At 54.8% G+C, this 115343-nt stretch carries 107 protein-coding genes and 2 tRNA genes (1 of these 109 running past the window's edge); 54 read left to right on the top strand and 55 right to left on the bottom strand.

Annotation, left to right across the window (positions count from 1 at the left end):
• From argF to ridA, 4 genes are all read left to right on the top strand, one after another.
• Positions 1-791, top strand: partial view of an ornithine carbamoyltransferase gene (argF, locus tag PGH32_RS17405; RefSeq protein ID WP_337894672.1) — the 3' portion only. The gene continues 217 nt to the left of window position 1, outside the view; 791 of the gene's 1008 nt are visible here — the last part of the coding sequence; its start codon lies beyond the left edge, outside the window; it ends in the stop codon at positions 789-791.
• A gap of 269 nt (positions 792-1060) precedes the next feature.
• The gene (pyrB, locus tag PGH32_RS17400; protein WP_314424661.1) at positions 1061-2020 is read left to right on the top strand and encodes an aspartate carbamoyltransferase; all 960 of its coding nucleotides are present in this window, start codon (positions 1061-1063) and stop codon (positions 2018-2020) included.
• A complete protein-coding gene (pyrI, locus tag PGH32_RS17395; RefSeq protein WP_314424385.1) occupies positions 2007-2471 on the top strand; it encodes an aspartate carbamoyltransferase regulatory subunit in 465 nt (154 codons plus the stop codon). Before pyrB ends, pyrI begins: the two co-directional genes overlap by 14 nt.
• Before the next feature lie 89 nt (positions 2472-2560).
• On the top strand, positions 2561-2947 hold the full coding sequence (ridA, locus tag PGH32_RS17390; protein ID WP_314424388.1) for a 2-iminobutanoate/2-iminopropanoate deaminase: 387 nt from the start codon (positions 2561-2563) through the stop codon (positions 2945-2947).
• Positions 2948-2994: 47 nt separating this feature from the next.
• On the opposite strand, the gene PGH32_RS17385 is transcribed toward ridA, so the two are convergent.
• The gene (locus tag PGH32_RS17385; protein ID WP_337894671.1) at positions 2995-5553 is read right to left on the bottom strand and encodes a DEAD/DEAH box helicase; all 2559 of its coding nucleotides are present in this window, start codon (positions 5551-5553) and stop codon (positions 2995-2997) included.
• A gap of 363 nt (positions 5554-5916) precedes the next feature.
• Here PGH32_RS17385 and nrdD point away from each other — a divergent pair, with 363 nt between their 5' ends.
• The 3 genes from nrdD (at position 5917) to PGH32_RS17370 (ending at position 8903) form a co-directional block, all read left to right on the top strand.
• Entirely contained in the window at positions 5917-8055 is a 2139-nt protein-coding gene (gene nrdD, locus PGH32_RS17380) for an anaerobic ribonucleoside-triphosphate reductase (protein ID WP_337894670.1), read from the top strand.
• Positions 8052-8516 (top strand): anaerobic ribonucleoside-triphosphate reductase-activating protein, encoded by a 465-nt coding sequence (nrdG, locus tag PGH32_RS17375; protein ID WP_337894669.1) that lies wholly within the window; start codon positions 8052-8054, stop codon positions 8514-8516. The genes nrdD and nrdG overlap by 4 nt, the downstream gene beginning before the upstream one ends.
• Before the next feature lie 84 nt (positions 8517-8600).
• Positions 8601-8903, top strand: a complete 303-nt coding sequence (locus PGH32_RS17370; RefSeq protein ID WP_314424397.1) for a GIY-YIG nuclease family protein — start codon at positions 8601-8603, stop codon at positions 8901-8903.
• Here PGH32_RS17370 and PGH32_RS17365 read toward each other — a convergent pair.
• Together PGH32_RS17365 and ubiT are read right to left on the bottom strand one after the other, a co-directional pair.
• On the bottom strand, positions 8890-9393 hold the full coding sequence (locus tag PGH32_RS17365; protein WP_314424399.1) for a GNAT family N-acetyltransferase: 504 nt from the start codon (positions 9391-9393) through the stop codon (positions 8890-8892). The two genes, PGH32_RS17370 and PGH32_RS17365, sit on opposite strands and share 14 nt — an antisense overlap.
• Positions 9387-9911, bottom strand: coding sequence for a ubiquinone anaerobic biosynthesis accessory factor UbiT (gene ubiT, locus PGH32_RS17360; protein ID WP_443112807.1), 525 nt, complete (start codon positions 9909-9911; stop codon positions 9387-9389). Before ubiT ends, PGH32_RS17365 begins: the two co-directional genes overlap by 7 nt.
• Before the next feature lie 207 nt (positions 9912-10118).
• Here ubiT and ubiU point away from each other — a divergent pair, with 207 nt between their 5' ends.
• Positions 10119-11114, top strand: coding sequence for a ubiquinone anaerobic biosynthesis protein UbiU (ubiU, locus tag PGH32_RS17355; protein ID WP_314424402.1), 996 nt, complete (start codon positions 10119-10121; stop codon positions 11112-11114).
• A 10-nt stretch (positions 11115-11124) separates the two neighbouring features.
• Complete coding sequence (locus PGH32_RS17350) at positions 11125-12003, top strand: U32 family peptidase (RefSeq protein ID WP_337894668.1); 879 nt, start codon at positions 11125-11127, stop codon at positions 12001-12003.
• 9 nt (positions 12004-12012) lie between these two features.
• Here the strand turns inward: PGH32_RS17350 and PGH32_RS17345 are convergent, their stop codons facing one another.
• From PGH32_RS17345 to PGH32_RS17335, 3 genes are read right to left on the bottom strand one after another with little or no spacing between them, the layout of a single operon-like run.
• Positions 12013-13134, bottom strand: coding sequence for an ABC transporter permease (locus PGH32_RS17345; protein ID WP_337894667.1), 1122 nt, complete (start codon positions 13132-13134; stop codon positions 12013-12015).
• Complete coding sequence (locus tag PGH32_RS17340) at positions 13131-14285, bottom strand: ABC transporter permease (RefSeq protein WP_337894666.1); 1155 nt, start codon at positions 14283-14285, stop codon at positions 13131-13133. The genes PGH32_RS17345 and PGH32_RS17340 overlap by 4 nt, the downstream gene beginning before the upstream one ends.
• Positions 14267-15238 (bottom strand): HlyD family secretion protein, encoded by a 972-nt coding sequence (locus tag PGH32_RS17335; RefSeq protein ID WP_314424414.1) that lies wholly within the window; start codon positions 15236-15238, stop codon positions 14267-14269. The genes PGH32_RS17340 and PGH32_RS17335 overlap by 19 nt, the downstream gene beginning before the upstream one ends.
• 282 nt (positions 15239-15520) lie before the next feature.
• Between PGH32_RS17335 and PGH32_RS17330 the strand changes: the two genes are divergently transcribed.
• Entirely contained in the window at positions 15521-16528 is a 1008-nt protein-coding gene (locus PGH32_RS17330; protein ID WP_337894665.1) for a luciferase-like monooxygenase, read from the top strand.
• Between the two features lie 71 nt (positions 16529-16599).
• Here the strand turns inward: PGH32_RS17330 and PGH32_RS17325 are convergent, their stop codons facing one another.
• The 17 genes from PGH32_RS17325 to rlmE all read right to left on the bottom strand — a co-directional run bounded on the left by PGH32_RS17325 (position 16600) and on the right by rlmE (position 34803).
• Complete coding sequence (locus PGH32_RS17325; protein ID WP_337894664.1) at positions 16600-18513, bottom strand: DEAD/DEAH family ATP-dependent RNA helicase; 1914 nt, start codon at positions 18511-18513, stop codon at positions 16600-16602.
• On the bottom strand, positions 18506-18580 hold the full coding sequence (gene yrbN, locus PGH32_RS24725) for a protein YrbN (RefSeq protein WP_370348261.1): 75 nt from the start codon (positions 18578-18580) through the stop codon (positions 18506-18508). The genes PGH32_RS17325 and yrbN overlap by 8 nt, the downstream gene beginning before the upstream one ends.
• A 109-nt stretch (positions 18581-18689) precedes the next feature.
• On the bottom strand, positions 18690-19574 hold the full coding sequence (gene nlpI / locus PGH32_RS17320; protein WP_314424421.1) for a lipoprotein NlpI: 885 nt from the start codon (positions 19572-19574) through the stop codon (positions 18690-18692).
• Positions 19575-19695: 121 nt separating this feature from the next.
• Positions 19696-21825, bottom strand: coding sequence for a polyribonucleotide nucleotidyltransferase (gene pnp / locus PGH32_RS17315; RefSeq protein ID WP_123336147.1), 2130 nt, complete (start codon positions 21823-21825; stop codon positions 19696-19698).
• Between the two features lie 301 nt (positions 21826-22126).
• Entirely contained in the window at positions 22127-22396 is a 270-nt protein-coding gene (gene rpsO, locus PGH32_RS17310; RefSeq protein WP_105592954.1) for a 30S ribosomal protein S15, read from the bottom strand.
• A 165-nt stretch (positions 22397-22561) separates the two neighbouring features.
• Positions 22562-23506 carry a tRNA pseudouridine(55) synthase TruB gene (truB, locus tag PGH32_RS17305; RefSeq protein WP_314424428.1) on the bottom strand — a complete coding sequence of 315 codons (945 nt, stop codon included), beginning with the start codon at positions 23504-23506 and terminating at the stop codon, positions 22562-22564.
• The gene (gene rbfA, locus PGH32_RS17300; protein WP_200546561.1) at positions 23506-23919 is read right to left on the bottom strand and encodes a 30S ribosome-binding factor RbfA; all 414 of its coding nucleotides are present in this window, start codon (positions 23917-23919) and stop codon (positions 23506-23508) included. The genes truB and rbfA overlap by 1 nt, the downstream gene beginning before the upstream one ends.
• A 123-nt stretch (positions 23920-24042) precedes the next feature.
• Entirely contained in the window at positions 24043-26736 is a 2694-nt protein-coding gene (gene infB, locus PGH32_RS17295) for a translation initiation factor IF-2 (RefSeq protein WP_314424433.1), read from the bottom strand.
• A gap of 24 nt (positions 26737-26760) precedes the next feature.
• Positions 26761-28266, bottom strand: a complete 1506-nt coding sequence (gene nusA, locus PGH32_RS17290; protein WP_314424436.1) for a transcription termination factor NusA — start codon at positions 28264-28266, stop codon at positions 26761-26763.
• 24 nt (positions 28267-28290) lie between these two features.
• Positions 28291-28743, bottom strand: coding sequence for a ribosome maturation factor RimP (gene rimP, locus PGH32_RS17285; RefSeq protein ID WP_146114134.1), 453 nt, complete (start codon positions 28741-28743; stop codon positions 28291-28293).
• Positions 28744-28956: 213 nt separating this feature from the next.
• Positions 28957-29033, bottom strand: a tRNA-Met gene (locus PGH32_RS17280).
• A 48-nt stretch (positions 29034-29081) separates the two neighbouring features.
• Positions 29082-29168, bottom strand: a tRNA-Leu gene (locus PGH32_RS17275).
• Between the two features lie 51 nt (positions 29169-29219).
• The gene (secG, locus tag PGH32_RS17270) at positions 29220-29552 is read right to left on the bottom strand and encodes a preprotein translocase subunit SecG (protein WP_105592949.1); all 333 of its coding nucleotides are present in this window, start codon (positions 29550-29552) and stop codon (positions 29220-29222) included.
• 311 nt (positions 29553-29863) lie between these two features.
• Complete coding sequence (gene glmM, locus PGH32_RS17265; RefSeq protein WP_337894663.1) at positions 29864-31198, bottom strand: phosphoglucosamine mutase; 1335 nt, start codon at positions 31196-31198, stop codon at positions 29864-29866.
• A gap of 3 nt (positions 31199-31201) precedes the next feature.
• Positions 31202-32038, bottom strand: coding sequence for a dihydropteroate synthase (gene folP / locus PGH32_RS17260; RefSeq protein ID WP_337894662.1), 837 nt, complete (start codon positions 32036-32038; stop codon positions 31202-31204).
• Between the two features lie 135 nt (positions 32039-32173).
• Positions 32174-34057, bottom strand: coding sequence for an ATP-dependent zinc metalloprotease FtsH (gene ftsH, locus PGH32_RS17255; RefSeq protein WP_314424444.1), 1884 nt, complete (start codon positions 34055-34057; stop codon positions 32174-32176).
• Between the two features lie 116 nt (positions 34058-34173).
• Positions 34174-34803 (bottom strand): 23S rRNA (uridine(2552)-2'-O)-methyltransferase RlmE, encoded by a 630-nt coding sequence (gene rlmE / locus PGH32_RS17250; RefSeq protein WP_314424447.1) that lies wholly within the window; start codon positions 34801-34803, stop codon positions 34174-34176.
• 127 nt (positions 34804-34930) lie between these two features.
• Between rlmE and yhbY the strand changes: the two genes are divergently transcribed.
• Positions 34931-35224: a ribosome assembly RNA-binding protein YhbY gene (gene yhbY / locus PGH32_RS17245; protein WP_123336132.1), complete on the top strand. Its 294-nt coding sequence runs from the start codon at positions 34931-34933 to the stop codon at positions 35222-35224.
• A gap of 143 nt (positions 35225-35367) precedes the next feature.
• Here the strand turns inward: yhbY and greA are convergent, their stop codons facing one another.
• Complete coding sequence (gene greA, locus PGH32_RS17240; protein ID WP_123336130.1) at positions 35368-35850, bottom strand: transcription elongation factor GreA; 483 nt, start codon at positions 35848-35850, stop codon at positions 35368-35370.
• A gap of 249 nt (positions 35851-36099) precedes the next feature.
• Here greA and dacB point away from each other — a divergent pair, with 249 nt between their 5' ends.
• From dacB to PGH32_RS17220, 4 genes are all read left to right on the top strand, one after another.
• On the top strand, positions 36100-37533 hold the full coding sequence (gene dacB, locus PGH32_RS17235; protein WP_314424454.1) for a serine-type D-Ala-D-Ala carboxypeptidase: 1434 nt from the start codon (positions 36100-36102) through the stop codon (positions 37531-37533).
• A gap of 3 nt (positions 37534-37536) precedes the next feature.
• The gene (gene pmrA, locus PGH32_RS17230) at positions 37537-38199 is read left to right on the top strand and encodes a two-component system response regulator PmrA (RefSeq protein ID WP_314424457.1); all 663 of its coding nucleotides are present in this window, start codon (positions 37537-37539) and stop codon (positions 38197-38199) included.
• Positions 38196-39254, top strand: coding sequence for a two-component system sensor histidine kinase PmrB (pmrB, locus tag PGH32_RS17225; RefSeq protein ID WP_337894661.1), 1059 nt, complete (start codon positions 38196-38198; stop codon positions 39252-39254). Before pmrA ends, pmrB begins: the two co-directional genes overlap by 4 nt.
• A 140-nt stretch (positions 39255-39394) precedes the next feature.
• Positions 39395-40567 carry an isochorismate synthase gene (locus PGH32_RS17220; protein WP_337894660.1) on the top strand — a complete coding sequence of 391 codons (1173 nt, stop codon included), beginning with the start codon at positions 39395-39397 and terminating at the stop codon, positions 40565-40567.
• A gap of 142 nt (positions 40568-40709) precedes the next feature.
• Here the strand turns inward: PGH32_RS17220 and cgtA are convergent, their stop codons facing one another.
• The 3 genes from cgtA to rplU all read right to left on the bottom strand — a co-directional run bounded on the left by cgtA (position 40710) and on the right by rplU (position 42920).
• Positions 40710-41888: an Obg family GTPase CgtA gene (gene cgtA / locus PGH32_RS17215; RefSeq protein ID WP_314424466.1), complete on the bottom strand. Its 1179-nt coding sequence runs from the start codon at positions 41886-41888 to the stop codon at positions 40710-40712.
• A 447-nt stretch (positions 41889-42335) separates the two neighbouring features.
• Entirely contained in the window at positions 42336-42593 is a 258-nt protein-coding gene (rpmA, locus tag PGH32_RS17210; protein WP_017349604.1) for a 50S ribosomal protein L27, read from the bottom strand.
• A gap of 15 nt (positions 42594-42608) precedes the next feature.
• Positions 42609-42920 carry a 50S ribosomal protein L21 gene (gene rplU / locus PGH32_RS17205; RefSeq protein WP_123336110.1) on the bottom strand — a complete coding sequence of 104 codons (312 nt, stop codon included), beginning with the start codon at positions 42918-42920 and terminating at the stop codon, positions 42609-42611.
• A gap of 262 nt (positions 42921-43182) precedes the next feature.
• Here rplU and ispB point away from each other — a divergent pair, with 262 nt between their 5' ends.
• The gene (gene ispB / locus PGH32_RS17200; protein WP_314424473.1) at positions 43183-44157 is read left to right on the top strand and encodes an octaprenyl diphosphate synthase; all 975 of its coding nucleotides are present in this window, start codon (positions 43183-43185) and stop codon (positions 44155-44157) included.
• A 307-nt stretch (positions 44158-44464) separates the two neighbouring features.
• Positions 44465-44725: a helix-turn-helix domain-containing protein gene (locus PGH32_RS17195; RefSeq protein WP_314424476.1), complete on the top strand. Its 261-nt coding sequence runs from the start codon at positions 44465-44467 to the stop codon at positions 44723-44725.
• Positions 44726-44776: 51 nt separating this feature from the next.
• Here PGH32_RS17195 and murA read toward each other — a convergent pair whose 3' ends face one another.
• From murA to mlaF, 7 genes are all read right to left on the bottom strand, one after another.
• Complete coding sequence (gene murA / locus PGH32_RS17190) at positions 44777-46039, bottom strand: UDP-N-acetylglucosamine 1-carboxyvinyltransferase (protein ID WP_314424479.1); 1263 nt, start codon at positions 46037-46039, stop codon at positions 44777-44779.
• Positions 46040-46118: 79 nt separating this feature from the next.
• Complete coding sequence (gene ibaG / locus PGH32_RS17185; RefSeq protein ID WP_105593107.1) at positions 46119-46373, bottom strand: BolA family iron metabolism protein IbaG; 255 nt, start codon at positions 46371-46373, stop codon at positions 46119-46121.
• Between the two features lie 228 nt (positions 46374-46601).
• Positions 46602-46901, bottom strand: coding sequence for a lipid asymmetry maintenance protein MlaB (gene mlaB / locus PGH32_RS17180; RefSeq protein ID WP_314424484.1), 300 nt, complete (start codon positions 46899-46901; stop codon positions 46602-46604).
• Positions 46902-46906: 5 nt separating this feature from the next.
• Positions 46907-47542 carry a phospholipid-binding protein MlaC gene (gene mlaC, locus PGH32_RS17175; protein ID WP_314424487.1) on the bottom strand — a complete coding sequence of 212 codons (636 nt, stop codon included), beginning with the start codon at positions 47540-47542 and terminating at the stop codon, positions 46907-46909.
• The gene (gene mlaD / locus PGH32_RS17170) at positions 47542-48096 is read right to left on the bottom strand and encodes an outer membrane lipid asymmetry maintenance protein MlaD (protein ID WP_314424489.1); all 555 of its coding nucleotides are present in this window, start codon (positions 48094-48096) and stop codon (positions 47542-47544) included. Before mlaD ends, mlaC begins: the two co-directional genes overlap by 1 nt.
• Before the next feature lie 4 nt (positions 48097-48100).
• On the bottom strand, positions 48101-48883 hold the full coding sequence (gene mlaE / locus PGH32_RS17165; protein ID WP_314424491.1) for a lipid asymmetry maintenance ABC transporter permease subunit MlaE: 783 nt from the start codon (positions 48881-48883) through the stop codon (positions 48101-48103).
• A 7-nt stretch (positions 48884-48890) separates the two neighbouring features.
• Entirely contained in the window at positions 48891-49703 is an 813-nt protein-coding gene (gene mlaF / locus PGH32_RS17160) for a phospholipid ABC transporter ATP-binding protein MlaF (RefSeq protein ID WP_314424494.1), read from the bottom strand.
• Between the two features lie 227 nt (positions 49704-49930).
• On the opposite strand from mlaF, the gene PGH32_RS17155 reads away from it, so the two are divergent.
• From PGH32_RS17155 to npr, 11 genes are all read left to right on the top strand, one after another.
• Positions 49931-50911 carry a calcium/sodium antiporter gene (locus PGH32_RS17155; protein ID WP_314424497.1) on the top strand — a complete coding sequence of 327 codons (981 nt, stop codon included), beginning with the start codon at positions 49931-49933 and terminating at the stop codon, positions 50909-50911.
• A 15-nt stretch (positions 50912-50926) separates the two neighbouring features.
• Positions 50927-51913, top strand: a complete 987-nt coding sequence (gene kdsD, locus PGH32_RS17150) for an arabinose-5-phosphate isomerase KdsD (protein WP_314424500.1) — start codon at positions 50927-50929, stop codon at positions 51911-51913.
• Positions 51914-51930: 17 nt separating this feature from the next.
• Complete coding sequence (kdsC, locus tag PGH32_RS17145) at positions 51931-52497, top strand: 3-deoxy-manno-octulosonate-8-phosphatase KdsC (protein ID WP_314424503.1); 567 nt, start codon at positions 51931-51933, stop codon at positions 52495-52497.
• Positions 52494-53069 carry an LPS export ABC transporter periplasmic protein LptC gene (gene lptC / locus PGH32_RS17140; protein WP_314424505.1) on the top strand — a complete coding sequence of 192 codons (576 nt, stop codon included), beginning with the start codon at positions 52494-52496 and terminating at the stop codon, positions 53067-53069. Before kdsC ends, lptC begins: the two co-directional genes overlap by 4 nt.
• Positions 53041-53589, top strand: coding sequence for a lipopolysaccharide ABC transporter substrate-binding protein LptA (gene lptA / locus PGH32_RS17135; protein WP_337894659.1), 549 nt, complete (start codon positions 53041-53043; stop codon positions 53587-53589). Before lptC ends, lptA begins: the two co-directional genes overlap by 29 nt.
• Positions 53590-53594: 5 nt before the next feature.
• Positions 53595-54320, top strand: coding sequence for an LPS export ABC transporter ATP-binding protein (gene lptB, locus PGH32_RS17130; protein WP_123336083.1), 726 nt, complete (start codon positions 53595-53597; stop codon positions 54318-54320).
• 46 nt (positions 54321-54366) lie between these two features.
• On the top strand, positions 54367-55800 hold the full coding sequence (rpoN, locus tag PGH32_RS17125) for an RNA polymerase factor sigma-54 (protein ID WP_337894658.1): 1434 nt from the start codon (positions 54367-54369) through the stop codon (positions 55798-55800).
• A 22-nt stretch (positions 55801-55822) separates the two neighbouring features.
• Entirely contained in the window at positions 55823-56110 is a 288-nt protein-coding gene (hpf, locus tag PGH32_RS17120) for a ribosome hibernation promoting factor (RefSeq protein ID WP_314424515.1), read from the top strand.
• A gap of 172 nt (positions 56111-56282) precedes the next feature.
• A complete protein-coding gene (gene ptsN, locus PGH32_RS17115; protein WP_105592917.1) occupies positions 56283-56759 on the top strand; it encodes a PTS IIA-like nitrogen regulatory protein PtsN in 477 nt (158 codons plus the stop codon).
• Between the two features lie 61 nt (positions 56760-56820).
• Positions 56821-57675: an RNase adapter RapZ gene (rapZ, locus tag PGH32_RS17110; RefSeq protein ID WP_105592916.1), complete on the top strand. Its 855-nt coding sequence runs from the start codon at positions 56821-56823 to the stop codon at positions 57673-57675.
• Positions 57672-57944 (top strand): PTS phosphocarrier protein NPr, encoded by a 273-nt coding sequence (npr, locus tag PGH32_RS17105; RefSeq protein WP_123336077.1) that lies wholly within the window; start codon positions 57672-57674, stop codon positions 57942-57944. Before rapZ ends, npr begins: the two co-directional genes overlap by 4 nt.
• 25 nt (positions 57945-57969) lie before the next feature.
• Here npr and mtgA read toward each other — a convergent pair whose 3' ends face one another.
• Together mtgA and arcB are read right to left on the bottom strand one after the other, a co-directional pair.
• Positions 57970-58695 carry a monofunctional biosynthetic peptidoglycan transglycosylase gene (mtgA, locus tag PGH32_RS17100; RefSeq protein ID WP_337894657.1) on the bottom strand — a complete coding sequence of 242 codons (726 nt, stop codon included), beginning with the start codon at positions 58693-58695 and terminating at the stop codon, positions 57970-57972.
• 773 nt (positions 58696-59468) lie between these two features.
• Positions 59469-61811 (bottom strand): aerobic respiration two-component sensor histidine kinase ArcB, encoded by a 2343-nt coding sequence (arcB, locus tag PGH32_RS17095; protein WP_337894656.1) that lies wholly within the window; start codon positions 61809-61811, stop codon positions 59469-59471.
• Positions 61812-62946: 1135 nt separating this feature from the next.
• Between arcB and PGH32_RS17090 the strand changes: the two genes are divergently transcribed.
• Entirely contained in the window at positions 62947-68472 is a 5526-nt protein-coding gene (locus tag PGH32_RS17090; protein ID WP_337894655.1) for a glutamate synthase-related protein, read from the top strand.
• A 106-nt stretch (positions 68473-68578) separates the two neighbouring features.
• The gene (locus PGH32_RS17085) at positions 68579-70336 is read left to right on the top strand and encodes a sulfite reductase subunit alpha (protein ID WP_314424533.1); all 1758 of its coding nucleotides are present in this window, start codon (positions 68579-68581) and stop codon (positions 70334-70336) included.
• 98 nt (positions 70337-70434) lie between these two features.
• Here PGH32_RS17085 and sspB read toward each other — a convergent pair whose 3' ends face one another.
• The 5 genes from sspB to zapE all read right to left on the bottom strand — a co-directional run bounded on the left by sspB (position 70435) and on the right by zapE (position 74094).
• A complete protein-coding gene (gene sspB, locus PGH32_RS17080; protein WP_314424535.1) occupies positions 70435-70929 on the bottom strand; it encodes a ClpXP protease specificity-enhancing factor in 495 nt (164 codons plus the stop codon).
• 5 nt (positions 70930-70934) lie between these two features.
• Positions 70935-71576 (bottom strand): stringent starvation protein SspA, encoded by a 642-nt coding sequence (gene sspA / locus PGH32_RS17075; RefSeq protein WP_123336064.1) that lies wholly within the window; start codon positions 71574-71576, stop codon positions 70935-70937.
• A gap of 311 nt (positions 71577-71887) precedes the next feature.
• A complete protein-coding gene (gene rpsI, locus PGH32_RS17070; RefSeq protein WP_056231096.1) occupies positions 71888-72280 on the bottom strand; it encodes a 30S ribosomal protein S9 in 393 nt (130 codons plus the stop codon).
• A 15-nt stretch (positions 72281-72295) separates the two neighbouring features.
• Positions 72296-72724 carry a 50S ribosomal protein L13 gene (gene rplM, locus PGH32_RS17065; RefSeq protein WP_105592908.1) on the bottom strand — a complete coding sequence of 143 codons (429 nt, stop codon included), beginning with the start codon at positions 72722-72724 and terminating at the stop codon, positions 72296-72298.
• A 242-nt stretch (positions 72725-72966) separates the two neighbouring features.
• Complete coding sequence (gene zapE, locus PGH32_RS17060) at positions 72967-74094, bottom strand: cell division protein ZapE (RefSeq protein ID WP_337894654.1); 1128 nt, start codon at positions 74092-74094, stop codon at positions 72967-72969.
• 177 nt (positions 74095-74271) lie between these two features.
• On the opposite strand from zapE, the gene zapG reads away from it, so the two are divergent.
• The 3 genes from zapG to degS all read left to right on the top strand — a co-directional run bounded on the left by zapG (position 74272) and on the right by degS (position 77303).
• Positions 74272-74673 carry a Z-ring associated protein ZapG gene (zapG, locus tag PGH32_RS17055; protein WP_105592906.1) on the top strand — a complete coding sequence of 134 codons (402 nt, stop codon included), beginning with the start codon at positions 74272-74274 and terminating at the stop codon, positions 74671-74673.
• Between the two features lie 119 nt (positions 74674-74792).
• Positions 74793-76166, top strand: a complete 1374-nt coding sequence (gene degQ, locus PGH32_RS17050; protein ID WP_337894653.1) for a serine endoprotease DegQ — start codon at positions 74793-74795, stop codon at positions 76164-76166.
• A gap of 81 nt (positions 76167-76247) precedes the next feature.
• Positions 76248-77303 carry an outer membrane-stress sensor serine endopeptidase DegS gene (degS, locus tag PGH32_RS17045; RefSeq protein WP_314424548.1) on the top strand — a complete coding sequence of 352 codons (1056 nt, stop codon included), beginning with the start codon at positions 76248-76250 and terminating at the stop codon, positions 77301-77303.
• Positions 77304-77355: 52 nt separating this feature from the next.
• On the opposite strand, the gene mdh is transcribed toward degS, so the two are convergent.
• Positions 77356-78291 carry a malate dehydrogenase gene (gene mdh, locus PGH32_RS17040; RefSeq protein WP_314424549.1) on the bottom strand — a complete coding sequence of 312 codons (936 nt, stop codon included), beginning with the start codon at positions 78289-78291 and terminating at the stop codon, positions 77356-77358.
• Positions 78292-78741: 450 nt separating this feature from the next.
• Between mdh and argR the strand changes: the two genes are divergently transcribed.
• From argR to PGH32_RS17020, 4 genes are all read left to right on the top strand, one after another.
• Complete coding sequence (gene argR, locus PGH32_RS17035) at positions 78742-79212, top strand: transcriptional regulator ArgR (RefSeq protein ID WP_314424551.1); 471 nt, start codon at positions 78742-78744, stop codon at positions 79210-79212.
• 450 nt (positions 79213-79662) lie between these two features.
• Positions 79663-79926, top strand: a complete 264-nt coding sequence (yhcN, locus tag PGH32_RS17030; protein WP_314424554.1) for a peroxide/acid stress response protein YhcN — start codon at positions 79663-79665, stop codon at positions 79924-79926.
• A gap of 113 nt (positions 79927-80039) precedes the next feature.
• Positions 80040-80309, top strand: coding sequence for a peroxide/acid stress response protein YhcN (yhcN, locus tag PGH32_RS17025; RefSeq protein WP_314424556.1), 270 nt, complete (start codon positions 80040-80042; stop codon positions 80307-80309).
• 96 nt (positions 80310-80405) lie between these two features.
• Positions 80406-80486, top strand: a complete 81-nt coding sequence (locus PGH32_RS17020) for a YdgH/BhsA/McbA-like domain containing protein (protein ID WP_337894868.1) — start codon at positions 80406-80408, stop codon at positions 80484-80486.
• 81 nt (positions 80487-80567) lie between these two features.
• Here the strand turns inward: PGH32_RS17020 and PGH32_RS17015 are convergent, their stop codons facing one another.
• The 5 genes from PGH32_RS17015 to aaeX form a co-directional block, all read right to left on the bottom strand.
• The gene (locus tag PGH32_RS17015; protein WP_314424558.1) at positions 80568-80837 is read right to left on the bottom strand and encodes a barstar family protein; all 270 of its coding nucleotides are present in this window, start codon (positions 80835-80837) and stop codon (positions 80568-80570) included.
• 50 nt (positions 80838-80887) lie between these two features.
• Positions 80888-82342, bottom strand: a complete 1455-nt coding sequence (locus PGH32_RS17010) for an NAD-dependent succinate-semialdehyde dehydrogenase (RefSeq protein WP_337894652.1) — start codon at positions 82340-82342, stop codon at positions 80888-80890.
• 132 nt (positions 82343-82474) lie between these two features.
• Positions 82475-84433, bottom strand: a complete 1959-nt coding sequence (gene aaeB / locus PGH32_RS17005) for a p-hydroxybenzoic acid efflux pump subunit AaeB (protein ID WP_443112806.1) — start codon at positions 84431-84433, stop codon at positions 82475-82477.
• Between the two features lie 13 nt (positions 84434-84446).
• On the bottom strand, positions 84447-85379 hold the full coding sequence (gene aaeA / locus PGH32_RS17000; RefSeq protein ID WP_337894651.1) for a p-hydroxybenzoic acid efflux pump subunit AaeA: 933 nt from the start codon (positions 85377-85379) through the stop codon (positions 84447-84449).
• Between the two features lie 7 nt (positions 85380-85386).
• A complete protein-coding gene (aaeX, locus tag PGH32_RS16995; protein ID WP_314424566.1) occupies positions 85387-85590 on the bottom strand; it encodes a p-hydroxybenzoic acid efflux pump operon protein AaeX in 204 nt (67 codons plus the stop codon).
• Between the two features lie 266 nt (positions 85591-85856).
• On the opposite strand from aaeX, the gene aaeR reads away from it, so the two are divergent.
• Complete coding sequence (gene aaeR, locus PGH32_RS16990; RefSeq protein ID WP_314424569.1) at positions 85857-86774, top strand: HTH-type transcriptional activator AaeR; 918 nt, start codon at positions 85857-85859, stop codon at positions 86772-86774.
• A gap of 81 nt (positions 86775-86855) precedes the next feature.
• Here aaeR and tldD read toward each other — a convergent pair whose 3' ends face one another.
• The 8 genes from tldD to csrD all read right to left on the bottom strand — a co-directional run bounded on the left by tldD (position 86856) and on the right by csrD (position 99218).
• Positions 86856-88301, bottom strand: coding sequence for a metalloprotease TldD (gene tldD / locus PGH32_RS16985; RefSeq protein ID WP_337894650.1), 1446 nt, complete (start codon positions 88299-88301; stop codon positions 86856-86858).
• Positions 88302-88403: 102 nt separating this feature from the next.
• Complete coding sequence (yhdP, locus tag PGH32_RS16980; protein ID WP_337894649.1) at positions 88404-92198, bottom strand: AsmA2 domain-containing protein YhdP; 3795 nt, start codon at positions 92196-92198, stop codon at positions 88404-88406.
• A gap of 41 nt (positions 92199-92239) precedes the next feature.
• Positions 92240-93709 carry a ribonuclease G gene (rng, locus tag PGH32_RS16975; protein ID WP_314424578.1) on the bottom strand — a complete coding sequence of 490 codons (1470 nt, stop codon included), beginning with the start codon at positions 93707-93709 and terminating at the stop codon, positions 92240-92242.
• Positions 93699-94292 carry a Maf family protein gene (locus PGH32_RS16970; RefSeq protein ID WP_314424583.1) on the bottom strand — a complete coding sequence of 198 codons (594 nt, stop codon included), beginning with the start codon at positions 94290-94292 and terminating at the stop codon, positions 93699-93701. Before PGH32_RS16970 ends, rng begins: the two co-directional genes overlap by 11 nt.
• 9 nt (positions 94293-94301) lie before the next feature.
• Positions 94302-94790: a rod shape-determining protein MreD gene (gene mreD / locus PGH32_RS16965; RefSeq protein ID WP_105592888.1), complete on the bottom strand. Its 489-nt coding sequence runs from the start codon at positions 94788-94790 to the stop codon at positions 94302-94304.
• A complete protein-coding gene (gene mreC, locus PGH32_RS16960; protein ID WP_314424586.1) occupies positions 94787-95839 on the bottom strand; it encodes a rod shape-determining protein MreC in 1053 nt (350 codons plus the stop codon). The genes mreD and mreC overlap by 4 nt, the downstream gene beginning before the upstream one ends.
• A gap of 71 nt (positions 95840-95910) precedes the next feature.
• Entirely contained in the window at positions 95911-96954 is a 1044-nt protein-coding gene (mreB, locus tag PGH32_RS16955) for a rod shape-determining protein MreB (RefSeq protein WP_105592886.1), read from the bottom strand.
• A gap of 314 nt (positions 96955-97268) precedes the next feature.
• On the bottom strand, positions 97269-99218 hold the full coding sequence (csrD, locus tag PGH32_RS16950; RefSeq protein WP_314424592.1) for an RNase E specificity factor CsrD: 1950 nt from the start codon (positions 99216-99218) through the stop codon (positions 97269-97271).
• A gap of 225 nt (positions 99219-99443) precedes the next feature.
• On the opposite strand from csrD, the gene acuI reads away from it, so the two are divergent.
• The 16 genes from acuI to PGH32_RS16870 all read left to right on the top strand — a co-directional run bounded on the left by acuI (position 99444) and on the right by PGH32_RS16870 (position 114877).
• A complete protein-coding gene (acuI, locus tag PGH32_RS16945) occupies positions 99444-100421 on the top strand; it encodes an acrylyl-CoA reductase (NADPH) (RefSeq protein WP_337894648.1) in 978 nt (325 codons plus the stop codon).
• A 126-nt stretch (positions 100422-100547) separates the two neighbouring features.
• On the top strand, positions 100548-101552 hold the full coding sequence (gene msrP, locus PGH32_RS16940; protein ID WP_314424600.1) for a protein-methionine-sulfoxide reductase catalytic subunit MsrP: 1005 nt from the start codon (positions 100548-100550) through the stop codon (positions 101550-101552).
• Positions 101553-101555: 3 nt separating this feature from the next.
• Positions 101556-102158, top strand: coding sequence for a protein-methionine-sulfoxide reductase heme-binding subunit MsrQ (gene msrQ, locus PGH32_RS16935; protein WP_314424667.1), 603 nt, complete (start codon positions 101556-101558; stop codon positions 102156-102158).
• A gap of 246 nt (positions 102159-102404) precedes the next feature.
• Positions 102405-102857, top strand: coding sequence for a type II 3-dehydroquinate dehydratase (gene aroQ / locus PGH32_RS16930; RefSeq protein WP_105592881.1), 453 nt, complete (start codon positions 102405-102407; stop codon positions 102855-102857).
• A gap of 21 nt (positions 102858-102878) precedes the next feature.
• A complete protein-coding gene (gene accB / locus PGH32_RS16925) occupies positions 102879-103352 on the top strand; it encodes an acetyl-CoA carboxylase biotin carboxyl carrier protein (RefSeq protein ID WP_314424604.1) in 474 nt (157 codons plus the stop codon).
• Positions 103353-103363: 11 nt separating this feature from the next.
• Positions 103364-104713, top strand: a complete 1350-nt coding sequence (gene accC / locus PGH32_RS16920; RefSeq protein ID WP_314424607.1) for an acetyl-CoA carboxylase biotin carboxylase subunit — start codon at positions 103364-103366, stop codon at positions 104711-104713.
• A 140-nt stretch (positions 104714-104853) separates the two neighbouring features.
• A complete protein-coding gene (locus PGH32_RS16915; RefSeq protein WP_105592878.1) occupies positions 104854-105096 on the top strand; it encodes a YhdT family protein in 243 nt (80 codons plus the stop codon).
• Complete coding sequence (gene panF, locus PGH32_RS16910; RefSeq protein WP_314424610.1) at positions 105086-106516, top strand: sodium/pantothenate symporter; 1431 nt, start codon at positions 105086-105088, stop codon at positions 106514-106516. Before PGH32_RS16915 ends, panF begins: the two co-directional genes overlap by 11 nt.
• A gap of 34 nt (positions 106517-106550) precedes the next feature.
• Positions 106551-107432 (top strand): 50S ribosomal protein L11 methyltransferase, encoded by an 882-nt coding sequence (gene prmA / locus PGH32_RS16905; protein WP_337894647.1) that lies wholly within the window; start codon positions 106551-106553, stop codon positions 107430-107432.
• 305 nt (positions 107433-107737) lie between these two features.
• Entirely contained in the window at positions 107738-108703 is a 966-nt protein-coding gene (gene dusB / locus PGH32_RS16900; protein ID WP_105592875.1) for a tRNA dihydrouridine synthase DusB, read from the top strand.
• Positions 108704-108728: 25 nt separating this feature from the next.
• Positions 108729-109025 (top strand): DNA-binding transcriptional regulator Fis, encoded by a 297-nt coding sequence (gene fis / locus PGH32_RS16895; RefSeq protein ID WP_000462905.1) that lies wholly within the window; start codon positions 108729-108731, stop codon positions 109023-109025.
• 437 nt (positions 109026-109462) lie between these two features.
• Positions 109463-110383, top strand: coding sequence for a kdo(2)-lipid IV(A) palmitoleoyltransferase (gene lpxP, locus PGH32_RS16890; RefSeq protein WP_314424638.1), 921 nt, complete (start codon positions 109463-109465; stop codon positions 110381-110383).
• Positions 110384-110718: 335 nt separating this feature from the next.
• A complete protein-coding gene (locus tag PGH32_RS16885; RefSeq protein WP_314424641.1) occupies positions 110719-111744 on the top strand; it encodes an amino acid ABC transporter substrate-binding protein in 1026 nt (341 codons plus the stop codon).
• Between the two features lie 67 nt (positions 111745-111811).
• Positions 111812-112990, top strand: a complete 1179-nt coding sequence (locus PGH32_RS16880; RefSeq protein WP_337894646.1) for an amino acid ABC transporter permease — start codon at positions 111812-111814, stop codon at positions 112988-112990.
• A 14-nt stretch (positions 112991-113004) separates the two neighbouring features.
• Positions 113005-114105: an amino acid ABC transporter permease gene (locus PGH32_RS16875; protein WP_314424646.1), complete on the top strand. Its 1101-nt coding sequence runs from the start codon at positions 113005-113007 to the stop codon at positions 114103-114105.
• Between the two features lie 10 nt (positions 114106-114115).
• Positions 114116-114877 (top strand): amino acid ABC transporter ATP-binding protein, encoded by a 762-nt coding sequence (locus PGH32_RS16870; protein ID WP_105592870.1) that lies wholly within the window; start codon positions 114116-114118, stop codon positions 114875-114877.
• The last annotated feature ends 466 nt before the right edge of the window (positions 114878-115343 follow it).

Genomic DNA, 115343 nt, shown 5'->3' with positions numbered 1-115343 from the left:
ACGTCACCTATCTTGGCCCGAGCGGTAGCCAGATCGGCCATAAAGAGTCGATGAAGGACACGGCCCGCGTGCTGGGGCGGATGTATGATGGTATTCAGTATCGCGGCCACGGCCAGGCGCTGGTGGAGTCGCTGGCTGAGCATGCCGGCGTGCCGGTCTGGAACGGGCTGACCAATGAATTCCATCCCACCCAGCTGCTGGCCGATCTGCTGACCATGCAGGAACATCTGCCGGAGAAAGCCTTCAGCCAGATGACCTTCGCCTACGTCGGCGACGCGCGCAACAATATGGGTAATACCATGCTGGAAGCGGCCGCGCTGGTTGGCCTGGATCTGCGTCTGGTGGCACCGAAAGGCTGCTGGCCGGATGAAAAGCTGGTTGAAGAGTGTCGTGCGGCGGCGCAAAAGACCGGTGGGAAAATCACTCTCACCGAAGATATCGCGGCGGGCGTAAAAGGCGCTGACTTTATCTATACCGACGTCTGGGTTTCCATGGGCGAGCCAAAAGAGGTCTGGGCGGAGCGCATTGCCCTGCTGCGCGGCTATCAGGTGAATACGGAGATGCTGGCGCTGACCGGTAATCCGCAGGTGAAATTCCTGCACTGTCTGCCTGCTTTCCACGACGATCAAACCACGCTGGGCCAGCAGATGGCCGAGCAGTACGATCTGCACGGCGGCATGGAAGTGACGGATGAAGTGTTTGAATCCGCACACAGCGTGGTGTTCGATCAGGCGGAAAACCGTCTTCACACCATCAAAGCGGTGATGGTAGCGACGCTGGCGAAACTGTAGCAACGCGGCGGGAGGCAAACGATTACCCGGCGCGCGTTTTTCTCTTGCCGTGCCGTTTCGAATGCGTATAATGCCCCCCGTTTGCCGGGAGGAACCATGCCACAGAACGCTATCAACACCACCGTTCACCAACGTCTGTATACAGGCGGGCAGTGCCGTTTTTCCTTCCGTTGCACTACCGATCATCAGAAAAAAGCCCCTCATTGAGGGGCTTTTTTTTGTCCTTTTTTCAGTACCGGCGCGCGTAGAGGAGAGTGAACATGGCGACCATTGCCAATCCGCTATATCACAAACATATTATTTCGATTAACGATCTCAACCGTGAAGAGCTGGAACTGGTGCTGCGCACCGCCGCCAGCCTGAAGGCGAATCCTCAGCCGGAACTGCTGAAACACAAAGTGATTGCCAGCTGCTTCTTTGAAGCCTCTACCCGTACCCGCCTGTCGTTTGAAACGGCGATCCACCGCCTCGGGGCATCCGTGGTCGGCTTTGCGGACGGCAGCAACACTTCGCTGGGTAAAAAAGGCGAAACGCTGGCGGATACCATCTCGGTGATTGGCACCTATGTGGACGCCATTGTGATGCGCCATCCGCAGGAGGGAGCCGCACGCCTGGCGACTGAGTTCTCCGGGGGCGTTCCAATCCTGAACGCCGGCGACGGTGCGAACCAGCATCCGACGCAGACCCTGCTGGACCTGTTCACCCTGCAGGAAACGCAGGGGCGACTGAACAACCTGCACGTGGCGATGGTCGGCGATTTGAAATATGGCCGCACCGTTCACTCGCTGACTCAGGCGCTGGCCAAGTTCGAAGGCAACCGTTTTTACTTTATCGCGCCCGATGCGCTGGCAATGCCGGCCTACATCACCGATATGCTGGATGAGAAAGGGATTGTCTGGACCCGCCACGATAATATTGAAGAAGTGGTGCCGCAGGTGGACATTCTGTATATGACCCGCGTGCAGAAAGAGCGCCTGGATCCGTCGGAATATGCAAACGTGAAGGCCCAGTTTATTCTGCGCGCCAGTGACCTGGCCCACGCCCGCGGCAATATGAAAGTGCTGCACCCGCTGCCACGCATCGATGAGATCGATACCGACGTCGACAGCACGCCTTATGCCTGGTACTTCCAGCAGGCGGGCAACGGTATCTACGCACGGCAGGCGCTGCTGGCGCTGGTACTCAACAGCGAACTGGCTAATCAGGAGAAACACGATGACGCACGATAATAAATTACAGGTTGAAGCGATTAAATGCGGCACGGTGATTGACCATATCCCGGCGCAGGTGGGCTTCAAGCTGCTATCCCTGTTCCGCCTGACCGAAACCGATCAGCGTATCACCATTGGCCTGAACCTGCCTTCCGGCGAGATGGGGCGCAAAGATATCATCAAAATTGAGAACACCTTTCTCACCGACGATCAGATCAACCAGCTGGCGCTCTACGCCCCGCACGCCACGGTGAACCGGATTGATGATTATAACGTGGTGGCGAAAAGCTCCCCGACGCTGCCGGAGCGCATCGAGCGCGTACTGACCTGCCCGAACAGCAACTGCATCAGCCGCAACGAGCCGGTTTATTCCAGCTTCGCGGTGAAAGCACGCCACGCCAATCTCTACCTTAAGTGCAAATACTGTGAGAAAGAGTTTGCGCACCATGTGGTTATGGCGAACGACTGATTCCTGTTTGCAGGCTTGAGCCGATATGGTAAAGATCGCTGGGGCGCGCTGTGTCGCCCCGCAAACCTCAGACACATTCAGGAGAAACTATGTCTCGCGAAATCAGTACTGAAAACGCCCCGGCAGCGATTGGTCCCTATGTTCAGGGCGTCGATCTCGGCAGCATGATTATCACTTCAGGCCAGATCCCGGTAGATCCGAAAACCGGTAACGTGCCCGATGATATTACCGCGCAGGCGCGTCAGTCGCTGGAAAACGTACGGGCCATCGTGGAAGCGGCCGGTCTGAAAGTCGGTGATATTGTTAAAACCACCGTTTTTGTGAAAGATCTGAACGACTTCACTACGGTGAACGCCGCATACGAAGCCTTCTTTACCGAGCATAACGCCAGCTTCCCGGCGCGTTCCTGCGTGGAAGTGGCCCGTCTGCCGAAAGATGTGAAGATTGAGATCGAAGCGATCGCGATTCGTCGCTAAGGGTGTGGGCGGATCGTCGATCCGCCCCGCCTGTTCTTTCCGGGAATTCAGGTCAACAGCAGGGTCAGATCGTCCTGACTGAAACTGGCCGGCTCGCTCAGCTCATCCGCCAGGATATCTCCCGCCAGTTCCGCTTTATGCTGCTGTAACGCCACCACCTTTTCTTCAATCGTATCCGCCGCAATCAGCTTATAGACGAAGACCGGTTTATCCTGGCCGAGGCGATAGGCACGATCGGTAGCCTGATTTTCCGCCGCCGGGTTCCACCAGGGATCGTAGTGGATCACCGTATCCGCCGCCGTCAGGTTAAGCCCGACGCCGCCCGCTTTCAGGCTGATCAGAAACACGGGAACTTCACCCTGCTGGAAGCGCCGCACCGGCTCATTGCGATCCCGGGTGCTGCCGGTCAGCGTGACAAAATCAATGCGCGCGCGCTGCAGCTCTTCCGCGATCAGGCTAAGCATTGAGGTGAACTGCGAGAAGATGAGAATGCGGCGATCTTCCGCCAGCAGATCGTTGAGCATTTCGCGCAGCAGCTTCAGTTTGGCGGAGTGCTTCACTTTTTCCGCCCGCGCGTCCTCCACCAGCCGCGGATCGCAGCAGATCTGCCGCAGCTTCAGCAGCGCATCCAGCACCAGCAGGTGGCTGCGCCCCGCGCCCTGCTGCTGTACCGCCAGCTGGACGCGATCCTGCATCGCCGCACGAACCTGGTCATACAGTTCCCGCTGTGCGCCTTCCAGCGGCACGCTGCGCACGATGGTGTTTTTCGGCGGCAATTCTTTCGCCACTTCCTGCTTGCGGCGGCGCAGCATAAACGGCCGCACGCGCTTCGCCAGCAGATCGCGACGCACTTTATCTCCGTTGCGCTCAACCGGGATCCGCCACGTCTGCGTGAAATCGCGCTCGCTGCCGAGGAACCCCGGCAGCAGGAAGTCAAACTGCGACCACAACTCGCCGAGGTGATTTTCCAGCGGCGTGCCGGTCAGGCACAGGCGATGGCGGGTCTTCAACCCGCGGATCACCGAAGCCGCACGCGAGGCGCTGTTTTTCACGTACTGCGCCTCATCAAGGATCAGCATATGGTAGGCGTGGGCCACCAGCTGCGGCTGATCGCGCCACAGCAGGGAATAGGTGGTGATCACCACGTCGTACTGCGCCACCTGCTCAAAGAAGTCCCTGCGCTGCGGCCCGGTCAGCGCCAGCACGCGCAGGTCGGGCGCAAAGCGTGCCGCCTCGCAGCACCAGTTATGCACCAGCGTGGTCGGGACGACGATCAGCGCCGGCCTGTCAAGCCGATCCGCTTCTTTTTCCAGCAGCAGATGCGCCAGGGTCTGAATGGTTTTACCCAGCCCCATATCATCCGCCAGCACGCCCGCCAGATGATGCTCCCGCAGGAACTGCATCCAGCTGACGCCCTGCAGCTGATAATCGCGCAGCGTGGCTTTCAGCCCCCGCGGCGGCGCGACCGGCTGCACGCCGTGGTTACCGCTCAGCTTCTGAGACAGCTGGTGAACCGCGCTGTCGCTGTCAAAGGTCCAGCGGCTGTGGGGATCGCTTTGCCCCAGACGGCCCACGTCCCACGCGGCCAGCCTGAGCGGTTGGGGATCCTGGCGGTCAAACAGATCGATCAGGTTGCCGACCAGCGGTTTCAGCTGCGCGGCGCGGAACAGTAAACGCCGGTCGCGTTCATCGCGCAGTTCAATTTTTTCGTCATCGGGGATGAGATTCAGGCTGCCGCCCATCCAGCGCCCGTCACGGGCAAACAGCCCGGCCAGCAGCGGCTCAAGCCGCACGCGCTGGCGACCCATTTTCAACGCCAGCTCCAGATCGAACCAGCCATCCTCTGCCTGCACCGCTCGCCCTTCAATAGCGTCTACTTCGGTCACGTTCCAGGTAAAGTCGCTGTCCATGCGGATTTTCCAGCCGCGCCTGCGCAGGGCCGGCAGGCCGCTTTTGATAAAATCTCGCCATTCGGCGGGTGTTTCCGGGGCAAAGATCTCGGGGGGCAGCGGCGCAGGCGTATAGATATGCCCCGCCGGAATGGTTTGCAGCCCGGCATTCTGGATCTGCGTCAGCCAGTTTTGTTCTTCTTCAATGTGGCGGTCAACGTGATAGCGCTGACCTTTGCGATCGCTGAAGCTTTGCGCGCGGCTCCCCGCATCAACCCGCACGCCCGCATAATCAAAGCTGACCGAGGCAAAGTCGAGCCGTTTCTGCCGGTGGCCGTAATGGCCGTAGCCGCTGATGAACTTCGCCCGGGATTCCAGCTGCAGGGTGGGCACCGGATCGGCGTGGATGGTATTCAGCACCGCGTCATTCACGGCCTGGCGCGGGCGCAGATTCGCCAGCATCACCGCGGCAACGTGGCGGCAGTTATTTTTTACCGCACAGCTGCATTCGCCGCTGGCCTGCAGCCTGCCCTGAGGACGGCTGAAATGCACCATCACGCTGTAGGGCTCTGCCGCACGCCCGGCAACTTCACCGGTCAAAAGCCGGTTCTGCCACTGGATATTCTGCACGCTGGCGACCAGATCGCGCGCACGGGCAACGGTTCGTACCCCCAGCCAGCGGACGACCTGATTTTCGTTGTAGGTGACGGACGACATCGTGCAGTTATTCCTGGTTGAATCGGGCAAAGAGACTTTTGCCCCACGGCAACCGGCAATAATATTAATTCCTGGGGTAGGAATGCAACTGCGACAGCACACCTGCACGGTAAAAGCAGACTGTTGCGGTCTTCCTGTACAGGTATTTATCCGCTGCGGGGTATTTTTGCCTGTTTATCGCTCCCTGGTTTCCGGCAGCCTGGAAATATTTTTAGCAATCCATCCAGATGGCTGACCAGACTCCCGCACAGCGTAATCTTTGTTTCAGGTCAACAAAATATCGGTTAAATACGATCAAAGCACTATATATAGCGTTTATCATACCACCAAGAACCTATATATAGATTTCACGGGAGAGTAGCGGTGGTAACTGAGGTCATCAAACGGGACGGCTGCGTGGTAGCTTTTGATCCCGCACGCATTGAGGCAGCGATTCACGCGGCCGCTCAGGCAGCGCGGGTTGAGGATAGCGATTACTGCGCCACCGTTGCCAGCCTGATCGGTGCGGCACTGGCCGATCGTCAGCGGGTTGATATTGCCGAAGTCCAGAAAGCGGTGGAAGATCGTCTGATGGCCGGCGCCTATCCGCAGCTGGCGCGCTGCTATATTGAGTATCGCCACGATCGCGATGTTGCCCGGGAGCTGCGCGGCCGGCTGAACCACGAAATACGCGGGCTGGTTGAGCAAAGCAACGCCGCGCTGCTGAATGAAAATGCCAACAAAGACAGCAAGGTGATCCCGACCCAGCGCGATCTGCTGGCGGGGATCGTGGCTAAGCATTATGCCCGCCAGCATCTGCTGCCGCGCGATGTGGTCACCGCCCACGAGCGCGGCGAGATCCACTATCACGATCTTGATTACTCCCCGTTTTTCCCGATGTTTAACTGCATGCTGATCGATCTGCGCGGCATGCTGACTCACGGCTTTAAGATGGGCAATGCCGAGATCGAACCGCCGAAATCGATCTCCACTGCCACCGCCGTAACCGCACAGATTATTGCTCAGGTTGCCAGCCATATTTACGGCGGCACCACCATCAACCGCATTGATGAGGTGCTGGCTCCCTACGTTGAGGCCAGCCTGGAGAAGCATCGTCAGGTGGCGCTCGGCTGGCAGATTGCGGATGGCGAGGCCTATGCACGCAGCCGCACGGAAAAGGAGTGTTATGACGCTTTCCAGTCACTGGAATATGAGGTCAACACGCTGCATACCGCCAACGGCCAGACGCCGTTTGTCACCTTTGGCTTTGGCCTCGGGGAGAGCTGGTCGGCGCGGCTAATCCAGCAGTCGATCCTGCGCAACCGCATTGCCGGGCTGGGGAAAAATCACAAAACCGCCGTATTTCCTAAACTGGTATTCGCCATCAAAGCGGGGCTAAACCGCCTGCCCGGCGAGGCCAACTATGATATCAAGCAGCTGGCGCTGGAATGCGCCAGCAAGCGCATGTATCCCGATATTCTCAATTACGATCGGGTGGTTGAGGTCACCGGTTCCTTTAAAACGCCGATGGGCTGCCGCAGCTTCCTCGGCGTTTATGAAGAGAACGGTGAGCAGATCCATGACGGCCGCAACAATATCGGCGTGATCAGCCTGAATCTGCCGCGCATTGCCCTGGAGGCCAGCGGCGACGAAAAACGCTTCTGGGCGCTGCTGGACAGTCGGCTGCTGCTGGCTAAAAAAGCGTTGATGACGCGCATCGCCCGGCTGGAGAACGTCAAGGCGCGTGTCGCCCCTATTCTGTATATGGAAGGTGCCTGCGGCGTGCGGTTGCAGGCGGATGAACCGGTTGCCGGTATTTTTAAAAACGGCCGGGCGTCGATTTCCCTGGGCTATATCGGCATTCATGAAACGCTGAATGCCCTGAGCGGCGGTGCCGTTCACCCTTACGATGATGCCCGCCTGCGTGAAACCGGGCTGGCCATTGTCAGCCGTCTGCGCCAGGCGGTGGAGCACTGGAAGGCCGAAACCGGCTACGGTTTCAGTCTGTACAGCACGCCAAGTGAAAACCTCTGCGATCGCTTCTGCCGCCTCGATGCCGCCGAGTTCGGGGTGATTAAGGGCGTGACGGATAAAGGCTATTACACCAACAGCTTCCATCTGGACGTTGAGAAGAAGGTCAATCCCTACGATAAGATCGACTTTGAAGCCGCCTATCCGCCTTTAGCTAACGGCGGCTTTATCTGCTACGGCGAGTATCCGAATATCCAGCATAACCTGAAAGCGCTGGAGGACGTCTGGGACTACAGCTACCACCATGTGCCCTATTACGGCACCAATACGCCGATTGATGAGTGCTATGAGTGCGGGTTTACCGGGGAGTTCGACTGTACCAGCAAAGGCTTTACCTGCCCGAAATGCGGCAACCACGACAGCAGCCGGGTCTCGGTTACGCGGCGGGTGTGCGGCTATCTCGGCAGCCCGGATGCCCGCCCGTTTAACGCCGGTAAGCAGGAGGAGGTGAAGCGACGCGTTAAGCATCTTGCCTCCGGGCAGCTGGGGTGAATATTCATCAGTATTACCCGGTCGATATCGTTAACGGGCCGGGCACGCGCTGCACGCTGTTTGTTTCCGGCTGCGAGCATCAGTGCCCCGGCTGCTATAACCAGAGCACCTGGCGGGTGAACTCCGGCGTGCCTTTTAGCATTGAGATGGAGGAGCGGCTGATCGCCGATCTCAACGACGAGCGGATCCCACGCCAGGGGCTGTCGCTTTCCGGTGGCGATCCGCTGCATCCGGCCAACCTTGCCGATGTCCGGCGGCTGCTGCGGCGCGTGCGTCGCGACTGTTCAGGAAAAGATATCTGGATGTGGACCGGCTATTGCCTGGCGGAACTGAGTGACCGTCAGCATGAGGTGGTGGCGCTGGTAAACGTGCTGATCGACGGCAAGTATGTCCGGGAACTGCGCGATCCGGCGCTGCTGTGGCGCGGCAGCAGCAATCAGGTGATCCACCGTTTACGCTGAAAATCGGTGGTTAGAAGAAAGCTGACACCCTGCTCGCGCATTTTTACGCTACAGTAGCGGTGACTGACGTTTCCGGGAATACTCATGAGCACAACCGTCGCCAGCTGGCGATTATACATTCTGCGCACCGCAAAGGGCATGCTGTACACCGGCATCACCAACGATGTGGATCGGCGTTTTAACCAGCATCAGAGCGGTAAAGGCGCGAAGGCGCTGCGTGGAAAAGGGCCGCTGGAGCTGTTATTTCATTGTGAAGTGGGCGATCGCTCGCAGGCATCAAAGCTTGAATATCAGGTCAAACAGCTCAGGAAGCAGGAAAAAATCAGACTGGTTGCCAACCAGCCTGAATCACTGTCGACCTGGCTTGAGCGGCTCAGAAACGGTTAAAGGGTTCTGCGTAACCAATTTCACCGGTCGCGTTGTCAAAAGCATCGTCCGCGAGCTTGTAGACCTGGAATGCCGTTTCCGTATCGGGCCAGCGGCAGTGCAGCTGGTGCTGAGCCGCGCTGACGAAACCAAATTTTGCATAAAAGTCGACGTCGCCCAGTACCACCACGGCCGCGTAGCCGAACTCGTTTAAGGTATCCAGCCCTTCATAAACCAGCTGTTTACCCAGTCCCTGCCCGCGTACGCTCTCATCAACCGCCAGCGGAGCAAGCCCCACCCACTGCCGATCCTCTTCGTTCAGCGTGACCGGGCTGAATGCCGCATAGCCCAGCACCTGGCCTTCATCATCGGTGGCAACCACACCCAGCGTCAGCAGCCCGTCTTCCCGCAGCTGCTGCACCAGTTCCGCTTCAGCCGATGTTGGAAAGCTGCGGCGGAGCAGGCCGTCAATACTGGCCGCATCAACACCAATTTCGGTACGAATTAACATGACACACCTGCGCGATCCGGCGGGGAAGTCGCGTCCTCTTTCAGTCCGGCTTCAACAAAATCGGCCAGTTGCATAAGCCCGAGGCGCATTGGCTTCGGCATGGATTCAATATCGATGGCGTCCATCACGTTCTTCACTTCCAGCCCGAGTTCAGTATCGCCTTCGATATGCAGTCGGCGCTGGAAAAACAGCGTGTCGGGATCCTGCCGGCGTGCGGCGATCAGCAGCAAATCATTGGCATTGCCACGAAACCAGACATCGCAGTCGCTGCGCTCGGCAACCTGCAGCTGTCCGTTTTCTACCGTAACTGACCAGCTTAGTTCAAGATCGCTGACTTCAATACCCAGCCAGCGATTTTCCAGGAAATCCAGCTCGCCTTCGGCCAGCGCCTGCTGAAACTGCCAGCGTAGCAGCCCCTGCAGCAGCGGCTTTTTCAGCGCAAACGGGGTTAATCGCAGCGGGAAACGCAGCAGCTGCGGCCCTTTACGAACGCAGTGGGTACGTAGCGGGTTCAACACCATTATTACTCCTTACGAAAAATTTCACCTATTTTGCCACAACGGCAGAGCGCTTCAGGCGGCTGGATCAATAAAATGGGCGAACTATACGGTTTTTAGCAGGGAATCCGTCCCCCATCAATACGCCATTCGATGCCTTAAATCAAAATTTGTCGCCGCTTTCCTCTCTAAAATCATCGATTCTTCTGTTTAATGGAATTGATCCTTATGGAACTTCTGTGCCCGGCCGGAAACCTTCCGGCACTGAAGGCCGCCATTGAAAACGGCGCTGACGCGGTCTACATCGGCCTGAAAGATGAAACCAACGCCCGTCATTTCGCCGGCCTGAACTTCACCGATAAACGTCTGCAGGAGGCCTCGCATTTCGTCCACCAGCACAAGCGCAAGCTGCATGTGGCAATTAACACCTTTGCTCATCCGAATGGCTACGCCCGCTGGCAGCGAGCGGTAGATATGGCCGCCGGTGCCGGCGTTGATGCGCTGATCCTCGCGGATATTGCCATGCTGGCCTATGCCGCCGAGCGCTATCCACACATTGAGCGCCATCTGTCCGTACAGGCCTCCGCCACCAATGCTGCAGCCGTACGTTTCTACCAGCGTAACTTTGATGTGGCCCGGGTGGTACTGCCGCGCGTGCTATCTATCCATCAGGTGCGCCAGCTCGCACGGGATACCAACGTGCCGCTGGAGGTTTTCGCTTTCGGCAGCCTGTGCATTATGGCCGAGGGTCGCTGTTATCTTTCGTCTTACCTGACCGGTGAATCACCCAATACCGTTGGAGCCTGCTCCCCTGCCCGCTTTGTCCGCTGGCAGCAGACCGCTGACGGCCTGGAATCCCGGCTGAATGAGGTGCTGATCGATCGCTACGATAGCGGAGAAAATGCCGGATATCCCACCCTGTGCAAAGGCCGCTATCGACTGGACAAACAGCGCTATCACGCGCTGGAAGAGCCCACCAGCCTGAATACGCTGGCGCTGCTGCCGGAGCTGATGGCGACCAACATCGCCTCGGTAAAAATTGAAGGCCGCCAGCGCAGCCCGGCCTATGTCGCTCAGGTGACCCGCATCTGGCGAGAGGCTATCGATCGCTGCAAGGCTTCCCCGGAAAACTTTGTCGCCCAGCCGCAGTGGATGGCCGCACTGTCCGAGCTGAGTGAAGGTACGCAGACCACACTGGGTGCCTGGCACCGACAGTGGCAATAGGAGAAAGAGGATGAATTATTCACTGGGGCCGGTGCTGTGGTACTGGCCGCATGAGGCGCTGCAGGACTTTTATCGCGCGGCGGCCAGCAGCGATGCTCAGATTATCTATCTCGGCGAGTCGGTATGCAGCAAACGCCGGGCGACAAAGTTTAACGACTGGCTGGCGATGGCCCGGGATCTGGCAGCGGCCGGAAAACAGGTGGTGCTGAGTACGCTGGCGCTGCTGCAGTCTCCCTCCGAGCTGACCGAGCTAAAACGCTATGTCGATAACGGCGAATTCCTTATTGAGGCCAGCGATTTCGGGGCGGTCACCCTGGCCAGTGAGGCCGGGCTACCGTTTGTGGCCGGGCCTGCGCTGAATGTCTATAACGCGGTTACGCTGGAGCTGCTGCTGAAAATGGGGATGACCCGCTGGTGTATGCCGGTCGAACTCTCACGGGACTGGCTGGTCAACCTGCTCGCGCAGTGCGACGAGCTGGGGATCCGCAATAAGTTTGAGGTGGAGGTGCTGAGCTACGGCTATCTGCCGCTCGCCTATTCTGCCCGCTGCTTCACCGCCCGCTCGGAAAACCGCAGCAAGGATGACTGCCAGACCTGCTGCATCAACTATCCGCAGGGGCGCAGCCTGCAGACGCAGGAAGACCAGCAGGTGTTTGTCCTTAACGGCATTCAGACGATGAGCGGCTACTGCTACAACCTGGGTAACGAACTGACTTCAATGCAGGGACTGGTCGACATTGTGCGCCTTTCCCCGACCGGCATTGATACGCTGAACGTGGTCGGTCAGTTCCGGGCCAATGAAGCGGGCCTCAGCCCACTGACCCTGGCCTCACGCGGTGACTGTAACGGCTACTGGCAGCGTGTGGCAGGCCTGGAGCTGGTCAGGTAGCCATTCCCGTCAACCGGTTGAACGTAGCCGCCAGCCGTTCTCGCGCAGTTTCGCCACCAGGAATCCCGTGGTGGCATAAACTGCGCCCATCACCAGCAGTATGATCACATCCTCACGAACTTCTGAGAACGGCAGTCCCATCTGATTGACTCCGGCGATCATTTTGGTGCCCCAGGTTGAAGGAAACATCATTGATATCACTCTTACCCAGTCCGGCATCGACTGCACCGGCCAGATGGTGCCGGACAGATAGTAGACGGGGGTGGTGACAAACGACAGCGACAGATAGATACGTTCCACTTCACGAATGCATTCTGTCAGTAATTTTGCCAGCCCCAGCACCGCCAGCTGAAAAGGCAGCGTCAACAGCAGCAGCTCCGCCAGCGGTGCCGTCTGTCGATAGCCCAATACCCATGGCCACAGGCCAAAAAGCACCACGGAAAGGAATAGCCAGATGGGTATCAGCGCCGACAGTGCGCCCAGCGTCACCGCCAGCGGGGGTTTTCCCTGGCTTCGCAGCGTGATATTGACCCGAACGCCGGCTATCAGAAGCGAATGCTGTAATAACATTACCAGCAGGCCGGGGAAGACAATGGCAGCAAAACTGATCCCCGGATTAAAGACGTCAACCGTCTGACCAATTATCGGGCTGAGTATCACCTGCGCCTGGGGTGCGCTGAACCCCTGCTGCTGCATTAGCAGTAAATTGTAAAAGCTCATCACCTGCTGGTAGGCGGCCATAACATCCAGCTCAATCTGGCCATTAGCCAGTCGATTGGTGGCGTCACCGTAAACGGGGATGGTGACCTGCTTGCCAGCAAGCATCTTCTGCTCAAGATCCTCCGGCATCAGTACCACAGCAAACAGTTTTCGCAAACCCAGATCGTGCAGGGCATCCGGCAGGTTTTCATACCGCTGGATGTTAACTTTAGGCGTTGCATTCAGCTGCCGGGCAATCAGACGGCTGGCCGGGCTGTGATCCATATCGATCAGCCCTATGGGCAGATCCCAGACGCTGCGATTCATATACACCGTGCTCATGATGCAGAGTGACAGAAGCAGCATCAGCCACATGGGTTTCTGTAGCATACGCAACAGGGTCGATCGGAAGGCTTTCCACCACAGTTTCACTGTGCCGCCTCCGGTTTAACCAGGCGCAGATAGAGTCGTTTACGGACAAGCAGCGCCGCAGCGACGGGATAAACGAATAACAGGCAGCAGACGCTGAGAACCGGCCTGCCGGGCACATCGCGCAGAAAGATATCGAACATGGCATACAGCGCATGCGTCAGGGGTTCGATATTGGCGATCAGCTGCGCCGGCCACGGCATCGACAGCTCAGGCATGGCAATCCCGGAGAACGTTAACGCCAGGCTGACAAAAATACCCATCAGGCTGTAGGCGGTGATCGCGCTGCCGGTAAAGGTGAACAACAGGACGCCAAGACTCTGCGCGGCCATAATATAGAAAAACGCCACGCACAGCATGAACATGGGATTACCGACGACCCTGGCACCGAAGATCCCCACCAGCAGCGCCATTTCCGTCATCAGCAGCGCGGTATAACACAAGGTGTAGGGGAATAGTTTACCCAGTACCGCCATACCAAAATCCCGCTGATAGATGAGTGGCCTGGCGCGTGCCAGCAGCCAGATGGTGAGGGTAACGGTAAACAACTGGGCAAGATGGATGCAGGCGGCGAACTGCTGGTAGTAGATATAGCTGCCGCTGGCGTTGAACAGGCTGTCGTAATCCAGACTGACGTTGGGCAGCGGTGGCATGCCCTTCCCGCTGGCTGCCAGCAGCCACGGGCGATACTGATTGTTCAGTTCACCAATCAACCCACTGAAATCCTGAGTGGAATAAAAGCCGGCACCATAAAACAGCGCGTTGTAGTAGAGCGAGACGCGCGGCTGCCTTCCTGCCAGCAGGTCGGCCTCAAAAAACGGGGGGATGGTTAATACCGCATAGTCTTCGGCCCGCCGCAGCCGCTCCAGCGCATCCGGGATACCTGCATCGGTCACGCTGACACGGGCATGCGACCCCGCATCCAGATTACGGACAAGCTGGTGAGACAGTTTACTGTGGTCCTGATCGACGGCAACCACCGGGAGGTCGAGTAATGTGCCCGCCGAAAAGTCACTGGCGATTAAGGCGAAGAGCAGCAGCGGAAAGCACCATCCCAGCCAGTGGACAACGGGCTTACGCCACGCCACTAAAATTTCATGCCGAAAGGCGTGACGGAACGCCCAGAACCCGCGTTTTATTCCTGCCATTGCCATAATGCGCTCATTCCCTGACGCAGGTCTTTCACCGGCGTTATCGGATACAGACGGACTTCAAAGGTTTTCAAATCGAAGTCCCCAGTTGCCCGCGTGGCGCGCTTGGTCGCGTAGTCACCCAGCGGGGCAATGTAGCGAACTTCAGCGTCAATCATCTGATTGTTCAGCGCCGGAACGCGCAGAGTGACTTTGTCCCCTTTGCGCACGTGGGCAAGAATATCCTCACGCAGATCGAAGACAAACCAGGCGGTGGGTAATTTAATCAGCGTCAACAGCGGGCTGCCGGCGTTGAGCAGTTCGCCACGCTCGGCGGGGATGGGGCCAACTTCCCCTGCCACAGGTGCCCTGACCAGCAGTTCATCGGTCTGCGCTTTGATTTCCAGCAGGTCCTGCTCGGCCTGACGCAGCTGGGCGGCATAGGCGGCACGCTGTTCCACACGGTCGCCATTGATGCCCTGATCTAAATTAGCCTGCGCGGCCTGGAGCTGTTGCAGTGCGCTGTCGCGGCTTCTGCGGGCATCATCTAACGCCTGCGCGGAAATATACCCCTGGCTGGCCACGCTGAGGTCGCGCTGCCAGGTTGCCAGCGCGTTTCGATAATCGGCGCGGGATTGATCCCGCTGCGCGCGCAGGCTGCGAAGGGTTTCTTCACGGGTACCATTCAATGAGAGATTGAGCGTTTGCTGCGCCCGATCGCGCGCCGCCTCTGCGGCTTTGAGCTGCGCAATAAGCTCCGGCGCTTCCAGCTGAATCAATGGCTGACCGGCAGAAACATCATCACCACGCCGCACCATCTTATCGATCACTCTTCCCCGGGCTTTGGAGGAAACAATGACTTCGGTAGCGTCAACCTCACCCTGTAACAGCAAATGATGACTGTGTGCACGCAGTAAAACGGTAATCGCCACCGCTACGGCCATCAGCAGAATGGTAAAAAACGCCGTTTTTTTCATTCAGTCGCCTCCGACGCAGGCCAGACGCGGAGGAACAACAGCACAGCCATCGCATTATCCTTTGCATAGAGAGGTCCATATTGCATGAATATAGGATGTCGGCCGTTGGTTTTCTTGTCCTTAAACCACTTTCCCGGCCACGTCGATCGGAGCCGGGTACCGGATGATGGCATACCGACGGGTATTTTTTTACAAAGTGCTGTAATCGGACAATCGTATAGCATACATATGTCGTAGCCTTATCAATGTGCCATTCAGAATTTGATAATTAAGTGAGCATCTATGTCTGAGAAAAAAACGGTACCGCTTTCGGTACTCGATCTTGCCCCCATTCCACTGGGTGCTTCGCCACGCGAGGCGTTTCACAATTCGCTTTCTCTGGCCAGACAATCGGAGAAGCTGGGCTATCACCGCTACTGGCTGGCTGAGCACCACAATATGACGGGTATTGCCAGTGCGGCGACGTCGGTGCTGATTGGCTATCTGGCGGCGAACACCGAAACGCTGCGGCTTGGCTCCGGCGGCGTGATGTTACCTAACCACTCTCCACTGGTGATTGCCGAGCAGTTCGGTACGCTGGAGTCGCTCTATCCTGGCCGTATTGACCTGGGCCTTGGCCGTGCGCCGGGCTCCGATCAGCGAACCATGATGGCATTACGCCGCCATATGGGCGGTCACGTGGATAATTTCCCGGCCGATGTGGCGGAAATGATCGGCTGGTTCGACGCGGCCGAAAACGATGCGCCGGCGGTACAGCCGGTGCCGGGGCTGGGATTGAATATTCCAGTCTGGCTGCTGGGGTCCAGCCTTTACAGTGCACAGCTGGCGGCGCAGCTGGGGCTGCCGTTTGCGTTTGCCTCGCACTTTGCCCCGGACATGCTGATGCAGGCGCTTCATCTGTACCGTGAAAACTTCAAACCGTCGGCACGTCTGTCGCAGCCTTATGCCATGGTGTGTATCAATATCGTTGCCGCGGATAGCGAGCGTGATGCACGATTCCTGTTTACCTCAATGCAGCAGCAGTTCATCAACCTGCGCCGGGGAAAACCGGGTCCGTTGCCGCCACCGGTAGAGAATATCGATAGTCTGTGGTCACCGTCCGAACAGTACGGCGTGCAGCAGGCGCTGAGCATGTCGATCGTGGGAGATAAAGAGAAGGTACGTCAGGGGCTGGCAAACCTGATGCGTGAGACTCAGGCGGATGAAATTATGGTTAACGGCCAGATTTTCGATCCTGAAGCTCGCCTTTATTCTTTTGAGCTGGCCATGCAGGTACGAAACTCGCTGTAGTTGTCTTTTTTCGCGAGTGACAGACATAAAAAAACCAGCCCGAGGGCTGGTTTTTTATTTGGCGTCAGTGATTATGCATCACGACGACGGGCTGGCGCGCTGCCGCCTTCTTCGCGACGTGGGCCACGGTTGCCACCGTCACGGCTGAAGCCGCCTGGACGACGCTCACCGCTACGCTCGTTGCTGAAGCGACGACCGCCTTCACCACCACGACCGCCTTCACGACGCTCGCCGCTGCCGAAGCCACCACGGGCCGGGCCGCCAGGACGACGCTCACCGCCGCGATCGCTGCGTGGCTGTGCATCACCAATCAGCTGCATATTCATTGGTTTGTTCAGAATACGCGTACGGGTAAAGTGCTGAAGCACTTCGCCCGGCATGCCTTTTGGCAGCTCGATAGTCGAGTGGGTACCGAACAGCTTGATGTTACCGATGTAACGGCTGCTGATATCGCCCTCGTTAGCAATCGCGCCAACGATATGACGAACTTCAACACCATCATCACGGCCAACTTCAATACGGTACACTTCCATATCGCCAACTTCACGACGTTCACGACGTGGACGGTCGCCATCGCGCTCACCGCGTGCTTCACGTGGGCCACGCTCAGGACGGTCGCCGCGACGATCGTCACGCTCACGGAATTCACGACGTGGACGCTGTGGAGCATCAGCAGGAACGATCAGAGGACGTTCGCCCTGTGCCATTTTCAGCAGTGCTGCGGCCAGAGTTTCGATGTCCAGCTCTTCTTCCGGCTGCATTTTAGCCAGCAGGGCACGGTACTGTTCCAGATCGCTGCTTTCCAGCTGCTGCTGTACTTTTGCTGCGAACTTAGCCAGACGGCGTTCACCCAGCAGTTCTGCGTTAGGCAGATCCACTTCAGGAATGGTCAGCTTCATGGTGCGTTCAATGTTACGCAGCAGGCGACGCTCGCGGTTCTCAACGAACAGCAGTGCGCGGCCAGCACGACCCGCACGACCGGTACGGCCGATACGGTGAACGTAAGACTCGGCATCCATAGGGATATCGTAGTTTACAACCAGGCTGATACGCTCAACGTCCAGGCCACGGGCCGCAACGTCGGTGGCGATCAGAATATCCAGACGGCCATCTTTCAGACGTTCCAGAGTCTGCTCACGCAGTGCCTGGTTCATGTCACCGTTCAGTGCGGCGCTGTTGTAACCGCTGCGCTCCAGCGCTTCGGCCACTTCCAGCGTCGCGTTTTTGGTACGCACGAAGATGATCGCTGCGTCGAAATCTTCCGCTTCCAGGAAGCGAGTCAGCGCATCGGTTTTACGGCCGTAAGCAGTCCAGTAGCTCTGGCTGATGTCAGGACGCGTAGTCAGGCTTGACTGAATGCGCACTTCCTGTGGATCTTTCATGAAGCGCTTGGTAATACGGCGAATCGCTTCCGGCATGGTTGCTGAGAACAGCGCGGTCTGATGACCGTCTGGGATCTGCGCCATGATGGTTTCAACGTCTTCGATGAAGCCCATACGCAGCATTTCGTCAGCTTCGTCCAGTACCAGACCGCGCAGGTTAGACAGGTCCAGCGTGCCACGCTTCAGGTGGTCCAGCAGACGGCCTGGGGTACCAACAACAACCTGTGGTCCCTGACGCAGAGCGCGCAGCTGCACGTCATAACGCTGGCCGCCGTACAGGGCCACAACGTTAATGCCACGCATGTGTTTAGAGAATTCGGTTACGGCTTCAGCTACCTGGACCGCCAGTTCGCGGGTCGGAGCCAGCACCAGAATCTGTGGTGCTTTAACAGTTGCATCAATGTTGTTTAGCAGCGGCAGGGAGAATGCCGCAGTTTTACCACTCCCGGTCTGCGCCATACCCAGAACGTCACGGCCCGCCAGCAGGTGAGGAATACACTCAGCCTGGATTGGGGAAGGCTTCACGTAGCCCATACCGTTCAGTGATTCAAGGATGTCAGCGTTCAGGCCAAGGTCGGAAAAAGTGGTTTGAATATCAGTCATGTAGTACACGTGCCTCGTAGATTTCGGCGGCCAGTCTACATAACTCGTCGTGAAAATTTTCAGTCATTTTCATCAAAAAGTGTGAACCGGCTCAAATTAGTGGTTTCGACGAACAAAAATGCCCTCATCCGCGAAGATGATGACTTTTCAAAGTTCAGGCAATAAAAGTTCGTCAGCTATTGCTGGTCAGATTCTGATAAATCGTCTTGTGTCTGGCCGAGTAGCGCCAGCTCCAACAATGCATATCGGTGCTCAACGAAGTTATGAACGTTGTTAGCGACCGTCAGCTTGAACAACGCTTCTGCGTTGTCCTTCTCCCCCAGACTTAGGTAGTACTTACCTAAATAGAAGTTGGTTTCACTGAGATGTTCAGCGAGCGAAGTGTTATCCGTTGCGTCTGCCTGGAGGCGTTCGGTCAGCGTTTTTTCGCTGATGTCGCCCAGGTAGAACTCGACAATATTCCATCCCCATTGGTCCTTTACCGCTTTGTCGTAACGCTGCTTCAGCGATACTTTGGCCTGTTCTGTGTCGATCTCACGTTCGGTGAGATACAGCCACAGGCTGCGGAAGGGATCGTTAGGATCGTCTTGATAAAACGCCTGCAGATCATCTTGCGCTAATTTAAATCTTCCGCCGTAGTAAAGGGCGATACCGCGATTTAAGTGCGCATAATTGTAAGTTGGATCAAGCTCAAGTACAGAATCGAACGCTTCATAGGCAGCATCAAAGTTGCCTGCCTGCGTTAAATATATGCCTAAGTAATTGAATACTTCGGGCATATCCGGTCTGATAGATAGCGCCTGTGAAAAGTCATTCCGCGCCAGTGCTCTCAAACCTAAACTATCATACAACACTCCGCGCTCATATAACAGCTGTGCGCGTTCATCATCGGTCAATGACCGACTGGCAAGAATTTGTTCCATGCGAGCAAGAATGACTTCCTGTTGCAGCGTAGGCTGCAGCGGAACTGCCAAAATTTCGTTCTCACGCCAATTGGTGTTGCTGCATCCTGCCAGCGTTAAAGCTGTCGCAACAAAACACCAGCGCAAAAATGGCTTCATTTCCCACTCCCACAAACAAACATTGGGATGAACGTCCTGTCATCCGCCTGCCGCACACAGGGATCCAACCCTGCGATGAAACAGCTCTCCGCCATACGACGGAGAGCTCAATAGTGGTGCTTTATTCTGCTTCTGGTGCCGCAGGAGCTGCTGCTTCAGGCTGTGCCTGCTCGCTGGCTTCTTTGATGCTCAGACGCACGCGACCCTGACGGTCAACTTCCAGTACCTTAACCGGTACTTCCTGACCCATCTGCAGGTAGTCGGTCACTTTCTCAACGCGCTTGTCAGCGATCTGAGAAATGTGTACCAGACCTTCTTTACCACCGCCGATAGCGACGAAGGCACCGAAGTCAACGATACGCGTTACTTTACCGTTGTAGATACGACCAACTTCGATCTCTGCGGTGATTTCTTCAATACGACGAATCGCGAATTTCGCTTTTTCACCGTCGGTTGCCGCAATCTTCACGGTACCGTCATCTTCGATTTCGATGGTCGTGCCGGTCTCTTCGGTCAGCGCACGGATAACCGAACCACCTTTACCGATCACGTCTTTGATCTTATCAACGCTGATCTTAATGGTGTGGATACGCGGAGCGAACTGAGAGATATCGCCGCGCGGGGTGCTGATAGCCTGTTCCATAACGCTCAGGATGTGCAGACGTGCACCCTTAGCCTGGTTCAGTGCTTCATGCATGATTTCGCGGGTGATACCTTCGATTTTAATGTCCATCTGCAGCGCGGTGATACCTTCACGGCTACCGGCAACTTTGAAGTCCATATCGCCCAGGTGGTCTTCGTCACCCAGAATATCTGACAGAACCACGAAATTGTTTTCGTCTTTCACCAGGCCCATTGCGATACCCGCAACGGCGGCTTTGATTGGCACGCCCGCATCCATCAGCGCCAGAGAAGCACCACAAACGGAAGCCATTGAGGAAGAGCCGTTTGATTCGGTGATTTCAGACACAACGCGCACGGTGTACGGGAACGCATCGCCTTTAGGCATTACGGCCAGCACGCCACGTTTCGCCAGACGACCGTGACCAATTTCACGACGCTTCGGTGAACCTACCATGCCGGTTTCACCAACAGAGTACGGAGGGAAGTTGTAGTGGAACAGGAAGCTGTCGGTACGTTCGCCCATCAGCTCGTCCAGGTTCTGCGCATCACGTGCCGTGCCCAGGGTTGCTGTGACCAGCGCCTGAGTTTCACCACGGGTGAACAGTGCAGAACCGTGGGTACGTGGCAGAACGCCGGTACGCACGTCCAGACCACGGATCATGTCTTTTTCACGGCCGTCGATACGTGGCTCACCGCGCAGAATGCGGCTACGAACAACGTCTTTTTCCAGCGCGTGCAGGATATCGCTGATTTCGCCAGCGTCCAGGCTCTCATCTTCAGCCAGCAGCGCAGCGGTTGCTTCCGATTTGATCACGTCTACCTGAGCATAACGCTCCTGTTTTTCAGTGATACGGTAAGCATCGCTCAGGCGAGATTCTGCCAGGGCTGCAATACGTGCATGTAACGCTTCGTTTACAGGCTCTGGCTGCCAGTCCCAACGTGGTTTACCGGCAACGGCAACCAGTTCGTTGATAGTGTCGATAACGATCTGCTGCTGCTCGTGGCCAAACACCACTGCACCCAGCATCTGGTCTTCGCTCAGCAGCTCAGCTTCTGATTCAACCATCAGTACAGCAGCTTTAGTACCCGCAACAACCAGGTCCAGCTTACTCTCTTTCAGCTCATCGCTGGTTGGGTTCAGCACGTACTGGTCGTTCAGATAACCGACGCGCGCAGCACCGATAGGACCGTTGAACGGCAGGCCAGACAGGGCCAGGGCTGCAGAAGCACCGATAAGCGCTACGATATCCGGGTTAACCTGAGGGTTAACGGAAACCACGGTAGCGATAACCTGCACTTCGTTCACGAAGCCTTCCGGGAACAGTGGGCGCAGCGGGCGGTCAATCAGACGCGAAGTCAGCGTTTCGCCTTCGCTTGGACGGCCTTCACGACGGAAGAAGCTGCCCGGGATACGGCCAGCAGCGTAGGTACGCTCCTGGTAGTTTACGGTCAGCGGGAAGAAGTCCTGACCTGGTTTTGCATTTTTGCGGCCAACAACAGTCACGAACACCGCGGTGTCGTCCATGCTTACCATTACGGCAGCCGTTGCCTGGCGAGCCATCATACCGGTCTCAATGGTGACGGTATGCTGACCATACTGGAATTTTTTTACGATCGGGTTCAGCAAAATTAGTTCCTTAAACATCTGGGCAGGGGTTTGCCCGCCGTGGATTACTAATCTTCACCTTGCATCCTCGCGACTAATGACAACCCTGATCCCACATGGGATAAAGCCTCTCATTAGCCGCGCGAACCTCTGCAACTGAAGATCACACTCAGCAACAATACAATAGTTTGCCCGGAATTGCTGCCGATTGCTTGAAAAAAGGGGCCATAAAGGCCCCTTTCCAGCGAAACTCATTCCAGGCTGTACGTTTGCCGATTTGTTATCAGATCGCTCTGAAAACTCGGCATAACAGCCTTAAGACTTAGCGACGCAGACCCAGACGCTCGATCAGGCTGGTGTAACGAGAAACGTCTTTACGCTTCAGGTAGTCCAGCAGTTTACGACGCTGAGAAACCATACGCAGCAGGCCGCGACGGCTGTGGTGGTCTTTCTTGTGCTCAGAGAAGTGACCCTGCAGATGGTTAATCTGCGCAGTCAGCAGGGCAACCTGCACTTCAGTAGAACCGCTGTCGTTAGTACCACGACCGAAATCAGCAACGATCTGCGCTTTAGTTTCAACACTTAGAGACATGAGACAACTCCAAATTATAAGGTAAATGTACAGGCGCCGATCTCTAATTCAGCAACCCAGTGTAAAGCCGCGCCATTCTACTCCGCGCAATGCGCAAGCGCAAATTTACCCGTTATCTTTCCGTCAGCAGGAACCAGGCCTGTCGACCGAACGATACGGAGTAAATTAGTCGAAATATTCCACAACCAGACGGCGTGGAGCCACTCGACCATCATCGGCTATTTCGGCCATGCCGATAAATTTGTGTTCGTCGCCTTCGGTCACACGCACCAGGCCCGCACTCGGTGCACCTGCCGCCCGAACCGGCATACCCTGTTTAAACCAGGCGGCCACTTCACTCAGCAGATTCACCACCGGGTATTCCGCCGCCGGGCTGTCCATCGGCATCAGCAACACATCAAGCAGAGCCGCAGGGGGCTGTTCGCTACGATGCGCTTCTTCCGCCAATGCATTCAGCTGTTCAAGCGTCACCATTTTAGCGATTGGATAGGTAGCCACCTGCAAACGGCGCAGATAGGTTACATGCGCACCGCAGCCGAGTTTCTCACCGAGGTCATCAATGATGGTACGAATGTAGGTGCCTTTGGAAACGTGAATTTCCAGCTCCAGCTCGTTGCCTTCGTGGCGTATGAACAGCAGTTCATACACGTTGATGCTGCGCGACTCACGAGGAACTTCAATTCCCTCGCGGGCGTATTCATACAGCTTACGGCCCTGATACTTCAGCGCAGAATACATCGACGGGATTTGCTGCGTTTCACCACGGAAACTGTCAAGCGCGGCCATCAACGCGTCCTCAGTAAAGTCCACCGGGCGCTCACTGACGACCACACCATCCGCATCTGAGGTATCAGTGCGCTGCCCCAGCCGCGCGATCACACGATAACGCTTGTCTGAATCCAGCAGATACTGAGAAAACTTGGTGGCTTCCCCAAGGCAGATCGGCAGCATGCCCGTCGCCAGAGGATCCAGCGCGCCGGTATGCCCCGCACGATTGGCATTGTAGAGGCGCTTCACTTTTTGCAGGGCATCGTTTGAGGATAAGCCCTGCGGCTTATCCAGTAACAGCACCCCGTGGATATCGCGACCGCGACGGCGAGGACGGCTCATTAATCTTCTTTACCTTCTTCCTGCTCATCTTCAGTCGGACCGCGGCGCTCAACGTCTTTTTTCACCACGTTGGTCACCAGGTTAGACATGCGCATCCCTTCAACAAGGGAGTTGTCATAGAAGAAGGTCAGCTCTGGCACAATACGCAGACGCATGGCTTTACCCAGCAGCGTACGGATGTAGCCGGAGGCATCACCCAGCGCACGCAGGCCGGCTTTAATTGCCGCTTCGTCTTTATCGTTGAGGAACGTCACGAACACTTTTGCGTAGGCCAGATCGCGGGAAACATCCACGCCGGAAACGGTAACCATCATGCCCAGACGCGGATCTTTAATCTCACGTTGCAGAATGATAGCGATCTCTTTTTGCAGCTCCTGAGAAACGCGCTGCGGGCGACCAAATTCTTTCGCCATAATTTATCTCTCCAAATAATTTGGGAGGCCAGAAGCCTCCCAAATAATATCCTGCAATCTTCACATCGCCGCTGCGTTAACTGCTCTGCTGCAACGCGAAATCTACCGGATATCTGCCAGACATTAGTCGATGGTGCGCTGAATTTCGATAATTTCGAATACTTCGATCATATCGCCAACGCGCACATCGTTGTAGTTCTTCACGCCGATACCACATTCCATGCCGTTACGAACTTCGTTAACGTCATCTTTGAAGCGGCGCAGGGATTCCAGCTCGCCTTCATAGATAACCACGTTGTCACGCAGTACACGGATTGGGTTGTGACGTTTGATGTTACCTTCGGTGACCATACAGCCCGCGATAGCACCAAATTTCGGCGATTTGAACACGTCACGTACCGCTGCAAGACCGATGATCTGCTGCTTGTACTCTGGTGCCAGCATGCCGCTCATTGCCGCTTTCACTTCGTCGATCAGATTATAGATCACGGAGTAGTAACGCAGGTCCAGGTTTTCTGAATCAATCACGCGGCGAGCAGAAGCATCGGCACGGACGTTGAAGCCAACCAGGATAGCGTTAGAGGCTGCAGCCAGAGTGGCGTCGGTTTCGGTGATACCACCCACGCCGGAACCAATGATTTTCACTTTCACTTCATCAGTAGAAAGCTTCATCAGAGAGTCAGCGATAGCTTCCACAGAACCCTGTACGTCAGCTTTCATCACGATGTTCAGTTCAGATACTTCGCCTTCGGTCATGTTCGCAAACATGTTTTCCAGCTTGGATTTCTGCTGACGTGCCAGCTTAACTTCACGGAATTTGCCCTGACGATACAGCGCAACTTCACGCGCTTTCTTCTCGTCACGAACAACGGTCGCTTCATCACCCGCAGCAGGAACACCGGACAGGCCGAGGATCTCAACAGGGATAGATGGGCCAGCGGTCAGAACTTCACGACCCAGCTCATCACGCATCGCACGCACACGGCCGTACTCGAAACCGCACAGTACGATATCGCCTTTGTTCAGCGTACCTTCACGTACCAGCACGGTAGCAACCGGACCACGACCTTTATCCAGGAAGGATTCGATAACCACACCGCTCGCCATACCCTGACGAACCGCGCTCAGCTCAAGCACTTCGGCCTGCAGCAGGATGGCGTTCAGCAGGTCGTCGATGCCGGTACCGGCTTTCGCAGAGACGTTAACGAACATGTTTTCGCCGCCCCACTCTTCCGGGATGATCCCGTACTGAGTCAGCTCATTTTTAACACGGTCTGGATCGGCTTCTGGCTTATCGCACTTGTTCACCGCAACAACAACCGGCACTTTCGCCGCTTTGGCGTGCTGGATTGCTTCGATGGTCTGTGGCATCACGCCATCGTCTGCAGCAACAACCAGGATAACGATGTCCGTTGCCTGAGCACCGCGAGCACGCATTGAGGTAAACGCTGCGTGGCCAGGGGTATCCAGGAAGGTCACCATACCGTTGTCAGTTTCAACGTGGTATGCACCAATGTGCTGAGTAATGCCGCCCGCTTCGCCAGAGGCGACTTTCGTGGAGCGAATGTAGTCCAGCAGAGAGGTTTTACCATGGTCAACGTGACCCATGATGGTGACAACCGGCGCACGGGATTCGTGCACGGCATCGGTGTCACGATCGCTCATTACCGCTTCTTCCAGCTCGTTTTCGCGGCGCAGCGTCACTTTGTGACCCATTTCTTCCGCAACCAGCTGGGCAGTTTCCTGGTCGATAACCTGGTTGATGGTCGCCATGGCACCCATCTTCATCATCGCTTTGATGACCTGGGAGCCTTTCACGGCCATTTTGTTCGCCAGTTCCGCTACGGTGATGGTTTCACCAATCACCACGTCGCGGTTAACGGCCTGAGCTGGCTTGTTAAAGCCCTGCTGCAGCGCGCTTGGCTTACGCTTGCCGCCTTTACCACCGCGAACCTGCGCACGCGCTTCTTCACGGTCAGTTTTTGCTTCAGCGTGTTTGTTGCCCTTTTTACGAACCGGGGCCTTGGCTGGACGAGCGGCGGCACGAGTGCGGCGGTCACCTTCAACCTGCGCATCGTTTTCATCTTCCGCAGCACGTGCGTGAGTTGAAGTTGTGACGTGGTAGTCAGAGGTGTCTTCTTCCTCTTTCACTGCCGTCCACTCTTCGCCTTTTTCTTCCGCCATTTTGCGCGCTTCTTCAGCTACACGTTTCGCATCTTCTTCGATTTTGCGACGCGCTTCTTCTTCGGCTTTACGCTTCAGTTCAGCTGATTCAGCTTCACGGCGGGCTTTTTCGGACTGGGACGCCCGGGTCATATCATCGGTATGTTGATTGCTCACTTTATCTCTTTCCGCTGCTTCACGTTTGGCTTTATCAGCTGCCTCACGCTTGGCCTGCTCCTCGGCTTCACGCTTCGCTTTCTCTTGAGCTTCGCGCTGGGCTTTTTCTTCAGCCTCGCGACGAGCCAGTTCTTCCGCTTCACGCTCTGCCTGCGCTTCTGCTTCAGCCTGTTCAGCTTCAGCCGGATCGCCTTTTACATAGGTGCGTTTTTTGCGGACTTCAATTTGCACCGATTTACTTTTACCCCCGGTGCCTGGGATATTCAAGGTGCTGCGTGTTTTACGCTGCAGAGTTAGCTTACCAGATCCACCGCCATGTTCGCGATTCAGATGGGTAAGTAAAGTTTCTTTTTCCTGCTGGGTAACAGAATCTGTTTCAGACTTTTGGATCCCTGCATCAGCAAACTGCTGTACCAGGCGTTCTACCGGTGTCTGAATCTCTGCGGCCAGCGCTTTTACGGTTACATCTGTCGTCATGCTGTTCCTTCCTGCTACAGTTTATTACGCGTCGTCGCCGAACCAGCAAATATTACGTGCAGCCATAATCAGCTCACCGGCCCGCTCATCGCTCAGGCCCTCAATATCTGACAGGTCGTCAACACCCTGCTCGGCAAGATCTTCCAGCGTGCGAACGCCTTTCGCTGCCAGCTTAAAGGCCAGCTCACGCTCCAGGCCTTCAAGGCCCAGCAAATCTTCCGCAGGTTGGGCATCGCCCAGGCTCTCTTCTTTCGCCAGGGCCAGGGTTGTCAACGCGTTTTTAGCTCGGTCGCGCAACGCTTCTACTGTCTCTTCATCCAGGCCGTCGATCTCTAACAGCTCGTTGATCGGCACATAAGCCAGCTCTTCCAGAGAAGAGAAGCCTTCTTCTACCAGTACGGTAGCGAAGTCTTCATCGATATCGAGGTGTTTAGTAAAGACGTCAATGGCAGCGTGTGCTTCGGCCTGATGCTTAGCTTGCAGGTCGTCGACCGTCATCACGTTCAGCTCCCAGCCACTCAGCTGTGAAGCCAGACGCACGTTCTGGCCATTACGGCCAATTGCCTGAGCCAGGTTTCCGGCTTCTACGGCAATATCCATGGTGTGATTATCTTCATCAACCACGATAGAGGCGACATCCGCTGGAGCCATTGCGTTGATCACGAACTGCGCTGGATTATCATCCCACAGTACGATATCAATGCGCTCGCCACCCAGCTCGCTGGATACCGCCTGAACACGCGCACCACGCATACCAACGCAGGCACCGACCGGGTCGATGCGCTTGTCGTTGGTTTTCACGGCGATTTTGGCACGAGAGCCTGGATCGCGCGCGGCGGCTTTAATTTCAAGCACTTCTTCAGCAATTTCCGGCACTTCGATGCGGAACAGTTCGATCAGCATTTCCGGCTTGGAACGGCTGACGAACAGCTGCGCGCCGCGGGCTTCTGGACGCACGGCGTATAATACGCCACGGATGCGGTCACCCGGGCGGAAGTTTTCGCGCGGCAGCATATCTTCACGAATAATAACGGCTTCTGCGTTGGTGTTAGAACCATCCGTCGGCCGAACTTCCAGAGAGATGTTGTCACGGTTAACTTTTTTAACCACACCGGTAATAATTTCGCCTTCCTGCTCGCGGAACTGGTCAACGACCATTGCACGTTCTGCTTCACGAACTTTCTGAACGATAACCTGCTTGGCAGTCTGGGTCGTAATACGGTCGAAGGTTACGGATTCGATCTGGTCTTCAACGAAATCACCCAGGTCCAGCGATTCATCTTCGTAACGTGCGGCTTCCAGCGTGATTTCACGGGTCGGCAGCGTAACTTCATTAACGATCAGCCAACGACGGAAGGTATCGAAATCGCCGCTTTTGCGATCGATAGTGACGCGAACGTCAATTTCCTGCTCGTATTTTTTCTTGGTGGCTGTAGCCAGCGCGCTCTCCAGCGCTTCGAAAATCTTCTCGCGCGGGAGGGATTTCTCATTAGAGACCGCTTCTACAACAGCTAAGATTTCTTTGTTCATCCTGGTATGCCTCAATCCGGACTTTTAAAAGTGGGGAACCAGGTTCGCCTTCTGGATGTTGCTCAGTGCGAACACTTCGTCGTTACCCTCAACGGCAACGGTAATCATCTCACCTTCGACAGATTTAATGATGCCCTGCCATTTGCGGCGGTTCTGTACCGCCATACGCAGCACCAGGCTAACTTCTTCACCAGTAAAACGTACGTAATGATCTGCGGTAAACATTGGACGGTCAAGACCAGGTGAAGAGACTTCAAGGTTGTAAGGCACGGTAATCGGATCTTCAACGTCCATTACCGCGCTAACCTGGTGGCTCACATCAGCGCAATCATCAACATTGATGCCATCTTCACTATCAATATAGATGCGCAGGGTGGATGTGCGACCGCGTACAAACTCAATACCTACCAGTTCGTAGCCAAGCGCTTCTACCGGTGCTGAAATTAGCTCTGTTAATTTTTGCTCTAATGTGGACAATCCCACCCCCAAGACATAAAAAAAGGGCATATAGCCCAGTGTTACTGTTTCCTGATAACAAAAAACCCCGAAAATTCGGGGCTTTATGCGACTGGACCCTGTATACCGCAATAGCTGCGGCTCGGCACAATCCAAAAGAATTTTTTTCAAAATTCGCTGTAAACGCGCCGTTCATTGCATACAGTATATTTGAAAAAGAACTCTAAGGGAAAGTGGTTGCGGGGGCCGGATTTGAACCGACGACCTTCGGGTTATGAGCCCGACGAGCTACCAGGCTGCTCCACCCCGCGTCCGAATACTACGCAAAACTTGCATAAATTGCAAGCAAAACTGAGATTTGGTACCGAGGACGGGACTTGAACCCGTAAGCCCATGCGGGCACTACCACCTCAAGGTAGCGTGTCTACCAATTCCACCACCACGGCACTAAAGTTGCGATTTTTTTATTTCTATCGCGTCGAAATGTAGCTCAGGTCTTACTGCGGGATATCACTACCCGGCGCTGCCGGTTTAGCTGGCGCAGTCTGCTGAGACTGTGCTGGCTGAGTCAGATTTTCCCACTCGCTTCCTTTCTGGGTTTTGTTGCTATTAAGGTTACCCAGGATCAAGCTGATAATGAAGAACAGGGTTGCCAGCACTGCAGTCATACGGGTCATGAAGTTGCCTGAACCGTTAGAACCAAACAGTGTACCAGAAGCGCCTGCACCAAATGATGCTCCCATATCAGCGCCTTTACCTTGCTGCAGCATGATCAGACCCACAAGGCCGATTGCCACAATAAGGAAAACTACTAAAAGAGCTTCGTACATAATCAACCTTCTTCCTTGCACGTTAAACGCACATTAAAAGCTTCAAACCAGTTAAATCGATAGTGAATCACTACCCATCAGAAGCGGGTGTGAATACTAACCAAAGGCGCTCTCCCACGCAAGGGCAATCTTACAACAAGATACTGATTGCGGAAAAAAGCGGCAAAAGACCGATTAATGGAGAAAAAATGCGCTATCCATCAAGGGTTTTTACGAAAAGGGACCGTAAATGACGGGCAAAAAACCGGCGTGAGGCACAGGTAAACAGACGATGAAAGAGGGCCAGGTCACTGCCCGGCCCTCTCACCGGATTAGACGGCTTTCACCGCATCGGCAATACGATGAGCCAGCGCGGTAACCTGCGCTTCGTCTTCCCCTTCCACCATCACGCGGATCAACGGCTCGGTGCCGGATTTACGCAGCAGCACACGGCCCCGCCCTTTCAGTTCAGCTTCCACTGCGCTGGTCACCGCTTTAACCTGCGCATCTTCCAGCGGATCGTTTTCCCCACTAAAGCGCACGTTGACCAGAATTTGCGGCAGCAGCTTCATGCCGCTGCACAGGTCGTGCAGCGTCATATGGTTACGGACCATGGCAGTTAGTACTTGCAAACCTGCTACCACGCCGTCGCCGGTTGTTGTCTTATCAAGCAGGATCACATGACCGGAATTTTCAGCGCCCAGACGCCAGCCTTTTTCTTTGAGTTTTTCCAGGACGTACCGGTCACCCACCTTGGCGCGTGCAAACGGAATACCCAGCTGTTTAAGCGCCAGCTCCAGGCCCATATTGCTCATCAGCGTACCGACGACGCCACCGCGCAGCTGCCCCTGGCGCAGCCCCTCGCGGGCAATGATATAAAGGATCTGATCGCCATCCACCTTCTGGCCCAGATGGTCAACCATCATGATGCGGTCGCCGTCCCCGTCGTAAGCCAGGCCCAGGTCGGCTTTCTCTGCCAGCACGCGCTCCTGCAGCAGCCGCAGGTCGGTCGCGCCGCATTCTTTATTGATATTCATGCCGTTGGGCTGAACGCCAATAGAGATAACGTCCGCACCCAGCTCACGCAGCACATTCGGTGCAATGTGATAGGTGGCTCCATTGGCGCAATCCACCACGATTTTCAAGCCATTGAGGCTTAACTCACTTGGGAAGGTCCCTTTACAAAATTCGATGTAGCGCCCGGCCGCATCAACAATTCGGCTGGCACGCCCCAGCTCAATGGACTCAACGCAGGTAATGGGTTTTTCCATCTCGGCTTCGATCGCTTCTTCCACTTCATCCGGCAGCTTGGTGCCTTCGGTGGAGAAGAACTTAATGCCGTTATCGTCAAACGGATTATGGGAAGCTGAAATCACAATACCGGCTTCGGCACGGAATGTGCGGGTCAGGTAGGCCACCGCAGGTGTCGGCATTGGCCCGGTAAAGGCGGCAGACAGCCCGGCCGCAGCCAGTCCGGCTTCCAGCGCAGATTCCAGCATATAGCCAGAAATACGCGTGTCTTTGCCGATGATAATTTTCTTCGAGCCGTGGCGTGCCAGCACCTTTCCTGCTGCCCAGCCCAGCTTGAGAACAAAGTCTGGCGTGATTGGATATTCACCCACTTTGCCGCGAATGCCATCGGTACCAAAATACTTGCGGTTGCTCATACGTTATTCTTCCTTCGCTGACTGAGTCGCTTCGACGACGCGCATCGCCTCTACGGTTTCTTTTACATCATGTACGCGCAAAATATGAGCGCCCTGCATCGCCGCAATGACCGCGCAGGCAATGCTGCCGGTTAAACGCTGCCCGGGCCCCACGTTCAGCAGCTGGCCAATCATACTTTTACGCGACATACCGACTAACAGCGGCAGGCCAAAGTGATGATAATCGGCCAGGTGCGCCAGAAGTTGATAATTATGGGAAAGATTCTTACCGAAACCAAAACCCGGGTCGAGCAGTAGCTGCGATTTATTGATCCCTGCCGCTTCACATCGGGCGATATGCTGGACGAAAAAGTCATCAACATCGCGCAGAATGTTCTGATAGTTGGGAGACTGCTGCATGGTTTTTGGCTCTCCCTGCATGTGCATCAGGCACACCGGCAGACCGGTTTCAGCAGCGGCTTCAAGGGCTCCCGGCTCCTGCAGAGAGCGAATATCATTGAGGATATGCGCACCCGCTCGGGCAGATTCGCGGATGACCTCAGGTTTAGAGGTGTCCACCGATATCCAGACTTCAAAGCGCTGTGCAATCGCCTCTACTACGGGAATCACGCGGTCCAGCTCTTCGGCTACGCTGACGTCCTTCGCTCCGGGCCGGGTTGACTCACCGCCGACGTCAATAATCGTGGCGCCCGCGTTAATCATCTCATTCGCGTGAGTCAGAGCCTGAATCAGTTCGTTGTGCTTACCGCCGTCAGAAAATGAATCGGGAGTGACGTTCAGGATCCCCATCACATGCGGATGTGAGAGGTCGAGTACGGTATCTCTGGCGTACAGCTTCATGACGAGCGATCTCCGGTAAAATAGGTATAAAAAAACCCCGACCAAAGCCGGGGTTCAGCATTATAGCAGCATATTGACTGCGAACCTGGCAGAACCCACAGGGATTTCGCCAGGTCACTATCACACGATTTTATCTCAGCCGGTCACGTCGTCGTTTGGACGCGCAGTTTGAGTCGTGGCACTTTTATCAATATTCACTGGCTCTTCCCAGCCTGCTGGCGGACGAACTTCGCGACGCGCCATCAGATCGCTGATCTGTGGGGCATCGATGGTTTCATACTTCATCAGCGCGTCTTTCATCGCGTGAAGGATGTCCATATTTTCGTCCAGAATACGGCGGGCACGTGCATAGTTGGTATCAATCAGCTTTTTAACTTCCTGATCGATAATACGCGCCGTTTCATCCGACATATGCTTAGCTTTCGCAACGGAGCGGCCGAGGAACACTTCACCATCCTCTTCCGCGTACAGCAGTGGCCCCAGTTTTTCGGAGAAGCCCCACTGAGTCACCATGTTGCGCGCAACGCTGGTCGCCATTTTGATATCGGACGACGCGCCGGTAGAAACATAATCCGAACCGTAGATAATCTCTTCCGCCAGACGTCCGCCGTAAGCGACAGAAATACGGCTTTCCAGTTTCTGTCGGTTGGCGCTGATTTCATCCCCTACCGGCAGGAAGAAGGCAACGCCTAACGCTCTGCCACGAGGAATGATGGTAACTTTATGCACCGGATCGTAGCCCGGAACCAGCGTACCGACGATAGCATGGCCTGCTTCGTGGTAAGCGGTTGATTCTTTTTGCGCTTCGGTCATCACCATGGAGCGACGTTCTGCCCCCATCATGATTTTGTCTTTGGCTTTTTCAAACTCAACCATCGACACCACGCGCTTATTGCCTCGGGCAGCAAACAGCGCCGCTTCGTTGACCAGGTTTGCAAGGTCAGCACCGGAGAAGCCAGGGGTGCCACGGGCAATGATTGCTGCATCAATATCCGGTGCCAGCGGTACACGGCGCATATGCACTTTCATGATTTGCTCGCGACCGCGAACATCTGGCAGACCGACCACAACCTGACGGTCGAAACGGCCCGGACGCAGCAGCGCAGGATCCAGTACGTCAGGACGGTTCGTTGCGGCAATAACGATAATACCTTCGTTACCTTCGAAACCATCCATCTCAACCAGCATCTGGTTCAGCGTCTGTTCACGCTCATCGTGACCACCGCCCAGTCCCGCACCACGCTGACGACCCACCGCATCAATTTCATCGATAAAGATGATGCACGGCGCCGCTTTTTTAGCCTGTTCAAACATATCACGCACGCGGGATGCACCTACACCCACGAACATTTCAACAAAGTCTGAACCTGAAATGGTGAAGAACGGCACTTTCGCTTCGCCCGCAATAGCTTTAGCCAGCAGGGTTTTACCGGTACCCGGAGGACCGACCATCAGGATGCCTTTAGGAATCTTGCCGCCCAGCTTCTGGAATCGGCTGGGTTCACGCAGGTATTCAACCAGCTCGCCCACTTCCTCTTTCGCTTCGTCGCAGCCTGCAACGTCCGCAAAGGTGGTTTTAATCTGGTCTTCCGTCAGCATACGGGCTTTGCTCTTGCCGAAGGACATCGCGCCCTTACCGCCGCCGCCCTGCATCTGACGCATAAAGAAGATCCAGACACCAATCAGTAACAGCATTGGGAACCAGGAGATGAAGATCGACGCCAGCAGGCTAGGCTCTTCCGGTGGTTCACCCACTACTTTCACATTTTTAGTCAACAGGTTATCGAGTAACTTGGGATCGTTGACGGGAATGTAAGTGGTATAGCGATTACTATCTTTTTTGGTTACGTTAATTTCACGCCCGTTAATACGTGCCTCGCGGACCTGATCCTGGTTCACTTCTGACAGGAAGGTTGAGTAATCAACCCTACGGCCATTCGACTCGCTGGGCCCAAAGCTCTGGAATACAGACATCAGCACAACCGCGATGACTAACCAGAGAATTAGGTTTTTCGCCATGTCACTCAAGGGATTAACCTCTTATTACAACTGTGTTAACAGACAGCGTAGGGTACTACATATCCTTCACATCTGGAATCGCTACAATACTACGGCGGCGGATCCGGCTGTGAGGGTTACAGTTTGCGCCCTGTCGCTACAATGTACACTTCACGCGAACGAGAACGTGAAGCGTCCGGCTTACGAATTTTTACTTTCGTAAACAGGGAGCGAATTTCCCGCAGGTATTCTTCAAAACCATCTCCCTGAAACACCTTCACTAAAAAGCTGCCACCGGGTGCCAGTACATCACGGCACATTTCCAGGGCAAGCTCACATAAATACATCGACCGGGGAATATCCACTGCGGGTGTACCCGTCATGTTGGGTGCCATATCCGACATCACAACCTGAACTTTAGTCTCACCAACACGTTCCAGCAGAGTTTTCAGTACTTCCTCATCGCGAAAATCGCCCTGAAGGAAGTCGACACCAACGATGGGATCCATAGGCAGGATATCACAGGCAATAACGCGACCTTTTGACCCAATCTGCGTTACCACGTACTGTGACCAACCGCCGGGAGCCGCACCAAGATCAACCACGGTCATCCCGGGTTTGAAGAGTTTGTCGCCCTGCTGTATTTCATCCAGTTTAAACCAGGCGCGCGAACGCAACCCTTTTTTCTGTGCCTGAAGCACATATTTATCGCTAAAGTGTTCCTGTAGCCAGCGGCTGGAACTGGCCGAACGCTTTTTACCAGTCATACAATTTCCAACTATGATTCATTGTTTGCGATAAATAACCGCGCAAATCAGCGATGCCGATTTGGTGATACACTCGAGATGGCGGTAGAATGACCCGTTTTCAATCCCAATGTAAGTAAAAAATACGATGAATCTGAGTACCAAACAAAAACAGCACCTGAAAGGTCTGGCCCATCCGCTGAAGCCCGTTGTCATGCTGGGCAACAACGGCCTGACCGAGGGAGTGCTGGCCGAGATCGAACATGCACTGGAGCACCATGAACTCATCAAGGTGAAAATCGCCACGGAAGACCGTGAGACGAAAGCCCTGGTGGTCGAAGCTATCGTGCGCGAAACCCGTGCAGTGAATGTACAGGTTATCGGCAAAACGCTGGTGCTGTACCGTCCAACGAAGGAACGCAAGATCTCCATTCCGCGCTGAGGGGGCGGCTGGTCAGCTGACCGGCCATTCCATACAAACTCAGGTCAGGAGAAAGTGCCACGCTCCTCATTCTGATAAAAGGCCGCAGTGCGGCCTTTTTCTTATCTTTACAAAACCCTCATGCGCAATGAGGATAGCAAGACTCAGAGGTACTGAACGTTTAACACTTCATATTCCACATCGCCGCCCGGGGTTTTGATGATAGCAACATCATCAACAACTTTACCCACCAGGCCGCGCGCCATCGGCGAATTGATAGAGATCAGATTCTGCTTAAAGTTAGCTTCATCATCACCCACAATACGGTAGGTTGACTCTTCATCCGTATCCACGTTCAACACGGTAACGGTGGCACCAAAAATCACCCGACCGTTAGCATTGCTGGCCATTTTTGTGACGTCAATCACCTGGGCATTAGAAAGCTTGGCTTCAATTTCCTGGATACGGCCCTCGCAGAATCCCTGCTCTTCGCGAGCAGCATGATATTCCGCATTCTCCTTCAGGTCGCCGTGCTCCCGTGCTTCAGCAATTGAGGCAATAATCCTGGGGCGTTTTACAGTTTTAAGCTCTTCCAGCTCTTCGCGCAGTTTATCAGCGCCTTTTAACGTCATCGGAATCTGGTTCATCTCAATACCTCTTAAAATCTGTCCTGTTCAAAGTGTCGTCGTCCTGACGGATGGTATGCAGAAAAGGCGTTCTGCGGCGCTTTCTACTGATTTAAAACAAAAGAAGCCTGACCCGGAGTAAACTCCAGGTCAGGATCTATTTTTCAATTTGATACGTATTTTACCCCAGAGTTCCCTGGGGGTCATCGTTTACTTTCCCCCGCAATGCACCGTAGTATGACAGCATCACCTGTCAGTTACCGCGAGATTATGCGATTTTCACGAATTGTTACCGGCCTTAGCTGCGCATTTATGCTGCAGACACAAGCAGCCCCCGTCGAAGACTACACACAGTACCTACCCGACGGTGCCAACCTGGCGCTCGTAGTGCAAAAAATTGGGGCGACGACGCCCTCTATTGATTATCACAGCCAGCAGATGGCGCTGCCGGCCAGTACAATGAAGGTGATTACCGCGCTGGCCGCCATGCTGCAGCTTGGCCCTGATTACCGCTTCAATACCCAGCTGGAGAGCAAGGGTAGCATCAGCGGCAATACGCTGCGCGGCGATCTGGTTGCCCGATTCGGCGGCGATCCTACCCTGACGCGCCAGGATCTGCGCAATATGGTTACCAACCTGAAAAAACAGGGCGTGGAGCATGTTGCCGGTAATCTGGTCATTGATACGTCGGTGTTTGCCAGCCACGATAAAGCGCCCGGCTGGCCGTGGAACGATATGACGCAGTGCTTCAGCGCGCCGCCGGGTGCAGCGATTGTCGATCGTAATTGCTTCTCGGTTTCGCTCTACAGCGCGCAAACGCCGGGGGAAAAAGCCTTTATTCGTGTGGCATCCTGGTACCCGGTCAATATGTTCAGTGAAGTCCGAACGCTGGCCAGAGGATCGGCAGATGCGCAGTACTGCGAGCTGGATGTCGTGCCTGGCGAACTGAATCGCTTCACGCTCACCGGCTGCCTGACCCAGCGCGCAGAACCCCTGCCCCTGGCCTTCGCCATCCAGGACGGTGCCAGTTATGCCGGTGCAATTCTGAAATCTGAACTGCAAAATGCCGGCATTGATTATACCGGCCATCTGGTGCGCCAGACTCTGGTCACGCAGCCCGGCACCGTGCTGGCGCAGACTCAGTCGGCGCCGCTTCGCGATCTGCTGAAAATCATGCTGAAAAAGTCAGACAACATGATTGCCGATACGGTATTCCGCACGATCGGACATGAGCGCTTCAACGTGCCCGGCACATGGCGGGCAGGTTCAGATGCGGTGCGCCAGATCCTGCGCCAGAAAGCCAATATCGATTTGGGTAACAGTATCCAGGTCGATGGTTCCGGGCTTTCCCGTCACGATCTGATTTCTCCTGCTACCATGATGCAGGTGCTGCAATATATCGCGCAAAACGACCAACAGCTCAATATCATCTCCATGCTGCCGCTGGCCGGCTACGATGGCACGCTGCGCTATCGCGGTGGTCTGCACGAAGCGGGTGTTGACGGTAAAGTTTCGGCTAAAACCGGGTCACTGCAGGGGGTTTATAACCTGGCTGGCTTTATGACCACCGCCAGTGGACAGCGCGTGGCGTTTGTTCAGTTCCTCTCCGGTTATGCTGTACCGCCGGAGGATCAGCGTCAGCGCCGCATTCCGCTGGTCCGTTTTGAAAGCCGTCTGTATAAGGACGTTTATCGGAATAATTAATCAGTGAAAATATTAATTGTTGAGGACGATGAGCTGCTGCAGAAAGGGCTGACGCTGGCCATGACCGGGGAAGGTTACGCCGTTGACTGTGCAAGTAATGCGGCTCAGGCAGCCGCATTTCTGCGCAGCGGTCAGTACAGCCTGATTGTGCTGGATCTTGGTTTACCCGATCGTGATGGGGCCGAGCTGCTGCGCCAGTGGCGTAAAGAACAGATCGATTTGCCGGTGCTGATCCTGACGGCACGCGACGCGCTGGAAGACCGGGTAGAAGGGCTGGATGCCGGTGCTGACGACTATCTGGTGAAACCTTTCGCTCTGGTGGAGCTGAAAGCCCGCGTTCGGGCGCTGATCCGCCGCTATCAGGGACACAGCGATAACCTGCTGGAGCGTGGCGATATGACGCTCAATCTTTCCTCCCAGCAGGTTGCCGTCGATAACCTCCCGGTTGAGGTCACGCCAAAGGAGTTTGCTCTTTTGACTCGTCTGCTGATGCGCCTTGGCCAGACGGTACACCGCGAAACGCTGCAGCAGGATCTTTACAGCTGGCAGGACGACACCAGTTCGAATACGTTAGAGGTCCATATCCATAATCTTCGCCGCAAACTGGGCAAAGATCGCATCAAGACCGTGCGTGGAGTGGGCTACAGGCTGGAAGAGCGCGCATGAACAGCATGCGGCGGCGTTTGCTGATTATGCTGGCACTCATTCTGCTGAGCTGTCAGCTGATGAGTGCATTCTGGTTATGGCATGAAAGCCGGGAACAGATCGGCTTCCTGGTTAATGAAACGCTGAGCAATCATGCCCGCAATGAGCATGTCGAAAACGAGATCCGTGAAGCGATAGCGTCCCTCCTGCTTCCCTCACTGGTGATGGTTTGCTTTACCCTGCTGCTCTCTTTCTGGGCCATCAGCTGGATAATTCGCCCCCTGCGTTCCCTGCAAAGCAGCCTGGCCTCACGCTCGGCGGATAATCTCACGCCTCTGCCGCTGCATTCGGACATGGATGAAATTGTGGCAGTGACCGGTGCGCTGAATCAGCTACTCGCGCGCCTGGACCATACGCTGCAGCAGGAGCGGCTGTTTACGGCAGATGCGGCCCATGAGTTACGCACGCCGCTGGCAGGCCTGCGGCTGCATCTGGAACTGCTGGAGCAGGAAGGTAACCCGCTGGGTGCGATGCTGGTTGAGCGAGTCGATCAGTTGATGCATGTCATCGAGCAGTTGCTGATGCTGTCACGTGCCGGTCAAATGCTGGTAAGTGGTCACTACCAAACCCTCAGCTGGCAGGACGTGGTTCAGCCACTGCGGCTGGAGATGGAAGAGATGCTGGCCCTGAATCAACAGCAGCTCATTGTTAAAGATACCAGCCACGGCAGCCACGTTCAGGGCGACGCCGTTCTGCTGCGTCTGCTGCTGAGAAATCTGCTGGAGAACGCCTCGCGCTACAGCCCACAGGGCAGCAATATCACGCTGATACTGGCGGCCACTGAAAACGGTAGCCAGGTCACTGTGCGTGATGAAGGCCCGGGTATTCATGCTGGTGACGTTCAGGAGGTGGTAAAAGCGTTCCGCCGAATGGATCAGCGATTTGGCGGCAGCGGCCTGGGGCTGAATATCGTCCAGCGCATCGTGCAAATCCATCATGGCCAGCTGAGCCTGACTAACCGTAGCGATCGCACCGGCCTTGATGCCCAGTGCCGGTTTCCCCGGCAGCTTAACTGAGTCAGCCCTTCTTCGGAATAATCCCTGAGCGCATCGTTCTCCCCCAATTACCCCGTCAGATCAACGAACAGCCTTCAAAAATAGGGTAAAACGCTAAATAACAATTCTTACTTAATTTATTTTATAAATAAGGCCACACAATGGAATTGTTAACTTCAACAAGCGCGCTGCATATAGCCTCTGAGACTGCAGCCAGTGGATTTTTCTTTCTGTCTCCATGGCGTAGCCTCACCGCGAAAGGTTGCTTCACCACTATCAGCACGCCAGCGCGTGAAGGCGAAATCATTACGGGTCGTTTTCAACACGAAATCAGACGGCACCTGTCAGAAGCAAAACGTCAGGGGATCGTTAACCCGGTCGTCGTCGGTGCCATCCCCTTTGATATCAGCCAGCCCTCCGCCCTGTTTATTCCTGAAACGAGCCACTTTTTTGACCGCAGGAGCTTCCAGCCGCGGCAGCCCCCAGGCCCGGAGCATAATGATATTCTGCGTCGCCGGGCCCTGCCCGAGCGGCCTGATTTTATGCGGATGGTGAGTCAGGCTGTTGCAGCAACGGCCTCTTCTTCACTGGATAAAGTGGTTCTTTCGCGCCTGATGGACATCGTGACGGAAAAACCTGTCGACGTTGATAGCCTGATGAAAAAACTCATTGAGCAGAATCCCGACAGCTACAATTTTCACGTGCCGCTGGCACAGGGAGGATCGCTACTGGGGGCCAGCCCGGAACTGCTGCTGCGCATGCATGGCCGCAGCTATTACACTCACCCTCTGGCGGGTTCGGCCCGGCGTGACAGCGACCGGGAAAAGGATCGCGCAGCCGGCGAGCAACTGATGAACTCCGTAAAAGATCGTTATGAGCATCAGGTAGTGGTCGATGCCCTGCGCGACGTGCTGCAATCGCGCAGCCGGCACCTGACCCTCCCTGCCGAACCGGCACTGCTGAGTACCGGTACACTGTGGCATCTCGGCACCCCGATCAAGGGTGAAGCCCGCCACGCAGCGGAAAACGCCCTTTCGCTGGCCTGCCTGCTGCATCCGACTCCGGCGCTGAGTGGCTATCCTCACGCCAGCGCTATGCGGCTGATTGCAGAACTGGAACCTTTTGACCGTGATTTATTCGGCGGCATCGTGGGCTGGTGCGATGAGCATGGCAACGGTGAGTGGGTAGTGACAATCCGCTGTGGAAAAGTTGCCGGAAACCGGGTTCGCCTGTTTGCCGGCGCGGGGATTGTTCCCGATTCCACGCCTGAATCCGAATGGCGTGAAACCGGCATTAAACTAAATACCATGCTGCGCGCATTCGGCCTCAATTAACACCACGCCCTGCTGCCCCTGCCTCAGGGTATCGCGAGTCAAGAACAGGCGTGGCCGGCTTTACGCTGTTTCGCCGCTGACCAGCGCGATTATCGACTGAAAAAAAACAGGGACGCCGTGGCGTCCCTGTTTTCATCGAAGATTAGCGCTGATAAATGATTTCAACGCCTTCGTCGTCTTCATCGTCCCAGTCGTCATCCCAGTCGTCGTCTTCTTCAACGACAGGCTGCGATTCTTCCAGCTGCTGGCGATGGTAGTCATCCCACATGAATTCCACTTTCTCTGGCTGCTTAGCTTCCAGTTCGGCTTGTTTCGGGTTGGCATTGATGAAGGACATAATATCCCAGCACAATGGCGTAACGCCCACGCGGTTCGCGGCAGAGATCAGGTAGTACTTATCGGTCCAGCCCAGCGCATCAGCAATCGCCTTCGCGCGCGCTTCAGCCTCTTCGTTATCCAGCAGGTCGACCTTATTGAAAACCAGCCAGCGCGGCTTCTGGAACAGTTTCTCACTGTATTTTTCCAGCTCGCCGAGGATCACGCGGGCATTTTCCACCGGATCGCTTTCATCGATCGGTGCAAGGTCAATGGTATGCAGCAGTACGCGGCAGCGCTCAAGGTGCTTCAGGAAGCGGATCCCCAGGCCAGCGCCGTCGGAAGCGCCTTCAATCAGCCCCGGAATATCGGCCACTACAAAGCTCTGTTCGTTATCCATGCGCACCACGCCCAGGCTTGGTACCAGGGTGGTGAAGGGATAATCGGCAACTTTTGGTTTTGCTGCTGAGACGGCGCGGATGAAGGTCGATTTACCGGCGTTAGGCAGGCCAAGCATGCCCACGTCAGCCAGCAGCATCAGTTCCAGCTGCAGATCGCGTTTTTCACCCGGCGTGCCCATTGTTTTCTGGCGCGGGCTACGGTTTACGGACGATTTAAAGCGGGTGTTACCCAGCCCGTGCCAGCCGCCCTTCGCGACCATCAGCTGCTGCTGATGATGGGTCATATCGCCGATGGTTTCACCGGTGCCCTGATCGATAACGCGCGTGCCGACAGGCACTTTGATAATGATATCTTTACCGCGTTTCCCCGTACAGTCGCGGCTCTGGCCGTTTTGACCACGCTCCGCACGGAAGGATTTTTCAAACCGATAGTCAATCAGGGTATTCAGGTTTTCGTCGGCCTGCATATAAACGTCGCCGCCGTCGCCGCCGTCACCGCCGTCCGGACCACCACGAGGAATATACTTCTCACGACGGAAGCTGACGCAGCCATTGCCGCCGTCGCCTGCTACTGCCAGGATCGTCGCTTCATCAACAAACTTCATTTTACTTCTCCGTCACTCATTCGCCCGTGGCCCGGTGCCACTGCACCGGAACGGGATTGCTCCGCCGTGGCCATAAGCGATGACCCATTGCGGAAAATATGGCACCTGACGCCACGTTAGTTGCTCCGGTGAAGCCAGAGGCTTCGGTGTCGGAATGGCAAAATTCGGGCCAGTCAGGCGATAATAATTCTGAAAACATCAGCGTTAAAAAGACGTCAGCGTCATCGTTACGCCGAACAATGTCACCCGCCCGAGGAGAGGGATCCTCATCACCGGCAGCAACACTACTGAACATAAAGTGTACAGCAAAAACAGGATCTGTTGCGAGGCCAGTCGACGCAGTGAAATTCCCAGCAGGCAGAATGTAAAAAGCCCCGCACTTAGAATGCGGGGCTTTTCATTTCGCAGCAAGAAGTGGCATGGAAGCCACTCTGCGGCTCGAAAACCTTACTCAGCAACGATGCTGATGTATTTACGGTTGTTCGGGCCTTTAACTTCGAATTTGACCTTGCCGTCTGCAGTTGCAAACAGGGTGTGGTCACGACCGCAGCCAACGTTAGTACCTGCGTGGAATTTAGTACCACGCTGACGAACGATGATGCTACCAGCCAGAACTGATTCGCCGCCGAAACGTTTTACGCCCAGACGTTTTGCATTGGAGTCACGACCGTTACGGGTCGAGCCACCAGCTTTCTTGTGTGCCATTTGTCAGATCTCCTCTTAGGCGCTGATGCCAGTGATCTTCACATCAGTGAACCACTGACGGTGACCCTGCTGCTTACGGTAATGCTTACGACGACGGAACTTAACAATCTTGATCTTGTCGCCACGACCGTGAGCAACGATTTCCGCTTTGATCAGGCCACCTGAAACTAAAGGCGCGCCGATTTTAACGTCTTCGCCGTTGGCAATCATCAGAACCTGGTCGAACTCAATGGTTTCGCCGGTTGCGATGTCCAGCTTTTCCAGGCGAACGGTCTGACCTTCGCTTACTCGGTGTTGTTTACCACCACTTTGGAAAACCGCGTACATATAAAACTCCGCTCTCGCGCTTGCCTTTTTTTGATTATCAGGCTGCGCTATAAATATTCACAATAGGGCGCGAATTCTACGCAACTTCGCCGCCAATGACAAGTGCCAGTTACGCTGTATTGCAGAAAAAAAACGCAACGTGAATGGGACGCTTTCACCATCGTGTTTTTCAAGTACAATCTGTCATACATTTCATGCCACAGGCACGCGTAAAGGCGCTTATCATACCAGCAAACTGAGCGAGCGATAGCTGAACAGACTGATGAACTTAGAACAGATAAATGAACTTACCGCGCAGGATATGGCGGATGTCAATGCGACAATACTCGACCAGCTGAACTCGGACGTATCCCTTATCAATCAGCTGGGCCATTACATTATTAGCGGCGGTGGTAAACGCATCCGCCCGATGATCGCCGTTCTGGCTGCACGCGCTATCAATAATTACGATGGCAAGCAGCACATCGCCGTGGCGGCACTGATCGAATTTATTCACACCGCCACGCTGCTGCATGACGATGTGGTCGACGAGTCAGATATGCGCCGTGGCAAAGCCACGGCCAATGCTGCATTTGGCAATGCGGCCAGCGTGCTGGTTGGCGATTTTATTTATACTCGCGCCTTCCAGATGATGACCAGCCTCGGCTCGCTGCGGGTTCTGGCGCTGATGTCAGAAGCGGTTAACGTGATTGCCGAAGGGGAAGTTCTGCAGCTGATGAACTGCAACGACCCGGATATTACCGAAGAAAGTTATATGCGGGTTATCTACAGCAAAACGGCGCGTTTATTTGAAGCGGCCGCGCAATCTTCCGGGATCCTGGCCGGTGCCACCGCGGAGCAGGAGCAGGCTTTACAGGATTATGGCCGCTACATCGGCACGGCTTTCCAGCTGATCGACGATTTACTGGATTACAGTGCTGACGGTGCCACCCTGGGTAAAAACGTGGGTGACGATCTCAGCGAAGGCAAACCAACGCTGCCGCTGCTGCATGCCATGCGTAACGGAAACCCCGAGCAGGCCAGCATGATCCGTCAAGCCATTGAAGAAGGTAACGGGCGCCATTTACTGGAATCCGTTCTGGAAACGATGAATCAATGTGGTTCACTGGAATGGACGCGCCAGGCCGCTGAGCACGAAGCGGATAAAGCCATTACAGCCCTGCAGGTGCTGCCAGAATCGCCCTGGCGTAGCGCGCTTGAAGCCCTTGCGCACATGTCAGTACAACGCGAATATTAATTAAAAATGCGCGGAAATCCGCGCATTTCACCCTTCCTTCGAGCGCCGACTCGCCGCTGTGCATTCCAAAAACCGCTGACCGATGTAACGTTACATCATTTAGCTGCACTTTTGCGTAGAGCTACGCAAAACTGGCTCTTCGTATAAAAATTACTGGAAATTTATGGAAGCAACTTGCTATAAAGCATCTTATAAGTTCCGTTATGATCGTCAGGACTTTTAGGATGAAAACGGATGCACAGGCCAGCATCACTCCTGTGTAGTTTGTTTCCTGTTGTTTCCACAAGTGCACAAGGAGAAAGAGCACGTGGCCTATAATTCTCAAGACTGGCATCCTGCCGACATCATTGCAGCTCTGCGCAAAAGGGGCACTACCCTCGCAGAACAGTCTCGGCTGGCGGGGTTAAGCTCATCAACGCTGGCGAATACACTTTGCCGGCCGTGGCCTAAGGGAGAGTGGTTAATTGCCGATGCCCTGGAGATACATCCGGCGGAGATCTGGCCCAGCCGCTATTACGATGCCAGGACGAAACAGCTTATCGACCGTAAGAAACTGATCCGAAAATAAAAAAAGGGCCGGTGCTGATGACCGACCCTGGAGCAGAGATTACCGGTAAAATTACTCGTCGCCGCTGACGCGCTGAATATTCGCGCCCAGAGCCATTAACTTATCTTCGATATGCTCATAACCGCGATCGATATGATAGATACGGTCCACAATCGTCGTGCCTTCAGCAATACAGCCAGCCAGAACCAGGCTGGCTGATGCGCGTAGATCGGTCGCCATCACCTGAGCACCTGAAAGTTTTTCCACGCCGTGACAAATCAGGGTGTTACTTTCAATTTCACCGTGCGCGCCCATGCGTACCAGTTCCGGTACGTGCATAAAGCGGTTTTCAAAAATCGTTTCGGTGATCACCCCGGTTCCTTCAGCCACCAGATTCAGCAGGCTGAACTGCGCCTGCATATCCGTTGGGAAGCCTGGGTGCGGAGCGGTGCGCAGATTAACCGCTTTTGGACGCTTGCCGTGCATATCCAGGCTTATCCAGTCCTCGCCCACTTCAATGTCTGCACCGGCCTCACGCAGCTTAGCCAGTACCGCATCCAGCGTGTCGGGCTGAGCCGCACGACAGACCACTGCACCGCCGGAAATGGCAGCAGCGACCAGGAAAGTACCGGTTTCGATACGATCGGGAAGCACACGATAAACACCGCCGCCCAGGCGCTCTACGCCCTCGATGGTAATGCGATCGGAACCTGCGCCGGTAATTTTTGCACCCAGCGTATTCAGGAAGTTGGCGGTATCGACGATTTCCGGTTCGCGGGCGGCGTTTTCGATAATCGTGGTTCCGGTTGCCAGCGTGGCGGCGCTCATGATGGTGACCGTGGCACCCACGCTAACCTTATCCATGACGATATGCGCGCCCTTGAGACGCCCCTCGACCGACGCCTTAACATAGCCCTCTTCCAGCTTGATCTCCGCTCCCAGCTGTTCCAGGCCGGTAATATGCAGATCGACCGGGCGTGCGCCAATAGCACAGCCGCCGGGCAGTGAGACCTGTCCCTGACCAAAACGCGCCACCAGTGGACCCAGCGCCCAGATAGACGCGCGCATGGTTTTCACCAGATCGTAGGGTGCGCAGTAAACATCGACCTTACTGGCATCCAAATGTACCGAGCCATTACGCTCAGCCTTCACACCCAGCTGACCCAGCAGCTTCATGGTGGTATCAATGTCCTTGAGTTTCGGGACATTCTGAATCTCTACCGGTTCTTCAGCCAGCAAAGCAGCGAACAGGATTGGCAGGGCAGCATTTTTAGCCCCGGAAATTGTGACTTCACCACTCAGCCGGGTTGGACCCTGCACACGAAATTTATCCATTGCAACTGCTCTCTGTTGTCAGACCAAAAATCTGCGACTCAGCCCACCAGAACGCGATCGCGGGGTGGACCTCTGTCGCTTAGAAACCGTTTAACTTACGGTCACGCGCCCACTCTTCAGGAGTGTAAGTCTTGATTGATACGGCGTGAATACGGTTGTCCGCAATGTAGGCCATCAGGGGAGCATAGACCGTCTGCTGCTTCTTAACGCGGCTCAGTTCACCGAATAATTCACCCACGGCAATCACCTGAAAGTGGCTGCCGTCGCCGGTAACGTGGACTTCCTGCAGCGGTAACGCGCTCATAAGCACGGACTGAATTTCACTATTTTCCATGATGCTTTCAAATTCACCTGATAATAAACAGGCACACATATTAGTGGAATCTGCCTTACTCTTAAACAAGCAAAAAATGCCTGGGTCATCAGAAAAAGGCTAAAAAAGGATGATTAGCGCCATGCGCATCGCAAGGCAGAAGGGACAGGTAAGGGCAGAGGAATATAAAGATCAACGAACTCAAGATGTTCCGATATGATACGGCGACATTGGCCGCCGTATGTGGGATCAGCGCTTATCCGTAATTATTTCCTGAAGATTATAGAGGGTAATCAACGAAAGCAGCTTATCGGTTATCCCAGTGAAACGCGCCGTCTTACCCCTTTGCAGTACGATCTGCCGCAGATGCACCAGCAGCGCCAGTCCCGCAGAGTCTACGCGTTCCAGGCTGGACACATCAATGATATCGGCCTGCTGCATTAACGCATCCCGCTGCTGCCATAACGGCAGCAGGGTTTCTCGTTCAAGCTCACCGCTAAGGCGCAGCAGACCCGACTCGACTTTCCAGCTCAGCAAATCTGGCGTCATGTCGGTCACTGCTGTTTATCCAGAGTGATTGGCTGTTTCGCATAGGATTTCAACCGCTCGGTTAATCCGTCGATGCCTTTCTGACGCAGAATATCACTCCACTCATTTTGCTTGGTGGTAATCATGCTCACCCCTTCAGCAATCATGTCATAGGCCTGCCATTCACCCGTACGGCTGTTCTTACGCCACTGGAAATCCAGGCGCACCGGTGGGCGGCCATTCTTGTCGATGATGGTAACGCGAATGGCAATGATATCGGCATTGCCCAGCGGTTGCTCGGGGGCAATTTGGTAAGTCTGACCGTTGTAAAGCGCCAGAGCCTGGCCATAGGCCTGAGCCAGATACTCACCGAAAGCGTTGAAGTACGCTTCGCGCTGCGCCGGCGTCGCCTCTTTGTAATAGCGGCCCAGCACCAGAGCACCAGCATATTTCACCTGGACGTACGGCAGCAGTTCCTCTTTGACAACCTGGCGCAGATAGTTGGGATCCTGTTTGATCTTAGGCTGCTCGCTCTTCAAGCGGTCGAAGGTTTTCGCAGCCGCTTCGTTCATCACCGAATAGGGGTTGGTCTTATCCGCCGCCGCGTTAGCCGCAATCGGGGCAATAATCAGCATCGCAACCATCAGTAAACGTTTAAACATCACTTATCCTCTTCTGGAGTGTTCGCCGCAGCCGGTTGCTCAGGGGCACCATTATTGTCTGCCTTATCTGCGCTCTTATCGTCGCCATTTCCGCTTTTATACAGGAACTGACCTATCAAATCTTCCAGCACCATTGCCGACTTGGTGTCCTGCAGGGTACCGCCATCTTTCAGCGTCGCAGTCCCCATTTCCGGGTCATCGAAACCGATATTCATCGCCAGATACTGTTCACCCAGCAGACCGGATGTCCGCACCGCCAGCGAGCTGGTATCAGGGATATTGTTATACTTTTCCTCAATATCCATGGTGACCCGCGGTGAATAATTTTTAGGGTCAAGCTCAATATCCGTTACGCGGCCAATGACTACGCCGCCCACTTTGACCGGTGAACCTGACTTCAGGCCGCCGATATTGTCAAAGGTAGCATAGAGTTTCCACGTCGGTTCATTGCCGAGAGACTTAAGATCGGCAACGCGCAGACAGAGAAAGACGATCGCGCAAAGCGCAAACAGTAAGAAGGCACCTACCCAAATTTCGCTTTTTTTCGTTTGCATCGAATCAATTCCCAAACATCAGTGCCGTAAGCACAAAATCCAGACCGAGTACTGCCAGAGAGGCATGCACCACGGTACGCGTTGTTGCCCGACTAATCCCTTCGGACGTCGGAATGGCGTCATAGCCGTTAAACAGCGCAATCCAGGTCACGGTAATCGCAAACACGAGGCTCTTAATCACGCAGTTAATAATATCAGTACGCACGTCGACCGCATTCTGCATCGCTGACCAGAAGAAACCACTGTCGATCCCCTTCCAGCTGACACCGACCATCGCGCCGCCAAGGATCCCTACGGCGACAAAAATCAGCGTCAGCAGAGGCATGCTGATCGCCCCTGCCCAGAAGCGCGGTGAAACAATGCGCCGTAGCGGATCGACCGCCATCATTTCCATACTGGAAAGCTGTTCGGTAGCCTTCATCAAACCGATCTCAGCGGTTAACGCTGAACCCGCTCGCCCGGCAAACAACAGGGCAGTAACGACCGGCCCCAGCTCACGCAGCAGCGACAGCGCCACCAGCATTCCCAGGCTGGATTCCGCCCCATAAGTATTCAGCACCAGGTAGCCCTGCAGGCCCAGCACCATACCAATGAACAATCCGGAAACCACGATGATCAGCAGTGACAATACGCCAACGCTGTAAAGCTGTTTAACCAACAGCGGCGCATGCTTGCGAAAGCTGGGGACGCCGACCAGCGCATGGAACAGCATTAACCCCGCGCGGCCAAAAGCAGAACAGGTATTGATTCCCTGACGTCCTAATGACGCCAGCGCTCTTAGAAACATCAGTTTGTTAACTCCCTGAGCCGACTAAATCGTGAAGATAATCTCCTGCCGGAAAACGAAACGGCACCGGCCCATCTGCAATACCATCAATAAACTGGCGCACTCGGGCATCCTTATTCTCCTGCAGCTGAGGAGTGGTGCCCTGGGCGATGACTTTCCGATCGGCGATGATATACGCGTAATCGGCAATACTCAGCACTTCAGGCACATCGTGGGAAACCACAATGCAAGTGACACCCAGTGAATGATTTAGTTCGTCGATAAGCTTTACCAGAACGCCCATAGTAATCGGGTCCTGGCCTACAAAAGGTTCATCAAACATAATCAAATCAGGCTCAAGCGCAATAGCGCGCGCCAGAGCAGCGCGACGCGCCATCCCGCCGGATAGCTCGGAAGGTTTAAGATTAGCCGCACCGCGCAGCCCTACCGCTTCCAGCTTCATCATCACCGTACTGTGCAGCAGCGGCGCAGGCAGTTGAGTATGCTCACGCAGCGGCCAGGCAACATTGTCGAATACGTTCAGATCGGTAAACAACGCGCCGGACTGGAAGAGCATGCTCATTTTTTTACGGGCGGCATACAGGCGGGATCGCGAAAGTGAGGGAATATTCTCACCGTTGAACCAGATTTCGCCGCTGTCCGGCGGTATCTGTCCGCCAATCAAACGCAGCAGGGTTGTTTTACCAATGCCAGAGGGTCCCATAATAGCGGTAATTTTCCCTTTGGGCACCGTAAGCGAGATGTTATCGAAAATAGGCCTGTTGCCACGGGAGAAACAGACATCCCGGACATCTACCAAATTCGTTTCCGTCTGGCCCATAGTTACCTCGATCCTCAATTCAGGCGTTAAATATACTTCCGATGGTAACGCATTAACCGCCGGACTGGACACTTTTACAGAAACTTACCGCAATCACTTCGCTAAAGCTGGCATCCGTTTTACTTTTTGGCTTTAGACCGTCAAAATCACGGGCATTAAAAAAACGTAACCAGAAACGCATCGTCACATGCTGCAACCGACGATTATATCCGATAAAAGGACATTTCATGCTCGTAGCTATAGCACTATTGATTATCGGTTTAGCCTTACTGGTTTATGGGGCCGATCGTCTGGTGTTTAGCGCTGCCATTTTATGTCGATCTCTGGGGATCCCACCGCTGATCATTGGCATGACCGTCGTCGGCATCGGCACATCCCTCCCCGAGCTTATCGTGTCATTTTCAGCCGCCACGCACGGTCAGATGGATATCGCCGTCGGCACGGCCATCGGATCCAATATTACCAATATCCTGCTGATCCTCGGTGGCGCGGCGCTGCTGCATCCGCTGACCGTGCATTCGAACCTGATACGCCGCGAACTTCCGTTAATGCTGCTGGTCGCGCTTCTCTGCGGCATCATGCTCTTCGACAATCATTTAAGTCGTATTGACGGACTGGGTCTGATCGCCATCGCCGCCTGCTGGCTGCTTTGCACCATCAAAATCGCCCGCCGGGCAGAACGTGAGAATAATGACACCCTGACCCGCGAGCAGCTGGCAGAGCTCCCCCGTGATGACGTCGGCAACACCGTCGCGTTCCTCTGGCTGGCGGTGGCCCTGATCCTGCTGCCGGTCTCAACCCGCATGGTGATTGATAACGCCACGGTCATTGCCGACTATTTCGGCATCAGCGAACTGGTCATTGCCCTCACGATTATTTCAGTGGGCACCAGCCTGCCGGAGCTGGCCACGGTGATAGCCGGGGCGCTGAAAGGCGAAGATGATATTGCCATCGGCAACCTGATTGGGTCTAACATTTATAATATGGTGATAGTGCTGGGCATCCCGGCGCTGATTCATCCCGGCAGCTTTGATGCCAGCGCCTTTGCCCGCGATTACTGGGTAATGCTGGGCGTCAGCGCCCTGTTTACGCTGATCTGTTTGCAACGCAACCGACGGATTGGTCGGATAGCCGGCGCGTTGCTGCTGTGTGGATTTATCCTCTGGGTGGTCATGCTGTATGGTTTCCCCTCAGTGACTTTCTGGTAAAAGGACTGAAGAGTTATGGCGCATATCATTACCGATACTGATTTTGACTTTATACAAGCCGGAAAAGAGGTTTTGCAGACCGAACGCGAAGGACTGGAACAGCTGGATCAGTACATCAACGACGACTTCAGCCAGGCCTGTTCGCTGATTTCCCGCTGCCGCGGTAAAGTCGTCGTTATGGGCATGGGCAAATCCGGCCACATTGGTAAAAAAATTGCGGCGACTTTTGCCAGCACCGGGACGCCAGCCTTTTTCGTCCACCCGGGCGAAGCCAGTCACGGCGACCTGGGGATGGTGACCCCTGATGATGTGGTCATCGCCATCTCGAATTCAGGAGAATCCTCCGAAATTTTGGCCCTGATCCCGGTGCTGAAACGCCTGCACGTTTCCCTGATTTGTATGACCAGCCGCCCTGACAGTGCAATGGGGCGTGCTGCTGATATTCATCTGTGTGTTAAAGTGCCGCAGGAAGCCTGCCCGCTGGGTCTGGCGCCAACGACCAGCACCACGGCTACACTGGTAATGGGCGATGCGCTGGCAGTGGCTTTGCTCAAGGCGCGTGGATTCACGGCAGAAGACTTCGCGCTGTCGCATCCGGGCGGAGCGCTGGGGCGTAAGCTGCTGCTGCGGGTTGATGATATTATGCATACCGGTAACGAGATGCCGCATATCAGCCATGATGCGTCGCTGCGCGATGCGCTGCTGGAAATCACTCGTAAAAATATGGGGATGACGGTCATCTGCGATGACCTGATGAAAATTGAAGGCATCTTTACCGACGGTGACTTGCGCCGGGTGTTCGATATGGGCATTGATATACAGCATGCCAGCATCGCCAGCGTGATGACCCCGGGAGGCATCCGCGTCAGGCCCAATACGCTGGCGGTTGATGCCCTGAATCTGATGCAGAACAAGAACATTACTTCCGTGATGGTGGCCGACGGCGACCATTTGCTGGGCGTGGTACACATGCACGACATGCTGCGCGCCGGCGTTGTTTGATAAGGAATAGAGCGATAATGAGTAATCCAGCAGCCACCGTTGACACCTGTTATGGCCCCGTCAGCCAGCAGGTCATGGCAAAGGCGCAGCAGGTTAAACTGTTGATTTGCGATGTAGATGGGGTGATGTCCGACGGCGTGATCTATCAGGGCAATAACGGTGAAGAGCTCAAGGCCTTTAATGTCCGTGACGGCTACGGCATTCGCTGCCTGCTGACTTCCGGTGTGGACGTGGCGATTATCACCGGCCGCAAGGCGAAGCTGCTGGAGGATCGCTGTGCTACGCTGGGGATTACCCATCTTTATCAGGGACAATCTGATAAGACTCTGGCCTTCCGCGAACTTCTGGATAAACTAGCCCTGAACGCCAGCCAGGTCGCCTACATCGGTGATGACCTGATCGACTGGCCGGTTATGGCTCAGGTTGGCCTGAGCGTTGCCGTTGCCGATGCACACCCGGTTCTGCTCCCCAGGAGCGACTATGTGACACGTATCGCCGGTGGTCGCGGCGCCGTTCGGGAACTTTGCGACCTGATCTTAATTGCTCAGGGCACGTTTGATATGGCCATAGGGCAGTCGGTATGAGTAAAACAAGACGCTGGATTACACTGTTACTGACGCTGATTGCCATCGTTTTGATTGGCTGGAATCTGGCAGACTCTGACAACAGTGACAGTGCGGTCAGCAGCAATGACAGCGAACCCACCTATCTGAGCGATAATTCGCACACCGTGGTCTATAACCCTGAAGGGGGACTGAGCTACAGGCTGATTTCGGATAAGGTCACTTACTTCTCCGCGGACGCCATTAGCTGGTTCGACAACCCTAAGATGACGACTTACGATGAAAACAAGGTTGCAACCTGGTCCGTGCGCGCTGATAAAGCCAAACTGACCAACGATCGCATGCTGTTCCTGTACGGCAATGTAGAAGTAAACAGCCTGACGAAGGACTCGCAGCTGCAAACAATTAAAACCGATAATGCGCTGGTGAATCTGACCACTCAGGATGTCACCTCAAACGATCGGGTTACGCTTTATGGCCGCAGCTTTAACTCTACGGGAATGAAGATGCGCGGAAATTTACGGAAGAAAACTGCCGAGTTGATTGAAAAGGTCAAAACATCTTATGAAATTCAAAATGAACAACAGCCTTAAGTTACTGACGGCATCTCTGCTTCTGGCTGCCAGCTTACCTGCTCTGGCCCTGACCGGAGATTCCGATAAGCCGGTCAACGTCGACTCGGAAAACCAGGCGCTGGATATGCAGGGCAATGTGGCCACCTTCACGGGTAAAGTGATCGTGACCCAGGGCTCGATCAAGATCACCGCCGATAAAGTGGTGGTGACGCGTCCCGGTGGCGACAGCAATAAAACGATTGTGGATGCCTATGGCAGTCCTGCCACCTTCTATCAGATGCAGGACAATGGAAAGCCGGTTCAGGGCCACGCTCAGAAGATGCACTACGAACTGGCGAAGGATTTTGTTGAGCTCACCGGGAATGCCTATCTGGAGCAGCTTGACAGCAATGTTAAAGGCGATCGCATTACCTATCTGGTCAAAGAGCAGAAAATGCAGGCCTACGGCAGCACCGGCAAGCGCGTCACTACCGTGCTTGTTCCCTCACAGCTGCAGGATAAAAGCACACCGTCCAACGGTCAGAAAAAGAGTAACTAACTAACATGGCAACGTTAATTGCGGAAAACCTGGCGAAGGCCTACAAGGGCCGCCGCGTGGTTGAAGACGTCAGTCTGGAAGTGAAATCCGGTGAGATCGTCGGGCTGCTTGGCCCGAACGGAGCGGGTAAAACGACGACCTTCTATATGGTCGTCGGCATCGTCCCGCGTGACGCAGGCCGTATCGTGATTGATGATGAAGACATCAGTATCCTGCCTCTGCATGCACGCGCACGTCGTGGGATTGGCTATCTTCCTCAGGAAGCTTCCATTTTCCGCCGGCTGAGCGTTTACGATAACCTGATGGCGGTCCTGCAAATTCGTGACGATCTGACCAGCGAACAGCGGGAAGATCGCGCTAATGAGCTGATGGCCGAGTTCCACATCGAACATCTGCGTGACAGCCTCGGCCAGGCGCTTTCCGGCGGCGAACGCCGCAGGGTTGAAATCGCCCGTGCGCTGGCGGCAAATCCAAAATTTATCCTGCTGGATGAACCTTTTGCCGGGGTTGACCCCATTTCCGTTATTGATATTAAAAAGATTATCGAGCATCTTCGTGATAGCGGACTTGGCGTGTTGATAACCGACCACAACGTCCGAGAAACGCTGGCAGTGTGTGAGCGCGCTTACATCGTCAGCCAGGGACACCTTATTGCACACGGTACGCCTGAAGAGATTCTTGCCGACGAGCAGGTGAAACGCGTCTACCTGGGCGAAGAGTTCAGACTCTGATAAGGTGTCCACAAGGTTTGTTTTTTAGGGAATTACTATCCTGAATATGAAGCAAGGTTTACAACTCAGGCTGAGCCAACAGCTTGCCATGACGCCACAGCTGCAGCAGGCCATCAGACTGCTTCAGCTTTCTACGCTTGAACTACAGCAGGAAATTCAGCTGGCGCTGGAAAGCAACCCGTTGCTCGAGCAGAGCGATGTTCACGAGGAAATCGACTCCCGCGAATATCAGGAAACCGAAGCGCTGGATACACGGGAAGCGCTTGAACAAAAGGATATGCCTGAAGAACTGCCGCTGGATGCCACCTGGGATGAAATCTACACTGCAGGCACCCCTTCAGGCACCGGCACGGACTACCACGACGACGAACTGCCGGTCTATCAGGGTGAAACGACCCAGTCGCTGCAGGATTACCTGATGTGGCAGGTGGAACTCACCCCGTTTACCGACACCGATCGCGCTATCGCCACCTCGATTGTCGATGCCGTCGATGAAACCGGCTATCTGACCATCTCGCTGGACGAAATCCTCGACAGCATGGGGAATGATGAACTGAGCCTGGATGAAGTTGAAGCCGTGCTGAAGCGCGTGCAGCGATTCGACCCGGTCGGCGTGTGCGCCCGCGACCTGCGCGACTGCCTGCTGGTCCAGCTTTCTCAGTTCCCTGACGACCTGCCTTTACTGAAAGAAGCGCGGCTGATCGTCAGCGATCATCTTGATCTGCTCGCTAACCATGATTTCCGCAGCCTGATGCGCTTAACCCGGTTAAAAGAAGAGGTGCTGAAAGGCGCAGTACAGCTGATTCAGTCACTCGATCCGCGCCCGGGGCAGTCGATCAATACTCAGGAACCTGAATACGTTATCCCGGATGTGCTGGTACGCAAAATCGGCGCGCGATGGACCGTTGAGCTGAATGCTGACAGCGTGCCGCGTCTGAAGATTAACCAGCACTATGCTGCGCTCGGCGGTTCCACCCGCAACGACAGCGATTCCCAGTTTATTCGTAGTAATTTGCAGGAAGCAAAATGGCTGATCAAAAGCCTTGAGAGCCGCAACGACACGCTGCTAAAAGTGACCCGCTGTATCGTCGATCAGCAACAGGCATTTTTCGAACAGGGCGAGGAGTATATGCGGCCGATGGTACTGGCAGACATAGCCAGCGCGGTCGATATGCATGAATCAACTATATCGCGCGTAACAACGCAGAAGTATCTGCACAGCCCGCGCGGTATATTTGAACTGAAGTATTTCTTCTCCAGCCACGTGAGTACTGAAGGAGGGGGTGAAGCCTCTTCTACCGCTATCCGGGCGCTGGTGCGGAAATTAATTTCGGCGGAAAATCCCGCCAAGCCGCTGAGCGACAGCAAGCTGACCTCACTGCTCTCCGAGCAGGGAATTATGGTCGCGCGTCGTACTGTGGCAAAATATCGAGAGTCTTTATCCATCCCGCCATCAAACCAGCGTAAACAGCTGGTCTGAAAGAACTGAGAAGGAAGACATCATGCAACTCAATATCACTGGACTAAACGTTGAAATTACCGAAGCGCTGCGCGAATTTGTGACGGTGAAGTTCGGTAAATTAGAACACTATTTCGACCGGATTAATCAGGTCTATATTGTTCTGAAGGTGGAAAAAGTGACTCAAATTGCAGATGCTACGCTGCATGTGAACGGCGGGGAGTTGCATGCCACCGCAGAAGAAAAAGATATGTACGCGGCGATTGACGGCCTGGTAGATAAGCTGGCTCGCCAGTTAAATAAACACAAAGATAAGCTTAAACAACACTAAATTTCACCCAGCGCTGATTGTTTCTGCGGCATCCCACATCGGGTTAAGCTAAAGTCAGCGGCGGCTCGTATCTTTTCAGGGTGCGGGCCGCTAATCAATCAGGGGGTATAACGATGGCCACCATCACGGCTGAAGTTAACCGCCATGCGGATGTGAACACGTAAGTGAAACTATGATGAACAACGATCTGAAACTGGAACTGGGCTCTGTCCTGAACCTGTCCTGCACCCGTAATGGTGTACATTGCCAGAGTAAAAAACGGGCACTGGAAATTATCAGCGAACTGGCGGCCAAACAGCTTAACCTTCCGCATCAGACTATTTTTGAAGCGATCCTGACGCGTGAAAGAATGGGCAGTACCGGTATCGGAAATGGCATTGCCATTCCGCACGGTAAATTGCTCGAGGATACGCTGCGTGCCGTTGGCGTGTTTATCCACCTGGATCAGCCAATTGCCTTTGACGCGATTGATAACCAGCCAGTGGATTTGTTGTTCGCCCTGTTGGTACCGGCCGATCAGTGTAAAACGCATCTGCATACGCTATCGCTGGTGGCCAAACGCCTGGCCGATAAAACGGTTTGCCGGCGCCTGCGCGCGGCGCAGAGCGATGAAGAGCTGTACGAGATCATCACGGAAGATCACGATTAAGCCAGCCGTAGTCAATTCACCATGCAATAAGTGGTAACAGGTAAAATTGGGGGAAGAGTTAATGGTGCTGATGATCGTCAGCGGTCGTTCCGGTTCAGGTAAATCCGTGGCATTGCGCGCACTGGAGGATATGGGCTTCTACTGCGTGGACAATCTTCCCGTGGTGCTGCTTCCCGATCTTGCCAATTCGCTCTCTGAACGCAACATGTCTGCTGCGGTCAGTATTGACGTGCGTAATATGCCGGAGTCCCCTGAAGTTTTCGAAACGGCACTCAATAATCTTCCCGACTGCTTTTCACCGCAGCTTTTGTTCCTTGATGCCGATCGCAACACGCTGATCCGCCGCTACAGCGATACGCGTCGCCTTCATCCCCTTTCCAGCAAAAACCTGTCGCTGGAAAGCGCTATTGATGAAGAGAGCGATCTACTGGAGCCGTTGCGATCGCGGGCAGATTTGATTATCGACACCTCAGAAATGTCCGTTCATGAACTGGCGGAGATGTTGAGAACCCGACTGCTCGGCAAGCGTGAACGCGAGCTGACGATGGTGTTTGAATCGTTCGGCTTTAAGCACGGCATTCCCATTGATGCCGATTATGTCTTCGATGTCCGTTTTCTGCCGAACCCACACTGGGACCCGAAACTGCGTCCGATGACCGGTCTGGATCGCCCGGTGGCGGCGTTCCTCGATCGTCATACTGAAGTGCATAATTTTATCTATCAGACGCGAAGCTATCTGGAACTGTGGCTGCCGATGCTGGAAACCAACAACCGCAGCTACCTGACCGTTGCGATTGGCTGTACCGGTGGTAAACACCGATCGGTATACATTGCGGAACAGCTAGCCGATTACTTCCGCTCGCGTGGGAAAAACGTGCAGTCCCGTCACCGTACGCTGGAAAAACGCAAATCATGACCGTAAAGCAAACCGTTGAAATCAGAAACAAGCTGGGGATGCATGCCCGCCCGGCGATGAAACTTTTTGAACTGGTGCAAAGTTTTGACGCTGAAGTACTGCTGAGAAACGAAAGCGGTACGGAGGCAGAAGCCAGCAGCGTCATCGCGCTGCTGATGCTGGATTCCGCCAAAGGTGGACATATTGAAATCGAGGTTAGCGGCCCGCAGGAGGCCGAAGCGCTGGCGGCGGTGATTGAACTGTTCAACGCCGGATTCGACGAAGAGTAATACCTTATCTCGCTACCGTTTCCAGTTAATCAAGGTGATTTCTGGAAAGGAACGCTTCACCACCCAGCTGGCGCATCTGGCGCATGATCCACTGCTGACGCTGACGGACGTAGCCTGAAGGCGCACCCGCCTTAAAGCGTATTGGGTTAGGCAGCACCGCCGCCAGCAGCGCGGCTTCGGATATCGTCAGACGGCTGGCTGGCTTGTTAAAATAACGCTGCGCCGCCTCTTCCACGCCAAATACCCCGTCACCAAACTCAGCAATATTCAGATAAACGGTCAGGATGCGGCGTTTAGTCCAGACTGTTTCAATGCCGACGGTCAGCCCGGCCTCCAGTCCCTTTCGCACCCAGCTACGCCCGTCCCAGAGAAACAGATTTTTTGCCGTTTGCTGTGACAGCGTTGAAGCCCCCCGCATACGTGCATTTTCACCGTTGCTGTCCAGAACAGACTGGATTGCATCGACGTCAAAACCCCAGTGCGTAGGGAATTTTTGATCTTCAGAAGCCATCACCGCCAGCGCCATCCAGGGCGATATCTCATCGCGACCTACCCAGTCGGAATGGGCCACATAGTCAAAATCTCCCCGCAGCCAGGCACCCAGCTGCCTTTCAACCATCACCGCAGAGAAAGGTACCGGGAAAAATGCAAAGATCACAATGCCGGCCAGCCATAGTCCGATAATCGCCATGAGCAGACGCAGAGCGTATTTTTTTATCCTCGCCCATGCAGTATGTCGGTTACGGCTCATTGATTAACTCCATCATAATACTCTCGTCAGTACGGGGGATTTTAGCCCGGGGCTTACGGATGATGCACTTTCAGGGAATCGGTTCCATAGCGCGCCATAGTTTAATACATTTTAGGCGGCCGCTCTTCCGTGGTGTAAATCAATTTTTAATTGATTTACATTGCTTATAAATTTCACTGAGTACATTTCGAAAGCACAAAATTTGAAATAGAAAACCATCGATAAACGAAATGAAAGCGCATCTTTTTTATGCGGATTTATAATAAACCGCCTCATTTCGATTGCTGAACTGTGTCAGCATTTCTGTGCCGAATAATTGCCCGATAACAAATTGTGCTAGCAGAAACCAAAACGTTTCGGAAAAATTCAGCAAAAACAATAAAAAATACAGAACTAACAACGCATTAAACCCACAAAAACTGCTGAAATAGCGTTTCAGCCGTTTGCCTCCGGCAAACCGAACTCGCTGCATTGATCGTTAAGAATCCCATCGGGAAAAAACCAACAATCGTACAATAATCCATCATAAAAAAAGCAAAATGAATTACCTGCTTGACTGAGAAAGTAATTTGATGTCTTCTATTTACAAACACTGCTCAACATCACACATTTTAATGAATCTGGTAACATGTGATGTTAGATTTGCTAAGGTAGTGGCTGAGAGTTTTACCCAATACCCGGCCTGCGCTCCAGACGATTCTTATGAGAATAGCGTGGGTTTCCATTTTCCCTGGTGTTGGCGCAGTATTCGCGCACCCCGGCCTCGGTCGGGGTCATTTTTTTTCAGCGTCCAGAACCCATTCGCGTAACACATTCACGTCATTACGCCATTCCTGTTTAAGCTCATCAATCCACTCCTGCACGTTGTCCCACCAGGCAGGCAGCTCCGGGCTTTGAATCTGTTTAGCAATCTGCTGTAAATGCACCAGCCCGACGGAACCCGCAGCCCCTTTAATCTTATGCCCCTCTTCCGCAATCCCTTTCTGGTCGCGGGCCATCATGTTGGAATCCAGTACGTCCAGATAGCCCGGCATCATTTGCTCGAACATTTCCAGGCTCTGGTGAATCAGTTTCGGACCCACCAGTTCGATATACTGCTGCAGCATCACCACATCCAGCAGCGCCAGTTTTTTCTCGTCCATCGCGGTCTCCTGCACGGGCATCAGTTCATCCTCACTCTGGTAGTTCCAGTATTTCTTAATCATCGCGGTGAGCGCGGGTACCGCCAGTGGCTTGCTCAGCACGTCGTCCATGCCCGCATCCAGATACTCACGCTTATCCTTAAGCACGTTGGCCGTTAACGCCACCAGCGGCGGCAGCTGTTTACCGGCGTGACGCTGGTGAATGCCACGCGCCACGTCCAGCCCGGTCATATCCGGCAGCTGAATATCCAGCAGCACCAGGTCGAACTCATCCGGGTCGAACATATCCAGCGCTTCCTGGCCGGTCATCGCAACTTCAACGCTGTTACCGAGTTTCTCCAGTACCGATCTCGCCACCACCACGTTGAGCTCAATATCTTCCACCAATAGCACATGCAGCGCGGGCAGAGGAAGATCGTCTTCAGGCTGCTCGTCCTCCACCTCTTCCGCGACCCGCGGTGCATTCAGCGTCAGCGTAAAGCACGACCCCTGCCCCTGTGCGCTGCGTACGCTGATATCACCGCCCATCGCCTGTGCCAGACGGCGGGAAACCGCCAGGCCAATGCCGGTACCCGTTGCCGGTTTGCCTCCGCGCTGATCTTTTACCTGATAGTACATAGCGAAGATCTTATCCTGTTCATCCTGCGGAATACCCATCCCGGAGTCTTCCACCTCAAAGCACAGGCAGTCTTCATCGCGATAGCCCACCCGAACGACGATCTCGCCGCGCTGGGTGAACTTCACCGCATTGCCGATCAGATTCCACAGGATCTGCCGCAGGCGCGTGCCGTCGGCCACGATTTTATGCGGCAGGGGCAGCTCAGGCTGCAGGATAAATTTCAGACCTTTGGGTTCAGCCAGCAGGCCGGAGAGATTTTCCAGATCGGCCAGCAGACCGGTAAAATCGAGCGGCTGATTGTCCAGCTGCACCTTGCGCCGTTCGATCTTGTCCATCTCAATAACATCATTGAAGATATTGCCGAGGGTAATGGCGGAGACATGGATCGTTTTCAGATACTTGAGCTGTTCCTGATTTAAATGGGTGTCCAGCAGAATTCGGCTCAGGCCGACAATGCCGTTAAGCGGCGTACGAAGCTCGTGGCTGATCGTGGAGATAAAAGTGGTCTTCTCCCTGCTGGCGTTCTCTAACGCGTCCTGGTAGCGCTTACGCTCGGTTATATCGCGTCCGAAGCCCATCAGCCCGCTGCGTTTACCTACGCGATCGTAATAAGGCACCTTGCGGATCTCAAAACAGGCTTTGCGCCCGTCCGGATACTGTAACCACTGCTCATAGGTCAGGGAGACGTTGTGGCGGAAAACTTTTTCGTCCGTTTCCAACACTTTTAACGCTGCTTCATCGTCGTAAACGTCATGGGGCGTTAACCCGATAAGCTGCTTCTCGCTTTTCCCCGTCAGCAGCTCCATCGCCCGGTTACAGCCGGAAAACTGCTGATCGGCATTACGATAGAAAACCAGATCCGGCGAAGCATCCAGAAACGAGCGCAGGAAGGTAGACTGCTGCTCCAGTTCGATTTGCGCCTGCTCGCGCCGGGCCATTTCCTCTTTCAGCCGGGTCATCACCTGCAGACGCGCTTCTTCCGCCTTAATACGATCGGCAATCTCCTGATTGAGCTGCGTGATGTTTTCCTGCATTTGCTGATTCAGCTCGAGGTCGCGATTGCGCATCTCCTCAAGCTTATCGACCAGCCTCGCCAGCCGCTGACGCGATTCTTCAAGCTGTTCAACCACGACCGAAAGGAAATACACCGCCCAGGGAGTAATCAGCAGGCCAAAAAATACCGATCGCACCACGTCGATACTCTCGACATGCCCGCGCAGCACCATGGTAACGGCCATCTGGACAATCATTGCCAGTACCACCAGGGCAGAGGCCAGCAGCAAAGAGAAGCGAACCAGCCCCAGCTTGACCATCAAATCAACGTAGTACTGTGCTAATAATCGAATTTGTTTCATTTAGGATCCCTTCCGGTCTGTATTCCTCAATCATACCGGAATCGAACAAAAGTCCCACACGCTAACGCGCGGAAAACCATTGCACAAAATAAGTGCAGAGCACCGTTATTAACACCTCAAATGCACGGTTATAGTTCATCAAAAGATAATTCATCGATTCATTGCACGGTTATAGTTCATTGCACATTATTTAATAAAACAATTGCACAATAGTGGTGCAGCACACTTTCTCTCGAAACGGCTGTTATTTTGGAATTTTCGTCGCCGGACGCCACCGCCATTCTCCTTAATGAATTCTCCCTTTGGCCTGCTGTGGCGCGGCCTCCGCGCAATTTACGAAATATTTTGGCTTCAGAGCAAAAAGTTGCTGCCGCATATATTGACTAAATTTTATAACTGCATAATCTATAAAGCCGCTCTAAACCCAGCGTAGAGAGCTTCAATATTACTTTTCATAGCGATGATGCAGATCACTCGCCTTTCCTTTGCCACATCCAAACGAATAATCATTCACAAATTACGAAGAATTACTCACTCCTTGGGTAATTAATTTTACTAATAACCCCCCCCTTTTAATTCAATTATCCCCACTGATTAAAAACAGTGTGTTGATGTGGGTATTATCCTCCATTCAGCATATCATGCTGCAACCAGGCACTATTCCAGCATGGTGCAGCAATTTGCTCGCTGCACTATAGTGAGACAGCTCACACTTCTTTACCTGCCTCACCCCCATCAACAGGGGTAAATATTGAGTATATAACCTTATTTATCATCATCTTATGCGCAAAAACACATAAAAAGGCATAAGAAAGATCGGTATTTGACCTCTGTACGCTTTCCCGATAAGTTGGGAATCCGCTGGAAGCTTTGCTTACGGGCCAGTGTCTCGGCATACATATGCAGTTAGACGACTCCCTCGTGATACCGGATATCTTCATTAAATGAGACCAGGAATCTAGAGAGTTTTTCATTCACGGACGATGTGCTTATGTCTCAGGATGAAATGCTCGGAGTCATGGTGTCCGCATTTTAGCGGCAAAGAAAATTGATACAGACCCTGAGGTGACCGCTCAGCTGCGTTCTGTGCCTGAACAATATAGGTAATGTACAAAAGAAGTTAAGGAGGCCCTCGATGTCTGACTCAAAACCTTATCCCTATGGCTTGTATGATCCAACAAAAGAGAGTGATAGCTGTGGCGTGGGTTTCATTACACGTAAGGACGGCGAGCAAACTCATGAGGTCCTCCAGATGGCACACAGTGCCCTGTGTACCGTTCCTCATCGCGGCGGCATGTCTGCTGAAGGCGTGGGCGATGGCGCGGGCGTTAACGTGGATATCTCCCTGCATTTCTTCCGCAAAATTACCGGCCAGCCGCTTGAGTCAGGTCGTTTTGGCGTAGGCAATTTCTTTGTGCCGAAAGACGGTGCGCTGCGTGCCAATGCGGAACGTCTGGTTGAAGAGACTCTCGCGACCTACGGTCTGTCGGTGATTTTAAAACGTGATATGCCGCTGGACACCGACGTACTGCGTCCGGCCGCCATTGTGTCACAGCTGCCTATCGCACAGTGGATCTTCGCGGTTCCCCAGGATATCGATAATCAAAACGATTTCGAAAAACGCATTTATCGTGCCCTGCTGGACATCGAAGCCCGTGCCTTTACCGAAAGTGAGTTTGGCGGCCTCTATCCGCTGTCGCTCTCTTCGCGCACCCAGGTGTTCAAGGCACGCCTGAACTCTAATGAAGTGATCCCTTACTTCAAAGATCTGACCGATCCCGATCATCGCGTTCGCGGTCTGTTCTTCCATACCCGTTTTTCAACCAACACCGATCCACACACGACGATGGCGCAGCCGTTCCGTCTGATGGCACACAACGGTGAGCTGAATACCGACCGTAAAAACCGCATTGCGGAATCCGCGCTGGCCTCCGCCCGCGGTAAGAAAATCGTGCGTCCAAAAGGTCAGTCGGACAGCTCGCGTCTGGACCAGAGCATCCACAGCCGTCTGATGGAAGATAATCTCGACCTGATTAATGCCGTGGTGTCGATGATGCCTCCGGCCTGGGAGAACGATGACTCTCTTTCCAACAACGTACGCGCCATGCTCGAATACTTCTCTCTTTATGAAGAGAAGAATGACGGCCCGGCAGCACTGATCTTTGGTAACGGTGAAATCATCGGTGCCCGCCTTGACCGTCTGGGCCTGCGTCCGCTGCGTTCGGTGGAAACCGCCGAATACATTGGTGCAATGTCCGAAGCCGGCCAGATCGCCTTCCCACCGGAAAGCGTACTGCGTCGCGGCCGTATCGAAGCGGGCGGCATGCTCTATTACGATCACAGTGAGAAACGCAGCTACACCACCGTAGAAGCGCTGGAAAAACTCGCTGCGGAGAAAGACTACCCGGCACTGGTTGCTGAGGCACGCATCACGCTGCAAGAGCTGCCGGTGATCCCGGCGGAGAAACAGGGTTCCCCGCTGCGCTACAGCGGCGATCTGAAAACCTATCAGCGCTTTGTGGCCTACTACTACAACCAGGAAAGCTTCAAGTTCATGATGGATCCGATGCTGAATACCGGGGCTGAAAAAATTTCAGCCATGGGTTACGGCAACGCGATCAACGCCTTATCCGATCATGAAGGCGGCATGGCGCACTACTTCTCCCAGCGCTTTGCACAGGTGACGAACCCGCCGTTAGACTCCATTCGTGAAGTTGACGGCATGACGCTGCGCGTGGCGCTCGGCGCCAAGCCACACCTGGGCCGCAGTAAAGGTCGTCAGATCATCGTGCCTACCCCGATCCTGACGCATCTGGATATGCTGCAGCTGCGCGAGCAGGATGTGGCACCGTATGCCCGTTTTGAAATGCTCTACGCACCGGTACTCGGCAGCGATGTTGCCAGCCGTCAGAAAAATGCCGACGCGCTTGAGCAGGCGATTGACGATCTTGCTCAGCAGGTGGTTGATTTTGCTCGTGAACAGGGAGGCATTGCGGTGCTGACCGACCGCCATATCTCCTCGACGCAGGCGGCGATGCCGATGCTGCTGGTGGTATCCGCCATCAATCAGCGCCTGGTGCAGGAAGGTCTGCGTCTTGACGTTTCTCTGGTGGTTGAAAGCGGCCAGAGTATTTCTTCGCACCACATTGCCGCTGCGCTGGGCTTTGGCGCTTCCGCCATCTATCCGCTCGGCGTGCAGATGCGTGCCGAAGAGAAATATGGTGAAGGCGAGGAAGGTAACAAGGCCTTCAAACGCTATGCCAAGGCTGCAGAAAAAGCCCTGATGAAAACCATGGGCAAAGTGGGTCTGTGTACGGTTGAAAGCTACAGCTGCGGTGAATTCTTCGAGCCAAACTTCCTGGATACCGAAGATCGCGTGCTGAAAAAATACTTCCCGAATATTAAAACGCCGGTGGGCGGCGCGGGCTTTGCGTCTATTGCGCAGATGGCCGTGGACTGGCACCAGAGCGCCCTGAAAATTCAGGGCGAGGCTGAAGTGCCGCTGCTGGGCCTGTTTAAAGAGCGTGCAGAAGGTGCCGGTCACTCCTACGGTACTATTGCCGTTCGTACCTTTATCGACATGACCGAGCAGCCTATCCGCTTCTCGGACAAGCAGCGTGACGAAGATCAGTTTATCCGCCTGCTGACGCTGGCCAAGCTGGATAATGCTTTCAATATCAAAGCGAAATCCTTTACTGACAGCAGCTTTGAGCGCATCCCTGACGACGTGATTAACGCCTTCACCATCACGCCGGATTACCGTCAGTTCTCCAGCCTGATGCACGAAGAGCGTAAACGCCGCCCGGCCGCGCTGCGCGATATCCTGGCCTTCCCGTGCGATCTGACCCACGTGGACAGCCTGGCTGAATTCAGCCGCAAGCTGGGTCGTTATTCGCTGGTGAACAACAGCTTCGCTGTACGCGGGCTGACCTGTGAAGCCGGAAGCGCTGGCCAGTTTACCCTGCGTCTGACCGATGCGATTGAAGGCCTCAAGCCGGAACACGAGCGTCTGCTGGTGCTGTCCACCGCGCTGAAAAACCGCTTCCTGGATGAAATTGAACACGCTGAGATCACCGCTGATGGCCTGCAGGTCACGGCTCAGGGCAAAGCGGCTGACTATCTGTCACGCATCTTCGCCACCCAGCCTTCCCTGCCGCTGAGCGAAGTGCAGCCGGCCTGCGAGATCACCCGCACGTTCGCCTCCGGTGCGATGAGCCACGGCGCGCTGGTTGCTCCGGCTCACGAAGCGGTCGCCCACGGCACCAACATGGTTGGCGGCATGAGCAACTGCGGTGAAGGCGGCGAACACTATTCGCGCCACGGCACCATCCGCGCATCACGTATCAAACAGCTGGCATCCGGTCGCTTCGGCGTGTGGGCGGCTTATCTGGCCGACCCGATGCTGGAAGAGCTGGAAATCAAAATCGGTCAGGGTGCAAAACCGGGTGAAGGCGGTCAGCTGCCTGCACCGAAAGTGACGGTTGAGATCGCCGCTGCTCGTGGCGGTACGCCGGGCGTGGAGCTGGTATCCCCTCCTCCGCACCACGATACCTACTCCATCGAGGATCTGGCCCAGCTGATCCACGACTGTAAGGCGGCGCGCGTGCGCGTCATCGTTAAACTGGTGTCCTCTGAAGGGATCGGCACGATTGCCGTCGGCGTGGCGAAAGCCGGTGCCGATGTGATCAACGTGGCAGGTAACACCGGCGGTACCGGTGCAGCATCGGTGACCAGTCTGAAATACACCGGTCGCGTTGCGGAAATCGGTATTGCCGAAGTGCATCAGGCGCTCTGCGCCAACGGCCTGCGTGAGAAGGTTCTGCTGCGCTGCTCCGGCGCACAGCAGACCGGCAGCGACGTCGTGAAGTCCGCGCTGCTCGGCGGCGACAGCTTTGAGTTCGGCACCACCGCGCTGATGATGCTGAAGTGCGTGATGGCGAAAAACTGTAACGTGAAATGCCCGGCCGGCCTGACGACCAATGCCGAAGCCTTTGATGGCGATCCTCGCCAGCTGGCACAGTATTTCATCAACGTTGCACATGAAGTCCGCGAGATGCTGGCCCGCCTGGGATTACGTTCGCTGCGTGAAGCGCGCGGACGTTCAGATCTCCTGCACCTGATGGATCACCCGCTGGAAGTGGGCAAACTCGACCTGCGTGCCATGCTCACCGTGGTGCCGGAAGTGAAAATCGCCAAACCGGTTTATCTGGAAAAAGATTTCGCCCTCGATAACGACTGGGTGGAGCTGCTGAATGATGCCCTGGTCGTTCAGGGAAGTACCGATATCCGTCTGGGCAACGGCATCACGCTCAACAACCGTAACAAGAGCGTGGGCGGCCAGCTGGCCATTGATATTGAACGTATGCTGAACCATACGCTCAGCGCTGACCAGCGAGAAAGCATCCCTGCCGCGCTGCTGGACGATCGCGGCCGTCGCTACCTGGCTCCGGGCACGGTGAATATCTTCACCTCCGGTTCTGCCGGTCAGTCTTACGGCGTATTCTGTAACGACGGTATGCAGCTGAAGCATTCCGGCACCTGTAACGACGGCGTCGGTAAAGGCCAGTGCGGCGGCGAGATCGTCGTTGTTTCACCTGGCGGCGGTTCTGAAGATGCAGAAGGCAACGTGCTGATCGGTAACTTCGCACTGTTCGGTGCCACCGGTGGCCGCCTGTTCGTACAGGGTCAGGCCGGCGACCGCTTCGCGGTACGTAACTCTGGCGCCACCGCCGTAGTAGAAGGCGTCGGTGATTTCTGCTGCGAATATATGACCAACGGTGCCGTTCTGAACCTCGGGACTTTCGGTAAAGGCTTCGGTAACGGGATGAGCGGCGGATTTGCTTATCAGTACGATCCGTACGGTTCTCTGGCCAGCCACGCTGCCGGTGATTCCGTACTGTTCGGCTCCATTGCCGAAGACAATGAAATGGCCCGCGTGCACAAACAGGCGGTGTTGACCATGCTGACCTGGCATCTGGAGGCAACGAACTCTCCTCGCGCCGCCTGGCTGCTGGATCACTGGGAAACCGAGTGCCAGAACTTTGTCTACGTGATGCCGCGTTCCCTGCTGCTTTATCAGGACAGCGCTGAGATCCTTAAGGCGAAAAGCCGCAAGGATCTGCTGGAGGAGCTGTCTACCGCTCTGGCCGGCCATCAGGTAGCGAAATTTAAAGCCGCCTGGCGCGAAGGCAAGCCGATCGCAAACGGTGCGGTACCGGCCTACGGTGCGACCGATACGCCGGAAATGCTGGTGCTGTTAAATAACTACACCGTGCTCAGCTCCGCCCAGCAGCTGGCGCTCTCCCGCCTGCCGAAAGGCACCGCGGTGGATGATGCCGCCGTTGAGAAAGCGGTACGTAACCTGCTGATGACGGAAGACTTTGCCCTGATCTCTAAGCTGCAGCGTCACGCTCGCGCAGCGATTGAGAATTATAACGACGAAGAGCTGTCCTGCCTGATTGCCGCCAAACGTATGGCGGACTACAAGGCAGCGCTGACTCAGCGTAACATCCGCTCAATGGATAGTCTGGCGACCTACGGCTGGATCATCTACCAGGATGCCAGCAACCGTCAGGTGCTGGGTGGATTGCCTGACTTTGAGGAACTGTTTGCCCGTGCCGCGCTGCCGGAGTTAGCCGCTGCGGTAGGTAAACTGGCCTGATAACAGCCTGAATCAACCCGCCTTAACCGGCGCTGGATCCCGCGGGATGCAGCGCCGGAATGCGGGTTACTGAACATGACGAAACGGGATTGAGTATAGATAACCCATGAAAATTCCTTATATTCCTGAAGATGCACCATTCAATGGTGAACAGAAATTCTGGCTGGCAGGCTTCCTCGCCGGGTTACATTCACGTCTGCTGGTGCTGGAAGACAAACCGCAGGCGGGAGCAAGCGCAGGTGGGGCAACCACGACCCAGCTGCATATCCTGTTCGGTTCCCAGACCGGTAACGCTGAAGCGTTAGCGCAGAGCGCCGCGAAAGCCGCGCGCGCCAAAGGTCTGGTGCCGGTGGTTCAGGGTCTGGGCGAAGTCGATATCGACGTTTTCGCCACCATGCGCCACGTACTGATTATTACCTCCACCTACGGTGAAGGTGAAATGCCGGATAACGCCGAGCTGTTCTGGCAGGCACTTTCAGCCAGCACCGCTCCGCGTATGGAACAGATGCACTTTGCTATTCTGGCCATCGGTGATACCGGCTACGACGGTTTCTGCCAGGCCGGTAAGTTCTTCGATATGCGTCTTGAGCAGCTGGGTGCGAAGCGCGTATTCGACCGCATTGACTGCGATATTGATTACGAAGATCCTGCCGGTGAGTGGATTGCTAACTCGATGCCGCAGTTCGCCGCCAGTGCAGGCAGCACCGGTGCAGCTCTGGAAAACCTGCCGGAAGCGCCGGTTATTCCAGGCAGTAACAAAAATAACCCGTATGCCGCCGCCCTGGTCACCAATAAGCGCCTGTCCGGCGAGGCATCCGGGAAGGATATTCGCCACTTTGAATTCGATCTGACCGACAGCGGCCTCAAATACGAAGCCGGTGATGCGCTCGGGGTGATCCCGGTCAACGATCCGGTGCTGGTCGATCTGCTGTTGACGCAGCTCAAGTCCGATTATCAGAGCCCGGTTCCCGGCTTTGATCGTAGCCTGGGCGACCTGCTGACCTATCAGTTCGAAATCTCCGAGCCTTCACGCAAGCTGATTGAGTGGATTGGTCAGAACACCACTAACCAGGAGCTGCGCCACGTGTTGCAGCACGACGATAAAGATGCGCTGGGCGTCTGGCTGTGGGGTAAAGATACCCTCGATCTGCTGCAGCTGGATCTGACCCGCACGCTGACGACCGCCGAGTTCGTTACGCTGCTGCGCCCGCTGCAGCACCGCGCTTACTCCATCTCGTCCAGCTCGAAGGCGCACCCAAATCAGGTCCACCTGACCATCGCTTCAGTGCGCTATCACAGTGCGGGACGCGCGCGTAACGGCGTTTGCTCCACCTATCTGGCAGAGCGCGTGGGTCGCGGCGGCAAGCCGGCGATCTTTATTTCGCCTAACAAAGCTTTCCGCGTTCCGTCAAACGGCAACGCGCCGCTGATCATGATTGGCCCGGGCACCGGTATTGCCCCTTTCCGCGCCTTCCTGCAGGAGCGTCAGGCCACCGGTGCCAGCGGTAAGAACTGGCTGTTCTTCGGCGATCAGCACCAGGAACACGACTATATTTACCAGGATGAGCTGAGCGGCTGGCAGGAAAGCGGTCTGTTGACCCGTCTGGATCTGGCGTTTTCACGCGATCAGTCTAAAAAGATTTACGTGCAGAATCGGATGCTGGAACAGGGCGCTGAACTGTTTGCCTGGCTGCAGGAAGGCGCTTACTTCTACGTGTGTGGCGATGCATCACGTATGGCGAAAGACGTTGATAAAGCGCTGTATGAAATCGTTTCTCAGTTTGGCGGCATGTCTGCCGAGCGCGCAGCTGACTACATCGATCAGTTGAAGAAAGAGAAGCGCTACCTGCGCGACGTGTACTAATCCTGTCCGGGATGCGGGCCTGCCCGCATCCACGATGGAAATTCAGTCATAAAAAAACGGGCCAGTTGGCCCGTTTTTCTGTGCTGCTTAACCGTGACTTACTTGACGACGCGGAGCGCCGGACGGCCACCGCGCGGCGGCGGTTCGTCGTCAGGCGTGTGGTCGTCGCTCTCGTCATCAGGACGATCGCCATCGATCACCGACATCAGGGTTTCCGGCGCTTCATCCTGTCCGGCTGAAGCATCAAATTCCCCGGCGCCTTCGTAGGCAGGTTCCGGCTCGAACATCGTTCCGGCCCCATTCTCACGGGCATAAATCGCCAGTACCGCTGCCATCGGCACATTGACCTGCCGCGGTACGCCACCGAAGCGAGCATTAAAACTCACTTCATCGTTGCCCAGCTCCAGGTTCCCCACGGCGCGCGGTGCGATATTCAGCACAATCTGGCCATCACGCGCATATTCCAGTGGAACCATCACTCCCGGCAAATTAATGTCGACCACCAGGTGCGGGGTGAGCTGATTCTCAAGCAGCCACTCATAGAAAGCGCGCAACAGATAAGGACGACGTGCGGTAAGTTGCGACATTTCCATCGTAATCAGCCCCGCGTTTGCAGGCGCATTTCACGCTCGGCTTCGGTCAGAGAAGCGAGGAATGAGTCACGCTCGAAGACGCGAGTCATGTAACCCTTCAACTCTTTTGAACCTGCACCGTTCAGCTCAATGCCCATCTGCGGCAGACGCCACAGCAGCGGAGCCAGATAGCAGTCCACCAGGCTGAATTCTTCGCTCATAAAGAACGGCGTGCGGGAGAACAGTGGGGCAATCGCCAGCAGCTCTTCACGCAGCTGTTTGCGGGCCGCGTCTGCTTCCTGCGCCGTGCCGTTCTCAACTTTACGCATCAGGCTGTACCAGTCCTGCTCAACGCGATGCATCATCAGACGACTTTCACCACGCGCAACCGGATACACCGGCATCAGTGGAGGATGCGGGAAACGCTCATCCAGATACTCCATGATGATACGAGATTCATACAACGTCAGCTCACGATCAACGAGTGTTGGCACGGTACGGTACGGGTTGAGGTCGATCAGATCCTGGGGCAGATTATCCGTTTCAACCTGCTCAATCTCGACGCTAACACCTTTCTCAGCCAGTACGATACGAACCTGATGGCTAAAAATGTCAGTCGGACCAGAAAACAGCGTCATTACCGAACGTTTGTTGGCAGCGACAGCCATGTAAACCTCCAAGTTTATCCAGAAAATTACTGCGAATAGCCATCCACGCGGCGACTCGTTATTGCCATTAGCCCGATGATTGAACGCTCCAGACTCAGCGGGAGCTACACGTCATTGTTGACTGGCCAATGGGCACAAAGTGACACACAGTTTACCAGATTTTAGCCAGCTTGTGCGGGGACGAATACCGATTTACGAGGGAAAAGTGATAAAGCAAGATTACTTTCGCGCTTTTTGCACCAGTAGAAAATAAAAAACCCGGCGCCAGGCACCGGGTTTTTCGATAATTGACTCTGCCGAAGCAGAATAAATTAACGTTTGGAGAACTGTGGACGACGACGTGCTTTACGCAGACCGACTTTCTTACGTTCAACCTGACGAGCATCACGAGTAACGAAGCCTGCTTTACGCAGTTCGCCACGCAGAGACTCATCGAACTCCATCAGAGCGCGGGTGATACCGTGACGGATCGCACCAGCCTGACCAGAGATACCACCACCTTTAACGGTGATGTACAGATCGAATTTACCAACCATGTCCAGCAGTTCCAGCGGCTGACGAACTACCATGCGGGCAGTTTCACGACCGAAGTACTGTTCCAGAGAACGCTGGTTGATTACGATGTTACCACTGCCCGGCTTGATAAATACGCGAGCGGTAGAGCTTTTGCGGCGACCAGTGCCGTAGTTTTGATTCTCAGCCATTGCCTGTAATCCCGATTAAATGTCAAGAACTTGCGGTTGCTGTGCCGCATGGTTGTGCTCGTTGCCCGCGTAAACTTTCAGTTTACGGTACATAGCACGACCCAGCGGGCCCTTTGGCAGCATGCCTTTAACCGCGATTTCAATCACACGCTCAGGACGGCGAGCAATCATCTCTTCGAAGGTCGCTTGCTTGATACCACCGATGTGGCCGGTGTGATGGTAATACACTTTATCGGTACGCTTGTTACCAGTTACGGCAACTTTCTCAGCGTTCAGAACGATAATGTAATCACCAGTATCTACGTGCGGAGTGTATTCCGCTTTGTGCTTACCGCGCAGACGACGAGCAAGTTCAGTCGCTAAACGACCTAAAGTTTTGCCTGTTGCGTCAACAACATACCAGTCACGTTGGACGGTTTCTGGTTTAGCTGTAAAAGTTTTCATCTAAAAGCTTACCCAAATTAAGTTACACGTTGGTGAAATCCCAAACGCTTGAATAAACGGTTGGAGCTCACACGACCATCTTGACCAGCAAGCCCACCCCTTCGGATAGAGTTACTGGAACACAAAGAGTTTTGGGAAAAAAACCTTTGTTGTAACGTGGGGTCGCAAGATTATAGAGAAGTCGCCCATAAAAATCGAACACTTTCTGCGATAAAATTGCCGTTCCGCCAGGTCTTTTTTGCTCAGGGCAAATGCGGCAGCCGCAGGTACTCTTCACTCTGCATTTCCTGCAGGCGGGAAACACAGCGCTGATACTCAAACTTCAGCCGCGTGCCCTGATAAATCTCGTACAGTGACGTTTCCGCCGAGACCACCAGCTTCACGTGACGCTCGTAAAACTCATCTACCAGCGCCAGAAAACGCCGGGCCTGATCTTCGGTTTTGTAAATCATCACCGGCACATCATACAGCAATACGCTGTGAAAACGGCGAGATAGCTCAATATAGTCGTGTTGGCTTCGCCCTTCGCCACACAGCGTGAGGAAACTCATTGCCAGCACGCCTTCCGCCATGCCGAGGGTAGGCAGCTGCCGGTGGTTAATATCCAGCGGTTCATGCGCTTCCCGGGGCTTACCGGCCAGCGCAACAAACATCCGCTCCATCTCTTTTGACGTGGACTCGCCCAACGGCGTCATCCACAAATGAGCGGAAGTGAGCGTACGCAGGCGGTAATCAATGCCGGCGTCGACGTTCATGATGTCGCAATGCTGCTTGATCATCTCGATAGCCGGAAGGAAACGTGCACGTTGCAAACCGTTACGATAGAGATCGTCCGGCGGAATGTTTGAGGTAGCCACCAGCGTAATACCGCGGCTGAACAGCGCCTCCATCAGCGTGCCCAGCAGCATCGCATCGGTAATATCTGAGACAAAAAACTCATCAAAGCACAGCAAATCCGTTTCTGCCTTGAAGCGATCGGCGACGGTTTGCAGCGGATCGCTTTTTCCCTGCAGCTCGGTCAGCTCTTCATGAACGCGCAGCATAAAGCGGTGAAAATGCAGGCGTTGCTTGCGCTCACCAGGAATTGCCTGAAAAAACATGTCCATCAGCCAGGTTTTTCCACGGCCAACTCCGCCCCACATATACAGGCCACGCGCCGGGGGCTGAGTCTCAGTTTTTCCTTTGCCCAACAGCTTATTTAATTTGCCAAAAAGACCGCCGCTGCTCTGAACCGGAGCCGCACGTGAACCGCTTAGCGCCTGCCATATACCGTCAAGCTGGGTGATTGCTGCGCGCTGTACTTCATCAGGCTGATACTCGCCGTTTCCCAGCGCCTGCTCATAGAGCGCCAGAGGGGACATCTTTTGCATAATTTAGTCACATTCCCTGAAAAAATGGCCGTGCCGGGGGGTTGATCGTCGAAAAAAAAGTCGTTCTACACTAAGCGAAGCAGCCACAGGATTCCACTTCCATAACATTAGCGGTTATAGTGGCTAACAGTGAATGGAAAGACCCTACGGAACAACGAAGACAAAACGGGAGTTATTATGACCTGGGAATACGCGCTTATTGGGTTAGTTGTTGGGATTATTATCGGCGCGGTTGCAATGCGTTTTGGCAACAAGAAACTGCGTGAGCAGCGCTCGCTGCAGTATGAACTGGAAAAAAGTAAGGCCGAGCTGGCGGAATACCGCGAAGAGCTGACCAACCATTTTGCCCACAGCGCCGAGCTGCTGGACAATATGGCCCGCGATTATCGTCAGCTGTACCAGCATATGGCAAAAGGGTCTAACGACCTGCTGCCTAACCTGCCGGGAGAGAAAAATCCCTTTGCTTATCAGCTAACTGAATCAGAAGCCGATAACGATCAGGCACCGGTACAGATGCCACGAGACTACCCGGACAGCGCATCCGGCCTGCTGCGCGGTGAACGCCCCGCAGGAAAATAAGCCATTCTTATGGGGTGCTGGCACCCCATTTCGTTGCAAATATCGCTGTCAGTTACACCTCAGAGCCTGCATGTGCAGGATATCCATATCACTTCTCCGGTAGCGAGAGCGTCGTAGCGATGAAAAAAAAGTCATTTCTGTTAAGCGCATTAGCATTCAGCCTCGGCCTTAACCTGGCTCTGGTTGCCCCTTCAGCCCAGGCATCACTGCCTGCGCAAGTCGAGGGACAACCGCTGCCCAGCCTGGCCCCTATGCTGGAAAAAGTGTTACCTGCCGTGGTCAGCGTTTATGTTGAAGGAACGCAAAAGCAGGATCAGCAGATCCCTGAACAGTTGAAACGCTTTCTGGGACAGGACGGCGAGCAGGATGACGGACCGAAGCAACCTTTCGAGGGCCTGGCTTCCGGTGTCGTCATCGATGCGGCTAAGGGCTACGTGCTGACCAACTATCATGTGGTGAACGGCGCAGACAAGATTAAAGTACAGCTCAGCGACGGCCGTGAATTTGACGCCAAACTGATTGGCGACGATGAGCAGACCGACGTGGCGCTAATCCAGCTGAACGGGGCGACAAAGCTGACTCAGGTCGCGATAGCGGATTCGGACCAGCTGAAAGTCGGCGACTTTACCGTTGCTATCGGCAACCCGTTTGGCCTGGGCCAGACGGCGACTTCCGGTATCGTTTCCGCTTTGGGCCGCAGCGGCCTGAATCTTGAAGGGCTGGAAAACTTTATCCAGACCGATGCCGCCATAAACCGCGGCAACTCCGGCGGAGCGCTGGTTAACCTCAACGGTGAGCTGATTGGCCTGAATACGGCGATTCTCTCCTCGGCGGGCGGCAATATCGGCATCGGCTTCGCCATACCGAGCAATATGGCTATGGATCTCGCCCAGCAGCTGATCAAATTTGGTGAAGTCAAACGCGGCCAGCTCGGTATTAAAGGCACGGAAATGACCGCTGATATGGCCAAAGCGTTTAACGTTGACGTGCAGCGCGGAGCCTTTGTAAATGAAGTGCTGGCCGGGTCGGCAGCGGCTAAAGCGGGCATTAAAGCCGGTGATATTATCACCAGCGTGGACGGCAAACCGGTAAATAACTTTGCCGAACTGCGGGTGAAAATCGGCACCACGCCACCGGGACAGGAAGTGAAGGTGGGTCTGCTGCATGAAGGAAAACCGGTCACCGTCAGCGTTAAGCTGGACAACAGCACCCAGAGTGCCGTGAGTGCGGCACAGCTGGCACCGGCTCTACTGGGATCAACGCTCAGCGACGGTGCGGCGGCGGATGGTACGAAAGGCGTCAAGGTGGATAACGTTGAGAAGGGTACCCCCGCGGCGCTCTCTGGCCTGCAGAAAGATGATGTGATTGTCGGCCTGAACCGCACCCCGGTCCAGAATCTGGCAGAACTGAGCAAGCTGCTGGAAGGCAAGCCACCGCTGCTGGCGCTGAATATCATTCGCGGCAGCGACAGTATCTATTTACTGCTTCAGTAGCCCACCGTGCGGGCACAGGCTACTGTGCCCGCGCAACTCATGCTATCCTGCCCGTAGTTCATTCATTCACCGCTTAAAACCATGTTTCCTAAACTGTTACGTTCCGTGATATTCGGCCTGATTGTGGCTGGAATTCTTCTGCTAGCCGTACCGGGCCTCAGGTTCGGCGGCGATCTGCTGTCCCAGCCAGGCGGCAACGCCGACCAGGAACCGGTCAGCTATAACGATGCCGTCCGGCGCGCTGCGCCTGCGGTGGTTTACGTTTATAACCGCAGCGCCAGCAATTCCTCTGATGTGCTGGGCTCCGGGGTCATTATGGATCCCCGCGGCTATATTCTGACCAACAAGCACGTTATCAATGATGCGAATCAGATTATCGTTCGCCTGCAGGACGGGCGTTATTTTGAAGCCATGCTGGTAGGTTCTGATTCGCTGACCGACCTCGCCGTACTGAAGATCACCGCCTCCAATTTGCCGGTCATCCCTATCAATCCGAAACGCGTTGCCCATATTGGCGATCTGGTGATGGCCATTGGCAACCCGTATAACATCGGTCAGACGGTCACCCAGGGGATTATCGGTGCGACCGGCCGCGTAGGGCTGAGCCCCTCGCGACATCAGGATTTCCTGCAGACAGATGCCTCGATTAACCGCGGTAACTCCGGTGGCGCACTGATTAATTCACTGGGTGAACTGATGGGGATCAACACGCTCTCCTTTGATAAGAGCAGCGATGGCGAAACGCCGGAGGGACTGGGTTTTGCGATCCCTACACGGCTGGCTACCAAGATTATGGATAAGCTGATCCGTGACGGACGGGTGATCCGCGGCTATATCGGTATTACCGGTGAAGAGATCCCACGCTTTACCGGCCAGAACACCACGCTGGAACACCCGCAGGGCATTGTGATAACCGGAATGAATCCGACCGGACCGGCACAGATCGCCGGTCTGCAGATCCATGATGTGATTACACGCGTGAACAACGCCCCTGCCGTCTCCGCAATGGAAACTATGGATCAGGTTGCGGAGATCCGTCCCGGGACGGTGATCGAGGTTGAGATCCTGCGTAATGATAAGAAGATGACGCTGCCGGTTACGGTGCTGGAATACCCTGAAGAGAATAAGAGCCAGTAGCGGGTTACGCCAGGCTGCATCGCCCCGTCGGCCGACGGGGCGACATGCGGACTTACTTAATAAAATCTTCGCCGAGGGCGATGTCTTTTTTCAGCGTATCCAGCATATGATCCAGAGACTGCTGTTCGAACGCACTCAGCTTGCCGATTGGCCGACGTTCAACAATACCATTTTTACCCAGCAGCAGCGGCTGTGAGAAGAAGCGTGCATATTCGCCGTTGCCTTCAACATAGGCGCATTCCACGACATCGCTTTCCCCTTTCAGAGCGCGTACCAGCGACAGCCCGAAGCGTGCGGCTGCCTGCCCCATAGAGAGCGTTGCAGACCCGCCACCGGCTTTCGCCTCAACCACTTCGGTGCCGGCATTCTGAATGCGCTTCGTCAGATCGGCCGCTTCCTGCTCGGTAAAGCTGACGCCTTCAATCTGCGACAGCAGAGGGAGGATGGTGACGCCTGAGTGGCCGCCCACGACAGGGACATTCAGTTCCTGCGGCTGCTTGCCCTTCAGCTCAGCAACAAAAGTGTTGGCGCGGATAATATCCAGCGTGGTCACGCCGAACAGTTTGTTTTTGTCATACACGCCGGCTTTTTTCAGCACTTCAGCCGCGATGGCCACCGTGGTATTAACCGGGTTAGTGATAATGCCAATCAGCGCTTTTGGCGAGGTCGCAGCGACCTGCTCAATCAGGTTGCGCACAATACCCGCATTGACGTTAAACAGGTCGGAACGGTCCATACCCGGTTTACGCGCCACGCCGGCGGAAATCAGTACCACATCAGCACCCTGCAAAGCCGGGGTCGCATCTTCACCACTGAAGCCTTCAATTTTGACCGCGGTAGGGATATGGCTAAGGTCTACCGCAACACCCGGGGTAACGGGGGCGATATCATAGAGAGAGAGTTCTGAACCAGCCGGAAGCTGGGTTTTCAGTAGGAGGGCCAGAGCCTGACCGATACCACCCGCTGCACCGAGAACTGCAACTTTCATCCTAAACTCCTTATTATTTTGAGCATGTTATGCCGGGAAATCCATCTGCTTACGACCTTAGACGACCTGCGGAATAATGACGATAGCGGGTTTACTGTTTTGCGTGCTTACGCACTAAAAAGCAGCAAATGCTGAAGATATGCCCGCATTACATCCTGTTATCGCTGGTCGCCAGTCGTTGCAACATGCAGACATCGTGATCCGGCGTACCTTACACCTATAGCACTTATCCGAACAACATCAATTTTATAACAAATTGTTCACTTATTGTGCAGAATGGTACAGCCGAGTTAGATTTCTTTTCAGTACCATAATTTGTTAGACTTCGGTCCGGTCGCGGTGCGGCACCTCACATCACAATTCCCGTTTGCATAAAAATTCATTTAATTGCATAATAATGTACTATCCCGCTTAGGGATCCCCTATTCACTCCCTTTTTATCGGTAACCTATGCGTAACCCATCAAAGCAAGAAGAACTGATCAAGGCATTTAAAGCCTTACTGAAAGAAGAAAAATTCAGCTCGCAGGGCGAAATCGTCGGTGCTTTGCAGGAAGAAGGCTTCGAGAATATCAATCAGTCCAAGGTCTCGCGGATGCTGACCAAGTTTGGTGCGGTGCGTACCCGCAACGCGAAAATGGAGATGGTGTACTGCCTGCCGGCCGAGCTGGGTGTCCCAACCACCACCAGCCCGTTAAAAAATCTGGTACTGGATGTCGATTTTAATGATGCACTGGTGGTGATCCATACCAGCCCGGGAGCCGCACAGTTAATCGCCCGCCTTCTTGACTCACTGGGTAAAGCAGAAGGTATCCTTGGTACTATCGCCGGTGATGACACTATCTTTATCACCCCTGCTCGCGCGTTTACCGTCAAACAGCTGCATGACGCGATTCTGGTCCTGTTCGAACAGGAGCTTTAAAAGCCAGGGTTATAAGCGATGGCTATCCGTTGCCACTGGTTAACCCCGCACTAACACCTTTGGCAGAGAAATTTGTCAGGTTTAACCCGGGTTAGCGGCTAAGCCATGACGGCCAGCCGGCCCCACAACAGCAGATATGACTGGCCTTCCGCATAAAAACAGGGGCCAGACATCGCGATATTTATTTCACCCATGTGATCCCCCGCAAATAACCGCACAAATAGTTAAAGTCTCGCAGGTTGATGTTTTTGCGAAAATTTAACAATCTCCGAGCAATGTATAAGCATTTATTATAACTACTGGTTATAAAAACCGCACACAATAGCCATAAATCCCAGAAAAATATTATTAGCGTGCTATTAATATTTCCCGTTATCAGATCTATACTTATTTTCGTGATGAACATCACACCAAATAAAAAGATAAAAATTGTTGACGAGGAATCAAATCATGAACGTTAAAACCACTATTGCTGCTGTAAGCGTACTATCCGCTCTGTCATTTGGCTCTTTTGCCGCAGAATCCGTTAACGCCACCCAGGCGCAGAATCTGCAGTCAATCGGTGTCGTTAGCGTGAGCGGCATTGCCGGTTCGCCGATGGATATCCGCCAGGCGCTGGATAGCAAAGCGACGGAGAAAGGTGCCAGTGCATACCGTGTTATCGAGAGCTATCAAAACGGTAACTGGCATGCTACCGCTGAGATCTACAAATAATAACGATTTTAAAAGTTATTCAGTTTCAACACTCTCTGTACGGTAACCCCAAGAATAACAAACGTTTTTTAGCCCTTTCGGTTACTGAAAAAAAATTATCTGGAGTCCATATCATGAAAACTACATTTACTATCGCTGCTTTAGGTCTTGCTTCTGTTCTCTCATTCGGTGCCGGTGCTGCCCAGCTGGTCACTAACGATCAGGTTGCTCAGCAGAATCTGCAGTCTGTCGGTACCATCAGCGTGAGCGGTATTGATGCTGCACCCAGTGATATTCGTCAGCAGCTGTCCGATAAAGCCGACCAGCAGGGCGCAACCTCTTATCGCGTGATCGAAGCGCATAACGATGGCAACTACCACGCTACGGCAGAACTGTATAAATAAGTACCTGTACCGGATGCACGGCATCCGGTGGTGATATCGACGACCTGGTCATGATGCTGTAGCTCGTAGGCTGTTGATTGTAAACATAAAGACGATGTGCAGGGTGCCAGCGCTTACCGCGTAGTTGAATCGCGCAGTCAGGACAGCTGGCACGTGACCGCAGAAATCTACAAGTAATTCCTCGTCGATGGCTATCATTTGGTAGCCCACTATGACGAACCCTTTGGCTCCGTTCGCCGGGGCCCTTTTTGATGGATGCTATCTGACATTGAAGTGGAGCTGGCCTTCAAGCTCCTCTTCCGCTTCATCAAACAGCAGGATCAGCGCACCATAGCGACGCTTCTGCCCACTTCCTAAATGAATAAACTCAATTTCCAGCGGCAACGGTACCTTCACCGCGATCAGCACATCCCATAAACTGTCGAGATCGGTAATTCCGTGCGGCTCAAGAGCGAAACGCTCGCTGAACTGGCGATAAAAATGTGCCCGGTCGACAATCACGTTAAAGTCAAAAATCTCTTTTCTCATTAAGGCTGCTCCGCTGAAATACTGCAGGGCGACGCTCGCCGCCCGTCGGGTTACAGTCCGCCGATATGCAGGGCTTTTACCTCAAGGAACTCCTCCAGGCCAAGCACCGACCCTTCACGCCCCAGACCTGACTCTTTTACGCCGCCAAAGGGAGCCAGCTCCGTCGATACTGCACATTCATTGATGCCTACCATACCGCTTTCCAGCGCCGCCGAGACGCGAAATACCCGCTGCAGATTCTGCGTATAGAAGTAAGCAGCCAGACCAAACTCGGTGTCGTTGGCGCGACGAACCACCTCTTCCTCATCATCAAAGCGGAAACAGGCAGCCACCGGGCCAAAGGTTTCTTCTTTTGCCAGTTTCATCGTTTCACTGGCATCGGCAATCACCGTCGGTTGCCAAAAATTCCCCCCCAGCGCATGCCGGGCACCACCGACCACGATGCGTCCTCCTTTTGCCACGGCGTCGTTAACGTGTTCCTCCACCTTTTTCAACGCGGAGGCTTCTATCAGCGGCCCGACAATCACGCCCTCTTCTGCACCGTTACCGACCTTAAGCTTCTTCACTTCTTCAGCCAGCTGATTTACAAAGCGGTCGTAAATACTGTTGTGAATATAGAACCGATTGACGCTGACGCAAACCTGGCCGGCGTTGCGGAATTTATTCGCTATCGCCCCTTTCACCGCCGCATCAATATCCGCATCCTCAAAAACGATATAGGGCGCATTGCCTCCCAGCTCCATCGACACTTTTTTCATTGTTTCTGCCGCGTTACGCATCAGCAACTTGCCGACCTGGGTCGAACCGGTGAACGAAATTTTTCTGACTTCTTTACTGGCCATAATGGCATCACTGATAGCTGCGGTATCGCCGGCTACCGCGTTGAGCACACCATCAGGCACGCCGGCTTTTTTCGCCAAAGCCAGCAGTGCAAAGGCTGAGAGCGGAGTGTTGTTGGCCGGCTTAATAATCCCGGTGCAACCCGCAGCCAGCGCCGGGCCAAGCTTACGAGTCAGCATGGCCATCGGGAAATTCCAGGGGGTGATCGCCGCCACCACGCCAATCGGTTCACGAGTGGCCAGGATACGCGTTCCGGGTCGGGCGGGAGGAATAACTTCTCCGTTGGCTCGTTTCGCCTGCTCGGCAAACCACTGAATAAAGCTGGCGGCATACAGCACTTCGCCTTCAGCTTCTTTGAGGGGTTTGCCCTGCTCGGCGGTCATCAGCTGTGCCAGCCAGGTTTTATGCTCCAGCATGAGCTGATACCAGCGATAAAGAATTTCCGATCGCTGGCTGGCCGTTTTGGCGCGCCAGGCCGGGAAAGCGGCCGCCGCTGCCGCTATCGCCTGCTCGGTTTCCGTCTTGCCGGCTTTAGCAACGTCAGCAATCGTTTCACCGTTCGCGGGATTGACTACCTTAAACGTACTGCCGGTTTGCAGCCACTTTCCCGCAGCCAGATAACCGGTCTGAAACAGTTCATTGTCCTTAAAGGGTGAGATCGTCATGATTCCTCCTGTTTATTTGCCGTTATAAAAACCAGTATAGATGGCAAACCCAGGCCGTTTTGTGACGGAGTGGCATCGGCAGGCGGAAAAGTGCAGGCGATATGCCGGTAGCCTGCGCTACCGGCGACGGGATTAAATCTGGATCAGGGTGTTCTGATACTTTTTCAGCATCAGCGCCAGCCGCGAAACCGGCTCGGTAACGCTAATCGGTGCCTCATAAAGCGCCAGTTTTTGCTGGTAAATATCGAATTCGGCCAGCAGGCGTGTGAAGTAGTGACGGCGCTTCGCATCGCTGCTTGCCGAAATAACCCGATCGGCGGTATGACGCAGCTGTTTATGGAAAGCAGACAGATCGTCATTAATCGGGATATCCGCATCACGCAGCCTTTGATGACCAATAATCAGCGTCAGCGCCAGGCGGAATTTATCCACATCACCGGGGAAGATATTCAGCAGCATAAAGAGCTGCTGATACAGCGCGGGTAGATGGTTCTCCCGCCGCCTGGCCGTGTTAGTGGTCATGGCAGAAACCGCCGCATACATAAAGCGGTTGAGCAGCGTGCGGCCAATTCGCGCCTTCGAGCTGTCGCGGATCAGGAGGATCACCAGCAGCGCCACAAAACAGCCAATCGCCTGCCCCAGCGCACCGTCAAGGAAGGTGCTGACGTGGAAGGTCATTGGGTTATCCAGCGTCAGGATATTAATTGTTCCCACCAGCGCACCCAGCGTACCAATCTGACGCCGTTGAATGAAGATGCCGGCCACGAACGCCATCACGCCGAGGGCAATACACAGCAGCAGCATACTTTGCTGCGTAGCCGGCATAATTACCATGTAATACAGTGCGCCCAGCGGGACGGCGAACAGCATGCCGTACAGGAAATCCTTGGCCATCATCAGGGGGTTGGGCATACGCATAGCCAGCGCGGTGATCACCGCCAGCATAATCATCGCCCCGCTGCCCGAGGCCCAGCCGGTCCACAGCCAGAATATTGAACCGACCGCCGTCGCGACAAACGTACGAATACCGTTGATCAGTGCGTGGCGGCTTTCAGCCGAGCGCATTCTGACTACCGGTTCGGCGTTCAGCACCTCTTCTTCGATCCGGCTGATGCTGCTGTTAGTCTGTATTCCCTTGAGCAGCAGCAGGTAACGGCTGGCCGCCCCAACCCAGCTGCGAATGGTCGCGGGCGTATTTTTGCTGCCGCTGACGGTAATAATCCGGCGCATGATTTTCATTCGCCTGTGGATATCCACCGTACTTTCAACCGGCTTTTCAAACAGCAACAAAAACTGGGGCGGCACGTATTCCGGGCGGGAATTCTGGATCAGGAAGGTTTCGCAGGCCTGGGTAATCAGCGTTAGCGACAGCGTGTTCAGCACCGCCATACGGCGCTCAACCTTCGGCCATCCCCCCGATTCCATCATCAGCAGTGAACGCATTCCTTTGAGCGCGGTAGTGCGGCGCACCAGCCCAGCCCAGGTTTTATCCACTTCATCTTTGTCGGCATGAGCAACACAAAGCTGCATCAGCCTGTAATGCTCCAGCAGCAATGCATCGGCTTCGCGGTCGATATCCTGCTTAATGGAACGGGGGGAAAACAGCATGTCGGCCAGAATAGCACAGACAATACCTATGATGATTTCACTGCATCGCTCCACGGCAAACTGCGGTGCCAGCAGCAGGGATCCGCTTGAATCAACGCTGACCACGATAATCAGCGCGGTGTAACCCGCCAGACCCAGCGCATACGAGTTTTCCAGCTTGATGAGCGAGGAGAGCCAGACGCAGACGCCCGCCCACAGGCAGCACAGCAGCAGCATAAGCAGCGGCGCGCGGATGGTGGCGATCATGATGGTCAGTGCGGCAATACAGCCGATGAAGGTCCCGACAATACGCAGCATGCCGCGATAGCGCAGCGCACCGGAGAAGGGATCGCCCCCCGCTGCAAAGGCCGTACCGCCTGCAACAATGGCGGCGGTCATCACCGACCAGCGCGGGGTTTCAAGATTGAATTCAAAGCCAACAAACAGTGCCAGAATAATGGCGAAGGTCAGCTTGATGGGGAAGCGCAGACGATACCACTGCATCATTTACGCCACCTTAGCCAAACTCGCGCAGGCGATGCATCAGTTTCATCAGCGGAGAGATGTCTTTTTCCTGGCGATCCTGCGCGCCGGTGACCACAACGGTCGCCGTGGTCCCTGACGGGAACAGGTTGCCCGGCTGTTTATCCAGACGAATGCGGACCGGTACGCGCTGCGCCAGACGGACCCATTCCAGATTCGAATCCACGGTCGCCATGCCTTTACTGTCAACGGTACTGCTGCTGTTGGTCACCCCGGCGGCCACGCTGTCAACCGATCCGAGAATAACCTGATTACTGCCGAGCGGCGTGATCTCAACCCGATAGCCTGGGCGGATACCGTCAAGCTTGGTTTCTTCAAGATAGGCCAGCACATAGAACGAATTCTGTTTGACCAGGGCTACCGACGTCGACCCCCGGGTAATGAACTCACCGGTGTAAACGTTCAGGTTGGTTATCCATCCGGCAGACGGGGCCTTCACCACGGTACGTTCCAGATCCAGCTTCGCGAGATCGCGCGTGGCGACCGACTTCGCCAGCTGGTGTTCGGTGGTCTGATAATCATTATTGGCCTGATCGATGGCTTCACGCGACATCGCAGACACCCCTAACTGATTGCGGCGTGAGGCTTCGCGGCGTTTCTCGCCGAGCAGTGCCTGATAGTAGGCAACATCGGCTTCGGCTTCTTCCAGCGCCTTCTCGTAGCGTGGCCGATCGATAACAAACAGGACCTGGCCCTGTTCAACCAGCTGGTTATCACGTACGCGCACATCGGTAATCAGGCCACTGACATCGGGCGCAATCGCGACCACATCAGCGGTAAACTTAGCATCGCGGGTCCACGGGGATTCGGTGTAAAACACCCAAACGCGGAAAATCAGAACCACCGCTATCACCACTAAAATCAGGGTAATGGCGAAACGGGAAATTTTTCTTATTAGTGCTTTCACGATGACCTCAGACGAACATGCGGGATACAAGATAGAACAGACAGCAGTACAAAGCTGTGTTAAACAGCGCCGGGTGCCAGACGCTGTCATACAGTCCGGTCGGCATAAGCAGGCGGCGAACCAGCCAGAACAGCATCAGTGACACAACGATTTCAAAGAAAATAGGCGGAAAAGAAAGCCCAAAAACGACGATAACAGGAAGTACACTCATCTCTTATCCTTGTAAAAACGGTACCGGAATCTGAAGACGCATAACGCTCTCCCACCTGTTTCAGGGCAGTTTAAAGTTCAGGCTGATGATGGCCACGAAATCGGGCCCGGATCACAACCGATACTCACAAAATAGTAGCTTATAAAGTGAGCTTTAAAATAGGGAGTAGGACTTCAGGACGGTAGTCCGGCGCTGCTATAGTAACGCGCTTGACTATAAGTTTTCTACCAAATGTGATCTAAATCACTTTTAAGCCAGGGTTAATAATGGAAAGACTCAAAGGCATGTCCGTTTTCGCCAAAGTGGTGGAGTTAGGTTCGTTTACCGCCGCGGCGCAGCAGCTACAGCTCAGCGTCTCGGCGGTCAGCCAGATAGTCGCCCGGCTGGAGGACGAGCTGCAGGTGAAATTGCTCAACCGCAGCACGCGAAGCATCGGACTGACCGAAGCAGGCAAGATCTATTTTCAGGGCTGCCGGAGAATGCTGTCCGAAGTCCAGCAGGTACATGAACAGCTGTGGGCATTTAACAATACGCCGATCGGTACGCTGCGCATCGGCAGCTCTTCCACCATGTCGCAAAACCTGCTCGCCCCGATGACGGTCGAGATGCTGAAGGAGTATCCCGGTCTGACCATTAATCTGGTCACCGGTATTCCGGCCCCCGACCTGATAGCCGATGGCCTGGATCTGGTCCTGCGCGTGGGCGCGCTTCAGGACTCCGGCCTGTTTTCACGGCGCCTGGGATCGATGCCGATGGTAGTCTGTGCGGCAAAAAGCTATCTGGCCCAGCACGGCACGCCGGAAAACCCCTCTGATATCAGTAACTTTTCATGGCTTGAATACAGCGTGCGTACGGATAATGATTTTGAACTGACGTCACCGGAAGGCAAGTCAGTACGCTTATCCCCGCAGGGGCGTTTTGCCACTAATGATGCCCAAACGTTAATCCGCTGGCTGAAGGCCGGAACCGGGATCGCCTATGTACCGCTGATGTGGGTGATTGAAGAGATTAACGCAGGTGAGGTAGAGATCCTGTTTACCCACTATCACTCGATGCCACGCCCGGTCTATGCGCTCTATACGCAAAAAGACAAGCTGCCGCTCAAGGTTCAGGTGTGTATTAACTACCTTATCAGTTATTTCGATAAGGTAGATGAGATCTACCGGGAATTCCGCAAGGTTTAACGATGAAGTAAAAAAAACGGGCGGTCGCTGATGCGATCGCCCGATTCAGAACGGAGGCGGTAAAAACGATCCCGCCGCGGGTTAAGCGGTGCCACCCACCGTCAGTTTATCCAGTTTCAGCGTTGGCTGGCCGACGCCAACCGGCAGGCTCTGCCCTTCTTTACCGCATACGCCAACACCTTTATCCAGCGCCAGATCGTTGCCGACCATCGAAATCTGCTGCATCGCCTCGATACCTGAACCGATCAGGGTTGCCCCCTTCACCGGCTTAGTCACTTTGCCGTTCTCGATCAGATAGGCTTCCGAAGTTGAGAAGACGAACTTACCGGAGGTGATATCAACCTGACCGCCGCCGAAGTTCGGTGCGTACAGGCCATATTCAACGCTGGCAATAATGTCTGCCGGGGTGGATTTGCCGGCCAGCATATAGGTGTTGGTCATGCGCGGCATCGGCAGGTGCGCATAGGATTCGCGGCGACCGTTGCCGGTTGGCTTAACGCCCATCAGGCGCGCGTTAAGCTTATCCTGCATGTAACCTTTAAGAATACCGTTTTCAATCAGCACGTTGTACTGACCAGGCACGCCTTCATCATCAACGGCCAGTGAACCGCGCAGTCCTTCAATGGTACCATCATCCACCACGGTGCACAGTTCAGAAGCTACCCGTTCACCCATCTGGCCGCTGAAGACCGAGGTGCCACGGCGGTTGAAGTCGCCTTCCAGACCGTGACCAACCGCTTCATGCAGCAGCACGCCGGGCCAGCCGGCACCCAGCACGACCGGAACGGATCCCGCCGGAGCCGCCACGGCGTTAAGATTCACCAATGCCATGCGGACCGCTTCACGCGCCCAGGCATCAGCACGAACTTCGCCCTCTTCATTGGCCAGGAAGAACTCATAGCCGTAACGGCCGCCGCCGCCGCTGGAGCCGCGTTCGCGCTTGCCGTTATCCTCAACCTGTACGCTCACGGACAGACGAACCAGCGGACGGACATCCGCCGCCAGCGTCCCGTCAGTGGCCGCCACCAGCACCAGCTCATAGACCCCGCTGAGGCTGGCAGAGACTTCCTGCACGCGCTTATCGGCGGCGCGTGCCGCGCTGTCTACGCGATGCAGAAGAGCGATTTTTTCTTCACGGGTCAGGCTTTGCAGGGGGTCAAGTGTCGGGTACAGCGGACGGTGCAGCACCGCGCCCAGGGTGTGGGACTGGCCGTTACCCTGCTCACGGACGATGCTCCTGGCCGCCGTCGCACTCTGATGCAGTGCATTCAGGGTGATCTGATCGGCGTAGGCAAAACCGGTTTTCTCGCCGCTTACGGCGCGTACGCCCACGCCCTGATCGATATTATAAGAACCATCTTTGATGATGCGGTCTTCCAACACCCAGGATTCATGATAGCTGGACTGGAAATAGAGGTCGGCATAATCCAGCTTACGCTCGGAGAGCTGGCCGAGAATGGCAAACAGATCGTTATGACTAATGTTATTGGCAGCCAGTAGCTGCTCACTCACCAGATTCAGACTCATGAATTCTCACTCAGTATGGATGAGCCAGCTGCGACTGGCCCTCAATATTCATTTAGGTACGCTATGCATACAGCGTGAGGCAATTCCATAGCCACGTCAAATTCACTTATCGTCGTTTTCTCGCGACTTACGCAGTACCTCATTGATTTCTGGCTTATCAATTGGCCCACTGATGTGATATCGCAGTACCGATATTTTATTCCACAGTGGACCCAGGACCTTGCTGGCGGCAAACACGGCGGCACCCACCACCGGGTTAACGACAAACGCCACGCCCACCCCGACCGTCGTAGAAATTTCCGGCGCGACCACCGCTTCCATATCAATCTGGCGTTTGACCAGGTCCATTTTGCCCTTCATGGCAATGTCCGCTTCCAGACCGTCCACCAGCAGATTATCCGTATGCATCATGCCATTTTCGATCCATGCGGTACCGTTGATCGAATCAAACCAGAAGCCCTGGCCAAAGGTATCGCTGAAATCAAAGCGCAGCTTGCGGATCAATGCATCGAAACTGACCAGCCTCAGCAGCTGTCCGGCCCGCCCGGTTGAAACATCGGTAATCTGCCCCGCTCCGAGGTGCGATTTGAGCACGCCGCTCAGCGTTTCTTCCGAAGGCTGCCACGGGGCGGAACGCCAGTGCAGATCGTAGTCGATGTTGAATGGCGCATCGCGCAGCGGGCTGCTGATGCCAAACCAGTTGGTGGCATCGTTAATTTTTTTGCCGCTCAGCACGCCTTTCAATGAGGTACGCTGGGCGCCCGGGCGGTTTACCCATTCACCGTTCACCGTCAGCCGTGCGTTACCGCTGTCGATCAGACCGTTATCCAGCTTCAGCGTGTCGCCCGCTGGCGTAAGGGATCCCTGCATCCGGCCAAATTTTTGCCCGCGCAGCCAGCACTCGGCGCAGTTGAGATTCAGTGCAGGCCAGCGGCTGAAATCGATGCTGGAAGCATCAGCAGGCAGCGGAGCACCGCCGCCCGAGGTTGGCCACTGCGGGTTGTAATAGAGGTATTTGAGCTGTGCGATCCAGGGACCGGAACGCTTCATCATCAATGAGCCCTCCACCTCTTTACCCTGTGCGCTGACCGTCGTATCGCCCGACACGTCCTGGCTCAGGGTGAGATTGAGATCCTGCCATCGCTGGCCCGCCAGCGTCAGGGCTGGCGTATGCAGCCGGATATCACCCGGCAGCGAACTGCTGCCCGCTTTCCCGCTCTCCGAACCAACGCCGGCCAGAAGCCCCATCCATGCGCTACCGTCAAGCGGCGGGAGGTTCAGCACCATCCCCTGAGAATCAGGCAGCGGCGGCGTGCGTTTTGCGTCGTTTTCCCAGATCCCACGATCGATACGCAACTGTTTTCCCAGCAGCCAGCGGCTGTTGAAACGATGGCTGCTGCCCACGGCACCGCTGAGGTCGAAACTGTTGAGGTTGCCTTTAGCCGTTAACTTAACCGGCATCGTCGCGGGCTTGCTGATATCGAGAGGCGCAGGTAAGTGACTGCTTACATTTTTCAGGTCGCTGTCGATATCAACCTGATAATTTGCGCCGCCGCCGTGCGGCAGTGCAATCTGAACTTTACCCTGCCACGGCAGATTTCCCGCCAGCTGGGCTCTCGCCGCAGCCGGGATCGCGGCGATCTCACCGGGCTGCCAGTCGGCCTGCAGAACCACGCCAATCTGGTAGTCCTTCTCGCCTTCCTGAGTGGTAAAACTGACCGCCAGCGGCTGGCCAAACCAGCGGGCATGCATCAGATCGCTTTTCAAATTGCCGTTATCATAGGAGAGGCGCCCGGAAAGCTGTTCGAAGGTAGTTTCCAGCGGTTTGATATGCAGAGAATTGTTTTTAAAGTTAACGTCGCCCGTGGCGTGAACCTCCCTGCCATCCAGGGGGATATCGATATGTAAGTTACCACTCACATTTCCGCCGACCTGCAGTTCATCCAGCGCGGCCCCCAGCGATGATTTCAACGGCGAATCGTTGAAGTAATCGCGAACCTGTTCACCGCCGCCGCTGATCTCACCATCGATCAGCAGTTTTTCTTCCAGATAGTCAGGAATGACCGCCGAAATATTACGCCCCTGCACATCACCCAGCTTTGTCTCTTCGGCCTTCATCCACAGACCGTTGTTCACAAAGTCGAGATCGATCGCCAGGTTTTCCAGCAGCGGCCAGCCGGGCTCGAATTCGTAGGTGGCCTTACGCAGTGGCACCGCCACTTCAAACATGCCTTCATTGTGCTTGAACGGGAATTTGTGTGGGTCACCGGCAAAAATCAGCGTGGCATTGTCGACCTGGCCACCTTTCAACGCCCCGCTGAGGTAGTTAGTCAGTGAGGTCCCCATCAGCGGCTCCGGGAAGTACCGCCAGGCATCGGCTGCGTTGGTCAGTTTAATCCCGGCCAGGATGTCCAGACGCGGCGGCTGTCCTTTCTGCTGCTGGTACTGGAAATCACCACGCGACCACAGGGATCGGGCCTGCACGTCAAGCTGCTCGCCAGACAACGTCAGGCCGTCGGCATTATGCTGCCAGTTCAGCGCACCGGAGGCCCGGTTGATTTCCAGCGGGGCGCGGAACATATCGCCGTAGGGCATGGTGGCCTGCTGGACGGAAAATGCCAGCTGACCGTCCGTAGCGCTGCCGGAAAGCGAACCGTTAAGATGCTCCATGCCCGGCAACAGCTTCCACTGCTGCCAGCTGAGATTATGCCAGCGGGCCTGGAAACGGCTCAGCTCGGGCTGGTTCAGCGGAATATCGGCGGCCAGCGATTGTATCTCGCCACGCGGCTGAAGCGCGCGCCAGTTTTCCAGCAGCTCCGGCGACAGTTTGGCAAACAAGGGAATTAGCGGGTCGAGCGACACCAGATCCAGATGCGTGGCGCGCACGCGCATTTCCGCCTGCTTGTCCGGTCCGGGCAGCTCGCTGCTTTGCGGCAGCCAGAGCATCGACAGCTGGCCCTTAGGCCACGGATTGTCGTCGGTAATAAAGCGCGTTTGCGGGATATTAAGCAGCCAGCCGCGGTTGAAGCGGCTGATATGCGCGGTCAGGTTATCCACGCGCAGATGGTGCGGCCGATCCGAACCTTCCCATTTCGCGCCCCCCCGTTTCAGCCAGACATCGCCGCCCCAGACCTCACCGTTTTTGACTTCCATCCACGCGGCCAGACTGAATTTAGCGCTGTCGAGGCTGGTATTATCGCGCATCCACTGCCCCAGCCAGGGCTTCACGTCGACATCGTCAGCCTGCATCCATACGCGTCCGGTATCCAGATAGCCGTTGCTGTCGCTCAGATCGAGGCGAACCTGCACCACGCCGTGCTGGCCGGTAAAGCTGGAGAGGCTGACCAGCCCCTCAGCACGATGCCGGTTGCTTTCGTTAAGCCAGGTGAGCTGGGGAATAGCGAGCCTGGCTCGCTGGCCGGAAGGCGTAACAAAACTGGCCTCACTGTCGCGCAGGTCGAAATGGTCGAACTGCCGCAGGAACAGATCGTTCATTCGATCGGCCTGCAGATTGGATTGACTGCCGCCGCCGGTTAACGGGGTATTGGTGACCAGATTGAGCTGCCAGAAAGTCAGATCGCGGAACTGCCAGCGCAGATGTAGCAGGGACTGCCAGACATCCAGCGCCAGGGTCACACGCTGAATAGCAAGGCTGCCACCGTCTGAAAGTTCCGCCTGAATGTCCCGGATTTCCAGGCGTGGGCCGAAAGATTCCCAGTTGCCGGTCAGCGAGCCGGCGGTCACTTTACCGCCTGTGGCCGCGGATACCCGCTCCATAATCGGCTCGCGCCAGGTGTTCATATGCGGCATCACCAGGCGTAAGCCACTGACCAGCAGCGCAATCACCACAACTAACGTTGCGCCAGTCAGTAACAAAATCCTCGGCAGTTGCCTCACATGCCTCTCCTTGTCTCGTTCCGGGGGTAACAGTTTTTACTCTACATCATCACTACGTCAAACTGTTCCTGCGTATAGAGCGGCTCAATCTGGACTTTAACCTGCTTGCCGACAAAGATTTCAACTTCTGCCAGCGCGTGGGATTCATCGCTCTTCAGCGCCTCGCCCACTGCCGGAGAAGCATAGACGAGGAAACGATCGGAGTCGTAGGCATGATGCACGCGAACGATTTCACGCATGATTTCATAGCACACGGTTTCCACCGTTTTCAGCGTGCCGCGTCCTTTACATACCGGACAGTCCTGGCACAGCACGTGCTCAATGCTTTCTCGGGTGCGCTTACGCGTCATTTCCACCAGACCAAGCTGCGAGAAACCGTTGATACCGGTTTTCACCCGATCTTTGCTCAGCGCCTGTTCCAGCGAGTGCAGGACCCGCCGGCGGTGATCCTCATTGCTCATATCGATGAAGTCGATAATGATAATGCCGCCGAGATTACGCAGCCGCAGCTGACGCGCGATGGCCTGCGTGGCCTCAATATTCGTATTGAAGATGGTCTCTTCAAGGTTGCGGTGGCCGACAAACGCTCCGGTATTAATATCGATAGTCGTCATCGCTTCGGTCTGATCGATAATCAGGTAGCCACCGGATTTCAGCTCAACCTTACGGTCTAAAGAGCGCTGGATTTCGTTTTCGACATCAAACAGGTCGAAAATCGGCTGCTTGCCGGTATACAGCTCCAGCTTCGCGGTCATTTCCGGGATGTATTCGCCGGTAAATTCAATAAGGTGTTCGAAGGTCTGACGCGAATCAATACGAATACGATCCAGCGCTGCGCCGGCAAAATCGCGCAGAATGCGCTGTGAAAGAGCGACCTCACCGTACAGGCGATAGCGGGTCTGGTTGCGCTTTTTACGCTCAATCACTTTAGTCCACAGCCGCTTGAGGAACGCAGCATCAGAGGCCAGTTCCTCTTCCCCCACGCCTTCTGCGGCAGTGCGAATAATATAGCCACCCAGCTCATCGCAGTAGCCGGAGACCACCGCTTTCAGGCGGTCGCGCTCGGCTTCACTGTCTATGCGCTGTGAAACGCCCACGTGGGAAGCACCCGGCATAAACACCAGATAGCGAGATGGCAGAGTAATGTCGGTGGTCAGGCGTGCGCCTTTGGTTCCCAGCGGATCCTTTACGACCTGGACCATGAGATCCTGCCCCTGACGAACCAGCTCGGAAATATCCCGCACCGAAAAGTTTTTCTGCTCATCGCCCGCCACGCACTCGGTGTGCGGCATGATGTCGGATGCGTGAAGAAAGGCGGCTTTCTCCAGACCGATATCCACAAATGCCGCCTGCATCCCAGGCAATACCCGGCTGACGCGGCCTTTATAAATGTTACCGACGATGCCACGGCGCGCTTCGCGCTCGATATGAATTTCCTGCAGAATGCCGCCGTCGATATAGGCAACGCGGGTTTCCGACGGCGTAATATTAACCAGCAGTTCAGCTGTCATCTTGTCCTCTCACTTCACGCAGCGCCAGAAAGTGGCTGAACAGCTCGGCTGTTTCAACCAGAGGTAATCCCACTACTGCGTAATAGCTTCCGTTGATTTTTCTGACAAAGTTTCCACCCAATCCCTGAATACCGTACGCGCCGGCTTTGTCCATCGGTTCACCGCTGGCTATATAGGTCCGGATATCGTCTGGTGTCAGTGAGCGAAATGTCACATCGGTGACAACAAGGCAATCAAGCGACCGCTGTCTGTCGGCAAATGCTACGGCGGTCATCACCTGGTGGGTCTGACCGGAGAGCTTTGCCAGCATCAGGGCAGCGGCATCGACATCGGCTGGTTTTTCCAGCACTTCATTATGTAATACGACAATGGTATCCGCCCCCAGCACGGGCAGATCCTGTGCGGCAACAGCGACGCCGGCCTGCGCCTTTTCTCGCGCCAGTCGACGAACGTAGTGTTCGGCCTGTTCACCGTCGCGACGCTGCTCTTCAACTTCAGTGGCGAGGCGTTCAAATGACAAACCAAGCTGAGTCAGTAGCTCTCGACGACGGGGAGAACCAGAAGCCAGATACAGGGATACCATAATTGTCCTTTATTGTACGGCAAACTGGCGGCGAATTTTTCTCATCAGTAAGAACAGCCAGGGCCAGAGAATACCGTCGATGACGCTGCTCCAGAAAATTTCTGGCCTGAACGAAACGTTGATCACCAGGAATTCGGCCCAGAAGACAATCACATCCATCGCCAGCGACAGCACCATCACCATCAGTGCCTGCTGCCACAGCGCCAGATTACGGAACAGCTGGAATTTAAATGCCACCAGATAAGCAATAATGCTCAGTGCCAGCGCGCGCACCCCCAGCGTTGAGCCGGAGATGAGGTCCATTATAGATCCCATCACGAAACCCGTACCGACATTTACCCGATGCGGCAGCGCCAGCACCCAGTAAATTAAAATCAGCAGCAACCATGATGGCCGGAACATATAAATCTGTTCCGGCCAGGGCATAATTTGCAACACCAACGCGACGAGGAAAGAGAGCCAGATAACCCAGCGGCCGTGGCTGCGATAGCTACTCAAGGCTGACCTCCACGCACCGATGACTGGCGGCGAGCCGGCGCAGCCTGGGCTGCCGCAGGTTCCGTCACGGCAGCCGTACCGGGCGCGGAGTGACCATTGTCAGTGGCCGCTGGCGGTGCAGGTGGTCCCATCTCGCTAACCGGCGGCAGTACCTGAGGCATCATCTGCATCAGACGTTCATTTGCCACGCGGTGAACTTCATCCGGTGCCATTGGCATCGTGCCGTTACGATCGGCTCCCCACAGCAGCAGCAGATAGCGCAGGCGCTGCAGTCCGGCGGTTGGGCGCGCCTGAATAACCGTGTAGGCGCGCTGGGTATCCACCTTCACCGACGATACGACCCCAACCGGGTAGCCTTCAGGGAAGCGGCCACCGAGGCCTGAAGTCACCAGCACGTCACCCACGCGAATATCGGTATTGCCCGGCAGATGCTCAAGCTGCAAGTCTTCCGTGCAGCCGTTACCCGCCGCGATAACACGAATGTCATTGCGCAGTACCTGAATAGGCAACGCGTGGGAAGCATCACAGATTAACAATACGCGGCTGGTAATTTTACCGACGGCAACCACCTGTCCTACCACGCCCTTGTCGCTGATAACCGGCTGACCTTCGTAAACCCCGTTTACGCTGCCTTTATCAATCACTACCTGGTCGGTATAGGGGTCGCTGCCGGTAGAGATCACCTGGGTGACCATTTTGTGTTCGTCCTGACGTAACGGCGAACCCAGCAGCTCACGCAGACGGGCATTTTCCTGTTTGAATTGACCTAACATCAGCAGTTCGCTGTTCTTGAGGATCAGCTCACGGCGTAAGGCTTTATTTTCCAGCTCAAGCTGCTGGCGGGAGGCCAATGTTTCAGAAACATCGTCCAGAATTTGACGCGGCCCGTTGGCCAGAAAATAGAATGGACTAACGGCAGTGTCCATATAGGTGCGTATTTGGGTGAAAGCCCCCATACGACTATCGGCAACAATCACGCCTATTGCCACAATAACCGCTAAAAATAAGCGTAACTGCAGGGAAGGCCCCCTGCTGAACATCGGCTTCATAAAATCAGCGTTTTCCTCGACAACATGAAAAAGGAGTGCGGGCAGCGCCCCGACACTCCCCTTGGGGCGAATTATTCTTCGCTGAACAAATCGCCGCCGTGCATGTCAATCATTTCCAACGCTTTACCACCGCCGCGAGCAACACAGGTCAGCGGATCTTCTGCAACGACTACCGGAATTCCGGTCTCTTCCATAAGCAGGCGGTCCAGGTTACGCAGCAGCGCACCACCACCGGTCAGTACCATGCCGCGTTCGGAGATGTCAGATGCCAGTTCTGGCGGACACTGTTCCAGTGCAACCATAACCGCACTCACGATACCGGTCAGAGGTTCCTGCAGCGCTTCCAGAATTTCATTAGAGTTCAGCGTGAAGCCACGTGGAACACCTTCAGCCAGGTTACGGCCGCGCACTTCCATTTCGTGCACTTCATCACCCGGATAGGCCGAGCCAATGCCATGCTTGATGCGTTCCGCCGTCGCTTCACCGATCAGCGAGCCGTAGTTACGGCGCACATAATTAATGATGGCTTCATCAAAGCGGTCGCCGCCAATTCGCACGGAAGAGGAGTAAACCACACCGTTGAGGGAGATCACGGCAACTTCTGTTGTACCGCCACCGATATCGACAACCATTGATCCGGTCGCTTCAGATACCGGCAGTCCGGCACCGATTGCTGCCGCCATCGGTTCCTCAATCAGGAACACTTCACGTGCGCCTGCCCCCTGGGCAGATTCACGGATAGCACGGCGCTCAACCTGAGTGGCGCCCACTGGCACACACACCAGCACGCGCGGGCTTGGGCGCATGAAGCTGTTGCTGTGTACCTGCTTGATAAAGTGTTGCAGCATTTTCTCGGTCACAAAGAAGTCAGCGATAACGCCGTCTTTCATTGGACGAATAGCCGCGATATTGCCAGGCGTACGCCCCAGCATTTGTTTTGCGTCATGACCTACTGCCGCCACGCTCTTAGGAGAACCGGCACGATCCTGACGAATAGCAACGACGGAAGGCTCATTAAGAACAATGCCCTGTCCTTTCACGTAAATCAGGGTATTGGCTGTACCCAGGTCGATGGACAAGTCGTTGGAAAACATGCCACGAAATTTTTTAAACATACTAAAGGATAATCCTGCAAGCTGGGGGCGGAAAATAAAATCCGCTTACTTTACCAACCACACGAAGCAGCGACAAGGCGCAAAAGCGTTCTACTTCGGTGAAAAATCATGCTATCTCGCGCCGGTGTCATAACCTTCAGCAGCATCTTCTGCAAAAAATGCTGATAACGCGGCATCCTGCCCTGGGGGTCAGACGGATAAAGCGGACATAACATACATAATATTTAACATTTTAGTTTCGCTTCGGCTGGCAAGGAAGCCGCTTCGAACCACACCGCGCGGCTATTCTACGTGAAAACCCGGCTAACGGCAGGCTAAACTCGATATCTTTGCGAATATTTTTTCACGTTGCTGTTGACCGGCTGAGAGGAGGCAAAAAAGTCCCCCTGACCGCCAGTGACACCCAGCTCAACCAGGGTTTGCCACTCCTCTTTAAAACGCACGCCGGCGGCAAAAACCCGGGTTGATGTCTGCTTGCAGCTTTCAATCAGGCTCTGCACAAACAGCTGATTTTCCGTACGCCGCTCAATGTTGCGAACCAGTCCCGGATGCAGCTTAATCAGCTCCACCTGAAACTGCCTTATATAAGCGGTACTTACCACGGTTAACCCTGCCTGATTGATGGCCACACGGCATCCAAAACCAGAGATCAAACGAAACACCGGCTCCAACCGGTTGATGTGTTGACACACATCCGCTTCAGCAAGTTCAAATAAAATACGATTTCTTTGTGATTTAGTGCATTGCAGCAGACTATCGCGTAGCCAGTTGAGGAAACTTCGCTGCAGCAGGGAGTCCAGGGTGAGGGGAATCGCCAGCGTCTCCTGAGGCCACAGCTCGACAAGCGTGAGGATCCGCGTGACCAGCTGACGGTCATAGCGCTCTGCCAGCCCAAGCTGCTGCGCCAGAGGCAAATATTCCGCCGCCAGCAGCTCTTTTTCGCCGTCGAATATGCGCGGCATCATTTCCCGGTGATGAACCTGACCGTCGCTGGTCACCGCCGGTTTCTGATACAGGCGAGGCCCGCCACGATTCACCGTATTTTCCAGTAAAGTACGCCACTTCACGCTTCCCCGCCCCAGCTCCTGGAGCGCACCTTCCCCCACCGACCACCCGTTTCCGCCCTGCAGTGTGGCCTGCCGCGTTGCCAGTTCCGCGTTTTCCATTACCTGCTGCGTGGTCTGTCCGCTACGCCAGCCGCTGATACCGATATGGATCATATCTTCACGATCCAGCATGCGCGTCGGCGGAAGTGTATCCACGGCTTTGATGAGCTGTGAGGCAATGCCATCGGCATCTTTAACGCTGCGATGCGGCAACAGCACGGCGAAATCACTGCGGAAGTAGCGCGCCAGCAGCGCGCCGGGATAACGTAAGACAAAGGTCGACAGGAGATTGACCAGCGCGAAAAGATAATCCTGAACCTCGATATGCCCCCAGCGTTCGCGCAGCGTGTCAAAATCAGGCAGGCGGATCATCATGACCATGCCGTGAGTGCCCACCGACTCAGGATCTTCCAGCAACGTCGTCAATTGATTATCGAAAAAAAGACGGTTATTTAATCCCGTACGCGGATCCTGTGCGGCAAACGTGCGGATCAGGGTGTCAACGCGGTAATGCTGTTCACCTGCCTCTTTCAGATCCGCCAGTAGCAGGTCGATCGCGCTGCTGGCTTTGGCCGGCCATTCATGTATTGACCCCGGGCGGACGCTGGCGCGCTCTCCCCTGATTACCGCTTCGGCCCGGGACTCCAGTTTTTCCAGTCCTTTAAGCTGCCTGTACAGCCAGCGGTGAGCCTGTAGCAAGAGAACGGCCATGATCGCCACCACGGTAAGGATCGCCAGCAGAGTGGAAGTCCCGATCATTGAACTGAACCAGGTTTTGGTCGAGTCTATCCACATAATGCGCAGTGTAAGATGGGGATGCTGGCGTAAATGAATGTCTCTTTGCCGAAAACGATTCGGCTCATCATCCAGCAGCGACTGCTGATGCCGGGTAACCTGCAGCAGGGTTTTGCTGTCATCGTTGAGTTCGATGCGCTCAATTTGCAGGGGATTCATAACCTGATGGAGCCAGGGAGAGATTTGCTGCACAGACTGCGTTAATAAGGCCGTATCGACATCTTCAGCCATACGCTCAACGCGGAATTCAGCTCGCTGGTTGCTAATATAAAAGAAGCTCAGTACGCAGCCCACCAGCATCAGCAACATTCCTAATGTGCAGAGCAGCGCGATAATCGCAGAAAGTTTGGTGGTTAATCGCATCCTTGTGCCCATTCAACTGCGGTGACAGATACGCCATTAACGATAATTCGCAATCACAGATTAATGGCAGGTGGATTGCAGGCTTAAGCGCCTGAGCAACACCGGACGGAAAATACCACAACCCGGATGACGTTTGCTTGTCTGGTGTCAGATAATCAGAGGTTTCTGCGAGTATAGTCGTCACGGGTCCTTTTTTCATTGAACTATCAGTTTCAGGAGATTCAGATGCAGGCACTGGTTCTTGAACAGGCAGACGGCAAAACGCTGGCCACTCTTCAGCAGGTCGACAGCAGCCTTCTCCCTCCCGGTGAAGTTACCGTTGATATTGACTGGTCAGGTATTAACTACAAAGACGCGCTGGCCATCACCGGTAAGGGAAAGATTATCCGCCAGTTCCCAATGGTGCCCGGTATTGATTTTGCCGGAAAAGTACACACCAGCAGCGACCCGCGTTTTCACAGCGGCCAGTCGGTGGTGCTTACCGGCTGGGGCGTTGGCGAGAACCACTGGGGCGGGCTGGCTGAACAGGCGCGGGTAAAAGCGGACTGGCTGGTCGCACTGCCGGAAGGTATCGACGCGCGCCAGGCGATGATTGTTGGCACCGCGGGGCTGACCGCCATGCTGTGCGTGCTGGCGCTGGAAGAAGGTGGCGTGACCCCGGAAAGCGGTGACGTGCTGGTCACTGCAGCCAGTGGCGGCGTGGGTAGCACGGCCATTGCGCTACTGCACGCGCTGGGTTACCGGGTTACCGCGGTCAGCGGACGCGAATCTACCCACGACTACTTACGCCAGCTGGGTGCCGATAATATTCTGCCGCGCAGCGAGTTCAGCGAGGTTTCCCGTCCGCTGGAGAAACAGCGCTGGGCCGGAGCGATCGATGCCGCCGGTGGCCAGGTGCTGGCCAGCGTACTGGCACAAACCACGTGGGGGGGAGTCGTTGCCGCCTGCGGCCTTGCCGGTGGTTTCGATCTGCCAACCAGCGTGATGCCGTTTATTCTGCGTAACGTTCGCCTGCAGGGCGTCGATTCCGTGATGGCTCCGACGGCACGCCGCATTGCCGCCTGGAAACGTCTGGTGAAGACGCTGCCCGCTTCGTTCTATCAGCAGGCCACTACCGAAGTCCCCCTGGCGCAGGCCGCGGAGGCCGCGGAAAAACTGTTAAATAATCAGATAACCGGACGAACCCTGGTGCGGGTTCGCTGATCCCTTCGCCCCGGTTTGTCACCGGGGCAGGTTTATCCCCATATTCTTCATTTTTCCGTTATCCCTCGCTGAAACTTCTTCCCCAGGCCATGCTCTAATATCCACAGACTTTGTCGAGAATTGCCCATGAAAAACGTTAATAAACTGTCTGAAAAAGACGTTACGCCTGAAAGCGTGTTCAATACCCGCCGCCGCGCGCTGTTAAAATCCTTAGGAATTGGCGCTGCGGCTTACACTCTGCCCGGCGTGGCCAGAGCCGACGTGCTTTCATGGTTTAAAGGCAACGATCGCCCGAAAGCCCCTTCGGGTAAGCCGCTGGAATTCAGTCAACCGGCGCAGTACCAGGCCGATCTGGCGCTGACGCCAGAAGATAAAGTCACCGGTTACAATAACTTTTATGAGTTCGGGCTGGATAAAGCCGATCCCGCCGCCAACGCGGGCACGCTGAAAACCACCGACTGGAAAATCACCATCGATGGCGAAGTGGCGAAACCGCTGACTTTAGATATGGATGATATCTTCAAGCGCTTCCCGCTGGAGCAGCGTATCTATCGCATGCGCTGCGTTGAGGCCTGGTCAATGGTGGTGCCGTGGATCGGCTTTGAGTTAGGTCAGTTACTGAAAGCGGCCGAGCCCACCAGCAATGCACGCTATGTCGCCTTCCAGACCGTCTATGCTCCGGACGAAATGCCCGGTCAGCAGGATCGCTTTATCGGCGGCGGGCTGGATTACCCCTATGTGGAAGGATTACGGCTGGATGAAGCCATGCATCCCCTGACCCTGCTGACCACCGGCGTGTATGGCAAAGCGCTACCGCCACAAAACGGCGCCCCCATTCGCCTGACGGTGCCGTGGAAGTACGGTTTCAAAGGGATCAAATCGATAGTTAAAATCAGCCTGGTTAAAGATATGCCGCCCACAACCTGGAATCAGCTGGCGCCGAATGAATATGGCTTCTACGCCAATGTGAATCCACACGTCGATCACCCGCGCTGGTCGCAGGCCAGCGAGCGCGTGATTGGGTCAGGCGGTATTCTTGATGTTAAGCGCCAGCCCACGCTGCTGTATAACGGCTATGCCGAACAGGTGGCTTCGCTCTATCATGGGCTTGATTTACGGGAAAACTTCTAAGTGATGCGCCTTAATGCGAAACAAATAACCGCCCTCAAGGTTCTGCTGCATCTGGCGGGTTTCCTGCCGTTCCTCTGGCTGCTGCTCTCACTCGATCAGGGCTGGTTCAGTGCCGACCCGGCGAAGGATATCCAGCATTTCACCGGCAGAATGGCGCTGAAGTTCCTGCTGGCCAGCCTGGCCGTGACCCCGCTCGCTCGCTACGGTAAGCAACCCCTGCTGATCCGCGTGCGTCGTCTGCTGGGTCTGTGGTGTTTTGCCTGGGCTACCCTGCACCTGCTCAGCTATTCCCTGCTGGAGCTGGGGATCGACAACATTGGCCTGCTGGGTTCAGAACTGATTTCCCGGCCGTATCTGACACTGGGCGTCATCAGTTGGATTATCCTGATGCTGCTGGCCGCCACCTCCTTCCAGAAAGCCCAGCGCCGCCTGGGTAAGCGCTGGCAAACGCTGCATTACACCGTCTATCTGGTGGCAATCCTGGCACCTGTTCACTATCTTTGGTCGGTTAAGGTGCTTTCGCCACAGCCGTGGATTTATGCGCTACTTGCCGCGATCCTGCTGGCATTTCGATATAAAACCTTCCGCAAGTGGTGGCCATGGTGACGGGTTACGCCCCGCAGATAGCGTGTTCTCTGTCACATCAGGAGAAGCGAACGGCGTTTTTTTTCACTGCGCGGTGGATCATCTTCGCTGATAAGACCAGTATTTAGCTGCTAATTGCGTTGATATCGTTATAATGCCCGACTTCGTTCGCCAGCCAGCATCAAATTTCATCTGAATGAGGTGACAAAACGGCTTTGGCGATGTATTTTGTGCGATGCCTCAATTATCGCAGGAGATAGCAGCAAGATGACGGATAAGTTTCATGTACTCCTTTTGAACGGTCCCAACCTGAATCTGCTGGGTACGCGTGAGCCGGAAAAGTACGGCCACACGACGCTGGGCGAGATTGTCAGCGATCTGACGGCACAGGCTGCAGCGCTGAACGTTACCCTGAGCCATCTCCAGTCCAATGCGGAACATGCGTTGATTGATCGCATACATGAAGCGAAAGGCAATGTCGATTATATCGTCATCAATCCGGCGGCATTCACCCATACCAGCGTAGCACTGCGTGATGCGCTGCTGGCAGTCAGTATCCCGTTTATCGAAGTTCATCTGTCAAATGTGCATGCCCGCGAGCCTTTTCGCCATCATTCATATCTCTCTGATATTTCTGCCGGCGTGATCTGTGGACTTGGCGTCGACGGTTATTCCTGGGCTTTACAGACAGCGGTAAAACGCCTGTCACCATCTAATTAAACAGAGTACGGAACCACACTTATGGATATTCGTAAGATTAAAAAACTGATCGAACTGGTTGAAGAATCAGGCATCGCTGAACTGGAAATCTCTGAAGGCGAAGAGTCAGTTCGTATCAGCCGTTCCCCGGCTAATGTTGGCTATCCAATGATGCAGCAGGCCTACGCTGCGCCAATGATGCAGCCGCAGCCCGCTCTGGCCGCCGCCGTTGCTCCTGCTACTGCACCGGCAATGGAAGCGCCAGCTGCTCCTGAGATCAGTGGCCACATCGTGCGCTCTCCAATGGTAGGTACCTTCTATCGTACCCCAAGCCCGGATGCCAAAGCCTTCATTGAAATTGGCCAGAAAGTTAACGCCGGCGACACTCTGTGCATCGTTGAAGCGATGAAAATGATGAACCAGATCGAAGCCGATAAGTCCGGCGTAGTGAAAGCGATCCTGGTCGAAAGCGGTCAGCCAGTTGAATTTGACGAGCCGCTGGTAGTCATCGAATAACGAGGCGAACCATGCTTGATAAAATTGTAATTGCTAACCGTGGTGAGATTGCGCTGCGTATTCTGCGTGCCTGTAAAGAGCTGGGCATCAAAACCGTTGCCGTACACTCCACTGCGGATCGCGATCTGAAGCACGTGCTGCTGGCGGACGAAACCGTCTGCATCGGCCCCGCTCAGTCGGTAAAAAGCTATCTGAATATTCCGGCGCTGATCTCTGCGGCGGAAATCACCGGTGCGGTGGCTATTCACCCAGGTTACGGATTCCTTTCTGAGAACGCTGACTTTGCCGAGCAGGTTGAGCGTTCCGGATTTATCTTTATCGGACCTAAAGCGGACACCATCCGCCTGATGGGCGATAAAGTTTCCGCCATCACCGCGATGAAGAAAGCCGGCGTTCCTACCGTTCCCGGTTCCGACGGTCCACTGACCGAAGACATGGATAAAAACCGCGCCTTTGCGAAACGCATTGGCTATCCGGTCATTATCAAGGCTTCCGGCGGCGGCGGCGGTCGCGGTATGCGCGTAGTGCGCAGCGACAAAGATCTGGAGCAATCCATCAGCATGACGAAAGCGGAAGCCAAAGCGGCTTTCAACAACGACATGGTGTACATGGAGAAGTACCTGGAAAATCCACGCCACATCGAAATTCAGGTGATGGCGGACGGTCAGGGCAACGCCATCTATCTGGCCGAGCGCGACTGTTCCATGCAGCGTCGTCACCAGAAAGTGGTGGAAGAAGCGCCAGCACCGGGTATCACTGAAGAGCTGCGTCGCTACATCGGCGAGCGCTGTTCTAAAGCCTGTGTGGATATCGGCTATCGCGGTGCGGGTACTTTCGAGTTCCTGTTTGAAAACGGTGAGTTCTACTTCATTGAAATGAACACCCGTATTCAGGTTGAGCATCCGGTAACCGAAATGATCACCGGCGTGGACCTGATCAAAGAGCAGCTGCGTATCGCTGCCGGTCAGCCGCTGTCAATCAAACAGGAAGAAGTGATCGTTCGCGGCCATGCGGTTGAATGCCGTATCAACGCCGAGGATCCGAACACCTTCCTGCCAAGCCCGGGCAAGATCACCCGCTTCCATGCGCCAGGTGGTTTTGGCGTGCGTTGGGAATCGCATATCTATGCCGGTTACAGCGTGCCGCCGTACTATGATTCGATGATTGGCAAGCTCATCACCTACGGTGAAACCCGTGATGTGGCGATCTCCCGCATGAAAAATGCGCTGGCGGAGCTGATTATCGACGGTATCAAAACCAATATCGAACTGCAGATGAAAATCATGTCAGACGAGAACTTCCAGCACGGTGGGACCAACATCCACTATCTGGAGAAGAAACTCGGCCTGCAAGAGAAGTAATCCTGCCTGCTCGTGGGCCTGCATCGTCAGGCCCATTCTCCTTCCCCGTAAGTCACTTCTGAAGGTATTGCCGGGTCATGAGCCTTTACTCTGCTATCCCTGCATGAAACAACCTTTGCCGTCACTCTGAGGAGATACGGATGGATACGCGTTTTCTACAGGCCAATAAAGAAGCGCGCTGGTCGTTCTGGCTGGCGGTTGCTTACCTTGCCTGCTGGGTGCTGACGGCCTGGCTGTGGGACGAACGCCCTGGCATCACCGGGCTACCACACTGGTTTGAACTCTCCTGCCTGCTGGTCCCCGGCCTGTTTATATTTCTCTGCTGGCTGATGGTTCGCGTGGTTTTCCGCGATATTCCCCTGGAGGATGATAGTGAAGCTTGAGATCGTTTTACCGCTGATTGGCTATTTGCTGCTGGTCGCCGGTTTGTCGGTGTTTGCCATGCGCAAGCGCCGCGAAGGCAGCTTCCTCACCGAGTACTTCCTCGGAAGCCGTTCCATGGGCGGCTTTGTACTGGCGATGACCCTGACCACAACGTATATCAGCGCCAGCTCATTTATCGGTGGCCCCGGTGCCGCCTATAAGTACGGGCTTGGCTGGGTGCTGCTGTCGATGGTACAGGTTCCTGCGGTCTGGCTGGCGCTGGGCGTGCTGGGGAAAAAATTCGCCATTCTTGCCCGTCGTTATAATGCCGTCACGCTCAACGATATGCTGTATGCCCGCTACCGCAGCCCGCTGCTGGTCTGGCTGGCGAGCCTGAGCCTGCTGGTTGCCTTCATCGGCGCGATGACGGTGCAGTTTATCGGTGGCGCGCGCCTGCTGGAGACGGCCGCGGGTATTCCTTACGATACCGGGCTGCTGATTTTCGGCGGCAGCATTGCGCTGTATACCGCCTTCGGTGGCTTCCGCGCCAGCGTGCTTAACGATGCCATGCAGGGCCTGGTGATGCTGCTGGGAACGTTTCTGCTGCTGTATGCGGTGATCCACGCGGCAGGCGGTATGCACAGCGCCGTTGCCCGGCTGGAAGCGATCGATCCCCGACTGATCACGCCTTCCGGCGTGGATAACATTCTGACCCCGACTTTCCTCGCCTCTTTCTCGGTGCTGGTCTGCTTTGGGGTGATTGGCCTGCCGCATACCGCCGTGCGCTGTATATCCTATAAGGACAGCAAGGCCGTTCACCTGGCCATCATCCTCGGCACTATCGTCGTCGCCGTGCTGATGCTGGGCATGCATCTGGCCGGGGCGCTGGGGCGAGCCGTACTGCCGGACCTGGCGATCCCCGACCAGGTGATCCCTACGCTGATGATCAAAGTCCTGCCGCCTCTGGCTGCTGGGATCTTTCTTGCCGCGCCGATGGCCGCGATCATGTCTACGATCAATGCCCAGCTGCTACAATCATCGGCAACGATCGTGAAAGATCTCTACCTGCGCATACGGCCTGAGCACATGGCGAACGAACGCCTGCTTAAACGATTTTCCAGCCTGGTGACGCTGGTGCTGGGTCTGCTGCTGCTGCTGGCGGCGTGGAACCCACCCGATATGATTATCTGGCTGAATCTGCTGGCCTTTGGTGGCCTTGAAGCCGTGTTCCTCTGGCCGCTGGTGCTGGGCCTGTACTGGGAAAAAGCCAATGCTGCTGGCGCACTGAGCAGCATGATCGCCGGTGCCGTCTGCTACACGCTGCTGGCCAGTCTGCACATCGAGCCGATGGGTTTCCATCCGATTGTGCCCGCGCTGCTGCTCAGCCTGCTGGCCTTTATTGCCGGCAACCGTTTTGGTCACTCTGCCGTTGAATCGTAGAAGACCTCCACCCTGTTTGAATAAGAGAATTGCTATGCCCTGGATACAGATGAAGATTAATACGACCGGCGCTCATGCTGAAGAGCTGGGTGACGCACTGATTGAAAACGGCGCGGTATCGGTGACCTTCCAGGATACACACGATAACCCGGTGTTCGAACCGCTGCCGGGCGAAACCCGCCTGTGGGGTGACACTGACGTGATTGGCCTGTTTGATGCTGAAACAGAAATGCCGGACGTGATCGCCGGCCTGGAACAGCATCCGATGCTGGGATCGGGCTTCCACCATAAGATCGAGCAGATCGAAGATAAAGACTGGGAGCGCGAGTGGATGGTCAACTTCCACCCTATGCGTTTTGGCCAGCGCCTGTGGATCTGTCCGAGCTGGCGTGATGTGCCGGACCCGGAGGCGGTTAACGTGATGCTCGATCCGGGCCTCGCCTTCGGTACCGGAACGCATCCAACCACCGCACTGTGCCTGGCGTGGCTGGATGGTCTGGATCTGGCGGGTAAAACGGTGATCGATTTTGGCTGTGGATCCGGCATTCTGGCCATTGCGGCACTGAAGCTGGGTGCAGCACAGGCGATCGGCATTGATATCGATCCTCAGGCCATTCAGGCAAGCCGTGATAACGCCGAACGTAACGGCGTTTCTGACCGTCTGTCGCTTTACCTGCCCCACCAGCAGCCGGAGAACCTGAGCGCCGATGTGGTGGTCGCCAATATCCTTGCTGGCCCGTTACGCGAACTGGCGCCGCTGATTAGCGTGTTGCCAAAAAGCGGCGGTCATTTGGGACTTTCCGGCGTGCTGGCGAGCCAGGCTGCAAGCGTCTGTGAAGCCTATGCAGAGACCTTCGCACTCGACCCGGTCGCCGAGAAAGAAGAGTGGTGCCGCATCACCGGTATCCGTCACTAAAATTTCGCTGGCACAGGTCATTAGAACTGTGCCAGCGCGTTCCTTGCGTCACATGTGCCAAATAACACCCAATCTGGCGTGAAAAATGTTGTTATATTGGTCACAAAAAAAGAAAAATCTTTGTATACAATTTCAGCATATTTTTTTAATTCATTGTTTTATATAAATTAAAAGAATCAAGGCCGACAGCGCAGTGCCCTTCGCAGGCCGCCTGCGGTGGATTGTTCAAAGTTTGGCCTTTCATCTTCCTGAAAAAATGCGTAATATACGCCGCCTTGCGGACACACTATGGTCACTTTTTTTTCATGCGCATAGGAAATCACCAGCTTCGTAATCGATTGATTGCAGCCCCGATGGCCGGGATCACCGACAGGCCGTTCAGGACCCTTTGCTATTCAATGGGCGCTGGAATGACCGTATCCGAGATGTTGTCGTCTAACCCTGAAGTCTGGGCCAGCGATAAATCCCGGTTGCGTATGGTACACAGTGATGAGCCAGGTATTCGTACCGTGCAAATTGCAGGTTGTGACCCGGAAGAGATGGCACAAGCCGCGCGCATCAATGCTGCATCTGGTGCGCAGGTGATTGACATCAACATGGGATGCCCGGCCAAAAAAGTGAATCGGAAAATGGCAGGTTCGGCGCTGCTGCAGCACCCTGAGCTGGTGAAGTCTATCCTCTCGGCGGTGGTCAATGCAGTTGACGTACCGGTAACGTTAAAGATTCGCACCGGCTGGGACAGCGACAACCGCAACTGCGTAGAGATTGCCCAATTGGCTGAACGCTGCGGTATTCAGGCCCTGACAATTCATGGACGCACACGCGCCTGTTTGTTCAACGGCGAAGCTGAGTACGACAGCATTCGGACAGTTAAGCAGAACGTATCCATTCCGATTATCGCGAATGGAGACATTACTGACCCGCATAAAGCCAGAGCTGTGCTTGACTATACGGGGGCTGATGCCCTGATGATAGGACGCGCGGCTCAGGGAAGACCGTGGATCTTCCGGGAAATCCAGCATTATCTGGACACTGGGGAGCTGCTGGCACCGATGCCACTGGCTGAAGTAAAGCGCTTGCTTATCGAGCACTTACGGGAACTGCACGACTTTTATGGTCACCGCAAAGGATACCGTATTGCCCGAAAGCACGTCTCCTGGTATCTCCAGGAGCATGCCCCAAACGACCAGTTTCGGCGCACATTCAACGCCATTGAGGATGCCAGCGAACAGCTGGAGGCGTTGGAGGCATACTTCGAAAATCTTGCGTAATTAGAAATAAAGAGCTGACAGAACTATGTTCGAACAACGCGTAAATTCTGACGTACTGACCGTATCTACCGTGAACTCACAGGATCAGGTGACCCAAAAGCCACTGCGTGATTCGGTCAAACAGGCACTGAAGAACTATTTTGCTCAACTGAATGGTCAGGATGTGAATGACCTGTATGAGCTGGTACTGGCTGAAGTAGAACAGCCTCTGTTGGACATGGTGATGCAATACACCCGTGGCAACCAGACCCGTGCAGCCCTGATGATGGGTATCAACCGCGGAACACTGCGTAAGAAACTGAAAAAATACGGCATGAACTGATACTAATCAGTGATATGTTTGATAAAAGGCGCTCCTCGGCATGGGAAGCGCCTTTTTTAATGGCCCGACAAAATGCATAATTGATACCCTTGTCTGAAGGAACTGAGGCAATCTGGCAGTCCATTTTTCGTCGATAATTCAAAGACTGCGATCTGATAATTTTCGCTCTTAAAATTCTTCTCAGATTATTCGGCTTACCCCCTTCCTGTATGGCCTGTAACCTGTGTACACTCAGCGCCAATGGAAATGCCTTCGCAGGCCCGCCGCCCTCACCTTTCTGACCGCAGTGCGTAACGCCCCACGAATGTAAAGTTTTTGCCGGTAGTGGAAACCGGTTAAACCATCGTCCTGATTGGGTGTCTGAGTTACTGTACCGCAGCTATCCGTTTCTTAAATGCAATACAGATTCACCATCCCTTAACGCTATACGAGTAATTATGAAGCATTCACCTAAGTTCCAGAGGGGCTATCTGCACCCGCGTTACTGGCTTACCTGGTTTGGCGTCAGCGTACTGTTTTTACTGGTACAGCTGCCGTATCCGTTATTACACCGACTTGGCAGCTGGATGGGTCGCACCTCAATGCGCTTTATGAAGCGCCGCGTTTCCATCGCCCGCCGTAACCTTGAACTCTGTTTCCCTGACATGGATCATGATCAGTTGGAACGCCGTATCGTCGGAAACTTTGAATCCCTTGGGATGGGGCTGATAGAAACCGGAATGGCATGGTTCTGGTCAGATCGTCGCGTTAAGCGCTGGTTCAAGGTTAATGGCCTGCATAATCTTCAGGCAGCGCAGAGCGATGGCCGCGGTGCCTTAATCATTGGCGTCCACTTTATGTCGCTTGAGCTGGGCGGCCGGGCGATGGGCCTCTGCCAGCCAATGATGGCCATGTACCGTCCGCACAATAACAAGCTGATGGAGTGGGTACAGACCAAAGGACGTATGCGCTCTAATAAGGCGATGATTAACCGCCGCGACTTACGCGGCATGGTTCAGGCGCTGAAACAGGGTGAAGCGGTGTGGTTTGCTCCAGACCAGGATTACGGCCCGAAAGGCAGCGTGTTTGCCCCGCTGTTCGCTGTACCTCAGGCCGCCACCACCAGCGGGACCTGGATGCTGGCACGTATGGCAAAACCGGCGATGGTGACCGTGGTGCTTATCCGCAAAGAAGATGGCAGCGGATATGAACTGGTTATTCAGCCGGAGCTGAAAGATTATCCGATCGATGACGAACAGCAGGCAGCAGCCTATATGAACCGCGTGATTGAGCGCGAGATTATGCGCGCGCCAAATCAGTATATGTGGCTACATCGCCGCTTTAAAACCCGCCCGACTGGGGCAACGTCTCTCTACTGATAGTCCCCTCTGAAATCTGAAAGCCAGCGTATCCTCGCTGGCTTTTATCTATTCTTCTACAAAACCCTTACAGAATTGTTACCTTTCTCACAGCGTTTCCATATAGTGAAACTGTTTGCACCAACTGTGACCAAACCATCTATTTTCGCCCCGCTCCGGTGCGCGATATTAATAAAACTTTCAATCCCCTTCCGATTATTAGTAAAGCTTTCCAAGGAATTCAGAGTAATGCAAACCTGGCACTGCCTTTGCAAAGCTGTGAATAGCCAGACAGGCAAGCGCACCAAAGCGTGCGTTAAAACATAACAATATGATCCCGCCACACAGGATGCTTTATGAAAAAAATGATGCTCTCCACGTTGATTGCTGCTGCAACTCTGTTTGCCGTTGCCAATCAGGCCCACGCGGGCACCACTCTGGACGCCATTAAAAAGAAAGGCTTCATTCAATGTGGTATCAGTGATGGTTTGCCTGGCTTCTCCTACGCGGATGCCAGCGGCAAGTTCACCGGTATTGATGTGGATGTTTGTCGTGCTGCGGCCGCAGCGGTATTCGGTGATGCAGAGAAGGTGAAATACACCCCGCTGACCGCCAAAGAGCGCTTTACCGCACTGCAGTCGGGCGAGGTGGATATTCTGTCTCGTAACACCACCTGGACCTCCGCGCGTGACGGCGGCATGGGCTTTATCTTCGCCGGCGTTAACTATTACGACGGTATCGGCTTCCTGACCCACCAGAAAGCGGGCCTGAAGAGTGCAAAAGAGCTGGATGGCGCAACGGTCTGTATTCAGGCCGGTACCGATACCGAGCTGAACGTGGCGGACTATTTCAAAGCGAACAAAATGCAGTACACCCCGGTCACCTTCGACCGTTCTGACGAATCCGCGAAAGCGCTGGATACAGGCCGCTGCGATACGCTGGCCTCTGACCAGTCTCAGCTGTATGCCCTGCGCATCAAGCTGGGTAAGCCTGATGAGTTTATCGTTCTGCCTGAAGTGATCTCGAAAGAGCCTCTGGGACCGGTGGTGCGTCGCGGCGATGATGACTGGTTCACGATTGTGAAGTGGTCGCTGTTTGCCATGCTGAATGCTGAAGAAATGGGTATCACCTCTAAAAACGTCGATCAAATGGCGGCGAAGCCAACCACGCCGGATATGGCCCACCTGCTGGGTACCGAAGGCGATTTCGGCAAGGATCTGAAGCTCGACAATAAATGGGCTTACAACATTGTTAAGCAGGTCGGTAACTATCAGGAAGTCTTTGACCGCAACGTCGGCAAAGACAGCCAGCTGAAAATTGCCCGTGGTCAGAATGCGCTGTGGAACAGTGGCGGCATTCAGTACGCACCGCCAGTACGTTAATTCCTCCGAATACCGGGCACCGCTCCAGCGGTGCCCACATCAGAATTTCCGTTGCTGAGGTTTCAACATGTCTCAACGCCCAACCGTCAAAAGGGATTTTTCATTCAGCAATCCTGCGGTTCGCGCATGGTTTTATCAGATCGTGGCGATCGCCGCGGTACTTCTCGTTGCCGGCTATCTGATCCACAACACCATCATTAACCTGGCAAACCGCGGTATTACCTCCGGTTTCGGCTTCCTGGAGCGCAGCGCGGGCTTCGGTATTGTCCAGCATCTGATTGATTACAGTGAAGGCGATACCTACGCGCGCGTGTTTCTGGTTGGCCTGACCAATACGCTGTTGGTTTCCGCACTCTGTATTGTCTTTGCTTCTTTTCTTGGCTTCTTTATTGGCCTGGCGCGATTGTCTGATAACTGGCTGCTGCGTAAAATCTCTAATATCTATATTGAGACGTTTCGTAATATCCCGCCGCTGTTACAGATTTTCTTCTGGTACTTTGCCGTATTGCGTAATTTACCCGGCCCCCGCCAGGCACTAAGCGCCTTCGACCTCGCGTTTGTCAGCAATCGTGGCCTGTACATCCCCTGGCCTGAATATGCGCCGGGAACCTGGCCGTTCCTGATCGCTGTTTTGCTGGCGGTGGCAGTGACTGTGGCTCTCTTCCGTTTTAACAAAACACATCAATTGAAGACCGGGCAGCTGCGCCGGACCTGGCCTGCGGCTGTCGCCATGCTGATCCTGTTCCCGCTTGCGGTATCGCTGTTTGCTGGCCGCCCAATGCACTGGGATGTGCCTGAGCTGCGCGGCTTCAACTTCCGCGGTGGTTTTGTGCTGATACCGGAACTGGCAGCACTCACGCTTGCCCTGTCAATTTACACCTCTTCATTTATTGCAGAAGTCATCCGTTCGGGTATTCAGTCAGTTCCTTACGGTCAGCATGAAGCGGCACGTTCACTGGGATTACCCAACCCGGTGACGCTGCGCCAGGTGATCATTCCGCAGGCAATGCGGGTCATCGTTCCGCCGTTGACCAGTCAGTATCTCAACATTGTGAAGAACTCGTCTCTGGCTGCCGCGATTGGCTACCCGGATATGGTGTCACTCTTTGCCGGGACGGTACTGAATCAGACGGGCCAGGCTATCGAAACGATCGCGATTACCATGGGGGTTTACCTCATCATCAGCCTGTCGATATCGCTGCTCATGAATATTTATAACCGCAAGATCGCCCTCATTGAGCGCTAAGAGAACAGAAAATTATGACTGTAGTCACTCATGAAACTTCACCCGCTGCCCCCAACGCGCTTGCGCGTGCGGTGACCTGGGCCAGAAAAAATCTGTTTTCGAGCTGGGGCAATACCCTGCTGACTCTGTTTTGTCTGTGGGTAATGTGGTCGATTATTCCACCGGCGCTTAACTGGCTGGTCTTCCAGGCTAACTGGTTCGGCAGCACCCGGGCAGACTGTACTAAGGAGGGGGCGTGTTGGATCTTCATTCACGCGCGTTTCGGCCAGTTTATGTATGGCCTGTATCCGCATGAGCTACGCTGGCGCATCAACCTGGCCCTGATTATCGGGCTGGTATCGATTGTTCCGATGTTCATCAATCGTTTGCCACGCAGAGGACGTTATATTGCCGTCTGGGCAATCGCCTACCCGATAGTCGTCTGGCTGCTGATGTACGGCGGTTATTTGGGACTGGAGCGAGTTGAAACCCGCCAGTGGGGAGGACTGACGCTGACGTTAATTATCGCGTCGGTTGGGATTGCAGGAGCACTCCCGCTGGGGATCCTGTTGGCGTTGGGCCGCCGCTCGACCATGCCGGTTGTACGTACGCTGTGCATCCTGTTTATCGAGTTCTGGCGGGGTGTGCCGCTCATAACCGTGCTGTTTATGTCCTCGGTTATGCTGCCGCTGTTTATGGCTGAAGGGAGCACCATCGATAAGCTTATTCGCGCACTCGTTGGGGTGATCCTGTTTCAATCAGCCTATGTGGCAGAAGTGGTTCGTGGCGGCCTGCAGGCGCTGCCAAGGGGCCAGTACGAAGCCGCGGAGTCACTGGCGCTGGGATACTGGAAAACGCAGGGGCTGGTTATCCTGCCCCAGGCTTTGAAACTGGTTATCCCCGGTCTGGTCAATACCATTATTGCCCTGTTTAAAGATACCAGCCTGGTGATCATCATCGGGTTATTCGATCTGTTTAGCAGCGTTCAACAGGCCACTGTCGATCCCACCTGGCTTGGGATGTCGACCGAGGGATACGTTTTTGCTGCACTGGTCTACTGGATTTTTTGTTTCAGCATGTCGCGCTACAGCCAGCATCTGGAAAAGCGCTTTCACACCGGGCGTACGCCGCACTGAGGTTAATTAAATGACTCAAATTATTACCCCTTCTGACGATGCGATGATGATTACGCTCGAAAACGTTAATAAATGGTACGGGCAGTTTCACGTGCTGAAAAATATTAATCTGGCGGTCAAACCGCGCGAGCGAATCGTCCTGTGCGGACCTTCAGGATCCGGGAAATCCACTACAATCCGCTGTATCAACCATCTGGAAGAGCATCAACAGGGTCGTATTGTGGTTGACGGAACTCTGCTTAACGACGATCTGCGTAATATCGAGCGCGTACGAACTGAAGTTGGCATGGTTTTCCAGCATTTCAATCTCTTTCCCCACCTGAGCGTGCTGCAGAACTGTACGCTTGCTCCGATCTGGGTTCGTAAAACGCCGAAGAAAGAGGCGGAAGAACTGGCCATGCATTATCTGGAACGCGTCCGCATTGCTGAACATGCGCATAAATTTCCCGGCCAGCTGTCTGGTGGCCAGCAGCAGCGTGTAGCGATCGCACGTTCGCTGTGTATGAAACCAAAGATCATGCTGTTTGATGAACCGACGTCTGCGCTGGATCCGGAAATGGTGAAAGAGGTGCTGGATACGATGATTGGTCTGGCCGAAGACGGGATGACGATGTTGTGTGTCACCCATGAGATGGGCTTTGCTCGTACCGTCGCAGACCGGGTGATCTTCATGGATCGCGGTGAGATTGTCGAGCAGGCACCGCCACAGGAGTTTTTCTCTAATCCTAAGTCCGAGAGAACTCGCGCATTCCTGTCTCAGGTTATTCATTGATTTTGAAGACTTTACTGATTCAACAGGGCGAGTATCAACTTCACCTTACGACGCTCTGGTAGCATCAGGGGAGATATAATCTCCCTTTAGAACATCAGGTTACAGCCTGAGCCATGGGGCCATCCAGTCGGATGGCCCTTTTGCTTTATTGAGGTTCTGTAAGGCGCTCCACCGCTGCTCAATCAGGAGTTCAGCAGAGTCGGCAGAGTCAGTACATCATAATTCGGCTGAGACAGTTCAGTCTCTGCTTCCACGATGTTTTTGCCACGAGATTGGTTGAGGGTGGCTGAATTTCAGACAAAAGAAAAAGCCCTCTGCTTTCGCAGAGGGCTTCGTCTCTATTTGATGCCTGGCAGTTTACGGCCCACTTCCCTGTGGGCCGCCCTCCGGGTGTCGCGTTCGCGACATTCAAAATTGTTCCGGACAATTTTGTCCTACCGGAGAGTCGCTTACCGACAGACAGCGA

It is taken from the genome of Erwinia sp. SLM-02, assembly GCF_037450285.1.
Lineage (GTDB): Bacteria > Pseudomonadota > Gammaproteobacteria > Enterobacterales > Enterobacteriaceae > Erwinia.
Note: the sequence above shows the minus strand (reverse complement) of the source record. Positions and strands in the feature narration are given on the sequence as shown.

Coding starts and splice junctions, on each gene's coding strand:
- pyrI (WP_314424385.1), top strand. CDS start 2,007: ATGACGCACGATAATAAATTACAGGTTGAAGCGATTAAATGCGGCACG.
- ridA (WP_314424388.1), top strand. CDS start 2,561: ATGTCTCGCGAAATCAGTACTGAAAACGCCCCGGCAGCGATTGGTCCC.
- PGH32_RS17385 (WP_337894671.1), bottom strand. CDS start 5,553: ATGTCGTCCGTCACCTACAACGAAAATCAGGTCGTCCGCTGGCTGGGG.
- PGH32_RS17370 (WP_314424397.1), top strand. CDS start 8,601: ATGAGCACAACCGTCGCCAGCTGGCGATTATACATTCTGCGCACCGCA.
- PGH32_RS17365 (WP_314424399.1), bottom strand. CDS start 9,393: ATGTTAATTCGTACCGAAATTGGTGTTGATGCGGCCAGTATTGACGGC.
- ubiU (WP_314424402.1), top strand. CDS start 10,119: ATGGAACTTCTGTGCCCGGCCGGAAACCTTCCGGCACTGAAGGCCGCC.
- PGH32_RS17350 (WP_337894668.1), top strand. CDS start 11,125: ATGAATTATTCACTGGGGCCGGTGCTGTGGTACTGGCCGCATGAGGCG.
- PGH32_RS17340 (WP_337894666.1), bottom strand. CDS start 14,285: ATGGCAATGGCAGGAATAAAACGCGGGTTCTGGGCGTTCCGTCACGCC.
- PGH32_RS17335 (WP_314424414.1), bottom strand. CDS start 15,238: ATGAAAAAAACGGCGTTTTTTACCATTCTGCTGATGGCCGTAGCGGTG.
- PGH32_RS17330 (WP_337894665.1), top strand. CDS start 15,521: ATGTCTGAGAAAAAAACGGTACCGCTTTCGGTACTCGATCTTGCCCCC.
- PGH32_RS17325 (WP_337894664.1), bottom strand. CDS start 18,513: ATGACTGATATTCAAACCACTTTTTCCGACCTTGGCCTGAACGCTGAC.
- nlpI (WP_314424421.1), bottom strand. CDS start 19,574: ATGAAGCCATTTTTGCGCTGGTGTTTTGTTGCGACAGCTTTAACGCTG.
- rpsO (WP_105592954.1), bottom strand. CDS start 22,396: ATGTCTCTAAGTGTTGAAACTAAAGCGCAGATCGTTGCTGATTTCGGT.
- truB (WP_314424428.1), bottom strand. CDS start 23,506: ATGAGCCGTCCTCGCCGTCGCGGTCGCGATATCCACGGGGTGCTGTTA.
- rbfA (WP_200546561.1), bottom strand. CDS start 23,919: ATGGCGAAAGAATTTGGTCGCCCGCAGCGCGTTTCTCAGGAGCTGCAA.
- infB (WP_314424433.1), bottom strand. CDS start 26,736: ATGACGACAGATGTAACCGTAAAAGCGCTGGCCGCAGAGATTCAGACA.
- nusA (WP_314424436.1), bottom strand. CDS start 28,266: ATGAACAAAGAAATCTTAGCTGTTGTAGAAGCGGTCTCTAATGAGAAA.
- secG (WP_105592949.1), bottom strand. CDS start 29,552: ATGTACGAAGCTCTTTTAGTAGTTTTCCTTATTGTGGCAATCGGCCTT.
- glmM (WP_337894663.1), bottom strand. CDS start 31,198: ATGAGCAACCGCAAGTATTTTGGTACCGATGGCATTCGCGGCAAAGTG.
- folP (WP_337894662.1), bottom strand. CDS start 32,038: ATGAAGCTGTACGCCAGAGATACCGTACTCGACCTCTCACATCCGCAT.
- ftsH (WP_314424444.1), bottom strand. CDS start 34,057: ATGGCGAAAAACCTAATTCTCTGGTTAGTCATCGCGGTTGTGCTGATG.
- rlmE (WP_314424447.1), bottom strand. CDS start 34,803: ATGACTGGTAAAAAGCGTTCGGCCAGTTCCAGCCGCTGGCTACAGGAA.
- yhbY (WP_123336132.1), top strand. CDS start 34,931: ATGAATCTGAGTACCAAACAAAAACAGCACCTGAAAGGTCTGGCCCAT.
- greA (WP_123336130.1), bottom strand. CDS start 35,850: ATGAACCAGATTCCGATGACGTTAAAAGGCGCTGATAAACTGCGCGAA.
- dacB (WP_314424454.1), top strand. CDS start 36,100: ATGCGATTTTCACGAATTGTTACCGGCCTTAGCTGCGCATTTATGCTG.
- pmrB (WP_337894661.1), top strand. CDS start 38,196: ATGAACAGCATGCGGCGGCGTTTGCTGATTATGCTGGCACTCATTCTG.
- PGH32_RS17220 (WP_337894660.1), top strand. CDS start 39,395: ATGGAATTGTTAACTTCAACAAGCGCGCTGCATATAGCCTCTGAGACT.
- cgtA (WP_314424466.1), bottom strand. CDS start 41,888: ATGAAGTTTGTTGATGAAGCGACGATCCTGGCAGTAGCAGGCGACGGC.
- rpmA (WP_017349604.1), bottom strand. CDS start 42,593: ATGGCACACAAGAAAGCTGGTGGCTCGACCCGTAACGGTCGTGACTCC.
- rplU (WP_123336110.1), bottom strand. CDS start 42,920: ATGTACGCGGTTTTCCAAAGTGGTGGTAAACAACACCGAGTAAGCGAA.
- ispB (WP_314424473.1), top strand. CDS start 43,183: ATGAACTTAGAACAGATAAATGAACTTACCGCGCAGGATATGGCGGAT.
- murA (WP_314424479.1), bottom strand. CDS start 46,039: ATGGATAAATTTCGTGTGCAGGGTCCAACCCGGCTGAGTGGTGAAGTC.
- ibaG (WP_105593107.1), bottom strand. CDS start 46,373: ATGGAAAATAGTGAAATTCAGTCCGTGCTTATGAGCGCGTTACCGCTG.
- mlaB (WP_314424484.1), bottom strand. CDS start 46,901: ATGACGCCAGATTTGCTGAGCTGGAAAGTCGAGTCGGGTCTGCTGCGC.
- mlaC (WP_314424487.1), bottom strand. CDS start 47,542: ATGTTTAAACGTTTACTGATGGTTGCGATGCTGATTATTGCCCCGATT.
- mlaD (WP_314424489.1), bottom strand. CDS start 48,096: ATGCAAACGAAAAAAAGCGAAATTTGGGTAGGTGCCTTCTTACTGTTT.
- mlaE (WP_314424491.1), bottom strand. CDS start 48,883: ATGTTTCTAAGAGCGCTGGCGTCATTAGGACGTCAGGGAATCAATACC.
- mlaF (WP_314424494.1), bottom strand. CDS start 49,703: ATGGGCCAGACGGAAACGAATTTGGTAGATGTCCGGGATGTCTGTTTC.
- PGH32_RS17155 (WP_314424497.1), top strand. CDS start 49,931: ATGCTCGTAGCTATAGCACTATTGATTATCGGTTTAGCCTTACTGGTT.
- kdsD (WP_314424500.1), top strand. CDS start 50,927: ATGGCGCATATCATTACCGATACTGATTTTGACTTTATACAAGCCGGA.
- kdsC (WP_314424503.1), top strand. CDS start 51,931: ATGAGTAATCCAGCAGCCACCGTTGACACCTGTTATGGCCCCGTCAGC.
- lptC (WP_314424505.1), top strand. CDS start 52,494: ATGAGTAAAACAAGACGCTGGATTACACTGTTACTGACGCTGATTGCC.
- lptA (WP_337894659.1), top strand. CDS start 53,041: ATGAAATTCAAAATGAACAACAGCCTTAAGTTACTGACGGCATCTCTG.
- lptB (WP_123336083.1), top strand. CDS start 53,595: ATGGCAACGTTAATTGCGGAAAACCTGGCGAAGGCCTACAAGGGCCGC.
- rpoN (WP_337894658.1), top strand. CDS start 54,367: ATGAAGCAAGGTTTACAACTCAGGCTGAGCCAACAGCTTGCCATGACG.
- hpf (WP_314424515.1), top strand. CDS start 55,823: ATGCAACTCAATATCACTGGACTAAACGTTGAAATTACCGAAGCGCTG.
- ptsN (WP_105592917.1), top strand. CDS start 56,283: ATGATGAACAACGATCTGAAACTGGAACTGGGCTCTGTCCTGAACCTG.
- rapZ (WP_105592916.1), top strand. CDS start 56,821: ATGGTGCTGATGATCGTCAGCGGTCGTTCCGGTTCAGGTAAATCCGTG.
- npr (WP_123336077.1), top strand. CDS start 57,672: ATGACCGTAAAGCAAACCGTTGAAATCAGAAACAAGCTGGGGATGCAT.
- mtgA (WP_337894657.1), bottom strand. CDS start 58,695: ATGAGCCGTAACCGACATACTGCATGGGCGAGGATAAAAAAATACGCT.
- arcB (WP_337894656.1), bottom strand. CDS start 61,811: ATGAAACAAATTCGATTATTAGCACAGTACTACGTTGATTTGATGGTC.
- PGH32_RS17090 (WP_337894655.1), top strand. CDS start 62,947: ATGTCTGACTCAAAACCTTATCCCTATGGCTTGTATGATCCAACAAAA.
- PGH32_RS17085 (WP_314424533.1), top strand. CDS start 68,579: ATGAAAATTCCTTATATTCCTGAAGATGCACCATTCAATGGTGAACAG.
- sspB (WP_314424535.1), bottom strand. CDS start 70,929: ATGGAAATGTCGCAACTTACCGCACGTCGTCCTTATCTGTTGCGCGCT.
- sspA (WP_123336064.1), bottom strand. CDS start 71,576: ATGGCTGTCGCTGCCAACAAACGTTCGGTAATGACGCTGTTTTCTGGT.
- rpsI (WP_056231096.1), bottom strand. CDS start 72,280: ATGGCTGAGAATCAAAACTACGGCACTGGTCGCCGCAAAAGCTCTACC.
- rplM (WP_105592908.1), bottom strand. CDS start 72,724: ATGAAAACTTTTACAGCTAAACCAGAAACCGTCCAACGTGACTGGTAT.
- zapE (WP_337894654.1), bottom strand. CDS start 74,094: ATGCAAAAGATGTCCCCTCTGGCGCTCTATGAGCAGGCGCTGGGAAAC.
- zapG (WP_105592906.1), top strand. CDS start 74,272: ATGACCTGGGAATACGCGCTTATTGGGTTAGTTGTTGGGATTATTATC.
- degQ (WP_337894653.1), top strand. CDS start 74,793: ATGAAAAAAAAGTCATTTCTGTTAAGCGCATTAGCATTCAGCCTCGGC.
- degS (WP_314424548.1), top strand. CDS start 76,248: ATGTTTCCTAAACTGTTACGTTCCGTGATATTCGGCCTGATTGTGGCT.
- mdh (WP_314424549.1), bottom strand. CDS start 78,291: ATGAAAGTTGCAGTTCTCGGTGCAGCGGGTGGTATCGGTCAGGCTCTG.
- argR (WP_314424551.1), top strand. CDS start 78,742: ATGCGTAACCCATCAAAGCAAGAAGAACTGATCAAGGCATTTAAAGCC.
- yhcN (WP_314424554.1), top strand. CDS start 79,663: ATGAACGTTAAAACCACTATTGCTGCTGTAAGCGTACTATCCGCTCTG.
- yhcN (WP_314424556.1), top strand. CDS start 80,040: ATGAAAACTACATTTACTATCGCTGCTTTAGGTCTTGCTTCTGTTCTC.
- PGH32_RS17015 (WP_314424558.1), bottom strand. CDS start 80,837: ATGAGAAAAGAGATTTTTGACTTTAACGTGATTGTCGACCGGGCACAT.
- PGH32_RS17010 (WP_337894652.1), bottom strand. CDS start 82,342: ATGACGATCTCACCCTTTAAGGACAATGAACTGTTTCAGACCGGTTAT.
- aaeB (WP_443112806.1), bottom strand. CDS start 84,433: ATGCAGTGGTATCGTCTGCGCTTCCCCATCAAGCTGACCTTCGCCATT.
- aaeX (WP_314424566.1), bottom strand. CDS start 85,590: ATGAGTGTACTTCCTGTTATCGTCGTTTTTGGGCTTTCTTTTCCGCCT.
- aaeR (WP_314424569.1), top strand. CDS start 85,857: ATGGAAAGACTCAAAGGCATGTCCGTTTTCGCCAAAGTGGTGGAGTTA.
- tldD (WP_337894650.1), bottom strand. CDS start 88,301: ATGAGTCTGAATCTGGTGAGTGAGCAGCTACTGGCTGCCAATAACATT.
- rng (WP_314424578.1), bottom strand. CDS start 93,709: ATGACAGCTGAACTGCTGGTTAATATTACGCCGTCGGAAACCCGCGTT.
- PGH32_RS16970 (WP_314424583.1), bottom strand. CDS start 94,292: ATGGTATCCCTGTATCTGGCTTCTGGTTCTCCCCGTCGTCGAGAGCTA.
- mreC (WP_314424586.1), bottom strand. CDS start 95,839: ATGAAGCCGATGTTCAGCAGGGGGCCTTCCCTGCAGTTACGCTTATTT.
- mreB (WP_105592886.1), bottom strand. CDS start 96,954: ATGTTTAAAAAATTTCGTGGCATGTTTTCCAACGACTTGTCCATCGAC.
- csrD (WP_314424592.1), bottom strand. CDS start 99,218: ATGCGATTAACCACCAAACTTTCTGCGATTATCGCGCTGCTCTGCACA.
- acuI (WP_337894648.1), top strand. CDS start 99,444: ATGCAGGCACTGGTTCTTGAACAGGCAGACGGCAAAACGCTGGCCACT.
- msrP (WP_314424600.1), top strand. CDS start 100,548: ATGAAAAACGTTAATAAACTGTCTGAAAAAGACGTTACGCCTGAAAGC.
- msrQ (WP_314424667.1), top strand. CDS start 101,556: ATGCGCCTTAATGCGAAACAAATAACCGCCCTCAAGGTTCTGCTGCAT.
- aroQ (WP_105592881.1), top strand. CDS start 102,405: ATGACGGATAAGTTTCATGTACTCCTTTTGAACGGTCCCAACCTGAAT.
- accB (WP_314424604.1), top strand. CDS start 102,879: ATGGATATTCGTAAGATTAAAAAACTGATCGAACTGGTTGAAGAATCA.
- accC (WP_314424607.1), top strand. CDS start 103,364: ATGCTTGATAAAATTGTAATTGCTAACCGTGGTGAGATTGCGCTGCGT.
- PGH32_RS16915 (WP_105592878.1), top strand. CDS start 104,854: ATGGATACGCGTTTTCTACAGGCCAATAAAGAAGCGCGCTGGTCGTTC.
- prmA (WP_337894647.1), top strand. CDS start 106,551: ATGCCCTGGATACAGATGAAGATTAATACGACCGGCGCTCATGCTGAA.
- dusB (WP_105592875.1), top strand. CDS start 107,738: ATGCGCATAGGAAATCACCAGCTTCGTAATCGATTGATTGCAGCCCCG.
- fis (WP_000462905.1), top strand. CDS start 108,729: ATGTTCGAACAACGCGTAAATTCTGACGTACTGACCGTATCTACCGTG.
- lpxP (WP_314424638.1), top strand. CDS start 109,463: ATGAAGCATTCACCTAAGTTCCAGAGGGGCTATCTGCACCCGCGTTAC.
- PGH32_RS16885 (WP_314424641.1), top strand. CDS start 110,719: ATGAAAAAAATGATGCTCTCCACGTTGATTGCTGCTGCAACTCTGTTT.
- PGH32_RS16880 (WP_337894646.1), top strand. CDS start 111,812: ATGTCTCAACGCCCAACCGTCAAAAGGGATTTTTCATTCAGCAATCCT.
- PGH32_RS16875 (WP_314424646.1), top strand. CDS start 113,005: ATGACTGTAGTCACTCATGAAACTTCACCCGCTGCCCCCAACGCGCTT.
- PGH32_RS16870 (WP_105592870.1), top strand. CDS start 114,116: ATGACTCAAATTATTACCCCTTCTGACGATGCGATGATGATTACGCTC.